Here is a 115343-nt window from a genome sequence, read left to right as displayed (position 1 = left end):
CCGTTAAAGGATAGCTAATTTTTAATAAAAGGAGTTGGACACACCATGAATAAGCCCAAATACAAACTAGGCGTTATCGGGCTTGGGGAAGGACGCAGCATTATCTCTGCAGCGCTGCAAAGCGAACGTTGGAAGTTGGTTAATGTTTGCGACATTAATGAAGAGATGTGCAAGCTGCGTAAGGATGAATTCGGGTTTGAGCGATATACGCTTAACTACGCGGATTTGCTCAATGATCCTGAAATAGATGTCATTGCCATCTATACACCGGATCAACTGCACGGCCGGCATATCCAAATGGCGTTGGAAGCAGGCAAACATGTAATTGTAACCAAACCGATGCTTCATTCTCTGGAAGAAGCAAGCGGACTGCTTGGTGTATGGAAAAGCTCGGGCAAACATGTTTTTGTGGGACAGAGCTCCAGATTTTTTGAGCCGATGATTCATCAACGCAATGATTTCTTAACCGGTCGCCATGGTGAAGTGGATACCGTAGAAACCTTCTACACTTCCGACTCCCGCTGGTTTTTGCAGAAAGACTGGAGTAGGCAACGTGGTTTCAGCTGGCTGTATAATTTTATGATTCACGCCGTTGATCTGGCCAAATGGTATTTGCCTGAGATCGAAGAAGTGTTCGGTTACGGGCACTCGAGCAGTACGAACAAGGAGTACGGGTTAACGGCGCCGGATTCGATGAGATTTGTGATGAAAGATAAAGAGGGGCGAATCGCCCAAGTGGCCGGTTCCTACACCAAACCTTCGCTGCAGCATATTGATCCGGGCATAAGCTGTACTCTCAGGGGGACGAAAGGGACGAGTAGAGCTGTCTATTCCAATCTGCTGTATCATACGCATTTTCCGCCGGAGAAGCCTGTGACCCATTCGTTCGAGGAGAAATTCCCGTACTATTTCCGTTTCGAGGGAACAAGTCATCATGCAGGTGAGTATCAAAATTACATTGAATACTTTGCTGATTGCCTGGATCTTGGCGAAACGCCGAAGCCGGATTTGATTGAGGGGATTCACACCCTTTCAATTCTGACAGCGATGGAAAGAAGCATGGAAAGCGGCAAACCCGTGAAAGTAAACGATGTTTTGAAGGAATTTTGTTTGGAACTGTAAAAAGCTAATACGATATTTAACATGTGGATCCTCGGCGTATTGCTGTGGGTCTTTTTTCTATGCGTTTCGTAGAATAGTCGATTTTTCGGAAGATTCACAAATATTCGAATGATTCGTAATTATGTGCATAATTCGTAGTACTGCAGATTTATTTTTCTCAATATTACAACTATTATTAGAATTAAGGTGGACAGTAACAATAGACAGCACAAGAGGGAGGGATAGCAGATATGAAGCTGGCCGTATTGGGCGCAGGGGCTATAGGTGTCAAACATTTAGAGGCAGCGAGTGAGATTGACGGATTGGAGCCAGTCGCCATTGTTGAGATTAATGAAACTCTGGCAGTGGAGACGGCTAAGAAATATGGCGTTAGGGCTTATACAGATTATCAAGAAATGCTGCAGAAAGAAAAACCGGATATAGCTGTGATTGCGCTGCCACATTTTTTGCATAAAGAAGTGTCTATCCGCTGTGCCGAACATGGATCTCATATTTTACTTGAAAAGCCGATGGCTTTAAATACAGTGGAATGCGATGAGATTATTGCTGCAGCTGAGCGTAATGAAGTTAAGCTAATGGTTGGTCATACGCAACACTATTTTCCAGAGAATATTGAAGTTAGACGAATTATTGAGAGTGGCGAGCTTGGTAAGCTTGTCATGATTAATGATACGCGGAACGTAAACTATTATAGAGCAGATCGACCTGGGTGGTTCTTCGAGAAGAGTAAAGCAGGTGGAGGCATCATGACGAATCTGGGGGCGCATTCTATTGATAAAATTCAATGGATGACACAAAGCATGGTCACTAAGGTGAAGGCTTCCGTAAGCTTCCATGAAGAACGGGGAGATGTTGAAGGCAGCGGGATTATTTTTATGGAAACCTCTTCTGGTGTTCCGGCTGTGATTACGCAATCCGGATATTTAGGAGTTTCACGTAATGAAACGGAGTTTATGTTTACCAAGGGTATGCTCAAGCTGGAGACGGGGAAAGGCCTGTCCATAAGCCGTAATGGTTTGTACGAGCCAGTTATGCTAAAACAGGCTAAACAGCCTTTGGTTCAGCAATTATTAGACTTTATGGATGCGATTACAAATGATAAATGGCTTGATTGTTCTGGTGCGTATTCCAAGACGGTCGTTTCTGTCATCGAGAGTATATATGCGTCAAGTGAGACAGGAACGGAGCAGATCGTGAAGTAACGATACAGGAGGATTGAGGATATGAGCGAAAAAATGAGATTTGCTGTTATAGGAGCCGGAGTGATTGCTCCCTCTCATGCGAAGGCTATTCAGGGTAACTCCCAAGCAGAATTAGTTGGCATCGCTGATGTTGAAGTTGAAAAGGCTGGAAAATTAGCTGCAGATTTTTCAATTCCGCATGTGTATCAGGACTACCAGCAGCTGCTGAAGCGTGATGATATTGATGCTGTTACGATAGCGGTACCAAGCGGCTATCATGCGGAAGTCGTTATTGCGGCGGCACAGGCAGGCAAACATGTGTTGTGCGAAAAGCCGCTTGATATCACTGCGGATAGTATGACGCTTATGATCGATGCTTGCCGCAAAGCAAATGTGAAGCTCGGCTGCGTATTTCAACGTCGCGTAACGGAGGCGTCTATTGTCGCGAAAAAAGCCATAGAGGCTGGCAAGCTGGGTAAGCTGGTGCTTGGCGATGCTTACCAGAAAAGCTATCGCAGCCCTCAGTATTACAAAAGCGCCGGCTGGCGCGGCACTTGGGCTATCGATGGCGGCGGAGCCCTGATGAATCAGGGTGTGCATGGCATCGACTTGATTCAGTGGCTGATGGGCGATGTTCAATCTGTCTTTGCCTATTCGTCCGCGCTGGTTCGCGAGATTGAAGTGGAAGACACGGCAGTAGCCGTTGTGAAATATAAGAACGGAGCATTCGGGGTGATACAAGGAACTACCTCTGTGTATCCGGGACAGGAGACGCGCTTCGACCTTCACGGGGAGAAAGGCACGATCATTTTTGACGATACGGGGTTCAAGCAGTGGAAAATTGCTGATAGTGAAGAAGAAGCGCCTAAGGTGGAGCCAAGAGTTAGCGCCAAAAATGATCCTTCCCATATCGCCAATGACGGTCATTTTATATTCGTTGATGATTTAATCCAATCTATTCGTGAGGACAGGGATCCCCTGGTATCGGGGGAAGAAGGCAGGAAAGCTGTCGATTTAATTCTCGCTATCTATGAATCGGCACGGAGCGGGAAAGAGATTATGTTGAAATAGTCCTCTGCTGATGACTTGACGTAGGGAAACGTAGGGGGGATAGGGTTGCCGGAAGAGACAAGACGTGAAGGGAAGACCGTAGTTACAGGGATACATTACCGTACAGGATTGCCGATAGAAGTAACCATCGCTAATGGACATATTGAGAGTATTTGCTTGTTGGAAACTGAGCTTCAGGAGCAGCTGCCAAGGATCGGCCCCGGTCTGGTTGATTTGCAAATCAACGGCTACGCAGGTAGAGATTTCAATCAAGCTCCGTTAGCGAAGGAGACAGTCATGGAGCTGACGCGTGATCTTTGGAACAAGGGTGTCACAACCTATTATCCAACAGTAATCACGAACAGTGCTGACAAGATTAGTCAGATATTACGTTCCATTTCCGAAGCTTGTCGCACGGATCCCTTATCGGATAGCTGCATTCGCGGTATACATCTGGAGGGTCCGTTTATCTCACCCGAAGATGGACCGCGCGGAGCGCATGGGAAACCGTATGTTACAGCTCCGAATTGGGCGTTGTTCCAGCAGTGGCAGGAAGCTGCGGGAGGTCGTATTACCTTCGTGACGATTTCACCGGAATGGCCAGAATCGGACGAATTTATCTGGCGCTGTACCGCAAGTGGTGTTACGGTGTCTATTGGGCATACCAACGCTTCGCCCGAACAAATTCGTTCAGCGGTAGCCGCCGGGGCAAAGGTGTCCACGCATCTCGGCAACGCTGCTCACCTGATGCTGCCAAGGCATCCGAATTACATATGGGAGCAGTTGGCGGCAGATGAGCTCTGGGCATGTATGATTGCTGACGGATTCCATTTACCGGAATCGGTGCTGAAAGTGTTCATGCGGGTAAAAGGCGACAAAGCGATTCTCGTCAGTGATGCCGTCTATTTGAGCGGACTTGAACCGGGACGTTATACCACGCATATTGGCGGCGAGGTCGTGCTGGCGCCAGATGGCAAGCTGCATTTGGCTGAAAATGCCAAGGTGCTGGCAGGCTCCGCCCAAATGCTGGTGTGGGGCATTCAGCATTTGGTGAAAAAAGGCTTATGCAGCTTGGCCGATGCCTGGGATATGGCTTCAATCCGGCCATCGGAGTTAATGGGCCTGCAGACAGCTATAGGACTTCAACAGCATGCTCCGGCGGATCTCGTGTTGTTTGCGTTTAAGGACGACGGTTCGTTACATATTTTGAGCACATATAAAGAGGGAAATCTCGTATCACGCGCATAAAAATAGCTGAAAAGCACAGAAAGGGCTGATTGTTATGACTACCCCAAAATCGATGATCATCGGGATGATCGGGCTTGACACCTCCCATTGCACGGCTTTCACTAAACTGCTAAACGAGCAAGATCATGAGTTTCACGTTCCCGGGGGAAAAGTCACTTATGCTTTTCCCGGCGGATCACCTGATTTTGAAATGAGCTATTCGAGGCTGGAGCGGTTCACCAGTTCGATTCGCGACGAGTACGGTGTGCAGCTGCTTGATTCTCCTGAGGCAGTAGCGGAACGTTCTGATGCGATCTTACTAACTTCTGTGGACGGTCGCGTTCATTTGGAACAGTTTCGGAAAATTGCTCCCTACAGGAAGCCTGTGTTCATCGATAAACCGTTTGCCGTTTCGACTTCTGATGCCAAGGAAATCGTGCGGTTGGCGGCCGAGTATAACGTACCTTTGATGAGTGCTTCATCGCTACGTTATGAACAAGGGCTTGTTGATGCCCTAACAGAGAATACAGCTGATATTATTGGCGCTGATTGCTACGGACCGGCGGAACTACAGCCAACACAGCCCGGCCTGTTCTGGTACGGCATTCACTCTGCAGAAATGTTGTATCGCATTATGGGAAAAGGGTGTGTTCAGGTGACCGCAAGCACAAGCGAGTTCCATGAACTGGCCGTCGGTGTTTGGGAGGATGGCCGAATTGGGACAATTCGCGGCAACAGGCAGGGAAATAAAACGTTTGGGGCTGTCATCCACCGCTTGAACAAAACGGAATTCGTAGATGGCGACAAGCATCCGAAACCGAAATATGCCGGTCTAGTCGAGGCGGCGGTAGCCATGTTCCAATTAGGAACGCCATCTATTGATGCTCAAGAAACAGTTGAGATCATCCGCTTCCTTGAAGCGGCGAACGAGAGCCGGTCTACTGGGAAAACGGTGAAGCTCTAACATATCTCTTACCAAACATACAATCTGCATAATTTGAAGGAGTGTAAAAACTTATGATATGGGACCGCCTTGGCGTCATTAGCGATGAAGTAAGCCATGATTTCATAGAAGCACTGGATTGGATACAAGCCGAAGGCTTAAAATACGTGGAAATTCGCATGGTGGACGGTATAAATATAGCCAATCTGACGGATGAGCAGGTAGAGCAGGTTCGTCAAGAAGTCGATAATCGAAGCCTGCACATCTCTGCATTGGCTTCACCTTTATTTAAATGCGCACTTGATCCATCTCGTCCTGTTGAAGCTGGAGACAGGTTCGGGCAGGAGGAAGAGAGCGTCGAAACACATTTTGATAAGCTTGCTCGTACAATTGAAATAGCAAATAAACTTGGCACGAGCCTTATTCGGATATTCTCCTTTTGGAGAGAGAAAGAACCTGATCAGTTCGTAGATGAAGTCGCAGGCCATTTGAAAAAAGCAGCTGAAATTGCTGCACGTCACAACATCACTTTATTGCTAGAGAACGAAGGCTCCTGCAACGGAGGTTATGCGTTCGAAGTAGCTAAACTTATTCGGAAGGTCAACGCTCCAAGCTTGAAAGCCTTATGGGATCCTGGCAATGAAGCTTTAGGAGAGCATTGGTCTTATCCCGAAGTTTATAACGAAGTGAAGGAACTGTTAGCTCACGTTCATCTGAAGGATGCCTTGATCGAGAACGGCGGCAAGCCCTCCTGCGTACCGATCGGTTCCGGTAGAGTTCCGTACGTGCAACAAATTCACGATTTGGAGAAAGAGGGATACTCGGGGCTATATGTCATAGAGACTCATTACATTCCTCCTGGCGGCAGCAAAATGGAGGGCACCAAGCAATCCTTAGAGGGATTGAGAAAGCTGTTTAGCCATCCGTCGCTGAAAGAAGAAACAGCAGAACATCTTAAGGTGAAAGTTTTTGAAAATCGCCAGATCATGGGAGCTGCAGCAGCTGTAGCGGCAGCAACGAAGATCAAAGAGCTGCTGTCTCAAAAAGACCAAGTAAGAATGATTTTTGCTGCAGCTCCTTCTCAAAATGAATTTTTGGCGGAACTCGTGAATCAGCAAGGTATCGACTGGTCGCGTATCACCGCATTTCATATGGATGAATATATCGGTCTTCCTGATGATGCACCGCAAAAATTCAGTCAGTTTTTAACCGATAGACTGTTCAAATTGGTTAAGCCAGGGGAGCTTCATTTGATTCAGAGTTCTACGACAATTGAGCAGGAATGTCAGCGCTATAGCGACCTGATTGCGGCTGCACCCATTGATATCATTTGCCTCGGTATCGGGGAAAACGGGCATATTGCCTTTAATGATCCTCCTGTGGCCGATTTCGAAGACAGCTTCATCATTAAGCCGGTTGAACTGGATGCTCCTTGTCGCCAACAGCAGGTCAATGATGGCTGCTTCCCGGACTTTGATGCCGTGCCTACCCATGCATTAACTTTGACCATACCGACGATGATGGCTGGCGCGCACTTATTCTGCATCGTTCCAGGATCAACCAAACGTGCTGCTGTTGAACAAACACTTCGCGGACCGATAAGTACCTCCTGCCCGGCATCCATCCTGCGCACACATCCGGATTGCACCTTGTATGTGGATCGAGATTCGTATGGAATGCTGCAAGTACCTCAAGTATCAACTCAAGGAGGTCAGGCATGATTCGATCAATTGAAGAATTGGAAGCCAAGCTTGCGGAGCCGTCAGAAGCTTTAATTCAGGATCTCGCTGCGGTGGAGGGGGATATCATGCTGCTAGGTATTGGCGGGAAAATGGGGCCAAGCTTAGCGAGACTTGCTAGGAATGCGTTGAAGAAAGCAGGTGTTGAAAAAACAATTTGGGGTGTTTCCCGTTTTTCGGAGCCTGGCTTGAAAGAGCAGCTGGAACAGGAGGGTATCCACACGATTGCGTGCGATCTGCTGGATGATGAGCAGTTGCAGAAACTTCCTGATGTGAAAAATATCATCTACATGGCTGGCAATAAGTTCGGGACAACGGGACGCGAGCATTTCACATGGGCAATGAATGCGTACTTGCCGGGACGTGTAGCGGAAAAGTTTAAAAATTCCCGCATCGTGGTCTTTTCATCCGGGAATATTTATCCGTTTACCCCCGTGTTCCAGGGTGGTGCAACAGAATCACAAGCTCCCTCTCCGCTTGGAGAATATGGCCAATCAACGCTTGGTCGTGAACGTATTTTTGAGTATTTTTCCCGGAAATATGAGATTCCGATGGTCATCTATCGGCTGAATTATGCAATTGATCTTCGATATGGTGTACTGCTGGAGGTTGCCAAAGCCGTAAAAGCAGGTAAGCCCATCGATGTGACCATGGGGCATGCGAATTGCATTTGGCAGGGAGACGCCAACGAAATGGCTCTGAGGAGTTTGAACATTTGTTCAAGTCCTCCGAATGTTTTAAATATAACAGGTCCGGAAACGATGTCGATGCGCTGGATCGCTCAGGAATTTGGTAAGCGGCTGGGCACTCAACCTGTCATTGTTGGGCAGGAAGCGGAGGATGCGTTGTTAAATAATGCCTCTAAAGCTTTTCAACGATTCGGCTATCCGCGGGTGACACTTCTCCGAATGTTGGATTGGACTGCCGAATGGGTCGCAAATGACGGCGCAACCTGGAATAAGGATACTCACTTCCAGGAAAGGGAGGGGAAATTCTAATGCCTTCCAATTTAAGCAGAAGCTTGTCTCAGACCAAGCTGCAAGCGCTGCATGAAGGGCTTGTGATTCCTGCACATCCTCTGGCATTGGATGAAAACCGTCAGCTGGACGAACAGCATCAGCGTGCATTAACGCGTTATTATATGGCGGCAGGCGCAGGAGGAATTGCAGTTGGCGTACATTCAACCCAATTTGAAATTCGAAATAAAGACGTCAACCTGCTGGAGCCGGTGCTCCGAATGGCTTCAGAGGAGGTAGACAGAGCGGGTTTGGAGCGTCCTTTTATTAAAGTAGCAGGAATATGCGGTCCTACGAAGCAGGCGCTAGCAGAATCGGAGCTGGCGCTTAAGCTAGGGTATGATGCAGGGCTCCTTAGCATGGGAGGTTTGCAGGATTGGACGGAAGCGGATATTCTGGAGCGAACGAGAGCGGTGGCCGGTCAAATGCCGGTCATCGGCTTTTATCTACAGCCATCGGTAGGCGGGCGTACATTCAGCTTTGATTTTTGGCGGCAGTTTGCTGATATTCCAGGTATTGTCGCGATCAAAATGGCGCCGTTTAATCGTTACCAAACGATTGATGTCGCGCGGGCCGTCTGTTATTCAAGCCGTCGTGACGAGATTGCTCTGTATACGGGCAATGATGATAATATTGTTAACGATTTGTTGACAACCTACCGATTTCAAGTCGATGGTACTCCTGTGGAAAAAAGCATTGTCGGTGGGCTTCTGGGACATTGGGCGGTTTGGACGCAAAAGGCAGTTGAGCTGCTGGAGGAAATCAAGCAAGCGAGAAATGCCGGTCAGATTGACAAAGCGTGGTTGACTCGTAATATCGAGGTAACGGAGACGAATGCGGCATTTTTTGACCCGGCGCACCATTTTGAAGGCTGCATTCCTGGGATACATGAAGTTTTGCGCCGTCAAGGATTGTTAAAAGGGACATGGTGCCTGAACCCTAATGAGGTATTGTCTCCAGGCCAAGATGAAGAGATTGACCGGATGTATGCGGATTATCCGCATTTAAACGATGATGAGTTTGTTACAAAGCATTTGAAGGAATGGCTTATAAATAAATAGCCAAAGAAAAAGAGTTAAGCACCTACAGCGTGCTTAACTCTTTTTTGAATATTTCATTTTTTCTGAATGTCGAACCGTATAGAAGTCTTGTAATTCGTATAGTGTATGTATTCTCCATTCATCCAGAAGAGGAGGGCTTGGCCATCCTGGCTGCCACGAGTCAGGAATGGCCGCACCTGGTGGGTGGAAGAATTTACCGTAATAGGTGCAGATGACCACGTGACTCCAAGATCGGAAGATGACCACCGTTCGATCTCAAACGTCCCCTGTACTTCCCGCGATACATACACGATGGATGGATCGGAGTGATCCAGAATAATTCCGCCTGAATAATAGGGCTCGGTCTCATGAACTCCTTCAGGGGTTTGAGGAAACCAGCGGCCAGCCGACGTGATTTCATTCGTCACCCATTGGGCGCCATTCCAACGGCTGTAGTAGTAACGATGATCCTCCAAGGATTCAAATATGGCATAGACGATGACGGGATATCCTTGCTCATCCTCGGCAATATCCCAAATCCAGGCATTGCGTTGTGCACTTGTACCGTCGAACACCTTGTCTATCTCGGATAGTTCAAGCGGTAAATCTGTCGTTTGTTTGATTAACGAGCCGTCTGCGCGATAAATTGCTCCTTCTCGATAACGGGCATAATAAATACTGTTATAAGGTTCAATATTCGGATGTCCATCGGTACAAGAGAAATGTATTGTGTCTTTTCCATTGGAGGCATATCGGATATAAGGTCGTTGACCGCTGTCCATGATCAGCGTGCGCGCAGGGGACCATTCACTGTGTACCAAATCAGTGGAAACGCTAAAATTAGGCTTGAAATTGCCTCCACGCCAGAACAAATAGAGCCTTTTTTCTTCCGATAGATAGATTGGAGTAGGGTAGGTGTAGCCGTAATGTCCATCGGTATTCGCAGGAAGCTGCATCTCCGCTCCGAAGGAGGAGAGGTCTTCCGGCAACCGTGTTGTCCGATAGTACATCTTGGACCCATTATGAGCGGAATAAAAGATTGTGATATGTCCGGATTCGTCTATGTACAGGGATGGGTTGGCGTGATCATCCTGCTGAAGAACAGAACGGATCAAGAAAGTCTCGTAAGCACCCAGCACGTGATCGTAATAGCCAATCCATACATCTCCTATGCTATTCAACCAGCCGACATACGTTCTACGATGTTGTCCCTGATAGTAGAGCGCGCGAGGGTCGGCGAAAAAGCACCATGCCCCGTCGGATGTGAATTCTTGCGTCAAACTTAAGAGTGAATTCATCTGCATTCTCCTTATCTCTGATTAAACAGAACGCCATACTGGGAAGCGGCAGCTCCCGGTAAGGCGTTCTTTGTTTCCCGGTTTTAATAACAGATTATTTGAGTCGGTCGTAAGCGGTTTGCGTGATTTTCATCAGCTCGTCTACACCAATCTTCTTAGCTTCGGCAACATATTGATCCCACTCATCCATGCTGCGTTGACCTAATATGAACTTGGTAATTTGCTCGTTGCGGTGCTTGTCTACGGCTGCTTGCAGCAAGGAAACATTGGACAGCTCGCTTTCAATATACTGTGGTCTCACATGGTAGACACTGTCATGCTTGCGTGCCAAATCATAGGCATTACGCTGCTCTTGTGTAGCAGGAATTAGATGAGCGTCATAATTAAACCAAGTGTAGGTTCCGTTCGTCGCTAGTCCCGTCTTTTTGCGAACATCGGTTATATCCAGATATTCAGGGCGCAATTTCTTTTGCCCATTCTCAGTGATGTACACTTCGTCGCCTTTGCCCCAGCTGAGCAATTCTTTCCCTTCCTCACTATAAAACCAATCGAAAGCCTGGAGCGCTTCCTTGACTTTCTTGGATTTGGAAGAGAAGGTCATGCCTGTTTCCAAAATGTGTGTATAAGGGTTTACGCTAAATCCTGGAACGCCCTCAGGAGGAGGCATGAATGCAAGATTGAAGCTAGGATTCGTCTTTTTCATAGGGATGTTAAACAGATCCAGACGACCGATATAATCGAGTATCATGAACGTTTGGTCATTCGATACGGCATTTTGCCATTGTTGCACGTTGAAAGTCAGCCAGTCCGGCGGAATAAGCCCTTCTTTTTGCATACGTTGGAAGAACTCGATCATTTTCTTGTATTCGTTCTCAATAGGTCCGTAGCGCACCTTGCCGGTTTTCTCATCCTGGAACAAACCATTCATTGTACCGAATTGTGCGGTGGCAAAGTTAAGGATTCCAAGATTGGCTCCGCTTCTGAAGGAGAATGGATAGCTGTTAGGGTATAGTTCCTTCAGCTTTTTGCCTACAGTAATCAGTTCCTCATAATTGGCAGGAGGTTTAAGTCCGTTTTTCTTGAAAATATCTTCTCGATACATCCAGATGACACGATTCGTTTCACCGAAGCCTTCATTGGGAAGCATGTACATTTTACCGTCAGCGGCCAAAGCAGCTTTCGCGATGTCAGGATATTTCTTCAGCCAAGCGGTTAAATTCGGCATGACATCTTTATAATCCAGAATGTTGGCGAGAACCCCTTGCTGTCCAAATTTATCAGCGTCTGCGCGAGGGTTGAAAAAGGTGATGTCAGGCATGTTACCAGAGGCGACATTCAGATTAATAGTATCCTTCAGTTCTCCGGACGGAAGCTGAACATTGAATGTGGCACCGGTTTTCTCTTCTATCCACTTCCAGACAACCCAGTCCTTGTTATACGGCCAATTCGGGTGAACCTCTAGTAACATGGTAAACGTATTTTTGGGTTTTTCCGTCTTGACAGCAGGATTTGTTGTACCGCCTGCGTCCGTCGCTGTTGGGGTAGATGTGGTTCCTGAGCAGCCAACTAACATCGAGGCACTGATTAATAGGGATCCAAGTGTCGTAGTCCATTTCTTCATGCGTGAACCTCTCCTTTTCATTTTTCTAATTTCTCACTACCTAAGACTTGACCGCCCCGATCATAACGCCTTTGACAAAATACTTCTGCAGGAAAGGGTAGGCGAGAAGGATGGGAACTGTGGAAACCATGATTGTTGCGAACTTCAGCGGTTCCTCCAGCACAACATTGGCATCGCCAACTGCGGCAATATCCGCTTGGTTTGACTGGCCGGCAAGAACGATGTTGCGCAAAATGACCTGCAAGGGGAAAAGCTCTTGATCACGTAGATATAGCAGCGGCAGTAAGAAATTGTTCCATAATCCTACCGCGTAGAACAAACCGATAGTGGCGAATACCGCTTGAGACAAAGGGACGACGATTCGGAAGAAAACGCCGAAATCGCTCAGTCCGTCCATTTGCCCCGATTCCTCCAGTTCTGCCGGGATATTGGAGAAGAAGGTTCGCATGATGAGCAGATTCCATGTGCTTACAGCGCCAGGAAGTACCATGCCCCAGACCGTGTCGATAACGCCGAGTTCTTTTACAACTAGAAAAGTAGGGATCATCCCACCGCTGAAGAAGAGGGTGAATATAATGATCATGGTAAATCCACGCCCGAATACCATATTTTTTTTGGAAAGCGCGTAAGCCCCTAGCGATGTGATAACAAGTGAAAGGGTAGTGCCCAACACGACGTAAACAATCGTATTCCAGTAGGCGGTGCCAATGCGCGGATCTTTTAAAACGACCTTATACATGTCTATATTGAAGCCTTTTGGATACCAGCTGATTTCTCCTTTGAGCACATGAATGTTGCTGCTTAGTGAAACAGCGGCCATGTAGATAAATGGATACAGTGTAAGCAGGACAACTCCTAGAAGGATGACAATGTTAACAACTGAAAATAAAGTGATTTTGGAGCGTGTCATATGGAAGAATCCTCCTCAAGGGTTACCACAGACTTGTTTGTGATAGGCGCCGGCTTAGTGCATTCGTGCTATAGATGAAGAAAAAACATACAATCCCAGTGAACATATCTATAGCGGCGGCGTAACTGAAATTACCGCTTACAAGCCCTGTACGATACACATAGGTGCTTAGAATATCGGCGGTAGCATAGGTGGCAGGGTTATATAGCAGGAACACTTTTTCAAAGCCTATTTCCAGCACTCGACCGACATTAAGGATGAACAATATGATGATGGTCGTGGAAATACCCGGCAGTGTGACGTTCCAAAGCTTCCTCCAGCGGCTGGCGCCGTCTATATCAGCAGCTTCATAGAGGGAAGGATCAATGGAAGAAAGCGCAGCCAGATAAATGATGGCCTCCCATCCAATATGCTGCCAAACCTCTGAACCGACATAAATGAATCGGAACAACTCAGGTTTAATCATAAAATGAATCGGTTCAAAGCCAAAGGATTGAATCATGTGGTTAACAAAACCTTGAGAAGGGGATAAGAACAAAACGACCATTCCTGCAACTACGACATTAGAGATGAAGTGCGGTAAATAACTGACGGTTTGAACAAAACGTTTGAATACCATGTTCTTGACCTCATTAAGAAGCAAGGCCAAGATAATAGGGGCAGGGAATCCGAAAATAAGTTTATTGATGCCAAGTAGAAATGTATTACGCAAAATGATCCAAAAATCCGGACTATGGAAGAACATCTTATAATACTTAAGTCCAACCCACTGACTGGCCCATATCCCTTTGTACAGGTTATAGTCCTTGAACGAAATGACAATTCCGAACATAGGCAAATACTTGAAAATTAAGTAATACAGCAAGCAAGGTAAGAACATGAGAAGCAAGCTCTTGCTTTTTGCGATCTTCCTCCACATTAGAACAGTTCGACCGGGAACGCCCGGTAAGGAAGTCTCCGGATTTGCTCCAGCTGCGTCTAACTTATTCATTTGAGTATCCCCCCCGATCATGAGTACTTGAAGGTGCTAGTGTTCTTGTTATTTCGAAATTAGCATAGCACCGTTCGTATAGAATGTAATCCATAATAATTCCGAATTGTCCCCTCATCTATGAAATTCGTAAATATGTTAAGTTTTCGTGAAAAAGTGAATAGGCAAAATTGGCTTTTTTCCGTATTATTTAAATAAGACTTCTCGTAGATGATAAATACATTGAGATAGGAAAGACCATAAAAACAGATATGGAGGGGAGTAGGATACGTTTACTTTCGCGAGTCCAATCTAGAACGTCTTCCTTGCTCATTCGTTTGCTGCTAGGTTTTCTCACTGTCATTGTGCTGTTGATGTCTTTTAATTATTTGTCATTTACATTTTTCCAGAACAATATTAGAAATGAGATCATTAGTTATAACGCTCAGAACATCCGATTTACCTCAGAGAGATATGAGGAACATTTTCAACTCGTCCAGAAGCAAATGTATGCTCTTTATTTTAACGATGACGTGGATCGTCTTCAGAAGGCCAGCGGGAATGCTCGTTATGCGCTGCTGGATAGGGTCAAGCAGGAGATTATCAAGGTTGTTGGTAATCCTTTGATCTATGTAGACAATGCCATTATTGTCTTCAAGGAAGGTTCATTAACGTTAAGCAGAATAGGGACCAATGACAGAGCATCGTTGTTCGAAAAGTTCTATGCCAGCACCGATTACCCGGATTCTTTCTGGCAAAAGCAATTCAACGAAACGTATAGTGCCAAGATGTTTCCCATGTCCAAATTTTATGAGCATTCTTTTCATAAAGCGGGTGATGTGACAACCAAGGGATTGTTCATCCCTTATGTCCTTAAGCACTGGCAAAATGAGGACTTCTACATCGTTGCGATGATGGATGCGAATCAGCTATTCGAAGCTTTTCATCGTTCTGTGAATGCCAATTTCATCATCTTGGACAAGCAGGGTTTACCTTTGTTTTCAACGGGAGGGTTGGCTAAGCGAGAGGAGCTTCCAGAACTGCCGGTAGACAAAACGTATTTGCTGCGTGACAATACCTATTACTTTTATCAGACCGGACAGAACAGCGGGTACACGTATATAAATATCATACCTAGTGCCAGCATTTCGAAGCAGATTTCAAAGCTTAATCTGACACTATTTGTTCTACTCATTCTTTCCCTGATCGTGAGTGTTGTTATATCTGTACTATTCAGTGTTCGCTTTAACCGCCCGGTTAAGCAGCTGGTTTCCTCGCTGCAGACGGCAGGAGGCGAGGATGTTCGATTTAAAAGCAATATTCGCGAGTTTAAGTTAATCGGTCAGAAGCTGGACGATATGCTGCAGACGAATGCAAGGATTCAGTCGGATCTGGCTCAAAAGAATATTCAGCTCTTGTCGTACAGTTACTTGAATAAACTAAAGAAAATATATAGCGGCTCTCCAGGAGCTATTGATATGATTTCCACACAGGCATATCGTTTCGTCGTGTACGAGATTACGTACAAAGATAGGTTCTGGGAGGAAATGAAAGAAGAGCCGGGCCCTTTAACTTACAGCATTTATACGTTTATCAATCATAGCTTGCTTAAGGTATTCCCCGCTTCATTAACGATTCAAATCGAGAGTCGGCAAATGTTATCGGTTATCAATGAAATTGACGATTCTCGTCTGGATGCTTATATGACAGAATTATTGAAAGTCGTGGCTCATGACGCTGATTTCTATTTCTTGACCATCGCGATTTCACCGGCATTTCCGCAGTCGTTTGATTTCACGGAGGCCTATGAGCAGACGGTTAAACTGCTGCAAGAACGAAAGCTGAACGAAGATACGCAAATTGTTCGTCAGCATGCTGGTCGTCAATCTGTACATTTGCTAACGTCTGCGCAAGAACAGCAATTCGACTGCAATCTGGCAGCAGGGAATACGCAGGAGTTGCTGCATCTGCTGGATCGCCAGCTTGCTCTTATGGAACGCAAGTGTGAAACGGTGCTGCAATATCAAGAATTTTTAATTGATATTGTACAAAAGGTACGCAAAGCATTCCATGTGCTGCGGTTAGACGAACGGGCCATACAACCCGTTATCGCCGGATTGAGCACGAGTCAAAGTTTTTATTCGGGTCGGCATTATCGCAAATTTTTCAGTCAACTGCTTGTTGCGGCCTGTGAGGAGATTCGAAGTAATCAGAAAAATGAAGATCCAGTCATTGATTTTGTTGTGGACTATGTGAACAAGCATTTTGCTCAAGATATTACGCTGGATATTGTAGCCGAGCACCTACATATTACTGGAGGCTATTTGTCCACGTACTTCAAGGAGAAGACGGGGGAAAACTTCATTGATTATATTAATGGCGTAAGAATCCGGGTGGCGCAGCAAATGCTGCTGGAAACGGACCTGAGAATACAGGACGTCGCCAGCAGTTCAGGATACCAGAACATTAATTCCTTCAACAGGATGTTCAAGAAATTTACGGGGATGCCGCCACGCGAATTTCGCAGGGAGAAACGCACGGAAGACGAAGTCAGTTAAATGAAGGCCCTTAGCTCGCAGCTAGGGGTCTATTTTTATTATTTTTAAAAATTTGTAAAAGAGGAGGTTAATGAAAAAGAAGAGCGAATAGTACATGGAGATGTTCCTTATTTGGCGAAAAGGTGACACAACATGTAAAGAATGGGGATGTTCCGAGTTGAGAGATACGAATGTCAGAGAAGTCAGGGTTTCTGATTATCCGAATATTTATTTGTTGAACCAACACTTTAATCCGAATCTATCTGTCTTTACGGAAGAGAAAGTAAAAGAGAAGCTAGTCACCCTTACAACCAAAACAAAAGATGTCATCTTTGTGTATGAACAACATAACGAAGTGATTGGATATATTCATGGCAGTCCCTATGAATTACTGTTTGCTGACTCGCTAGTAAACATCCTGGGGTTCGTTGTCAATGTGGAGTACCGGGGTCAAGGGATTGGCGGCATATTGATTGAAAGCCTTGAACAGTGGGCCAAGGATGCCGGGTATTCGGGGATCAAACTATTATCGCATCCAACTCGTGTACAGGCGCACCATTTCTACGAGCAACGAGGGTATCAGTTTACGAAGGACCAGAAAAATTTCATAAAGACATTCCGTGAAAACTAAAACAGGCTGCCAGCTTATGTGGCAACCTGATCTTCTAGAGCCTAAACAACACCTTGTGCAATCATCGCGTCTGCGACTTTTGTAAAGCCTGCAATATTAGCGCCTACAACCAGATTGCCCGGGTGGCCGTATTCCTCTGCCGCTTGAACAGCGCTTTTGTAAATATTTTTCATAATGGCATGAAGCTTATCGTCTACCTCATGGAATTGCCAGGAGTAGCGCATGCTGTTCTGAGACATTTCAAGCGCGGATACGGCAACACCACCGGCATTCGCTGCCTTAGCTGGCCCGAAGAGCACGCCTGCCTTCAGGAATACCTCAATGGCCTCCAAAGTGGATGGCATGTTTGCGCCTTCGCCAACCGCTTGTACGCCATTTCTTACCAGAATCTTAGCCGATTCCTCGTTGATCTCGTTCTGCGTCGCGCTCGGTAGAGCAATGTCGCATGGAATCGTCCAAATGCCGTCACAACCCTCATGGTAAGTAGCAGTAGGGTGCTCGTTGACATAATCGCTGATTCGCTTTCTATCCACTTCTTTCAAGCGGCGTACGGTGTCTAGGTCGATTCCATTTTTATCATAAATATAGCCATTGGAATCGCTGCAAGCCACGACTGTAGCGCCAAGCTGCATCGCTTTTTGCATGGAATAGATAGCAACGTTGCCTGAACCGGAAACTACGACAGTGCTGTCCTTAAAGCTAAGGCCTTTGGACTGTAGCATTTCATTTACAAAGTAAACGCAACCATACCCCGTTGCCTCTGTACGTGCCAGACTACCGCCATAGATAATCCCTTTGCCAGTCAAAACACCAGCCTCGTATGCACCACGAATTCTTTTGTACTGACCGAACATGAAGCCGATTTCCCGAGCGCCAACGCCAATATCGCCGGCAGGTACGTCTGTATCTTGTCCCATATATTTATAAAGCTCCGTCATGAAACTTTGTGTAAATCGCATGATTTCATTATCGGATTTGCCTTTAGGATCGAAATCGGAGCCGCCTTTACCGCCGCCAATTGGCTGTCCAGTAAGGGAGTTTTTGAAGGTTTGTTCAAACCCAAGGAATTTGATGATGCTGGCATTAACGGAAGGGTGAAAACGCAAACCACCTTTGTAAGGTCCAATCGCGCTGTTAAATTGCACACGGAAACCGCGGTTCACATGTGTAACTCCTTGGTCGTCCACCCATGGCACGCGGAAAGTGACCAAGCGCTCCGGCTCGACAATTCGTTCAAGGATACCATGTTTCATGTACTTCGGATGTTTGGAGAGAACAGGAATCAGGGATTCAAGGATCTCCTTCACTGCTTGGTGGAACTCTTTCTCATGAGGATTACGTTTTACCACTGTTTCGTATACGCCGTGTACGTATTCACTTGCAATTGTTTCGTTATCGACCTGTACTATCACAATCTCATCCGCCTTCATAATCAAGTATAGTTAAAAAAGTTTATTATAATAGTTTTACCTTATCCGAAGCATTTGATCAATTAAAATTTACATGTCATGTAAGCTTACTCCGTTGGGTGAATGAAGTGCCCATTCAAAGTCAAAAAAAAGACCGCGAGGAAAAAGTCCTCGCGGCTATTTTTATTGCATTTCACGAAATGTCTTCCGAAAGTCACTAGGTCTCACATTTGTTTTGCTGTGGAACAGGTTCGAAAAATAATGGGGATCGAAATATCCCAGCTTGTATCCAATTTCACTTATGGTCAATTGCGTGTCGACCAGCATGCGTTTAGCGGATTCTATCTTTTTAGTAATGACATAGTTATAGAGGGTAGTTCCCACCTCTTTTTTAAATAAGCGATTCATATGTCTGGTAGAAACACCAATTTGAGAAGAGAGCTCCGATGTGTCGTAAGGAGAGAAGACACTGTTATTCAGAAATTGTTTGATAGATTGAACCGTTGACGTTAAAGTATCGCCTTGTTTTCGCAATACCTCAGAGAGGCAAACGATGATTCGCATAAGGATGATCTGAAGCTCAGTTTGCAGCTCCTGGGCGGATGTATGTTTAGCGTTGTCGATTGCCTCGTGAAAAAGAGGGGCTAATCCGCTATTCTGCACGACGATATGGGGAAGCAATTGATAGGCTTCGAGCATCTTAAGAATCCAGTTGCCGCTAATGTTTAACCATATGTAGCTCCATTGCTCCTCATGCTGAGGGTCTGAGACAACTTCATGGTAGCAGCCGGCAGGGAGGATGAAGACATCTCCCTGACGCGCAGTCAAGGTTCGTGTGCCAACCGTAACGCTTCCTTGTCCTGAACGTACCAAACCGAAAACAGTTACTTGCGCAAGCTCTCGAATATTGCAATAATCCGATTCGCAGTAATTTACCCCCAAGAACTGTACGCTTAGGGGAGGAGGGTCTCCTACCTGCGGCAGATGATAGATAGGTCCATGCTTTCCGAGCTTATTCACGTTCTTCATCCTCTTTATGCATGCCAAACCCGAGGCATCGCCATAGATTCTTTACCTAGTTCCGCCCACGCATATTTCAACAAAAGCTCCGATTTCAGGGTCTGGTATTCAGGAAGATTCCATAAATTGCGGATTTCACCCGGATCTTCTTGCAAATCAAAAACTTCCCCATAGGTTTGGTTATAATACACGGTAATTTTATATCTTTCATCCACATAGGTTTTTTGATGAATCGTCGTTGGGGTATGACGAAACTCGCAAATCGCATGATCCCTGGCTTGGCTTTGCTGACCGCGCCAAACTTGTGACTGATCTACACCTGTCATATGGTGAGGAATCGTAATGCCGCATAGTGAGAGAAAGGTAGGGGCCAGATCTACCAATGACTGAATGGCAGGCGAAGTAACTCCAGCCGGAACTTGGCCGGGATATCGAACCATGAACGGAATCTTGATGAGATCCTCGTAATGGAAACCGCCTTTGGCCTGAAGGCCGTGTTGACCATAGAAGTGCCCGTGGTCCGTTGTAAATACTACGATTGTATTATCCGCGAGGCCTAGTTCATCAAGCTTATCCAATATATTTCCAATATATTTGTCCATTAGACTGATCATGCCATAGTAGGTTGCGACCAACTGTTTACGGTCTTGCTCGGAATACAAGGCTGAATGGGAATGATAGCCATGCACGGCATAGTCACCTTCCTGCCAGGGTTGAAAATCAGGATTTTCCAACTGGGTTAATTGAAAATGGGGTGGATTTTGGTCATGCTCGCCAGGAGTGGCTTCTGGAATGGTCAGTTGATCGGGATCATACATCGTATCCCACGGTTCAGGTGCCAAATAATCCGGATGTGGGTCAAAGAAGCTGGACCAAAGGAAAAAGCTTTGATCTTCTTCTTTATATTGCTCCAGAAGCGCGTTAGTTCTCTCAGCAATCCAGGTATTGTAGTGATATTGCTCTGGAATAGGCCATTTGTGAAGAATGGAGCGATCCATCGTCCCAGTTGGCGGCAGGAAATAATCACGCCAGTTCATGCAGCCCTTTTCTTCCATCCAAAGAGCATAATGTTGTCCGACATGCGCTTCATTCGTATGATTACGAGCCAGTTCTACATGATCGAAGCCGTAGAAGGGGCCGTTATTCTTTTTCCAAAAATCAAGATCTTGTAAGATCGGATAAGCTTCGAGAGATGGGTATTGTTCTGTAGAAGCTAAAGGTTGAAAATGAGCTTTACCGACAAGTGCGGAATTGTAACCGGCTTCACGAAAATCTTCGCCGACCGTATGCACATTCTCTAACAGCTTTGTGCCAAGTGTCCATGCTCCGTGCTGGCTTGGATACATGCCTGTAATGATGGATGCTCTGGTCGGCGTACAAGTCGGGTTTGGACAATAAGAACGCGTATAAGTCGTTCCTTCCTTCACCAAACGATCCAAATTCGGCGTTTTGATTTCCGAGTTAAAAGCACCTAACGTATTCCAATGCTGCTGGTCACTAGTAATTAACAAAATATTAGGTTTCTTCATCCAATAACTCCTCCATGTTTCGAAATTCTATATTAAGAATAAGGCGGATATGTAAAAATTAAAATATCATAGAAACGTATACGTTTAACATTTTGTTAGGTATGATAATCTTAAAGTCATCTATCAAGTCTGAGGTGAATATACGATGCAGGAATTTCCCCACGAATATGCACAACACCATTACTTAAATCCTAATGATTTTATAAAAATGAGCGGCTTGTGGTGTATTCGTGTTGGGCATAACGTTGCCAAATCGAACTATCAGGTCGGGCCTAAAAGAATTGAATGCTACAGTCTGCACTTCGTAGTGGAAGGTCAATTACTTCTTCAATCCGAAAACGGGGAAGCGATTCTTCAACCGAATGATCTTTGCTGTTTCTTTCCGGATGAATCGTATTCCTACCGTATCTATGATCAGAAAGAGACCTTGAAGCTTATTTGGATAGCTTTTCAAGGTCCGCAAGCTTTGACGCTGCTGCATTCGCTTGGATTAACACAAACGACTCCCGTATTACGTGCAAGATGCAGCCGGGAAGTCTGGACAAAACTGTATGCTTTCCTGCAGTTCATCTCCGATCAACCGGATGAAGCGGAGGACATTGGCTTTTCAACCGAACTTCAGGAACAATTGTATGGAATTTTTGCTGTCCTTATGAAAGGGGGCAAGACAATAAGTGATGAGAAAACGAGCAACGTAGATGACCTTCCTTGGTTAAAGCGATCCCTTGATTTTATGCAGCTGCATGCGTTGGAAGGAATCAGCATCAAAGAGGTTGCTGAAGAGGCGGGGGTTCATCGATCATACTTTTCTGATATTTTCAAGAAGCGTATCGGCGTATCGCCAAATCGTTATTTATACCGTCTCAAAATGGAAAAGGCTGCAGCATCGATATCTTTAAAGGATCGGACGATCACTGAAGTCGCTTATAGTGTCGGCTATCCGAGTCTATATTCGTTCTCAAGAGCTTTTCGCAACTATTATGGCTACTCTCCTGAAAATATGCCGTGATGTGTTCGATGTCCGTTTTCCTCACCTCATGCGCAGCTTTCTATATTAAGAGTTTGGACAAAGCACGGTATACTTATCTTAGGCATACGGCGATTAGGAGAGGAAGAATCCAATGGAAAACGATTTTATCATACAGCCTCCACATCCTGAAACGGAATGGGCTGCCTGTACCAGCTATTCAGAAAATGCGGTAAGTATTGAACGATTGATCGATGTTCCTTTGAAGGACGCGAGTATTTGTACCGGACCGGAGCATTCGTATTATTTGACTGGAACGGTTGATGGTACTAATGTGCTTGTGTGGACTTCGATGGACTTAAAGACATGGACAGAACCAGTAAGCGTATGGAGCTTAGAGCTGGAGGGGACATGGCAAAAAGAAGGGACAGGCACAGCTGGCATTTGCGCGCCGAAAATACGCTATGTAAAAGGAGCGTTTTGGGTTACATACGGGTTAAGCCAGGGTGGTACCGGTTTGCTTAGATCCACGTCGAATTCCGCGTTGGGGCCATACGAAGATATGGGAAAGATGACAACGGATGGGCAGGATGCCTCGTTATTTGAAGATGAAGACGGAGCTGTCTATTGGATTTATAGCAAAGGTCTAATTGCTCGTATGAATGAAGATATGACCGGTTTAGCTGAAGTTCCGAGGATGATTGAGGTACAGCCGTGGAAAGTCGCAGGACGAGAAGATGATCCTTCGTATATGGGTACTTTGCAAGTCGGAGCATATGGTGCTTTTTTATACAAAAAAGATGGAACCTATGCCATGTTTTGTGCCGATCGTTTTACTCGGATGGGTAGCGAGGCAGTGGATACGTTTGTTGCTGTCAGTCATTCCATCTATGGCCCCTACAGCCGGAGATATTTGGCGCTTCCCCATGGCGGGCAAATAAGTCTGTTCGATGGACCTGAACATCAGATTTATGCCTCATTTACAGGTAGTGGCGAATATTCATTGGTTGAGCATTATCCGGCTGTCGTGGCAATGACTTTTGCCAGTCCTGGATTCATAAGACCAACGGAGGCCGTGGTGCTGGAGAAGGGTGCAGTGGGCGGTCTCAAACCTGTTGCTGATTTTCCAATTCGAGATCCTCATATAAGCACCGGACCTGATGGCACTTATTATATGACAGGGACATCCGATAAGCCGCATCGCAACTTTTGGGACCGGAATAATCAGCTGCACTTGTGGAGGTCATCTGACTTGCAGGAGTGGCATCATGTTGCGAAAGTATGGGATCTGTCCGAGAACGGTTCATGGGAGAACCATATTTATAAGAATCCGTGTCTCTGGGCACCTGAGATGATCTATTTGTATGAGACATTCTGGATCACATATTCCCTACAAGGCGGGGGTACTGGGTTAATCAAAAGCTTGTCCGGAGACGCTGAAGGTCCTTATATCGATATGGGCCGCATGACGAATACGGATATTGATTCAAGCTTTTTCCAGGATAGCGATGGCGAGGTGTATTTTGTCTGGCAGGATGGGAAAATAGCTCGAATGAAAAAGAATATGACGGGATTCGCGGAAGAGCCCCGCAAGCTGCTGTGTTCAGACGGACAACGCGTCGGTTATGAAGGTGCTTTCATCGTAAAATATCAAGGGAAGTATATCCTTGGTGCGGCGGAATGGAATGGCGACAAACGGGTAGACGGCACTTATGATTTAATGTATGCCGTAGCGGATCACATTTATGGACCATATACGCCTAGACGTGTGGGGGTGCCTCATGGAGGCCACGGGACGATGTTTATCGATCGAGACGGCAGACTTTGGTCCACCTTTTTTGGGAACGATCGCACGGCACCTTTCCGGACGCGCCCGGGAATCGTTCTTCTTGATGCGGAGGAAGATGGACAAGGGCTATGCATAACGCCTAGTTGTGAGTAATATAAAAGCATGAATCTAGCTCGGGCTGCCGGGCAGGGTTCATGTTTTTTTCTAATCTAAGCGCAGTAGAAGGGAGCACCTACCTATGAAGTTTTCCTCCTTGAAGAAGTTAATTTCACCTACGGTAAGCATTCAGGGGAAAATCTTCGTCGCCTTCAGTTTAGTAACACTGCTGGGCATCGTGGCCGTGACGAGCATCGTTTATTTGTATATGAGAGAAACGGTCAAGAACAATGCGATCACGTCTGTGACGGAAAGTATCCGCCAAGCAGACGAATCCTTGAATCTCCGACTAGAAGAAGTAAGCCGATTAAACACGGTGGTTGCTACGAATAAAACCGTACTGGACACACTGCTTAGCAAGACAGAAGAACCGAGCTTCGAGTGGTTTCAGGAACAAAAACGAATCGAGGAGTTTTTATCCGCCCTGATTGCTTATAAGCCATACATATCGAGGGTAGCCGTTATCGGCTTGAATGAAAAGGTATTTTTTGTAGGTTCCCCGTGGCTCGACAAAAACATTTTATTCACACCGATGATGGACGATTTGCTGCAAAATGGATCGGGCCACGCCTATTTTCATCAACCGGGCTTTAATAATTCCATTGTGACCGGGCGTGAACTCCGATATAACCGAAATTTAATTGGTATGGTCATGTTTGATTTGAATGACGAAATTGTTAGAAAAATTTATGATGTTAAACCTACATCGGATAGTATGTTATATGTCGTAGACAGGAAAAACGAGTTTATCTATCAACCGAGCACAAGTGCTCTTGATCAAGAAACGATCATGAAGCTCAATGAGGAACTTAACGGTTCAGACGGTGCGGTTGAAAGGATCATTAACCAAACCTCTTATCTCGTCGTCATGCGTAAATCAGAGTATACAGGGTGGTCAACGCTTGCGCTCGTACCCATGAAGTCGCTTTTAACCGAAACGGCACGAATCCGTCATATGTTAGCCACTGTAGCCATTATCGTTTTTATAATCATTGTCATCGGTACTTTACAGGTTTCTTCCCGAATGACGAGAAATATTCGCAGGTTAAGATCGATGATGATGCATGTCATGGAAGGCAATATGTCGCTGCCGACTGTCGAAATCCATTCCAAGGATGAAATCGGTCAGCTGTATCAAGTTTTCAAAAGCATGGTGGAACAATTAAAGCGTTTACTTGAGGGAATCATGACAACGGAAAAGGAGAAACGTGAAGCGGAATTGGCTGTTCTGCAGGCACAAATTCGTCCTCATTTTCTATATAACACTCTGAATACGGTGAAATATTTAGCTAAGTTAAACGGGGTGCCGAACATTGTGGAAGTATCTGAATCATTGATTGAGCTCATGCGCGGTGTGCTTGGGAATACGAATGAATTTCTTACGCTGCAGGAAGAACTTCAGTATGTCCGTAGCTATGTGACCATTGAAAAATACAAATATGTAGAACCCGTCCATCTGATGATTGAAGTTGAAAATGATGAGCTTTTGCAGCTTAGCGTGTTGAAACTGATGCTCCAGCCTCTTGTGGAAAACGCCATTATTCATGGGCTCTCCGGCACGGAGTGCGAGGGCGAAGTGTTGATTCGCATCTATGAGGAGAACAAGGAATTGAGAATCGATGTCCGAGATAACGGCAAAGGGATGTCGAAAGATCAGATCAAGGCGCTCTTCGAAGCGAACACAAATACACGCTTTAGCGGCATGGGAGTGCGCAATGTACATGAGCGAATTGTTCGTCTTTTCGGGGAGCCATATGGTGTTTTTCTAGATAGTGAACCTGACGCATTTACGACAGTGCAGATCAGATTTCCAATGATAACGTGAAGTGAACAGGAGGGTGAAAAATGTTTGAGGTCTTATTGGTTGACGATGAGGCGTTAGCCCGCAACGATGTGAAAGGAATGCTGGACTGGGAAAAACATGGATTCACCATTTGCGGAGAAGCGCAGAACGGCGCTATAGCCCTTTCTATGATGGAGCAGCATACGCCGCACATTGCCATTGTGGATGTGAGCATGCCGGCGATGAATGGGGTAGAGCTCAGCCGCCGAATCAAAGAGCAATTTCCGATGGTTAAAATGATTATGCTGAGCAGCTTCGACGATTTCGATTATGTTCGTACTTGTCTAATGAATGGAGCCATGGATTATTTGCTCAAGCATCGCTTGAACGCAAGCGCGCTTTTGGCGCTTCTGGATCGAGCCGTTATGGAGCTGCAGAGTGAAGCGCGGGAGCATAAAGCACGCAGCGTGCAAACTCAAATCATCGAAAGCCTAAGCCCGGTAATACTTCGCGAACATGTGGCGAATTTGGCTAGAAATGTGGAAGGTGCTGAAGAATCATTGCAGGCTTATGCCAAAGATAATGACCTCTACACGCATTCCGTCAATTATGGAACTGCCGCCGTTCAAATTGTACCGTTTCTGTTAGTGACGGAGTTGTTAAATGATGTTCAGAAAAATAGGTTCGTACAGCAAGCGACGGATGTTATGCAAATGGCAATTGGTGACGTTCAGAAACGAACGGTAGGTTATGTGGGGGAGGGACGATTTATTATTCTGTTTTCATCCGAGGAGCGAAGTGAACTTGCCGTAACGAGCCAAATTAATCAAGCTGTAAGCGCGCTTTCGCATTCCCTGGAAAAATTTCTTAATTTGAAATGTGTCTGTATCATTGGCCCGCGAAGCGGGAGTTTAAAGCAGCTTGTCGCCAGTTATCGCAAGGCTGATCAAGAGATGAATGATATTTTATATCAAGGTATGCACCCTGCGACGCTAAGAGATGCTCTGATTATAGAAGAGAAGAAGCAACTGCTTCTCTACCTGGAGCAGCTAGACGGGGACAGGATCCGCCATACCATTACAACCATCTTTGCCACTGTAAAACATCAGCCCATCTACGCAATGACGGTACAAACGATAGTCAGTGAATTGCTTCGGCTCATAGAGATGTCGCTGAAACGGCAATTTTCACATATCGCCAGGGAAGATGTGCAGCTAGTCCCTACTCGGAATGAATTTGGACGGATGAGCAGTGTTTCCGAAATCGAGATGTGGGTATTGTCTTACTACGCACGGATTGTAGATTTCATTAAGGAACAGCAAGCTGGGGGATCCTACTCACGTCATATTGGCAAAGCGGTCCAATACATCTCGGATAACTATGCCGCCAATATTTCCTTGGAAAGCACAGCCGGTGCTCTCAATCTAAATCCGTCCTACTTAAGCAGATTGTTCAAAGAGGAAACACAAATGACATTTACTGAATATATCAATCGCGTCCGTATTAAAAAAAGCTGCATGCTCATGGAATCCGACGCTTATGCGCTCAAGCAAATAAGCAGTGAGGTTGGCTTTTTGAGCTACACATACTTTTTTAAAGTATTTAAAAGCATAACGGGAATGACGCCGCAAGCTTATATCGATCATTTGAAAACATCAAAAAAGTAGAATGAAATGTCATATATGTTGAATCAGCGGGATGAAATCATTCTTTATAATGAGATCAACCCTTAGAAAACGCTTTCCTACAAGGGGAAAACAACATGAACGGAGGAAAGAAAGAATGAAAAGAAAATGGGGGACAGTACTGCTTTCTACTTTAGTTGTTTCCAGTTTGACGTTATCGGCTTGCAGCACGGATAAGCCAAGTACAGAGAAAGAAGGCAAATCCAAAGGTGAAACTTCAAGTAATGCGTCTTCAGAAGGATTTCCGATTGTCAAAGAACCGTTGAAACTGAAAATGTTCACTCGTATTGCGCCTGTCAACGGACCGTTTAAAGACATGCCGGTGTTTCAGGATTACGAGAAAATGAGCAATATTCAAGTCGAATTCATTGAAGCGCCAACGGATGGGTTTAATGAGAAAAAGAACCTGCTTTTTGCTTCGAATGAACTCCCTGATGCTTTGTACCGCTCAGGCTTGACACCATTAGAGGCAATTCGATACGGGTCCGGAGGTCAATTGATTCCACTTGAGAGTTTGATTGATAAGTACGCGCCGAATATCAAAAAGCTGATGGATACATATCCGGAAATTCGTTCTGCGATAACGACGCCTGAGGGTCACATCTATGCCCTGCCTGGTATCGTAACTGTAAACGCTGCCAGAACGGATAAACGTTGGATGAATCAAGTCTGGCTGAAGAAGCTGAACCTGAAAGAACCAGAGACGACGGACGAACTATATGAGGTATTGAAAGCTTTCCGGGATAAAGATCCGAATGGCAACGGCAAACAGGACGAAATCCCGATGACAGCGCGCAACGGCCTTAGCATCGTTCCTATTATGGCGGGATCCTTTGGCTTGGATTTTCAATTAGGATATAACATTAACTTGGAAAACGATAAAGTGAATATTTGGATGGGCAGCGACCGGAATAAAGAATTATTGATGTACCTAAATAAGCTGTATTCCGAGAAATTGCTGGATTCAGAGCTATTTACGCAGAAGGAAGCTCAGTATTTGGCTAAGCAAGGGACAGGGAATACCGGTTTCTTCTTTGATCAGACGAATAATCCCATGCTGGATACGAAAGTAGCGGATCAATACATTGGTATAGCTCCAGTGAAAGGGCCGCATGGTGATAGATTGCAGTTGGCGCAACCGGTGCCTAGAGACTTTGGTGCTTTTGCCATCACCTCTGTAAACAAGAATCCTGAAGCTACACTGCGTTGGGTTGATTATTTCTTTGGCGATGAAGGCTCTACTTTATTGCGTTTCGGTCGCAAGGGCGAGAACTATGAATTGCGTGATGGCATTCCATTTTATACAGAAGCTTTCCTGAATTCCGGTAATCAAGGCAAAATCACCCCGTATGCTGGAGGAGGAGCACCGCATCTGATCAGCGAGAAGGTGGCATCTTTCATTAATCCGCCTCAGGTTCAGGAAGCTCAAAAGAAACTGGATCCGTACATGCCGAAGATTCGCTATGCATCGCCGATGTTTGATGAGCAAACGGCCCAACAAATTAACATCTTGCGTAACGATATTGATAAGTATTATGAAGAGCAAAGCACGAAGTTTATCGCAGGTGCCCTTAGTTTCGATAAATGGGGCGAGTTTCAGAGCACCTTGAAGAAAATGAAAATTGACGAGCTTCAGAAACTGTATCAAGAAGCTTACGATAAACTCAAACAGCAAAAATAAGGATGGACGGCTGGAGGACGACAGATGAACAGTACGGCAAATACAGCAGGCACTGCGTCTCGACCCAAATCGAGGCGCTCCAGCCTCTTGAAAGCTGTGAGCAGTCGATATGATCTCTATCTTATGCTGCTCATTCCCATTGTATGGTATCTTGTGTTCCACTACGGGCCGTTATACGGCCTGCAGATTGCATTCAAAAACTTCAGTCCGGCAAAGGGAATCAATGGCAGTGCTTGGGTAGGGCTTGATCATTTCAAACGTTTCGTAGAATCTTATTATTTCTGGAGACTCCTGTGGAACACGATTTCTATTAATTTATTTTCCTTATTATTTGCATTTCCAATCCCGATCCTGCTCGCTTTACTGGTTACAGAAATTCGCAATAAGGCATTCAGTAAAGTAGTGCAAAACATTACGTACATTCCGCATTTTATTTCCATCGTTGTAATGGTGGGAATGCTGATGCTCTTTTTATCTCCTCGAGGCGGTCCATTGAATTCAATCATTGAAGCGTTTGGCGGAGAACCTGTGCGATTTCTCGATTCTGCGGGCTGGTTTAAGACGATTTTTATTAGCTCCAACATCTGGCAAAATATGGGTTGGCAATCAATTATCTATATTGCAGCCTTGAGTGGAGTCAATCCGCAGCTGTATGAAGCCGCAAAAATGGATGGTGCAAGCCGGCTGCGTCGCATCTGGCACGTGTCTATTCCGGGTATTCTACCGGTTATCGTCATTTTATTGATCCTCGATGTGGGACACTTCATGAATGTTGGGTTTGAGAAAATTTTGCTCATGCAAAATAATTTGAATTTGGAGTCCAGCGATGTCATTTCCACTTTCGTCTACTCGGCGGGCATTTTGAAAGGCGAGTACAGCTATACAGCTGCTATAGGATTGTTCAACTCCTTGATCAACCTTGCGCTGTTGATCCTTGTGAATCGCTTTGCCCGTAAAAAGGCGGAAACAAGTTTATGGTAGGAGGAGCCGAGTGATGCAGATGCAAACGCTCACAAAGAGGAGCTCGGATGAAAAAGTATTTGATGCTGTTGTAAACCTACTGGCCGCTTTAATTGTAGTAATCGTGTTGTATCCGCTTATCTTTATCGTAAGCGCCTCTTTCAGCGATCCCGCACTAGTGCTGAATGGCGATGTCATCTTGCTGCCCAAGCAGATCACGTTAGAAGCATACCGGAACGTTTTTCATAACGATCAAATTTGGAACGGTTATGGAAATACAATTCTGTATACGTTAATCGGTACAGCAATCAACCTGGTGATGACGACACTTGCCGCCTATCCACTGTCAAGACCGGATTTGCCTGGACGTGGTGGCATTATGTTTTTCGTTACGCTTACGATGTTTTTCAGCGGGGGCCTCATTCCATCCTATCTCCTCGTGAAAAATTTGGGCATGGTGGATACGATGTGGGCATTAGTCATCCCTGGCGCAATTGCCACGTATAACTTAATTGTGATGAGAACGTATTTTCAAACGAGCATACCTTGGGAGATTCAAGAAGCTGCAAATATGGATGGATGCTCAAACTGGAAGCTGTTGACCCATGTAATTTTACCGTTATCGAAACCGATTATGGCCGTCATGATTCTTTTCTACGCTGTTGGTCATTGGAACTCCTATTTTAATGCCTTAATCTATATTCGCAGTAAAGATTTGTATCCGCTGCAGCTTGTGCTGCGTGAAGTGCTCATGGTTAGTCAGTCGGATGCAGCCGATAGCAACGTTGGACTTGAATCTAAAGTGCTATTAGCTGAAAGCATCAAATATGTGGTTATTATCATTTCCAGCTTGCCGGTATTATTGATGTATCCATTCGTACAGCGGCATTTTGTGAAAGGCGTTATGATTGGCTCATTAAAAGGATAAAACGTGAAAGGAAGCGTTGCGTTTATGGTACAATCTAGAGCTAGCATTCAAGTGAATACAAATCAAGTCGGTACTAGTCCAATTAATCCTTATATATTCGGTCATTTTGTAGAGGATATCCGTGATCATATGGATGCGATGCTGGCTTATCCGCTGAGAGATATGGATTTTGAAAGTACGGATGTCACGTACAGAGGGCTTTCAGGAAGCTGGCGTCCTTTTACAAATGGGAAAAGCACGCTGTATGGGCTTGAACCTGCGGCAGCTCATCACTCCGGTCATAGTCAGCGGATCAGAATTTATAGCGATGACGAGGGATATGCCGGGATTAGGCAATCGATTGCCGTCCAACAAGATCAAATTGGGTATACCCTTGCGCTGTATGCAAGAGCTTCTATAGAAATCAAATTTCTTATTGCGGAAATCGTGGATAAAACGAGTGACGAAGTGCTCGGACATACACGAATTAAGCTTGAAAGCCATAATTGGAAGCATTATGAAGCGCGTCTCCAAGTACAACGCACCTGTGAGAACGCTGAGTTCAGAATATATGTACCCTCAGAGCATGAACGTTGGTTGGATCATGTGTCCACGGGTATGCTTTGGTTGGATCATATTTCGCTGCTCCCTTCTAATAGTGTAGGCAACGTTCGCAAAGAAGTGATGGAGATGACGAGAGACTTGAACGCCGGCATGATGCGGCTTGCCGGGAATTATATTAGTGCTTATCATTGGCAGCAGGCCATCGGTCCTGTCTATGAGCGACCTGCAGTCATTAATGAAGCTTGGGGTGGCTGGACGAATAAATATTTCGGAACAGACGAGTTCATCGCATTTTGCCGGGAATTGAAGGTAGAGCCGCTTATCTGTGTAAATGATGGGTCTGGCACTCCTGAAGAAGCAGCGGAGTGGATTGAATATTGCAATGGCAGCGTGGATACACCGATGGGTAAACTTCGGGCAGCTAATGGGCATCCCGAGCCATATGGCGTGAAATATTGGGAGATCGGGAACGAAGTATGGGGAGCATGGCAGGTAGGCCATTGCACGGCAGATCAATTCGCAGAACGCTATACGCGATTTGCCGAATCCATGAAAGCCGCCGATCCCGAGATTAAGCTGCTTGCCTGTGGTCATGACAAAATGGATTGGAACAAAACCTTACTTGAAAAAGCTGCTGAGCACGTTGATTTCTTAACTTTACATTTGTATCACGGGTGTAACCGTTTTGGAATGAATCACAGCACGTTAAGAGAAGATCGCTACAAAGCTATCGTTTCTTTTCCCGAATGGACAAGAGAAACCGTACGTCAAACGAGGGAACTGTTCGCCTCATCGGATCGGTATGCTCATATTAAATTAGCTATAACGGAATACAACACCATGTATTATCCGAACACGATTCGCAAAGGTCTGCCTAACGAACACACACTTGAAGCAGCCGTGGCGAATGCAGCGAATTTGAATGAATTTATTCGAAATAGCGATTTGATAGAGATCGGCAGCTTCTCGGACCTAGTGAATGGTTGGCTTGGCGGATGCATTCGCGTAGGTGATTTCTATGCAGACCAGTTCCGAGGCAAATCCTCCGGAAGAAGTGAAAATTCCTTAACCATTTACGGCACACCAACCTATTATGTCATGAAAATGTATGCGAACCGTGATCTCGGCTATGTCGTTGAAACCCATACGGATTGCGAAAGCTTTCAAGTAACCAGCCCGATTCAAATTCCTCACTTGGACTCTTTGCCGAATTTGGATGTTGTGGCTTGTACGAATACTCAGCGGGATAAGCTGACTATTTTTATCGTGAATCGAGGTCTCGAAGATACGATTGCAGATATTCAGCTTAACGGTTTTGCTGAAACTGGAACCGCTAGCTTACTGGAAGTCACTGCGGATCATTATGAAAGCATTAACGATGCGTTAAATCCTGAAACCGTAGTCTGCAAATCCCATGATCTAGCGATTATGAAATCGCAAGTGACTTGTCCATTGAAAGCGTCGTCTATCTATGTACTAGAAATCAATCGCTAATGGGAAGGAAAGACAACCGATTGCGATGGAAAAAAGCATGGATTATAGCGCTAGCTATGTGTGCCGCAATCCTGGTCATTGTGGCAGTTGTTATGCAATCCCAACTTCAGGGGCGGGAGGAGGCGAACAGGATGGAGGTAACCTTGGGGCAAACCTACCAGAATCCCATTGTTTTGGATCAAGAGTGGGAGGATTACGGCATTGGAGACCCTTACATTCTGCGTTTTAACGGTAAATACTATTTATATTGCAGCACGAAGGACAGAAGAGTCGGCGTTAAGGCATGGAGCTCGGATGATCTAGTGAATTGGCGATACGAAGGTTTGGTTACGGAAGAACCTGTCAGTGAGGGGGCTTATGCGCCGGAAGTTGTCTATTGGAACGGAGCGTTCTATATGTACACTTCGCCGGCGGGCAAAGGACATTACGTCTTACAAAGTGACAAGCCTACCGGACCATTCGTGAAAAAGACGGATAATCTGGGCTTCACGATTGATGGTTCTGTTTTTATCGATGATGATGAGAAATGGTATTTTACTCACGCCAAATTCGGCGGTATCATGATAAGTTCGATGTCCAATCCATTTACAATTGACGCAGGAAAACAATTGAACGCATCCTTAGGGCACTGGACGGAAGGTTCGATGATCATCAAGCGAAATGGACGATATTTCATAACTTATACGGGTAATCACGTTTTCAGCAAAGGCTATCGCGTTAATTACGGCGTTAATCATGAATCACCCGCTGCCGCCTATACCATTCCTGGGAATAATCCGATCCTGATTTCAACAGCGAATGATTTCAATGGCCTTGGTCACAGTGCAACAGTCATGGGACCAAATCTGGATTCATACTATATCGTCTATCACAATCTGATGGGACGCTCTGCGGAAGGACCGCCCGTCCGCAAAATGAATCTGGATCGGCTTGTATTCAACGGCGATAAGATGTCCGTGCTAGGACCGACGCATGGAACACCGCAGGAAGCACCCGAAATGCCTGAATTCCGAGATGAGCCAGGTGCAGCGCCTTCCGCCGACAAATGGGAGAAGATCAGTTCAACTGATGGTGGCGAGACCTTGCTGACTCGAAATGGCACAGGCAGTGATTATACGGTCGAGTACAATTTCCAAGTGGGAGAGCAGCATGATGCGCCAAACTTGTTGGATACTTTATTCGCCTATACCGATTCAGGGAACTTCTGGGCAGCACGTATTAATGGAGCTTCAATGGAACTTGCGCTCATCAAGTGTGTGGATGGCAGTAAAAAGGTTGTTTCCATGAAGAAGCTGCCACAGGGCACGGATCTTACGAAACTCCATACAATTCGCGTTGAAACAGGAATGTCTGGAACGATGATTTATTGGGACGGATTGCTAAAGATCGAGTATTCCAGCGAGGTGGCGAAAGCCGGCCGTATTGGCTATCTGTGGCCTCAGGGAACAAAGCCAGGCTTGCATTACACAGCTTTTTCCAATGAATTTAATGGCAGCAGCGATCGGAAAGTTGTAAAACCGCTGCCTGGCACGATGGAAGCTGTTCATGGTATTCAAGAGGGGCATCCGGGGATCCTTTCAGGAATTACTCCAGACGGCAGTGATGCCGTCAGCTTGTCTGGTAATGGCGATGGGCTCAGATACCCAGTCAATATTCGGCAGGACGGCAGCTATCTGTTGGCAGTGAATGTGTCTAAAGCGTCTGCAGGGTCGACAATATGGGTTGAAACGAATGAAGCGACGAAGAAAATTAAGCTCGATTCCACTTTCTTTGCAGCCGATTCGGATTGGACGAAAATACCACTGGGGGTATTCGAGTTGAAGCAAGGGACACAATGGCTGTCTCTGCGCCAACTGAAAGGCGAGATTACGCTTAGGTATGTGGAAGCGAATCTAACCGTGCCGGTGCCGGAGCAGTTGGTTGTTAAGCCGAACCAAGTAGGGCTTGTCAATCGTTTCGGCGGCGAATGGGGCTGGGCGGACTTTACCGTCAGCTTTGAGATGACAATGAAAAAAGCTACTGCGGACGACGCGGGGATTCTGTTGAGGACGACAAATGAATCGGAGTTCAAAGATCAGGTCAAAGATGCGTTCATGGGTTATGCGCTTTCGTTTCATAACGATAAAGTTAATCTAAGCCGCGTCAGCTATGAAAATGCCGTGGAAGAAGCCACCGGTTCGCTAACATTTGAGCCTGGCCAAACCCGGAAGGTAACCGTGAAGCTGGAAGGACCAACGATTGCTGTTTTTTCCGATGCAAACAAAGAGCCTTTGCTCCGTTGGACGGATCCGAATACGTTTCTTAACGGGCGTATCGGTTTGCGTGGCGTTTCGCCCGATTGGGCGATATCTCCGCTGACAGTAACTAGATAAGCTAGGAATAGACACTGACTCTTTATTGTGGTCAGTGTCTATTTTATTCAGTGGAAATGAACGTTAAGCTTGCGTACGGTTTGCAAGGTGCTCGCGACAGGAATATACTTAAAATTGGCATACTTACATGTACGATGAAGGAGGCAATTACATAATGAAGCTTCGCTGTGCAATATTAGACGACTATCAGCAAGTGGCTTTAATGGCTGCGGATTGGTCAACGATTACGGACCAAGTGGAGGTCAAAAGCATCAATCAGCATATCGATCAGCCGGACGAGCTTGTCGAGCAAATCTCTGATTGCGAAATCGTTGTGATTATGCGCGAACGGACTCCTTTCCGCGCATCTCTCCTTAAGCGGCTTCCCCATTTAAAGCTGCTTGTTACGACAGGCATGCGGAATGCGTCAATTGACTTGGATGCTGCCGCAGCGCAAGGCATCACCGTTTGCGGTACGGGTGGCGCAGGCAATGCAACCGCTGAGCTCACTTGGGCTTTGGTTCTAGGGCTTGCTCGCAACATCGTGCAAGAGCATAACGCTATTCGCAGCGGTCAGTGGCAGAGCACGATTGGAACAGATTTGTACGGCAAGACACTTGGCGTACTGGGCCTTGGCAAACTTGGCACCAAGATCGCCAAGTTTGGCCAAGCTTTCGGCATGGACGTCGTGGCATGGAGCCAGAATTTGACGCAAGAGCGAGCCGATGAAGTTGGCGTGAGATTCGCTAAGTCGAAGGAGGAACTGCTTGAGAGCAGCGACTTTGTGTCGATTCATCTTGTCCTCAGCGACAGGACAAGAGGGCTGATCAGCGCGGCGGATCTCAAGCGTATGCGTTCTTCAGCATACTTGATTAATACGTCCCGTGCGCCTATTGTAGATCAAGAAGCACTTGCCGAGGCTTTGCAAAATCGTTGGATTGCCGGCGCCGCAGTAGACGTGTTCGAGGTGGAACCGCTGCCGAAAGATGATAAGTTCAGATCGTTACCGAATCTGCTTACTACACCGCATATCGGCTATGTCTCGGAAGCGAATTATCAGGCTTTTTATAGAGATGTGGTTGAGGATATTAGAGCTTATCTAGCTGGTTCGCCGGTTCGAACGCTTTCCTAACGTAAGTGAATTAATTGGACGATTTCTATGGCATGATTCATAAACTTGGGAGCAGCACCTAGGCAAAAAAGAGCTGCTCCTTTTATGAGTGTTAGATTCTGGAAGTTGCGGCAACTTGACGTGTAGGTGCACAAACGATATTATTAAATGGCAAACAGTTAATTGATTAACTATTTAGACGGAGGTTTTGTCCTATAACGAAGTGGAACCCTTTTGAACAATCTCCATTACCAGTCAATGTTTTTCTGACGTTATATAAAACGAATCATCAATTGGTTCAGCAATTAGAGGAACAACTCGTAAAGTATGATTTAACCTTAGGCCGTTGGTGCGTTTTAGTTGCCCTAAAGTCTAGTGAGAGAGAGATGGTCCCATCGGAGATAAGCGATGATCTCGCTGTCACAAGAGCGAATATCAGCAACTTATTAAATGCTTTGGAGAAAGCTGGACGTATTCGAAGAGATTTCGATCCCTCGAATAGGAGGAGAATTCTAGTCAGTTTGACACCAGAAGGCCATGAACTCATAGAACAAGTATGGCCTGTTTATGAACAAACCATCACAGAAAATGTTGGGAATAAACTTACCCTTGAAGAACAGCATCAGCTTGAAAAATTGTTGGAAAAGTTGGTTTAACCACTCCTTCTGTCCTTATAGGGACAGTCTCTCAAATAGTTAATCGATTAATTGTTAGCCTATAAATAAAAAGGAGTTTTGTACATGTTAAAAGATAAAGTTGCGATTATTACTGGAGGCGGTGGAGGTATCGGGCTTGCCGCTGCGCGTTTGTTTTCTGCGAAGGGAGCAAAAGTGCTCATTACAGGGCGCCAGATTGGTCCATTGGAAGAAATAGCTGCAAGTGATCCGAACATTAAAGCGTTTGTAGCTGACGTTAGTGATCCGGACTCGGCAAACAAAACGGTTGCAGCAGCTCTAGAACATTGGGGACGTCTTGATATTGTCGTGAATAATGCAGGTGGTGGCGTGATCCAGCCGCTAGCTGATGTAAGCGCGAAATCGATTAACGATATATTCGCAGTAAATGTGACGGGTCCGACCTTGTTAGCATCTGCTGCCATCCCACACCTCGAACGAACGAAGGGGGCAATCATTAACATGTCGAGTACCTATGGAAGTAAAGCAGCTGCAGGCTTATCTCTCTATGCCTCAAGCAAGGCTGCTGTGGAACATCTAACACGATGCTGGGCTCTTGAACTTGCTCCGAAGGGTATTCGTGTGAATGCCATCGCTAGCGGACCGGTAGAAACGGCATTCCTTCGAGAACGTATGGGACTTAACGAGGACCAGATCAATGAGGTGAAGGAACAAGAGAGAAAAATGATTCCACTTGGGCGTCGCGGTGTGACAGATGATGTGGCAAGTTGGGTGGTTAATTTGGCCGACAAAGATTCAGGTTGGATCACAGGACAGATTATTGGTGTTGATGGCGGACTTGTTATATCTTAATTCTTGAATGAAAAAAGCAGCCATGATCCTCATGGCTGCTTTTGGCTCTTAAGATGAGCCATATCATTCGCATTTAGTGAATGCGATTACAAATTATTTTTTAAAGCTTCCCAAATATTTGAGTGCGACTCCGAGTGCGCCAAGATAATAACCGATTAACAGCAAGAAACCTGTAGGGTCAAGGGCCTTCATGTTGGAGAGCATGAATAATGGGAACACATAGAACAATAAATCTTTCAAATAAGAGAGAAATAAGTCGCTGGAGAACGAACCGGCTTTGAGAGCATTGTATAAGCTGTATAAGAAGCTTAGGCCCATTAAACCAAGAACTACAAACATTGCGTAGAGCATCCATCCTGTAAGTGCTAGTGTCATTTGGATTCACCTCCCCAGTGGGAAGATTTACTACTGAGATATCATATGTAGCTCGATGACAAGTCGTACTAGGACGAAGCACTGATTTTTTAAAAAAAGATACTTAAATAGTTACATAACTATTATTATGTAAACAAATTTAAAGCTGCATATTGTTTCGGTAAATAAGAGGGGCCACTCCGACGTATTTTTTAAATAAACGCGAAAAGTAAAAGACGTCTTTAAACCCTAACGAATCGGCTATTTCTTTGACAGAATCCTCCGTGTTGAGGAGAATGTTTTTCGCTTCAGCAATCTTCAAACGGTTGATATAGGCGTTGAGTGGATAGCCTGTATACTCACTCACAACTCTGCGCAGCGTAGAAAGCGAGATGTGATGCCGTTTGGCGATGCTTTTCGCATCGAAAGGCTGAAAGAGGGAGTCCCCTAGGTCATCCATAATGTCAATGACTTGTTGTGTTTTCGTCGTTTGGGCCGTAGCTTGCGCTTTCAGCATAAATTCAAAAAGCAGCGTTTCCACAAGCAGCGCGGCGCGATCTATGTTATCAGGCAATCCGCTTTCCATCAGCATAAAAATACGTTCGATCCGGTTGTGTTGAGTAGCATCCTCATGGCCGACTTGTTTCGCTTCATCGACATGGGTCAACCAACTGCCAAGCCATTCCTCGATACGGGTACCCTCAAAAGTAAAATAAAACTCATCCCAAAAGCCGCCTTGATCGGGACCGTAATTATAAATGACACCGGGTCGCAAGAAGAGCAAACTGCCGCTTTCCACACGTTGTACCGACCCGTTATTTGCTTGATAGGAGCCGTTACCACCTGCTAAGTAAATAAATGCCCATTTAGAGAAAGTGGCTTGATGTCGAAAAGAGATGCGTCCTGGCAAGTGGCCAACGTTTGTAATTATTAAAGATTGCAGCTTTAGTTTGCTGGAATCGATAGGCGAAGTAATGATCCTTAATGGATAAGGACTGATCATATAGTCCATGATCTTTGGCATATCGTATATTACCTCCGTAATATTTATAAGCTATTATTGCTTTCGATTGAATTTAATGACATTAATTATATTTATTATATCTGAACATTTCATCCATGGAAATAGTATTGACGATTATAACGAATTCGATATTATGCGTATGCGTTATACGGATTTTTCAATCCAAACATTAATTAATGATATTAATCATTAATGTTATTAATTAAATTCGAACTACAATATTGAACACTATCCGTCTCTAAATTGCTCGTTTAGTTTCTCAAGAGCCCAAATCTTTACTTTTAATTGTTTGGCAAAATGTAAGACGGGTAATTGCTCCGGTAGTTTGATTCCAAACGAAGCTGGCAGTGTATTCATGGAGATTTCAGCCTCGGCTGATTGCAAAGGCCATGGCTCATGATCGATCTCTCCCCGATAGATCCTTCCGCGGCGATCCTGGCAATATAGACAGTAACGTTCCGTAAGCCAGTACTCTAATGTTCCAGCTACTGCATGCCGAATGGGGGAGATGGGGCGGTACTCAGCTAGAAACTCACCTTGCCGCGCTCGTGGATCTTGACGAACACTATGGTAGAAGGTTGTGTGATTTGATGTTTGCTTCACTTCAATGTGAGTATAAAAATAGGGGAGATGGAACAAAGTGCGCGCCGCTTCCACAGCAAATTTGTTATGGGCGTCTAAGCTGAAAAAGTATACGCCGGGTTTCCCGTGAATCGTGACGTAAGTGCGGACATTGATTTCCGGGAAGGATGAGAAATAAGGCAATGCCGGAATGCCCCTGGGAGTAACGCCTGTCATATGAAAAGGAACGACGCCTACCCAAGCTGTTCCTTCGAAAGTATCGATTGGAATTGAAGAAGGAAGAAGATTTCTAATGATTTCGACAGGCACAGGCCAATGAGCGAATAACAAGTCATTCCATACTTGATGCATGATCCACGGTTTTGCAGGCAAAGGCCATGATCGACTCATAGGAAAAGCTCCTTCATTTCATGTAGGATATATCCCTCATCGTATAAGTTAACTTGTGAGCTGTAAAGGGTTTTACATATGTTCGCACTTCCGGTAGGGAATGCGTGAAATATGTGGTATAATGAAGCACAATCTGGAAAGAAAGCAGGCGACTCTCACAACATGAATGGGCAAAATCGGAAAGATGTCCTGCCGGGAATCGAAGTCAATATTGTCTTGAAACAAGATCAGCGGAGCGGCAAGCTTACACGTGGAATTGTGAAAGACTTATTAACGAATTCGCCGACACATCCGCATGGGATTAAAGTAAGACTAACCGATGGACAAGTAGGAAGAGTGAAAGAAATTATAACACCGGCAAGGTGATTAGGACGCAGGGGGAACGAGAATGGCAAAAGCGAAAGTGGCAAAAAGACCAACGCGCGATGAATTTGTTTTAGAAGAAATAGGGAATCAACTGTCGGAAGCGAAGATGGAAAACTCAGAGATTCTTCTTACAGTTTGGGGACGTGAAGAGTTTGTTCGTGGACTTATCACAACGATGGATTCACGTACGGGGCGCGTACATATCGAAACAAGTAATGGGGAAGTAGACAAAGTTCCTTTTATGGACATAATGAAAGTGGAATATCCTAGAGATTAGCTCTCTTTTCGGCCTAATTTGGCCTCTTTTTTCTGCCAAAAAAATTGCACTAAATCTATATTTAACGCAACTTAGATTCTAACGGACGGAGTGAATGAGATTGGGACAAGGATTCGAGTATGATGATGACTATTTGGAGCTGTTTGATACGTGGATGAAGGATCAGGGGTTTACCAAAAGAACACAGCAAGCTTACCTGGGGGATGTTCGTTTATTTCTTTCGTCGATGGAAAAATCTTTGTCCAGCATAGAGGCGATTGATATCATGCGTTTTTTAACTAAAATGCGTCAGGGAGGGGCAGGCGATGCTGCACGTAATCGATATTTGTCATCGATCCGGACTTTTTTCACAGCATTGATCGATCTTCAATTGGCGTCCAGCAATCCATCTCTCCATATAAAGAAATCGAAGGTAGAGAAAAATCAGATTCCAACATTTCTAAGCGAGCAGCTGCTGTCCGTTTTCCTGCAGTCGATCGAGGGGAAATATCAGATTCGCAATGTGGCGATGTTTCTGTTAATGAGTTACGCAGGGCTTCGGGTTAGCGAGCTGCATCGATTAAATACCGCGGATTTTAACCTGACGACCAAGTCTCTGCTTGTTTATGGGAAAGGTCGGAAATGGCGCTTGATACCGCTGCCGGATGATTTGGTTAAAGTGTTGAATAAAGCGCTCGCAGAGCGGCTGGATTCACGGAGTAAAGGCGAGCAGCCTTTTTTCGTATCGCAATTTGGGCGCCGAATCAGCATACGGATGATTCAAACGATCGCGGAGAAACATTTCGAAGAGCTGAAGAAGCACTACGCTGAGCTGCAAGGGAAGTCCATTTCCAGCCATAAGCTGCGGCATACTTTTGCTACGATGCAGGTACTGGCAGGTACGGATATTCGAACGCTGCAGGAATTGTTGGGTCATGCGAGCATACAAACAACTCAGATCTACACGCACGTTGCCGATAAGCAAAAGCAAGAGGCAATGAATCGCGTTACAGCGTTTATTCCAGCTGGAATGGGGATATAGAGACATAGAAAATAGTTATTGAGGTCATATATTTCTCTTTTGGCGCATATAAGGCAACAGAGAGATTAAACCTTTGCAATACAAGGGCATTGGTAGGAGGCATACAAATGACCATTCAGCCCCCCATGTTACGTGGTGGTGACACCATAGGAATTGTTACTTTAGGAAGTCCGCTTGACGCTAGTATCATTGATGCAAGAATAGCGACGCTTGAAGGTATGGGTTTTGAGGTGCTCGTTGGGAAATATACGTATTCTTACGATGGAATTGTTGCTTCAACGGCTCAGCAGCGTGCAGAAGATTTTATGTCCATGATTTCGAATCAACAGGTCAAAATGATCCTGCCGACCAGGGGAGGCACAGGGGTAAGAGATATTTTGCCGTATTTAGATTATCAGTTGATTAACAAAAATCCAAAAATTATTACAGGCTACAGCGATATTACGATCTTATTAAATATCCTCAATCAATTTTCGAACTTAATTACGTTCCAAAGTCTTCTTCTAATTGATTTTGACCCTAACTCACCTAAGTATAACTTTGATCAGTTTTTCGCGGCGACGTCGACTTTATCACCAACAAGGGTGATTCAAAATCCACCTGGGCTTCCGCTGAAAAGCTTAATTCAAGGCAATGTGCGAGGGCAAATTGTCGGTGGAAATCTAACCTCGTTCGTAGGATCCTTGGGAACACCGTATGAAATCAACACAACAGGCAAAATCGTGATGATCGAAGAGACACATGAACCAACGAATACGATTTATCGTTATTTGACGCAATTGATCATGGCCGGTAAGTTCCAACATTGTCAGGGGATTATCATGGGCCAATGTACGAATTGTTCCGTTTCGTATTCAACGACTTACGATGATCTAATCAACGGTGTCATGTATCCGCTAGGCAAACCTCTGATGACGAACTTGAGTACAGCGCATGGGTACTACAAGGCAGCAATTCCAATCGGAGCTATGGTGGATCTCAATACATTTGATAACACACTTACAGTGCTGGAACCAACGGTTAAAATGTAGCATGAAAATTTGTTTACATAATATTAATTATGTAACATTAAAGATAACCCTGACTCTTGAATGAGACAGGGTTATTTGAATTCGAAAGGAGGGATTTTACATTCTGTCACTTTAATTCATGTATTTCGGAACACTTTGTATAATGAAATAAATCCCAAGTGTTATATAATATAACATATACAGTTATTGTAAATTACACATCTATAACGTAAGGATAGGGTGAGTTGAGGAGGAGCAGGATGAATTCAGAGCTTTCTCGGCAAAAGGTGGAAATATCATTGGATGGCGTATGCAAGGTGTTCGGTAAAAGAGGGAGGCAGGTGACGGTCCTTCAGGACATTACATTCGATGTGCACCAGAATGAATTCGTATCCTTACTTGGCCCTCGGGGCAGTGGAAAATCAACATTGCTGCGAATCATGGCAGACCTTCTGCAACCGTCCAGCGGCCAAATTTTGATGGAAAAAGAGCACCCGCGGGAAGTTCGTTTGCGTAGAAAGTTCGGCATTGTGCTGCAGCAACCAAGTTTATTTGAGTGGCGAACTGTGCAGGAAAATGTTGAACTTCCCCTAGAGGTACTAGGCCAAAACCGCTCGGATTATAGACATACGGTCGATCAACTGCTTGAAACGGTAGGTTTAACGAAATTTAAAGATTATTATCCTTGGCAGTTAAGCGTTGGCATGCAGCAAAGAGTTGCGATTGCCCGTGCTTTAACCTTGGATCCGCCTATTTTATTTATGGATGAACCTTTCTCAGCGTTGGATGTGTTCACGAAGGATAAACTGCAAGTTGAGCTCCTTGCGATTAAGACGAAAACGAAGAAAACCATCGTTTTTGTTTCACATAGCGTGTCCGAAGCCGTCTTCTTATCTGATCGAATCATTGTTTTAACGGCTCATCCTGGACGTATACATTCGATTCACTGCGTTGATCTAGGAGAGGAACGCACCGCACAAATACGGGAATCGGAGCCGTTTCAAACGCTTTCCGCTGACATTCAAACCAGCATTTACCAAGGGCAAGCTCCCAAAACGGAATGAAAATAAAGATTTAACAGTGACTCCAAGGGATGTCTCTCTCTTTTTGCACATAGAAATAAGATAGGGATTTTTTTGCAAGGATTACGAGGAGAGGAGGCTGACTATGCAGAGTAATGAAATGAGTAATCTGCCCACCAAGGAGGAGCTGCTTGAGAAGGATCGCAAATATGTGTGGCACCATATGTCTGCACATAACGAAAATCCCATGATCCTTGCTTCCGGTGAAGGGAGCTGGGTGACGGATGTGGATGGCAATCGTTATTTGGACGGCATGTCCGGGTTATGGTGCGTGAATGTAGGCCATGGACGGAAGGAAATTGCTGAAGCTGCCGCTGCACAAATGATGAAGCTTGCCTATGCCACCATGGTGCAATCTCACATCCCGTCAATCGAGCTTGCAGCAAAACTCAATGAGTGGCTGGATGGTGACTACCGCATTTTTTTCTCTAACTCAGGTTCGGATGCCAATGAAGTTGCTTTCAAAATCGCGAGGCAATACTTTCATCAGAATGGGAAGCCAACGAAACACAAGTTCATTTCCAGGCATCGCGCCTATCATGGGAATTCGATGGGGGCTTTAGGAGCAACGGGGCAAGCGCAGCGAAAGCTGAAATATGAACCGCTTGGTGTAGGATTCCAGCATGTTCCACCTCCTTACTGCTACCGCTGTCCTTTCGGCCAAAAGCAGGGAAGCTGCAGCTTGCAGTGCGCTAAAGCCATCGAGGATGTCATCGTTTGGGAAGGCCCAGATTCCGTTGCTGGCATCATAATGGAGCCGGTTATTACGGGAGGTGGCGTGATTGTGCCGCCGGACGAGTATTTGAAAACGGTTCGCAGCATCTGTGATAAATACGACGTTTTGCTCATCGTAGATGAAGTGATTTGCGGCTTTGGCCGATCCGGTGAGAAATTCGGTCACCTCAATTACGGTGTCAGACCTGACATTGTGACGATGGCAAAAGGCATGACAAGCGCTTACTCACCGTTATCCGCTACGGCTGTATCGGCGGAATTATATGATTCGTTCAAAAACAACCAGGATCCCACAAGCCATTTACGTCATATTAACACGTTCGGTGGCAATCCGGTTTCTTGTGTTGTTGCCTTGAAAAATATTGAAATTTTAGAAAATGAAAATTTAGTGGCACGTTCGGCTCAGATTGGAGACGCTTTTAAAGACGGCTTGAAACCTTTACTGGAACATCCGCACATAGGTGAGATCCGCATTTTTGGATCGGCGATGGGGATTGAACTGGTTGAAGATGTGAAGACCAAAGAGCCTGCAACGGCAGAGCGCGTGATGAGCATCATAGCTGCTTGCAAGCAAAAAGGGCTGCTAATCGGAAAAAATGGCGATACCGTGCCTGGGTATGCCAACATTCTAACTTTAAGCCCGCCATTCTCTTCAACGGACGACGATATTGCTTTTATCATAGACACTTTACTTGCTGTGTTCGATGCCAATTAGGAGAAAGGATGAAGGACATTGTCTACAAGCTCTCGGCTGCAAATTGACACTTCACGCTTGCATCAGCATATTCATGAACTTTCACAAATTGGAAAAATCGGAGATACTGGCGTCTGTCGATTGGCGCTTTCCAAGGAAGATCGAGAAGGCGTGGAACTCGTGAAACAATGGATGGAAGAGGCAGGAATGGAAGCGCACATCGATCCATTCGCTAATCTCATCGGGAAGTTGAGAGGTCGTAATCCGGATGCTCCAGTGCTTATGCTTGGATCTCATATCGACTCACAGCCCTATGGCGGCAGATTTGACGGCGCGATTGGCGTGCTTGGCGCGATTGAGGTGGTTCAAACCCTGGTGGAATCGGGCCAAACACCTGAATGCGATATTGAGGTTGTGGCATTCTGTGACGAAGAAGGATGTCGTTTCAACAAAGGGCTGTTCGGTGTCCGTGGCATGACCGGCAAGTTGGAAGAGAACGAGCTTGAGCGGACCGATAAAAGCGGCGTTACACGTCGGGAAGCATTAATCGAGTTCGGTTGTGACCCTGCGAATTTCGAAGATTATGAGTTTCAACAAGGACGTATCGGCACTTTTCTGGAGCTGCACATCGAACAAGGACCGGTTCTCGAAGCATTGAATGAGCCCATCGGGATCGTTACAGGCATATCGGGTCCGTTATGGCTTACCGTTGAGATGACCGGGTTTGCGGGGCATGCAGGATCGGTCCCGATGTCGATGCGTCATGACGCCCTGCTGGGAAGCGCCAAGATTATCGTTGCTCTCAACGAGCTTGTGCAGCAAGTGCCGAATGCTCCTACGGTTGGAACGGTAGGATCACTTACGGTTTTTCCGGATTCTCGCAACATCATTCCCGAAAAAGTGGCCTTCACGATTGATTTGCGCGATATCGATTTATTGCGTCGCAATGCACTCGAAACCGAATTGTTGAGTGTAATCGAGAACGTTTCCAGCGAACATGGGCTTACGTATACGATTCGGGAGGATACGAACAGTGAACCGCGTTATTGCGCCGGTTGGATCATGCAGTGCTTGCGCGAGGAGGCAGGAGAGCTGGGAATTTCTCCGCCGGAGCTTATGAGCGGTCCATTTCATGATTCTCTGGAGATGTCGCATGTGTGCGATTATGGGATGATTTTCGTTCGATGTTTGGAGGGAATCAGCCATAATCCCAAGGAATATGCAAGTCCTGATGACATCGCATTAGGTACTGAGCTGCTGTATCGCACAGCACGCCGAATCGCTCTAGGAAATCCGAAATCGCAGACTTGATGGCAGTCATCAATTAGTTAGCCTATACGTGCGGAGGTGTGGCAAATGGGGTCATCATTTATTTCACTAAATGATTTGAAACGTAATTTCGCCGAAGTCAAAGCGGGCATGAAGCCGAAAGAGGCGATCGAAGAATCGAATCGATGTTTGTATTGTTATGATGCTCCTTGTGTACGCGCCTGTCCGACAGGGATTGAAATTCCTTCTTTTATTAAAAAGATCGCCTCTGGCAACCTCAAAGGGTCATCTCGCGTAATTATGGAGGCAAATCCGGTAGGGGCTACATGCTCCAGGGTATGCCCGACGGAGGAGCTCTGCGAGGGAGCTTGCGTCCTTAATCAATCGTCCAAGCCTATTCTAATCGGACAATTACAGCGCTATGCGACAGACTGGGCGATGAAAAACGAGGTCGTCTTATTCAAACCCGGAGCAAGCATCGGGAAGTCAGCTGCGATTATTGGAAGTGGGCCCGCCGGCCTTTCGGCTGCCCGAGAGCTCGCTCGATTAGGCTTTCAAGTAACGGTTTATGAAGCGAAAGAACAAGCTGGAGGGTTAGATACATATGGCATCGTTTCTTTCCGCTTGCCGCAGGAGATTTCGCTTTGGGAAGTAGAGCAGATTCGCCAACTTGGGGTTGATTTTAAAATGAATACACGTGTTGGCGTAGATATTACAGCGGAATCCCTGTTAGAAAATTATGACGCTATTGTGCTGGCGGTCGGGATGTCGAAGGTGCCGATGCTTGGCATTGAAGGCGAAGCCTTAACGGGCGTTTACGATGCCATAGACTTCGTTGAAGCAACGAAATCAGCCGCAGACCTGGAAACGAACCTGATCGGGAAGCGTGTAGCCGTCATTGGCGCGGGAAATACGGCGATTGACGCAGCCACCTGTTCGATAAGGCTTGGCGCAGAGCAGGTGCAGATCGTGTATCGGCGAACGCAAGCCGAGATGACGGCGTATGATTTTGAATATGATTTTGCCAAAATGGATGGCGTAGCATTCAGATGGCTGACAGCTCCGAGTAGGATAATTGGCGATGCTAACGGAAACGTAACAGCCTTGGAATGCATCCTGATGGAGCTGATCGATGTTGAAGCGGGGCGCAGGAGACCTGTCCCTGTAGCAGGGTCAGAGTTCATCCTTCCGGTTGACGCGGTCATCAAAGCGATCGGACAAACGCGCCATGCGTCTCTAATTGATCAGTTCAAGCTATCACATATTCGCGGGACAGTGACGGTGAATCCTGAAACTGGCCAAACTTCAAATCCCAAAGTATTTGCAGCAGGTGATGTTATTTTCGGAGAGGGGCAAGGGGAGGCAATGGTTGTTTCAGCCGCTCAGCAAGGGAAGCAAGCCGCTTACGCGATCTACAAACAAGTGACAACAGCTCAGAACGAGTCTGCCTGATAGCTGGTCATTAATCGTACATCATACTGGAGGGATACGGCATGGCAGATCTTCGCATTAATCTAGCAGGCATAACTTCACCAAACCCTTTCTGGTTGGCATCGGCGCCTCCGACCAATACAGGTTACCAAGTTCAGCGCGCATTCGAAGCCGGCTGGGGCGGTGCGGTATGGAAAACGCTCGGAGACCCCATTATCAATACCTCTTCACGATTCGCTGCCGTTCATTTCAACGGGCAACGCGTCGCTGGCTTTAACAATATTGAATTGATTACGGACCGCCCGCTTGAGGTCAATTTGCAAGAAATATATGAGACGAAAAAGCGGTTTCCCCATCATGCGCTTGTTGTTTCTCTCATGGTTGAACCCAAACGTGAAAAGTGGCATGAAATTGTAAAAAAGGTCGAAGCCGTTGGGGTGGACGGTCTTGAACTGAACTTTGGTTGTCCGCACGGGATGGCAGAGCGCGGCATGGGATCAGCCTCCGGACAGCAGCCCGACCTTGTGGAAGCGCAAACGATGTGGGCGAAAGAAGCGGCGGAGACCCCGGTCATCGTGAAGCTGACGCCGAATATTACGGACATTACAAGTACGGCGAAGGCCGCAGTTCGTGGCGGAGCGGATGCAATTTCTCTGATCAATACGATCAATTCGTTAGCTGGGGTCGACATTGATACGTGGAATACGATCCCTCATGTCGGAGGGAAGGGCTCTCATGGCGGCTATTGCGGTCCTGCTGTAAAGCCGATCGCGCTGCACATGGTCGCGGATTGCGCGCGCAATTCGGAGGTTGGCATTCCAATCTCGGGAATTGGCGGTATTTCCAATTGGCGAGATGCCGTTGAATTTATGCTGATGGGTGCTACAGGGGTGCAGGTATGTACGGCGGCCATGCATCACGGCTTCCGAATCGTAGAGGATATGATCGATGGATTGAACAACTATTTAGATGAAAAAGGGCTCGCTAGCGTGATGGACTTGATCGGTAAATCCGTTCCCCGTTATTCGGATTGGGGAAATTTGGATTTAAACTATGCCGTTGTCGCTAAAATTGATAACGACACTTGTATCAACTGCAATAAGTGCCATATTGCTTGTGAGGATACCTCTCATCAATGCATCGATATGCTGACCTCTGATACGGGAGAGTCATATTTGCAAGTTCGAGAAGAAGACTGTGTCGGATGCAACTTATGCGCGATTGTTTGTCCAGTAGAAGGTGCCATAACGATGGTTGAGGTGGCTGGCACGGAACCTCCCTTGACATGGAATGAAAGGCAAGAGGCGATTGCTAGGCTCGGCGAAGGGAATTCCAACAAAAAGGAGGCTGTATAACGATGGCCAAACTGATTAGGAATGGCACGATTGTGACGGCTGCTGATCAATATCAGGCGGACGTTCTGATCGAGAACGGCATCATTTCGCAGATTGGGCTAAATCTTGAGCTGGAAGGCGCTGAAATCATCGATGCGCAGGGATATTATGTGTTCCCAGGCGGTGTCGATCCGCACACGCACTTGGATATGCCTTTTGGCGGGACCGTAACAGCCGACAATTTCGAGACAGGAACGAAGGCGGCAGCATTTGGAGGAACGACAACCATCATTGATTTTTGCCTGACAAATAAAGGCGTGCCGTTGAGTGAATCTGTTCAAACCTGGCATAACAAAGCGGAGGGCAAGGCTGTAATTGACTACAGCTTCCATCTGATGATTGCTGAAATCAACGACGAAGTGCTGGCTGAGCTGCCCAAAATGATCCATGACGAAGGGATCACTTCACTCAAAGTTTTCATGGCGTATAAAAATGTGTTTCAAGCCGATGACGGAACGCTTTATCGAACATTGCTCGAAGCGAAACGGCATGGCGCACTGGTCATGGTACATGCTGAGAACGGTGACGTGATTGATTATTTGATCAAAGAAGCGCTGGATGCAGGAAATACAGAACCGATTTACCATGCGCTGACACGTCCATCCTTGATTGAGGGAGAAGCAACAGGGCGCGCAGCCAAATTAACCGCTTTGGCAAATTCTCAATTGTACGTAGTGCACGTGACATGCGAGGAAGCTGTTCAGCAAATTGCCGAAGCGCGGAATCTAGGAATTGATGTATGGGGCGAGACTTGTCCGCAGTATTTAATGTTGGATCAAACATACTTGGAGAAGCCGGATTTCGAAGGCGCAAAATATGTGTGGTCGCCACCGCTTCGCCCTAAAGAGCACCAAGATGCACTATGGACTGCACTTAAAAACGGACAGCTTCAAACGTTGGGATCTGATCATTGCTCCTTTAATTTCAAAGGTCAGAAGGAGCTTGGGTTAGGTGATTTTAGCAAAATCCCGAATGGCGGTCCTTGTATTGAAGACCGATTCTCGATTCTGTTTTCGGAAGGCGTCCTGAAGGGGCGGATAACATTGAACCAATTCGTCGATATCGTGTCAACGCGAAGTGCCAAATTGTTCGGGTTATTCCCTAAGAAGGGAACAATCGCCGTGGGCTGTGATGCCGATATTGTTATTTTTGATGGGAATGCAGCTCGTGTTATTTCATCCGACACTCACCATATGAATGTGGACTATAATCCGTTTGAAGGTCTCGAAATCATTGGAGAACCTGTAACTGTGCTATCTAGAGGGGAGTACGTAATTCAGAATAAACAGTTTGTGGGCACGCCGGGCATTGGTCAATTTGTGAAACGGAAAACCTATCCATCTGAGCCCCTTCAGGTTAAGCCTAAGCAAGATACCGTGGGTCAAAGGGGTGCAACACATGTCTGAACATGCACAATTTATGCTGGAGAAGCAAAAACTCGATGGTTTTGTCGCGCAGAAATTTAAAATTGTCGGGGTGAAGGAAGATTTGAGCGGCGCATGGCTGCAATTCGAACACCCCGGCGGCGAAACAGCCACCCTGCATCTGAAGACAGCGAATGCGAGAAAATATTATGCCACGCTGCTCATTCGGCAGGGCCAGGAACACATCTAAGCGATGATGCCATGTATGTATTCGTAGCCATGGAGCGCAAGCTCTATGGCCATTCTTTTGTCAGGGCGCATATAATCTTCACCTAATAGAAGGGCAATTTTGTCCAGGCGGTGGTATAAGGTTTGTCTCACGATGAAAAGCTCTTTGGCTGTCTCCTGCTTGGAGCTGCTTAAAGCTAAATACATTTTCAGCGTTTTCAAAAGCTGACCGTTTTTCTCCCGATCATAGTGGAGGATAGGGCCGAGATATTCTTCAATAAAGGACGCTAATGAACCACTTTGTTTCATCATCAGGATGACTTTGCCCACGTGAAGCTCATCGTAGAATGGTTGTTCCAGTACTCCGATGTCTTTCTGAATATCAATCGTATCCTGGGCTGTTTGATAGCTTAACTTGAGGAGCGAAGGATCACTGATTCTTTTGCCAATCCCCAAAAAAGGTGAGAAAAGCGCTGTCTCCTGCAGGTGATCTGTCTTTTGCAAGCGTTGGATTGCCCTCATCATTCGATCTTGAAAAGGGGATGCCCCTAGCTGATCAAGCAGGATGAAAACGAACTGAGCGTTGGTAAAGTGCGGAACCAGATAGAAGCCTTCGCCTTCAAAAATGGAGCGCGCTACCATTTGTTTTTGGAGAAGCTGCGCTTCATGATCGATCACGTCTTCCCGTACAGTTCTGCTTTCGAACACGCACACAACAGCTTGCTCAAGCTTCACATTGGGTTTCAGGGCCAGCATGTAGTCCCGAATGATTTGCTGCGTATGCTTTCCGTTCAGCCATTCCGTGACCCAAAGATCCTGCTTGTACCGCTTTTTCTCCTCCATGTAGGTTGTGCGCATCATTTCTTGTGCAATGGCCGTTGCAAACCGGTCTAACGCAAGAATTTGGAATTCGCTTAACTCCTGTTCAGCGTACAAAAGAAGATCAGCAAACATGCGTTCAAGGGCAAGAATAGGGCGATGGGCGAGCTTGCATTTGATATCAGGGAGTCGGAAGATTTCGCCAAAGATCCATTGTTCATAAAAAAGATCTGCATCGGTTCTCGGTAATTCAGGAATAAACCGTGCTTCTTCTCCATAAGGAAAAAAGGCGACTTGAGCGTGTGTCGTTTCGTGTAATAACTGTAAAAGCGGCTGTAATCCCTTCCCTGAGAGGAGCAGTTGATTCAACTGAGTAGATAGGGCTTCCAGCTCGGACACCATGGAATAATGCTGATGGATGAAATAAGCATGCAAATCTTGGGTAATATCAATATACCGGACTTCTTCATGGAAAAAGATGAGTGGAAAATGTTCGCGCAGGGCAAGCTCTTTGAGACGTTCGAGGGGGAGCTTCGTATAAGTCCCCAGTTCAATACATAGTCCGGATGCTCCGCTGTCGATGAGTTGTTGGAGGAAGGAGAGGCTTAATTCTTCGTTATCGTGCCAGCCAATTCCGGTGTTGAGGATGAGTTCATGGCCATTCAATAAATGTCCAACGTGTGGTACTTCCATGATGTGAACCCAGCGAACAATGCGGTTCAATGCTTCTTCACTTGCGATGGTTTCGGCTTTCTGAAACAGAGGACGCTGCAAAATATCTTTCACGGTTAATTGCAAAAGTGTCTGAACCATATTCATCCACCGCCTGTATGTTAGTGAAGTATACTTGAGAGCCGTAATGGTATTTTTTCTATTATACAATGCGTTCAATGCGTTTTGGGGATTATTCTTGCATTTGGAAAAAACCGCGAGTGATTGCGGTTTTTTATGATTGAAGGGGTAACCGTAGGTTACGTACTTCACCCCAAGGGATTTGCGCTATCGCTTGCGCGGTTACTCCTTGGCATGTGAGGGGAACTGTGGGGCGCTAATTCATCGAAGAAGGCTCTTTTCGTGAGAATTCCTCCGCCAAGTGTCTCAGAAACGTTGAATGTTTAGTAACGCTGGGTGTTTTCAACCAAATATGTTCGCTTCTACTGGATCCTTGTTGGACACATTCCAATTAAAGCATCCATAATAGACTGAATTCGCCCTTTTCATTGGACGAAATCCAATAGAGCGGCCATATTCTACGATATAGCATCACGAATAAATGATCGCATTGGATTTCATCCAAGAAGATTGCGTATTTAGCCTTCAAATCAATGTGTTGGTTGGATTTCATCCAATGTCCCAACTCGATAGCACATTCTGCCGACCCAACACCAAGGAGTTTTATCGCAGTTGAAAACGTGCGTTGTCGGTTGCAGTTCAATTTAGTATGATTGAATGTACGATTGGAAGAGGAGGACAATACTTAACGACATGAATGATTAATGTCATTAATAATTACTGGAGGACCTTACATAATGAAGGTAAACCCAAAAAAGAGTAATTCTATGGGGCAATACGCTGAGCTTCTAAGCCGATATTTGTTCCCGCAGAAAGGTACACTCGTTTTATTGACGCTGCTTTTATTCGCTTCTATAGGACTGCAGTTAGTCAACCCCCAAATCATCCGTTATTTTATCGATCAGGCCCAAGCTGGTAGTGCCATGCAGCCATTGATTACTGCTGCTGTTTTCTTTATTGGTTTTTCACTTGTGCAGCAGCTCGTCTCGGTCATTGCAACGTACTATAGCGAAAATGTCGGTTGGAAAACAACGAATAAATTACGCGTTGATTTGGCAGCACATTGCTTGTCTCTGGATATGTCCTTTCATAAATCGCATACGTCCGGCTCGCTTATCGAACGTGTAGACGGCGATGTGAATGCGCTTGCGAACTTCTTCTCCAGCATGATTATTCATTTATTCGGTAACCTTCTTCTGATGGCAGGCATTATTGTGCTATTGTTCCGGGAGAATTGGATCATTGGCGTAGGGATGGCTTTTTTCGTTGTCTTTGCCGTTTTTATGATTCAGTGGATTCGTAAATTCGCAGTTCCTGTATGGGCGGGATGGCGGCAGGCGAATGCCGAGTTTTATGGTTTTATTGGCGAGCATTTGGAAGGAACGGAGGATATCCGCGCCAATGGAGCAGTAGGATTCGTGATGAATCGTTTTTATACGATGCTAAGAAAAATGCTGCCACTGCGAGTGAAAGCGTTTCTAGGTTTCTGTGCGATGTGGAATATGTCGATTTTCGTTTTCGCTTTGGGCAATGCCATGGCTTTTGGAATTAGCGCTTATCTGTGGTATAGCCACAACATCTCCCTTGGTACAGTGTACTTAATTTTCTTTTATACAGAGCTGCTAGCTAAGCCAATTGAGAAAATTCGTACGCAAATGGAGGATTTGCAGAAGGCGGATGCAAGTATTTCCCGAATTCGTGAACTATTTGCTACGCAATCCGAGATTAAGGATGGCCCGGGAGCGCTGCTGCCGAAAGGACCGCTTAGTGTTGAATTCCGCGATGTAACGTTCAGCTATGACGGAGATCAGCCTACGCTTAAAGGTGTAGAATTGAATTTGAAGCCAGGAGAAGTGTTAGGCTTACTTGGGCGAACCGGCAGCGGCAAATCAACGATGGCTAGGCTTTTGCTGCGCTTTTATGATCCGCAAAGCGGTATAATTGCGCTAGGCGGAACGGATATACGCCAATGCACGTTAGCGGAGCTTCGCAAGCATGTCGCATTGGTGACGCAAAATATTGAAATTATGCAGGGCACTATTCGTGATAATTTAACCTTTTATGATAGCTCCATTTCCGATAAAGAAATTATCGATGTGCTCACGGAGCTTGGACTTGGCTCATGGTATGAGTCAATGCCTGAAGGACTGGATACGATGCTGGCCTCCGGAGGAGGCAGTTTATCGGCGGGAGAAGCGCAATTGCTGGCCTTCGCACGGGTGTTTCTAACGAAACCGGGACTCGTCATCATGGATGAAGCTTCCTCGAGGCTAGACCCTCTGACTGAGCAGCGCATTGAGAAAGCTGTATCCAAACTGTTGAACGAACGATCCTGTATCATGATCGCGCACCGATTAGCTACCGTACAGCGTGCGGATCATATCCTCATTTTGGATAATGGTCATGTGATGGAAACGGGGAGAAGAGAGCAGTTAGCCGCGGACCCGAATTCCCGATTCAGCCAATTGCTTGCCACTGGGCTTGAGGAGGTGCTGGTATGACTACGTTCCAGTATTTATGGCGGTTTATTATGTACCGTCCTGGGCGTTATTTTATTAATGCAATTGCTTGGACGATTATCTACTTGGCGCCGATCGTGCCAGGTTTGATTACGAAACAATTTTTCGACTCTTTGACAGGGAATTCCATGCTGGGCTATGGCGTCTGGGGCTTGATCGCACTGCTCATTGCTGCCGCTCTAGGACGTATATGCCTCATTATTATCGGGTTTATAACGGATGTTCATTTCCGGTTTCGGATGGGGATGCTGTTGAGACGTAATTTGCTTGAGCATGTTTTGAAGCAGCCAGGGGCGCAAGCGATTCCGGTTTCCCCAGGGGAAGCGATTAGTCATTTCCGTGACGATGTGGATCAATCGGAAGAGGCGGTAAGCTGGTCTGTAGATGTATTTGGTTTGACTTGTTTTGCCATTGTGTCCGGTTATATTCTGATACGTATTGATGCTCAAATGACGATGCTTGTGTTTCTGCCGATTGTGCTTGTCATTACGGCTGCGCAGCTGGCGACGGTTCGCCTGCAGAAATACCGCGCGGCCAGCAGAGAAGCGACTTCCAAAGTAACTGGGGAAATCAGCGAAATGTTCGGTAACGTACAAGCCATTCAAGTGGCTGGAGCCGAAGATCGCGTCATTGAACGTTTTCGCAGCTTTGGCGACAATCGCCGAAAAGCGATGCTCAAAGATCGTCTCATGACGGAGCTGCTGGATTCGGTCTTCTCCAATTCCGTGAATTTGGGTACAGGGCTCATTCTTCTGCTTGCCGGTACGAAAATGAGAGCTGGCACTTTTACAGTAGGGGACTTTGCGCTGTTCGTCTACTATTTGACCTTCGTGACGCAATTTATTACGAATGTCGGGAAATTTATTACGTATTTTAAGCAGATGAGCGTGTCGCTGGAACGGTTAACGTTTCTACTGCAAGGAGCTTCGGCGAAGGTTCTGACGATGGTTAATTCGCTGCATTTGAAGCCGGGCAGAGCGGAGAAAAGCGAAGATAGAGGGAGAAAGAGTGAGGATGCGGCGCTCGGGGACAAGCGCGGAGTGAGGCAAGGCGAGCGTGAAACGCCCGGGGCCGCGAGCGGAGAGAAGCAGAGCGAGAATGTAAAGCTAGAGAGCGGAGCGGAGCTGCAGCGGCTTGATGTGAAAGGATTGAGCTATGCCTATGCCGATACCGGCAGGGGCATCTCGGACATTCACTTCAGCTTGCGCAGAGGATCGTTCACCGTGGTAACGGGAGCGATCGGTTCTGGCAAAACCACGCTGGTGCGTTCCCTCCTTGGGCTTCTGCCCAAAGGGAAAGGGACGATCGCGTGGAACGGAGTGCCCGTCGAAGACCCGGGCACCTTCTTCACCCCGCCGCGGAGCGCCTACACCGCGCAAGTGCCGCGGTTGTACAGCGATACGCTGCGCAACAATATTTTGCTCGGGCAAGCGGAGCAAAATGACAGCTTGCAGCAGGCGCTGCACGCGGCGGTGCTCGAGTACGACGTCGCGCAGCTGCCTGGCGGGCTGGACACCGTCATCGGCCCGCGCGGGGTGAAGCTCTCCGGCGGCCAGGCGCAGCGGACGGCCGCAGCGCGCATGCTCGTGCGCGACGCCGAGCTGTACGTCTTCGACGACCTGTCGAGCGCACTCGACGTGGAGACGGAACAGAAGCTCTGGGAGCGGATGTTCCAGCGTCGAAGTGATGCGACCTGCCTGGTCGTCTCGCACCGCAAAACGGCGTTGACGCGTGCCGATCACATCATTGTGATGAAGGAGGGACGCATCGAAGCCGAAGGTACGTCGGAGGAGCTGCTGCAGCGCAGCTCGACGTTCCGAGAACTTTGGTATGGCGATGAGCGGCAATCAGAGTGATGAATTGAAAAGGGAGCCTTGGTGGCTCTCTTTTTTATTGATGCTTGTTAGCAGAGTAACTGGAGTTCGTGGCATCATATTTTCCAGTTGGGTATAAGGATGAGTGAAGGAAGCGGCAACTGGCAGCAAATTTTAAAGCTAACGTTGCATTTTTTACAACGTGCTGACCTAGTTTGACTGCAAATGCGGTCCTTCGTTGCAAAATATACAACCATTTGTGGCGAAAAGGAGGTGTGTAAACGCTTTATCGCATAAATCGTTGCACTAAGTACAGTATGGTGGCGCGCTGAGGCCAAATACAGCCAAATGGTTGCACATAGTACAACATAGGATGCTTTTACAATCGTAAGCAACCTAGTTAGCATATTTTTTACATACATTTAAAGGGAAATCCTAGTAGAAAAACGAATATTTGATTTTGAGGGGAGGTTCAATCATGAGAATCAGATCAGAAGAAATGAAAGATCATCAAGCGGTCTATCAGCTGAATGTGGAGGCTTTTGGACATAGAGAAGATGAAGCTCAACTGGTTGAGCGTATCCGGGCTTCCCAGGGTTTTATACCGGAATTGTCGATTGTGGCGGAGATGAATCATCAGATTGTTGGGCATATTTTGCTAAGTAAAGCCCATGTAGTGGATGAGGACAAAGAACACGAGGTCATCGCATTAGCCCCAATTGCCGTGAAGCCGGACATTCAAAAACAAGGCGTAGGCGCACAACTTATCCTGGAAGGCATCCGGAAAACGAAAGATTTAGGTTACGGCGCTATATTCCTGATTGGTCACCCCAGCTATTATCCGAAATTCGGATTTGTACCCGCTAGGACATTTGGATTTGAGTTAAAGCAGTTTCAGGTGCCAGATGAAGTGTTTATGGTATGTGAGATCATAGAGGGTTATCTAAAGGATTGGAGCGGAGAGCTCCGATATCCAGATTCTTTTTTTAGCTAGAAAGGTGTGAGGGCTCCCGTGTTAAAAGCCATTATTTTTGATCTGGACGGAACGCTGCTGGATCGAGATACATCTTTGAAAGCTTTTGTTGAAAATCAGCACCAACGGATGGTTGAGCTTCAGCACATAGATAAATCCGTTTATGTAAAAAGGTTTGTAGCCCTAGATCAGAGAGGTTACGTATGGAAAGATAAAGTGTATCAGCAGCTCATACATGAATTCGAACTTGATTTACAGTGGGAGGACCTGCTAGAGGATTACATGCATCACTTCAGTTTGCACTGTGTTGGGTTTCCGAATCTTCATGAACTTTTGACCTACTTGAAAGAAAGCGGTTTTAAGCTTGGCCTGATTACCAATGGTTACGGAACTTTCCAGATGAAAAATATAGAAGCGTTAAGGATTTCAACCTATTTTGATACGATACTCGTTTCCGAAATAGAAGGGCTGCGCAAGCCGGATCCTGAGATTTTTCATAGAGCGTTAGATAGATTGGGAGCACAGCCTGGTGAAGCAGCTTATGTCGGTGATCATCCCGAAAATGATGTTTGGGCTAGCCGAAGGGTGGGCATGAGAGGAATATGGAAAGAAGACGACCATTTCGCAGGTGATTTTGAGCGAGAATATACGATTAGGGATTTGATAGAGCTGAAGGAATATTTGGAGCAGTTGCAAACTGGATTGACATAGCGAAGGGGGAAAGCTAATGAATTCAGAGAATATGGTAGGACTTACAGCGGCTGCAGGCTTTCAGATTGGTGTCAGAAGGACGATTACTTTAAGCCAAGAGAAGGTATGGGAACTATTGACTTCGCCGCAAGGCCGCAAGCTTTGGTTAGGGGAGACTCCGACAATCCTTTTCGAAAAAGGGTACACATTTTGCACAAAAGAAGGAATTAACGGGATTCTTCGTGTGGTCAAACCTAATGAACAGCTACGTCTCTCTTGGCAGCCTGCGAGCTGGGCGGAAGCATCAACGCTGCAAATTCGGCTGCTGCCCGCCGCTTCTCCCGGCAGAACGACGATCAGTTTTCATCAAGAAAAACTCGACAGCATGCAGCGCAGAGAGGAAATGAAGGTGCGTTGGGAGGCCGTCCTAAACCGGCTGATGGAGTTAAAGATCAAATGACGATGACGAATACACTCATTTTGGTATTCATTTTAACGATGATCATTCATACCGCTGAAACGTTATCCTATTCCATACGATTTGCCGGGGTGAAGGTGAACAAGCTGGCTGTAGCGCTTTCGCTGGTTGGTATCGTCGTGCTCGTTTCTCGTACAGCCAATTTAATTCAAGCGCCAATGACGGCAAATTTCGTCGACTATGCCAAGGCTGTACCTACTTTTGATTTAGAAAGATACTTGCGAATTTCTTTGTTCGCATCGTCCATTGGCACGCTAATCGCGATCGCCTTATTTCCTTCTTTTATCAACCTTAGTGTACGGGTTATTGCCCGTTTGGAAGTGGCAGGATCTATCCCGAAACTCATTTCAAGCGTAAAGATAGAACAGTTGAAGAACACCAAAAATTACTTGAAAAAACCAAAGTTCAAGCTTAGTCAGTTCCGCTATTTAGGCGTGTCCAAAAGATTTTTAGTCATTAATATCCTGGTAACTGCTTTCTATTCTGTGGGGGTGCTGTCCTCATTGTATGCGGCGCATTTGTTACCTCAGTATGCAACGACGGCCTCCCAGGCATCAGGTCTCATCAACGGGATCGCCACGATCCTTCTTACCATTTTCATCGATCCACAGTTAGGGCTCATTACCGATAAAGCGCTGCAGGACGAGTCACAACGCAGTCAGCTAGGTAAAATTTATGCACTGCTCATGACATCCCGTTTTCTAGGCACTTTGTTGGCGCAAGTATTTCTTATCCCTTCGGCCTATTTTATCGGATGGATCGTGAAATGGATTTTCTAATTCTTTCAATTCCTTTCTTTCAGGAGAGCAGCTTGTTATAATAGCTATTATCATAGTAGCGCAGCTAGAAACGGAGCCATGGCATGAAGAAGTTTAAAAAGTTTTATATTGAGATTACAAGTGTATGTAACCTCGCTTGTACGTTTTGCCCGCAAACAAAGCGGCAGGCTAATTTCATTAAGATAGATACGTTTACGAACATTCTTGATCAAATCAAGCCGCATACGGATCACATTTATCTGCATGTCAAAGGAGAGCCTTTGCTGCATCCCAAGATTGACGAACTGCTGGATTTGAGCCATGAAAAAGGCTTTAAAGTCAATATAACGACCAATGGAACATTGATTAATAAAAACAGGCATAAGCTGCTGGACAAACCGGCCCTTCGCCAAATGAATTTCTCTTTGCACAGTTTTGACGGCCACGAAGGCTCGGAGGATAAAGAAGGCTATGTGATGAGCATCTTGCGATTCGCCAAGGAAATTGTTGCAAAGTCTAATGTCATTATCTCTTTCCGGTTGTGGAACTTAACGATGGATAATCAAACGAATCAGGAGCGGCAGCGGAATCGTGAAGTTTTGGAAATGCTGGAGAGAGAGTTTGAACTGGATTACAAAATTGACGAGGAATTTGTGCGTGGAAGCGGTGTAAAGCTCGCAGAACGCGTGTATTTGAACCAGGATCATGAGTTCCAATGGCCGGATCTGAAAGCGCAAGAGATTGAAGGCCCTGGTTTCTGCCACGCGCTGCGAAATCAAGCAGGCATCCTGGTTGACGGTACGGTAATTCCTTGTTGTCTCGATGGGGAAGGCGTTATCAATTTGGGAAATATCAACCATACGCCGTTTTCTGAGATTGTTGAAGGGGAGCGGGCGAACCGTTTGTTCGAAGGCTTTTCTAGACGGGAAGTTGTAGAAGAGTTATGCCGCAAATGCGGATATCGGGAACGTTTCAGCATGTAAAATGAAGGTAATCACAGATGGGAAGCTTCTTCATCTCCACGGTTAAAGCGGAGTGAATGAGGCTTTTTCTATCTTTCTTTGCTTTTGTAGCTAGTTAGTGAGATAATACAAGTTTGATTAGATGATTTCTATTTTTGGGGGCTTGTAACGTGGGAAGGTATCCATTCAATTATGATCATTCACAGCCATTCATGCAGCAGGTTTCTGACTGGATTGCTGATTTATTCTATGAAGTTTTACCCGAATCAGGCTTTGAAGTGCGCGATGAGCAGATCTATATGGCGTTCCAACTGGAGCGGGCTTTTGCGGAGAAACAGACTATTTTTGCAGAAGCCGGTGTAGGAACAGGGAAAACGCTTGTCTACTTGTTATATGCGATTTGTTATTCGAGACTCGCGAACAAACCGGCTATCATCGCGTGTGCGGACGAATCATTAATTGAGCAACTGGTTAAGCCAGGCGGCGATATTGATAAATTAATGCGGCACTTGGATCTCGTGATTGATGCGCGGCTTGCCAAATCACCTGATCAGTATCTGTGTCTTCAGAAGCTGGATGAAGCCCGATTTGGACATGAAGATATAAGCTTATATCGTGATCTTCATGCCGGATTGCCTGACTTTGTCCACACGCGTGAGGCACTGCAATCCTTTTATGCATATGGAGATCGTAAAGACTACCCGAATTTGAACGATGAGCAGTGGGAACGCGTTAGTTGGGATGCTTATCAGGATTGTTTTGTCTGCGATAAACGGCACCGCTGCGGTCAAACCTTATCCCGAGAGTCATACCGGAAATCCGCTGACCTTATTATTTGCTCCCATGACTTTTATATGGAACATGTATGGACGTATGAGGGACGGAAGCGGGAAGGTCAGTTGCCACTATTGCCGGAGCATTGTGCGGTTGTTTTCGATGAAGGACATTTGATGGAGTCGGCTGCGCAGAAAGCTTTGACATACAAGCTGAAGCATACAGTTTTTGAAGAACTAGTGGTCCGATTGTTAAAAGGGGAAGTGCGCGAGACCTTAGCCGTCTGTATTGACCAGGCGATTGAGCAAAGCGAATACATGTTCGAAGTGCTGGAAAGCTGCTGCCGACCGATCCCGGGCTCGGACCGTAAACAGATTGTGATGAATGATCAATTGCTGCGCGAGATTCACCGATTGTGTGATATTTTATCACAGATTGAAGAGGAGCTTGTCTTCGAGAGCGAGATGTTCACTTTGAATGACTATCAGCTCAAAATTGTCGAAGAGCATTTGGAAATGATGCAGAAGGCGCTGGCGTTATTCCGTCATGATCAAGCTTTCATCTGTTGGGCAACGGAAAGTATTACAGGTTTAAGCTTAGTGGTCATGCCAAGAACGGTGAAAGAAGTGCTTAGAGAGCAAGTGTTTTCAGCTAAAATGCCAATCGTTTTCTCCTCGGCTACGTTATCCGTAGAGGGAACGTTTGATTATGTGGCGGATAGCTTGGGATTGGACAAGTATTTATCGTTCTCTGTGGACTCGCCGTATGATTATGCAGAGCGTATGGAAGTGCTCGCACCCAAATGGACTTCTGGCGGCACTTTCCAGGAAAAAATGGAGGCAGCCGTCGAGCTGCTGCAGAGGACGGAAGGCCGGGCGCTGATTCTATTCCCGACCCACGAAGAGCTGCGGCGATTTAAGCAAGAGATTCTAAAGCGGAGCGAGTGTGAGAAGCTGCGATTTCTATTTGAAGGCGATCAAGAAATCAGCCATCTGATCGCGTCTTTCCAAGGCGACGAGCATAGCGTGCTTGCTGCGGTAAGTTTATGGGAAGGACTTGATGTGCCAGGTCCGTCACTGTCGAATGTGATGATTTGGGCGCTTCCGTTCCCTCCTCAAGACCCTGTGTTTATGGCCAAACGGGAAGCAGCCGCGAATGCCTATGAGGAAGTTGACATTCCCTACATGCTGTTAAGACTGAGACAGGGGATCGGCCGCTTGATCCGTACGCGGGAAGATAGCGGGATTATCGCTATCTTTAGCGAGGAAATGCACACGAACGAAACGCTTCGTGAACATATTGAACGTGTGCTGCCTGCTGGAGTAGCATTGAAATATAGTCTTTAGGTTTACGTGAACCAAATGTCGCGAAATCGCACCCACCCGAGGGAATCGAACGAAATGCCGCGAATCGACGGGTGGTAAGCGGTTTTGAGATGTTTCCGATATAGAAAAAGCAAGCTGTAACGCTGCTTGAGCTGTGATTCTAACTGCTCGAGCAGCGTTTTTCTGCGTATCGGGTCGATTTCATCACGCAGCAGCTGCAAGCTGTTCTCAAGCAAGCGCTGCACCTCAGGCGCCGCATGCTGCTGCATGCTTTTGTACATATCGTAAAGCCGCAGTTCGCGGTGCTCATCTACCATAATGGCGAAAAGAACAAGATCAGCTGACATGCGCAGTTCGCCATTGAATTGCTCGGCAGGAATGAGCATGATTTGGAGCTTGATGCCGGATAAAGCGTACATGTTCTGCAAAAGAAGCGCATCCTGCTCGTATTGCGGAATCGTAGCAAGCGTAAGCGTCTCCCCTTGATAACCGGCAGAGTGAAGCAGCTGCTCAAAGGTTGTTGATGGCGATGGATAAGGCAAGGGAGCAGGGGGTTCTTCTTGTACCTCTGTCGCTAGATTCGGGAAGAAAGAGTTTGCTTCTTCGATGACATCCCCGGATAACTGCTCTAATAAATAAGCTCGATCTAATGCCAGACTGAGCGCTTGGCGAATCCGTGGATTTCGTAAGGGACCTTCTTTTTTCTCATTCACGGTCATGAATTTGGTTGTCATGCCCGATTGCCGCACCTGCTGCCAACGCTGAGCATCCATGTCCGAAATTCGTACATTATGCATGACTTGGAAAGGCTGCTTCTGAGTAGAGTCAGACAAATGTTCATTCTCTGGCAGCGTCCACACCTCGACACGATCCAAGAAGCCCCGGCCTTGAAAATAGGCAGGAAATGCCTCCAGAATCCAAATGCCGTGCTCATGTCCCGCCAACCGAAAAGGACCTGTCCCGACAGGGTTCGTGCCCATCCAACCGCCGGCTGCCTCACACACATCTTCAGGAACAATCGCTGCACGATTCGTGCTCAAGAAGCCCAGAAACAATTCGTTACGTTCTACTAATCGGATAACAACGGTCGTCTCATTCGGGCAGACAATCTCCTTGATTCCCGCATAGGCCCAACTGTACAACCCGCGTGGCGCTAGGCGTTGAAGCCTCTCGAGCGCATACTTGACATCACTTGCGGACATTTCACGTCCATGGTGAAAGCGGACTCCTTTTCGGAGGTAAAACGTCCAAACAGTTCTTGTTTCATCAACCTCCCATGCATGGGCCAGATGAGGCACGATGTGCTCCCCCTTCGAATCCATGCGGACGAGACCATCGAAGAGCTGATTCACAAGATGGGATTCCCCGGCGTAATGGATGGCAGCGGGATCTAACGCATGGATGGTTTGAGTCAGAGGAAAGCGCAGCACATCCGACCGGCGATCACCCTGAAGCTCGGAACGGAACCCGAATTGACCAGATAACCAATCTTGGAACTGCTCTCGTAAGTGAGAAGAATGTTCGGTCGATTGCAGCAGCTCAAGTGCAGATTGCAAATCTTGCTTTGCCACGAGCTGTTTCGCTTCTTCCAAAAGCAATTGTTCTTTGCGCATATGAAAAATGAGGGTCGAGCGATTGCCGCGGCCCTTTTTGGGCTGCCAGGTGAGCCACTGTTCTTGCTGCATTCGTTTAAGAAGGAGTACCATATTGCGATGCGTGCAATCTAACTGTGCAGCAAGCTCTTCGAGCGTTGTCTCAAGAGGAGACTCTTCCTGAAGCTGTGGAAAGGCATGTCGAAGTGTCAAATAATGCTTGCGAATTTTCATTACGTGCCTCCGTCATAAAATATGAAATTACTGAAAATAAACTTACACTTTTTGTTCTTGTTTTAAAGGTTACAATAAAAGGCAGGAATTATCAATTCCTTGCAATTCTATTTCGTTGTGATTAAAGGAGAGAAAGTTCAATGAGAGATCCAGCTCCATGGCAAAGAAAATATAGCTACATGTTAGCGTACGCTTGTTTATTCGGACTGCTGGTACAATATTTATTTATTGGCCGCCCAGCGGGCATTTCTGTTTTTCTAAGCGTTGCCGGCTTCTATGGACTTTATTTTTATTCGATAAAAGGCCGATTAGGCGGATTTGAGCCATGGAAAGGGCAGAGTACAGCAGGATGGCTGCTTATGGTGCCGGTTGGTTTGTTGGCGTTGACCTATGGCTTGTTCGCAAACAACTTTTTTCATCTGCTAAATATGATCGCCCTGCCGCTTTGTATCGTGATGCAAACGGTCGTGTTGTCAAGGAACAGCAAACATGCGTGGTACCATGCCACATTTCTGCAAGACATGGTTAGGCATGTCATCAGCAGCCCGATTACATATCTTCCTGTGCCATTCGGGATGTTGAAAGCATGGCTGCCAGGCGGAGGGAACCGTAAAGATTCGACTTGGGGAAAAGTCGTAAAAGTTTTGGCTGGTCTGCTGCTGGCAGCACCAATCCTGTTTATCGTTATCGGGTTGTTAGCTTCAGCGGACCAGATTTTCTTTTCCTGGATCGCGGAAATTCCAACATGGTTCAGTGGCGTGTCCATAGGGGAAAGTGTAGGACGAATCGTTCTTGCGGTCGTAATTACTCTTTACACTTTTTGTTACATGTGGGGACTGCTTTTCCCAAAAGTTATCGAAGCATCGCACCCATTCGACAGTCAGAAAGATGAAACCGCTGCCGCTACAGAAGTCATAATTCGGAGCAAAGCGCAGCTTGACCCAATCACAGCAGGAACGCTGCTTATATGTGTGAATGTTGTTTATGTGCTGTTTGCGATTATCCAGTTTTCCTATTTATTCGGGGCTGCTGATGGCCTGCTGCCATCCGGTGTGGCGTATGCGGAATATGCGCGCAGAGGTTTCTCCGAGCTGGTTGTTGTCGCACTGATTAATGTATCGCTGCTATTCCCTGGTTTACATTGGATACGTTCAAGCAGCCCATTGGGAGAAAAAATCCGAAAATTGCTGCTTACTCTGCTGGTAACCTGCACGATTGTCATGCTAATCTCCGCTTATGGGAGGCTTTCGCTCTATGAAGAAGCGTATGGCTTTACACAAACGAGACTGCTTGTTCATGGGTTTATGATCTTCCTTGGCATATTGTTTGTCCTTGCTTTTTTCCGGATTTGGATAGAAAAGATGTCGATGTCCAGAGCCTACATAACGACGGCCATACTTGCCTATTTGGTGATGAACTACATGAATCTCGACCACCGGATTGCCATTAACAACATGGAGCGCTATGAGAAAACAGGCGTCATCGACCTTGAATATCTGGGAAGACTTTCAACCGACGTGGTTCCCGCTTTGAAGGAACTGAAGGTTAAGCATCCCGAGCTAAGTTCTGTTCAACAAACCATAGATCGAGTGATGAGTGATCAAAAGAACAAAACTTGGCCATCCTGGAATCTATCCAGCTATCGTGCGAATAGGTAGGAAAATCGGTTTTTATTAGCGAATATAGACGGGAAATAAACACGGCAGGAGGTTGCCAGTGGGGGAACATAATGAATTGCCCGATCTTATACGCCGCGTCAAAGAGGAAGACCCGATTGCTTTTGAGCTGCTGCTCAGCGCATATCGTTCAGCTGCCTTATCCTGGGCGCAAGCTGTCGTTCGCGATGCTTTTCTCGCCGAAGACGTGGTCCAGGAAGCTTTTCTGAAAGTAAAAGACAACATACACGCTCTGAAAGACGAAGAGAAATTCGGTGCGTGGTTTCGGATTATGGTACGCCGAATCGCGATGAATTCGATTCGTGGAGCCGCTAACCGGAGCGAATATGTTACGGAGGATATACCCGAAACTGGTTGGGAAGCGTTTAGCGGGGGAGAAGCGTTCAGTCCAGAAGCCTGGCAGGAGCGAGAAGAGGGCGAAGACCTGATTCGCAGTTCCATGCGCCCGCTTTCTGAGCAGGCACGCGAAGTTTTAAGCGCGAATGCATTTGAGGATGCGACGACGGAAGAACTGGCTGCCCGCTTCGGGATGAAACCCAGCAATATTTACAATTTGCTGTCTCGAGCGCGGGTGAAAGCGAATGAAGAGCGATTCCGCAAGGAAATCGATCGTTATCTGGAGGTGCGGAAGAAGAGTGGTTACACAGCTGCCAGAATGCTGTCGCTTCCGGTGTTTTCACGGCCTTATGCCTTTCTATCTGTTATGATTGGTGAAGCGCTTCGAACGGTAGGAGAGGAACACATTTCCCATACGGAGCTGATGGGGATCTCAGGGGATGCGTTCCGTTTGAATGTGGCGAAAAGCTGTCATTCGCATGGGATCTCAACGTTTGACTGGAGTTACACCGCCTATCGCATTCTGGAGCGGCTCGGCATACGCGGAACCTGTTTTGGACGTCCTCAACGAAAGACGTTAACACCGGAACAGCAAGTTCATATCTTATCCATTCTTCATGGCTCTATCGACCAAGATGTTCCTGCGATTATTTGGAACATGCAAAGCAATGAGTTTGGATTTATCTATGGCTACGATGACAGCGAGCAGAAAATCCTGTATCTGGGTCATAACGGAGTGGAACGTATTGTCCGTTATGACCAGTTGGGACGAAAGGCTGATCAACCGCCGTTGTTCGTGCTTGGTATTCGCGGGAAAGTGGCGCCTTCTCAGACAGTGGACGCCACATTGCGAGCGATTATTGATCATGCAAGAGGGAAAGAGCCTCCTTTGGCTGGCTACGCTTTCGGCCTTGACGGTTACCGCCTCTGGCTGGAAGGAGTTGAGGATGGTTCGCTTGATTTGCAAGGACATGCCTATCAAGTGGCGATTCTAGCCGAAGCTCGGCAGCATGCGGCTAAATATTTGCTGGAGCTGTCGAATAACAGCAACAATGTCTGGCGCAAGGAGCGGCTTGCTGAAGCGGCAGCGTGCTATACGCAAGTCAGCGAATCGTTTACTCGCTTGTATCCGAGCTTTCCATTCGGATATGGAGGCAGTCATGCAGGCCGAATGAGCAAGATTAGGGAAGAACTACGGTTCGCTTGGGAGGCCGAAAAAGAAGGCATTCATATAATTTCAGCAATTGTGGAATGAGCGTGATAGAAATTACGCAGCCGCTGTGTCTTTAAGTTGAACGACTAACTAAGGAGGAAAACGAAGATGTCACATCCGATTAATGCTTTTATGCCAGCCGTATTTGTTCCCGTACAAGATCTTAAACGCGCTATTGAATGGTATGCGAATTTGTTTCAGCGCCCGATCGTGCCACAGCCTGATCAGGACACCCATGGTATTTATATTTTTGCTTTGGAGGAAACGGAAATCATTCTGGACAAAAATACCTGGGGGTCTCCACCGACAGTGATGTTCGATGCTCATGATATCCATGCTGCCCATCAATTTTGTGAGCAAAGACCGCATACGGTATTAACAGAAGCTTTTACTGACGAGTATATATCCGTTTTTAATGTGAACTCTCATATGGTTTGTAAAGCGAATCGTGATTTAGGTCCAAAACCGGCAAGGCCCGCAAATGCCTGTTTACGAAAAATTAGCCGTATCTTGGCGCATACCGATGATATCGAGGATACGACGGCTTGGTATGAAGCTTTTGTGGGGAAAAGCGCTGGTTCAGACCCTCTTTTCGGCGACTTGCCAGCGATTCTAATGGATCGAGGCCCTCATTTGCTTATTGACGATAACCGGCTGAGTCATTCCCAAAGCAAATACTTTGAGCAGCTCCAGGTGGAAACTCGCACGAATCCGATTATGATCATTGAAACGCCGAATTTGGGCGCTGCCCTTGATCATGTTCGTTCTGTAGGTGGTCTTGTTAGAGAGGGGATTGAAAAGCGGGTGGGGGTTACCTGTTTCGAATTTCAAGATCCTGATGGCAACGGATATCTGGTTGTGGAAGAAGTGGACAAAACAGCACAATAAGAGATGAGACGGCGAGATGGCATATGGTGTTCAGCGAGGCGAATTTGGTAAAATATAACCAAATAATGCTAGGGAAGGGTTGACCATATGCCATTTTTATCATTGACGAGTTGGAGCTTGCACAGACTGCTGGGACCATTACGCTGGACGCGCTGGGATGAATCAACACGCTCACAGATTACGGCTGCGCAAGAGCAACCGGAACATCTTACACTGCTTGAGCTCCCCGCAGTGCTTGCCGACAAAGGGTTTGCCTCTTTGGAGGTTTGCCATTTTCATTTTCCGGAAACGAGTGCAGCGTATCTTACTGCACTGAAACAATCATTCCAAGCAGCGAATGTTCGCTTTTATACGCTGCTTCTCGAGTATGGCGATATCTCTAGCGCTGACGAGGATCGCAGAGCCTCGGATATCGCTTGGATCAAGGGATGGATCGATATTGCTGCCATTGCAGGAGCTGAAAGAGTTCGTGTGATTGCCGGCGATGCGGAGCCTTCAGACGTACAAGCCTTAGAGCGTTCCGCTAGAGTCATACAAGAATTAGGCGAATACGCCAGCTCACGCGGGGTTAGGGTGGTTACTGAAAATTTCCACTCACTGACTTCTGTGGCCGGTAATTGCCTTGCATTGCTTGAGAAATGCGAAGATGTCCTTGGGTTCACGTCCGATTATGGCAATTTCAAAGGAAGCGACAAGTTCGAAGCGCTCGCCAAAACGATCCCATTCAGTGAATCCATTCATGCCAAAGCGCAAACGGATAGCGAAGGATATCCGGATGAAGAAGAGTTCATTCGCTGTATGGAGATTGCGAAGCAAGCCGGGTACGAAGGGCCATTTACACTCGTCTACGATGGACCTGGCGACATGTGGGATGGGATTGAGCGCGTTCGAAAGCTTGTTGTTCCGTATGTTACATCAATGTAAAACGTGTGATTTCCGATAAAGTTCATCGGAATATAAGAAATAATATTGACGATACTTCCTATACAGTGATACTGTGTATATACAAGGACTACCGTTCAAACGGAGACACTTTCTCTATCCAGAGAAGATGTCTCTTTTTTTATTTCCCAGCCATTCAGGCATTAGTAGAAAGTAAAAAGTAGAAAGGAATGATTGCATATGACAACCCATGCACAGCAAACTGTCTTACTCCCAGAGGTAGAGGAGAACCGACAAGGAGATTATCCGGTACACTCGCTTTTTCTGAATCGTTGGTCTTCTCGTGCTTTTGAACCGAAAGAGGTTGCCGACGAAACGTTGTATACAATCCTGGAAGCCGCACGCTGGGCGCCATCCTCAAGCAATTTGCAGCCATGGCGATTTATTGTTGCCAAAACGGAAGCTCAGAAGCAGAAATTTCAATCGTTCATTAAGCCAAATAACCGCTTGTGGACGGATCATGCCCCTGTACTTGTCCTCGTTCTATCGCACAAGCTCCGTCAAGACGGAGCTCTGAATGGCGCCCACGCGTTCGATGCAGGTGCGGCTTGGGCCTCCCTTGCTTTTCAAGCCCATTTACTGGGTCTTGCAACGCGAGCTGTCGGTGGCTATGACAGAGACATCGCCCGGGAAGTCCTCGGCGTACCCGAGGACTATGACCTGCATGCGGTGATTACTCTAGGCTATCGCGGTTCCAGTGAGCGTTTGCCAAGTGAACTGCAAGAGCGCGAACTGCCGAATGGCCGTCGTCCGCTTAGCGAAAGCATTATCGAAGGCTCCTTCTAGTTGGATGGAGTCATGGAGAAAACAGTTTGCTGCTTTGCTAACCGTTCAACTGCTTGTTTCAACAGCGCATGGCATGTTTATCCCGTTGCTGCCTGGATTTCTTCATGTCATTGGTCATGTTAGCGGAGAATCACTGTACATCTGGTCAGGCGTGATATTCTCAGCCAATTTTGTTGCGATGATGGTTGCGATTCCTTTTCTGGGTCGTATCGGGGATCGGTATGGCCGCAAGCCAGTCATGCTGTGGTCCGGTTTAGGCATGGCGATTATTACAGCTTTAATGCCGCTTGCCGCGGAGCCATGGCAGCTAGCTTTGTTGCGATTATTACAAGGCTGCTTTACCGGCATACTGCCATTTACGATGGTGCTTGTCCTGATCGGCGCACCAGATAAGCAAGTCGGCGTTTCCGCAGGTAAATTGCAGGTGATGGGCGAGACAGGATCACTGATCGGACCGCTTATCGCCTCATCCTTGCTTTCTTTTCTATCAGTAAGAGGTGCTTATCCAGCCATGAGTGTTTTTATTTTACTCGCGACTATATGCGTTTTGTTGTTCGTCAAAGACAAAACGCAGGAGACAAACGAAGTTTCGAGGCCGAAAGGGACGCTTCTAGCCGATTGGCAGCAGATATGGCATACGAAGCCACTGCCGTCTTTACTGATAAGCGCTTTATGTGTGAATTTTGCCTTTGTAGGAACGAATCCCATCCTTCCGTACTATGTGCAGAAGTCCACACACGTGTTTTCATTTTTCAATAACCAATGGCTTCTAGGAATTACTTTATCAGCGACCTCATTTGCTGTTATCATCTTTTCGCCGATACTTGGCAGGCTTTCCGACCGAATTGGTCCCTTATTGCTGCTGAAAATTGCTACGTCGACTGCGTTTTTCCTATGTTTGGTGCAAGCTATCACACATTTGTACCCGCTCATACTTGTCTGCCGTTTTCTACTAGGGCTGTGCGTAGCAGGTATGATGCCGAATATCCAGGCACAGGTAAGAAAATTGGCTCGCCAAGGGATGGAAGGTCAGACATTTGCCATGGTGAATGCTTGGATGTTTCTCGGGTGCTTATTAGGCCCGTTATTAGGAGGTGTCATTATGGCACGTTTCGGCGTGGAGGGCTGGTTCACTACGGCTATGATTGTCTATGCCATATCGTTCTGGCAATCATTCCGGATCAGTCGAGTCCAGTCGATGACGGTTCAGCCAGAAAGAGGGCACGTAACTATCGCGGAGATAGGGGCCAAATAGTTGTTGATCATGTCGCTATCAAAAAAAAGGAACTGGGCGCATAGTCTCCAGTTCCTTTTCATTTTAGTCCGTAATGTTATTCATATAGTAGGCAATGATATCTTTGCGGCGAATAATACCCAAGAAAATTTGTTTGTCATCGACGACAGGAACAAAGTTTTGATCGGCTGCTTTGGCCAGCATATCCTCCATAAAAGCGTCAATCGAGACACATTCGTTGCGAATATGTTTTTTTATGCTGCTTACCGGGATCTCATCCATGTTCTCGAACGTAACGCCAGGCTTATTTTTGAGCGTCCACAACAGGTCGCCTTCGGAAAGTGTGCCAACGTACTTTCCACCTTCATCGACGATGGGAAGTGCTGTATAATAGTGCTGCTCTAATTGTTCCATAGCTTCCTTCATGGAAGAGGATGACTTAATAAAGGCTACTTTGTCCTTCGGAAATAAAAATGAGGCAGTTTTCATGGTCAGTAATTACCTTTCAGGGAATTTTCAAAACATGATACATCCATTAAACCATACTTTCGGCAAGATGACCTTGAAAGATCTTGCCAAATTCGACAGAGACTTCATTATCATATACCCAAATCATGATAATTACTAACATTACGATTAAAATTTTATCAGAAAAAATAAGTAGAGAAAAGATTGGCATCTGCGTATATACTTGTCTTATGGGAATCTATGCTAATTTGAGCCACTAGGAGGCGTATATCAACATGTTGAAAATTGCAATTGCCGGAACAGGATGGTTTGCTGAAAAGCACGCTAGCTTGTTAGCTGCCAGGGAGGATGCGCAAGTCGTTGCTTTCCTTGGTTCTTCGCTGCCAAAGGCTGAGAAAATGGCGCAGAAATTCGCTGGTGCACAAGCTTTTGACGAGATAGAGATGATGCTTGATACAGTTAAACCAGACGCTGTATACATAAGTGTGCCGCCTATGGCGCATGGTAGTATTGAAGATGCCATCGTTCAGCGAAATATCCCGTTCCTGGTTGAAAAACCGATCGGGTTGGATATGGAAACGGTGAATCGCATCCAAGATCAGGTGAAAAGCAGGGATATCATCACCTCGGTTGGTTATCATATCCGATATACGGACACCGTGCAGAAGGCGAAAGAGCTGCTGGAAACCCGCAAAGTTGGAATGGCGGTTGGCAGTTGGTTAGGAGACATGCCAGGCGTTCATTGGTGGCGTAAGCAAAACGGGTCTGGTGGTCAATTCGTCGAACAAACAACACATATTGTGGATTTAGTTCGCTATTTGGTTGGCGAAGTGGAGGAAGTGTATGCAGTTTATGCGCAGCAGCATACACATACGAAACACGACGGCGTTGAAGTGGCGGATGTCGGGGCTGTGACATTGAAACTTGCAGGCGGTGCCGTTGCGTCCATCACGAATACGTGTATGCTGCCTTTCGGCCATCGATCGGGATTGGAACTGTTTACAGATAAAGGTGTATTGGAAATTCACCAAAATCGGTACTTAAAGAACCATGAAAGTACGCAAACAACGGAGTATAAGAACCTCCTCAATCCTTATGAAATTGAAACGGATGCTTTCTTGCATGCAATCAAAACCGGAGACCGGTCGCGGATTTTGACCGATTACGCCGACGCCGCGGTCACGCTTCGCATTACTTTAGCGGCATTGGAGTCTTCTGTAAGCGGATTGCCTATTAAATTAAGATAGTCATGAGAACAAACATCGCGAAATTGCGGTGTTTTTTTCATGGGCGGGTAAATTCATAGCCTATCAGGTATAAGCCTTCAGAAAGGCGTGTATATATAAAACATGTTATTGGAAGCGGTTACAACTTGTCCCATGAAGAAGCAAATCACCGATCTTATCCTCGGCTAAACATACAGGAATAGCGATCATGTCGAAGGAGGCGGTCATATGGAACTGTCCTTGACGGAAGAACAGAATATGATTCGTGCTATGGTGCGGGATTTTGCCAAAAACGAAATTGAACCTACTGCTGCTCAAAGAGATGAAGAAGAGCGATTCGATCGGACCCTATTCGATAAAATGGGCGAGCTTGGCCTAACGGGAATCCCGTGGCCTGAAGAGTACGGGGGCATCGGATCTGATTTCTTGACGTACGCCATCGTTGTCGAGGAGCTCTCGAAAGCCTGCGCTTCTACAGGTGTGATGTTATCCGTCCATACGTCATTAGTTTCATGGGCGCTCTCGAAATACGGGACGGAAACGCAGAAAATGGCGTTTTTGAAGCCGCTGGCTCAAGGCAAGAAGCTCGGCGCATACAGCTTGACAGAAAGCGGTTCGGGCTCTGATGCAGGAGCAATGAAAACAACGGCTGTCAAGGATGGGGACCATTATGTGCTAAATGGTTCAAAGCTATTTGTCACCAATGGCGGGGAAGCGGACGTCTATATCGTTTTTGCGATGACGGATCCAGTAAACAAGAAGCGCGGGTGCAGCGCATTTCTTGTGGAGAAAGGGACCGAAGGCTTTATTTTCGGCCACAAGGAGAAAAAATTGGGCATTCGCTCTTCGCCAACGCTTGAGCTGCGATTTGAGAACTGCCGAGTGCCCGCAGGACATTTGCTCGGCGTGGAGGGAGAGGGCTTCCGAATCGCGATGCGAAGCCTGGACGGCGGGCGTATCGGCATTGCCGCGCAAGCGCTCGGGATTGCCCAGGCGGCGATGGAGGCATCGATTAGCTACGCGAAGCAGCGCAAGCAGTTCGGAAAGCCGATCGGTGAGCAGCAGGCTATAGCTTTTAAACTTGCGGATATGGCTACCAAGATTGAAGCTGCCAGACTGCTGACCTATCAAGCGGCGTGGAAGGAAAGTAAAGGCTTGCCGTATGGGAAGGAGGCCGCCATAGCGAAGCTTTTTGCCAGTGATACGGCTGTGGCTGTCAGTCTTGAAGCTGTTCAAATTTTCGGAGGTTATGGGTACACGAAAGATTATCCGGTTGAACGGTATATGCGCGACGCGAAGGTTACACAAATCTATGAAGGGACGAACGAAATTCAGCGTATTGTGATTTCCCGCATGCTGCTTGCCGACTAGACGCGGCAGGAAGAGAGAAAGGGGAGCGATGAGATGAGTAACAGCTATCACCCTGGACTGGAGAACGTTATTGCTAGTGAAACGGGAATTTCGTATCTGGATGTCGAGAAGGAAGAAATTGTTGTTCGCGGATATGACCTCATCGAGCTTGCGCAGCATGTTACCTATCTGGATGTAGCAGCGCTATTGCTTGAGGGGGGGCTGCCTGATGACCATGAACGGTCATCGTTTGAAGAAAGAATTAAAGACGAATATGGATTGCCACCGAACATTTGTTCTATCCTGCGTTTACTGCCAGAGCAAGCTAACCTTATGGATGTGCTCCGAACGGGAATTTCGGCTTTGGCCAGCTACGATACCGAACTTGAAGATCGTTCTAAGGAGGCAAATACGCGAAAAGCGATCAGGTTGCTGGCAAAGGTACCGCAAATAGTTGCCAATGGGTATCAAGCCAAGACCAAACAAACGTTCGCAGAGCCCCAAAGAGAATTATCCTATTCAGCTAATTTCTTGTACATGATAACGGGGCAAGTGCCCACGAAGATGGAAGAGGATATTTTCGACCAATCTCTCATCGTCTACAGTGAGCATGAAATGCCGAATTCGACATTCACGGCAAGAGTGATTGCTTCGACGCAGTCCGATTTGTACGGCGCGCTTACCGGGGCGGTTGCCTCGTTGAAAGGAACGCTGCACGGCGGCGCTAATGAAGCTGTCATGGAGATGCTGCTTGAGGCAGGTTCGGAAGGCAACTTGGAAACACTCATGTTAAGCAAACTGGCTCGGAAGGAACGCATTATGGGTTTCGGTCATCGGGTTTATATGAAAAAAGCCGATCCGCGCGCGTTATTGATGAAAGATGCGTTAGCTGCCCTTGCGTTAGAGAAAAACCAACCGGAGCTGTACACGATGTGTGTGGTTGGTGAAGAAGTCATGAAACGCGAGAAAAATTTGCACCCGAACTTGGACTATTACGCAGCACCTGTCTATTATTTGCTCGGCATCCCGATTGAATTGTTCACTCCGGTATTTCTCGCTGCTCGTACGATTGGCGTCAGCAGCCATGTGATGGAGCAGCACGCGAATAATCGGCTATTCCGGCCTCGTGTCCTGTACACAGGACCTCGCAACTTACATCCTTGAGCGCTGGAAATTCATTTGCCAGAAAGGACGACATTGTGAATGAGCGGATTTGAGAACTCGGTCGATAAGGAGATGACTTTTGACCCGTTAATTGAAGAAATAGCCGACTATGCACTGAACGCACATATTGAAAGTGAAGAAGCGTATCGCATTGCGCAGCATGTGTTGTTGGATTCCCTGGGGACCGGCTTGCTGGCGCTGCGTTTTCCGGAATGTGTGAAACACCTGGGACCGATTGTGCCGGGAGCGAGCTTGCCAGGAGGCGCCCGAGTGCCAGGTACACGATACGAATTGGACCCTGTGCATGCGGCTTTCAATATCGGGTGCATGATCCGTTGGCTTGATTATAATGACACGTGGTTGGCTGCTGAATGGGGGCATCCGTCCGACAATCTAGGTTGTATCGTGGCGCTTGCCGACTATATTAGCCGCAGCAGGGTGGCAGAGGGCAAAATGCCGCTCTACGTGAAGGATATTCTTACGATGTCGATTAAGGCGCATGAGATTCAAGGTGTGCTGGCCTTAGAAAATAGTTTGAATCGTGTGGGATTAGACCATGTTCATCTTGTAAAAATAGCTTCAACGGCTGTAGCGACTGCCATGCTTGGCGGAACGAAAGCGGAGGTGTGCAGCGCGCTCTCGAATGCCTGGATTGATGGAGCCAGTTTAAGAACTTACAGGCATGCGCCTAATACAGGTTCGCGCAAGTCCTGGGCTGCGGGGGATGCGACAAGTCGCGCGGTGCGTCTGGCCTTAATGGCTGTAGGCGGCGAAATGGGGTATGCTACCGCGCTTTCGGCCAAAACATGGGGGTTCCAAGACGTGTTATTCCGAGGTAAGGAGCTGACTTTAGCGCGAGAATTGGGTTCCTATGTCATGGAAAATATTTTATTCAAAATTTCATTTCCTGCCGAATTTCATGCGCAGACAGCTGTGGAATGCGCGCTAGAGCTGCATCCATTGGTACATGAGCGTATAGAGGAGATTAAGTCTATCACGCTTACGACCCATCAATCCGCGATCCGGATCATTGACAAAAAAGGACCTTTGTTTAATCCGGCGGATCGGGATCATTGCTTGCAGTACATGGTTGCCATCGGGCTGTTGTACGGGACATTAACGGCTGAACATTATGAAGAAAACATTGCGAAAGACCCGCGTATTGATGCACTTAGGGCGAAGATGATCGTCACGGAAGAGGAGCAGTACAGCAAGGATTATCTGGATCCGGACAAACGCTCAATTGCGAATGCGGTGCAAATTCATTTTCAGGATGGCACTTCGACGGAGAAAATTGTGTGTGAATACCCGATCGGCCATCGGAGGCGGCGTGCTGAAGGTCTGCCCAAGGTGATCGAGAAATTCGAGACTAACCTTCTGACCCGCTTCCCTAGGAAAAAATCAGCTGACATTATGAACCTTACGCTTGACTATGAGCGTTTCATTCAAACGCCATGTCAGGAGTTCTTATCGCTTTTTGTTATTTGACCGATGGTATGCACCAAGAAACAAGAAACATGAAACATGATCATGCAGGAGGTTCCTATGGCATGGCTCATTGAAGAAGAACCGGAGCAAAGGGAGTTAGCCGCCCGTTTTCGTCAACTCGTCGAAGCGGGTCCCATTGTCAAAATTCCCGGCGCCCACGATGGAATGGCAGCTCTTATCGCCAAACAAGCTCGGTTTGAAGCCATCTATCTTTCCGGTGCCGCGTATACAGCCAGCAGAGGGCTGCCGGATTTGGGCCTTATTTACTCTAACGAGGTGGCGGAGCGCGCTCGTGAACTGGTTCGTGCGGCTGGTCTTCCGCTGTTGGTTGACATCGACACCGGATTTGGAAGTGTTCTGAATGCAGCACGAACAGCGAAGGAGATGGTGGAAGCCAAAGTCGCAGCCGTTCAACTGGAAGATCAAGAGATGCCGAAGAAATGTGGCCATTTAAACGGGAAAAAGCTGGTTTCCACCGAGGAGATGATGCAAAAAATTCAAACGATCAAAACCGTTTCCCCATCCTTATACCTTATTGCCCGAACGGACGCCAAAAATGTAGAGGGAATGGACGCAGCGATTGTTCGAGCGAAGCAGTATGTGGCTGCTGGCGCAGATGCTATTTTCCCGGAGGCGCTGGAGAAAGAAGAGGAATTTCTCAGATTCAGCCAAGAATTGACCTGTCCCTTGCTGGCGAATATGACGGAGTTCGGAAGAACGCCGTATTTTACGGCGCAGCAGTTTGAAAGCTGGGGTTTTCGTATGGTGATTTATCCGGTGACTTCACTGCGTGTAGCGGCCAAGGCGATGGAGAGGGTTTTTGAGGAAATTCAGATGACAGGAACGCAGAAGGAATCGCTAGACCACATGCAAACACGCAGCGAGCTGTACGATACGATTCGTTACTTTGAGTATGAAGCGCTGGATGGGAAAATTGCCAAAACCGTTTTGCCCGAGAAGGGCTAGGCCTCACTGATATCTTAATGTCGGTGGGGTTTTTGTGCACATCCGCCATCCGAGGAGAGGAGGTTCAGCGGTGTCATCAGGGAATCATAAAGTGCGATTCATCACTGCTTCCGCTTTGTTCGACGGCCATGATGTGTCCATAACGATTATGCGGCGGATTCTGCAAGCTAATGGAGCGGAAGTGATTCATCTTGGTCATAACCGGTCGGTACAGGAGATTGTGCAGGCAGCGATTCAGGAGGATGTTCAAGGCATTGCCGTTTCTTCTTATCAAGGCGGGCATGTCGAATTTTTCACTTATATGATCGATCTGCTGCGTGAAAAAGGCGCCTCCAACATTAAAGTTTTCGGTGGAGGGGGCGGCGTCATCCTGCCATCGGAGATCAAACGGCTGCATGCGTATGGCGTTACACGCCTCTTTTCGCCGGACGATGGCAGGGAACTAGGGCTTCAAGGGATGATTTCTTACATGATGAAGGAGTGCGATTTCAGTACGGTTGCTACCGATGAGAAGGGAGTTAGCAGAACTGAAGCTGCGAAAGATCACAGATCTCTGGCTCAGCGTATTACTGAGGCAGAACTCTCATGTGATAACACAGCGGATAATCCGCAAAACCCGCCAGAACCTAATTTGCCATCACAGGTGTCCCCTTGTCCGATTGTCGGCATCACTGGCACAGGAGGAGCGGGGAAAAGCTCCTTAACGGACGAAATTGTCCAGCGTTTCCTGCGGCAATATCCGGATAAGACGATAGCGATTCTATCGGTTGACCCAACCAAACAACGAAGCGGGGGAGCTTTACTTGGCGATCGGATACGCATGAATGCTGTCCATTCCGAGCGCGTATATATGCGCAGTATGGCTACACGCGGATCAGGCAATGAATTATCCACTGCGCTTAGCCCAGCCATCGCTGTTCTGCAGGAAGCGGGGTTTGATCTGATCCTTGTCGAAACAAGTGGAATTGGTCAAGGCGATCACCAGATCACCAAACTCGCGAATGTCTCCCTCTATGTCATGACTAGCGAATTCGGCGCACCTTCACAATTAGAGAAGATCGATATGCTCGATTACGCAGATTTGGTGGCGATTAACAAATTTGACCGGCGAGGGTCCGAAGATGCACTTCGGGATGTGAAGAAGCAGGTACAGCGAAATCACGGTAGATTTTCTGAGCCTTATGAATCAATGCCTGTTTATGGCACCATGGCTAGTCAATTTAACGACGTTGGCGTGGATACCTTATTTCAAGCCATCATTCAGACGTTGAACCGCAAATGTTCACTGCAATGGCCGATTGATGGATTCGGTTCGGCTTCACACGCGAAAACGCATGTCATTATACCGGTCGATCGTACGCGATATCTCGGTGAAATCGCACAGTGCATCCGATCCTATCATGCTTTTTCGGAAAAGGAGGCGGAGCTGGCGAGCGCCTGCTATCGGCTCGATGGAGCGATTGCTGCCACAAGGCAAATGCAAGCTCCAGAGCATGCTACGGAGGAAAGTTTAGCTTCGCTGCAAGCGATGAAGCTGAATGTTGAGAATCAGATGCATAAAGATACACACCGCATGCTTGCACAGTGGCCCGAACGTCAGAAACAGTATAGCGGCAAAACGTTCATTACGCGTGTTCGGGAGAAGGAAATCGTGACGGAACTTACCACGACAAGCTTATCGGGAATGGATATTCCCAAAATCAGCTTGCCGAAATATAGAGATTCTGGCGATATTATTCGGTGGCTGTACCGTGAAAATGTGCCTGGCGAATTCCCTTATACCGCAGGCGTATTTCCATTTAAACGTACCGCGGAGGACCCCAAACGTCAGTTCGCAGGAGAAGGCACGCCAGAACGAACGAATCTGCGATTCCATTATTTGTCCAAAAATGATCAAGCCAAACGTCTCAGCACAGCTTTTGACTCTGTCACCTTGTACGGGGAAGATCCCGATAAACGTCAAGATATTTATGGCAAAATCGGCGAAAGCGGCGTCAGTATCTGTACATTGGATGATATGAAAAAGCTGTATGCCGGCTTTGACCTGTGTGATCCAATGACGTCTGTTTCCATGACGATTAATGGACCTGCGCCGATCATTTTGGCGATGTATATGAATACGGCGATGGACGATCAGATGGAGCGTTTTGCCCAGAAAAGTGGAAGAGAGCCAAACATGGATGAGGCGTCCGAAATTCGCAGGACAACGCTGAAATCGGTTAGAGGAACGGTTCAAGCGGATATTTTGAAGGAGGATCAGGGACAGAACACCTGTATATTTTCTACGGAATTCGCGCTGCGAATGATGGGCGATATCCAGCAGTATTTTATCGATCAGGAAGTACGCAATTATTATTCGGTTTCCATTTCGGGTTATCATATCGCGGAAGCTGGAGCGAACCCGATTTCACAGCTCGCTTTCACGTTGGCCAATGGTTTTACTTATGTCGAATACTATCTGTCCCGTGGCATGTCGATTGATGACTTTGCGCCGAATCTTTCTTTCTTTTTCAGCAATGGGTTAGATCCGGAATATACCGTTATCGGGCGGGTCGCGCGCCGCATCTGGGCTACGGCAATGAAAATGAAGTATGGCGGGAACGATCGCAGCCAGAAGCTGAAATATCACATTCAAACTTCCGGACGTTCGTTGCATGCACAGGAAATGGATTTTAATGATATTCGAACGACCCTTCAAGCCTTGATGGCGCTGCTGGACAACTGTAATTCGCTGCATACGAATTCTTATGATGAGGCTGTAACGACGCCTACGGAAGAGTCAGTTCGCCGAGCGATGGCCATTCAGTTAATCATTACGAAAGAGCTAGGTTTTATTAAAAACGAAAACATGCTTCAGGGCTCTTTTATCATCGAGGAATTGACGGATTTGGTTGAGGAGGCTGTTCTGCAAGAGTTGGATCGCATTAGTGATCGTGGCGGTGTGCTTGGTGCCATGGAGACGCAATATCAACGGGGTAAAATTCAGAATGAATCGATGCTCTATGAGATGAAAAAACATCAAGGTGACTTGCCGATCATTGGCGTCAATACATTTTTGAATCCTAATCCACCTGAAGGGGACATGGATATTCCGCTTGCTCGGGCGTCGGTGGCAGAGAAAGATCAACAAATTACCCATCTTCGGGAATTTCTTGATCGACATCAACAAGCGGCTCCAGCGGCTTTGCAGAAACTTCAGGGGGTGGCGCTCTCAGGCGGAAATATTTTCGCGGAATTAATGGAAACTGTCAAAGTGGCAAGTCTCGGTCAAATTACACGCGCGCTTTATCAAGTCGGCGGGCAATATCGCAGAAACATGTAAAAAACAGAGGAGGAATGGCGATGTCTTCTCAGCACATGCTCAAGCATCAACAGCTGGGTTTAACGGACGATGACGTGCTGAAGATGTATGCTTTCATGCTGAAAGCGAGAAAATTCGATGAACGCGCTACGCTGCTGCAAAGATCAGGTAAAACGGCATTTCACATTTCCAGTATCGGTCAAGAAGCGGCACAGGTGGCGGCAGCATTCGCTTTGGATAAACAACAGGATTATTTCCTTCCTTATTACAGAGATTACGCCTTTGTGCTGACGATTGGCATGACGGTCCAGGAGCTGCTGCTGGCGGCCCTGTTCAAAGCGGAGGATATTAACGGAGGCCGGCAAATGCCAGGGCATTTCGGTTATAAAAAGCTCCATATCGTATCCGGCTCAAGCCCCGTAGCGACGCAAGTTCTGCATGCGGTTGGCATTGCGCTCACGGCTCTAATGAGGAAGGAAGAACATGTGGCATTCGTGACTTTTGGAGAAGGCTCGAGTAATCAGGGCGATGTGCATGAGGCTTTTAATTTCGCCGGCGTATTCAAGCTGCCTGTGATTTTCCTATGCGAAAACAATCAATATGCGATTTCAATTCCGGCCCATCGGCAGGTTGCCGGCCGTGTCGTTGATCGCGCAGCAGGGTATGGCTTTCCAGGTCAACGCGTTGACGGCAATGATGCTCTGGAGGTTTATCGTGCGGTGAAAGAAGCGAGAGAACGTGCCGTTCGCGGCTATGGCCCTACATTAATTGAAGCGATGATGTATCGTATTCCACCTCATTCAACCGCCGACGACGATATGCTCTATCGAACGAAGGAAGAAGTGGATTACCACAAAGATCAGGAAGGCATTCAGCGATTCCGGCGCTATTTGTTGGAGAGCGACATACTTACTGAGGATTTGGATCGCGCCTTGCAAGACAATATTGCCAAAGAAGTGAATGAAGCCACAAAATACGCTGAAAAGTCGCCATTTCCGGCACCGGAGGATGTGCTTCGGCATGTCTACGCGGAAGATGGAGGTGATGTTTGAGATGCCGATCATCACTTATTTGGAGGCTATTCGTTCAGCGATGTCGGAGGAAATGCAGCGGGATGATCATGTTTTTGTGCTAGGCGAAGATATCGGAAAAGGGGGTGTCCTGAACGCCACAAAGGGTATGCGCGATAAGTTTGGCGAGCTGCGGGTGCTCGATACGCCGCTTTCTGAATCAGCCATCGTAGGCGTTGCCATTGGGGCGGCGATGGTTGGAATGAGGCCGATTGCAGAAATTCAATTTGCCGATTTCATATTTCCGGCAGCCAATCAAATCATAAGCGAAGCCGCCAAAATTCGTTATCGCTCGAATAATGACTGGCATTGCCCGATTGTCATTCGTGCACCTTACGGCGCCACAGGCGGAGGAGGCTTGTATCATTCACAATGTCCCGAATCAGTGTTTTTTGGGACGCCTGGCCTCAAAATTGTAGCTCCGTCCACCGCTTATGACGCCAAAGGATTATTGAAAGCTGCGATTCGAGACGACGATCCGGTTCTCTTTTTCGAACATAAAAAATGCTATCTCTCCGTGTCAGATGAAGTTCCTGCGGATGATTATACGGTACCTATCGGGAAAGCAATAACCCGACGCGAAGGTAAGGACATCACGGTCATCGCTTACGGTTTATCTGTCCAATATGCTATGAAAGCAGCGGCTGAACTGGAATTAGAGGGCATCGGTACAGAGCTTCTTGATCTGCGAACCCTGCATCCGCTTGATAAAACGGCTATTTTTGAGGCTGCAGCGAAAACTGGAAAAATTCTCATTGTTCACGAGGATAACAAGACCGGTGGTATTGGTGCTGAGATATCAGCGATGTTAGCTGAACACCTGTTGTATGAGCTGGATGCTCCCATCATGCGCTGCTGCCCGCCGGACGTTCCTCCTGTCGGGATGGCGCCGACGCTGGAGAAATTTTACCTGCCGAGTATAGATACCGTGAAGGATGCGATGCGCCAGCTAGCGGAATTGTAGAGGAGGGTGGCTATGTCGCAATACGAGGAATCAGGTGCAACGCTCCCAGGCGATCAAATCCTTGCTATCAGCCCGATGCGACAAGCAATTGCTTCCCGCATGCAGCAAAGTGTCACCGAAATTCCCCGTGCCTGGCTGATGATCGAAGTTGACGTTACGAATCTAGTCGCCTTGCGGCAAAAGCTGAAGGAAAGCTTCTTGTTGACAGAAGGCTTTCCGCTTACAATCTCACCTTTTGTCATAAAAGGAATTGTGAATGCTTTAAAGGAGTTCCCGCTAATGAATGCATCATGGACTCCGAAAGGTATTGCTGTCCAAAGAAATATTCATATTTCCGTTGCAGCTGGCTCTGAGGATGAGGATGCTGTGATTGCGCCTGTCCTCCATCATGCAGACCGCAAATCCATCGCTGGCTTGGCGTTTGAGTTGTTTGATTTGCTCAAACGGGCAAAGGCGGGTACTATACGACCGGCGGAAATGCAAGGCGGCACGTTTGCTTTTCATAATACCGGGGCCTTTGGGTCGATGCTTTCTTATCCCATTATTCAGCACTCACAAGCGGCTAATCTTACATTTGAGAGCATTGTTCGGAAACCCGTTGTCATTCAAGAAATGATCGCCATCCGATCCATGGTCTCGATCTGCCTTTCATTTGATCACCGTATTCTGGATGGGATGATTTGCGGTCGATTTTTGCAGCGAGTCAAGCATTATTTAGAAAAATATGATCTGGAAACTGTGATCTACTGAGGCTTTTCACCTTAGGAGGATTAACGCATGAAGGAAAGTGTCATTGTTGCAGGAGCCCGCACACCGTTTGGGAAATTTGGCGGCGGTTTAAAGGATGTTCCGGCAGTCGAGCTGGGCGGTACGGCAATTCGGGAGGCGATACGGCGTTCTTCACTTGAACCGTCTGTCATTGAGGGCGTCATCATGGGGATGGTCCTACAAGGGGGAGCAGGGCAAAATCCTGCGCGTCAGGCTGCGCGTTTGGCGGGTTTGGAGTGGAGCGTAACGGCAGAAACGATCAATAAAGTATGCGCATCGGGTCTGCGAAGTGTCACACTTGCTGATCAAATGATCCGTTCTGGTGATACCGATTGCATGATTGCGGGTGGAATGGAGAGCATGAGCAGTGCTCCTTTCTTGCTGCCAAGCACCCGTTGGGGGGCGCGGATGGGGAATCAGACGACCATTGACTTGATGGTTCACGATGGTTTGCTTTGCCCGTTTGAACATGTTCAGATGTTCGTTCATGGCAGCAACGTAGCCGCAGAGTTTGGCTTAAGTCGTGATCGGCAGGATGAATGGGCGCTTCGCAGTCATGTTTTGGCGATTGAGGCGAGAAGGAAGGGCTGCTTAGCGGAGGAAATAGTGCCTTTCGTCGTGCAATTGAAGCATGGAATAAAGCGGGTCGAGGAAGACGAAGGTCCGCGAACGGATACAAGTATGGAGAAGCTTGCTGCATTATCGGCCCTGTTGAAAGGTGGAACGATTACAGCGGGAAATGCCCCTGGCGTTAACGACGGGGCTGCGGCGATGGTCGTGATGTCGAAGGATAAGGCATTAGCCCATGGCGTGAGTTCGCTTGCAACGATTGTCGGGTCTGCGACTGTTGGTGAGAGAGCGCCGTATATTGCGACAACGCCTGCATTAGCGATTCAGAAGCTTTTGCGGCAAACAGGTATCAAACTGGATCAAATCAGCCGGTTTGAAGTTAATGAAGCTTTCGCTGCGGTCTTGCTGACCACTGAACAGATGCTTGGATGGAATCCAGAACTCGTTAACGTGGGCGGGGGAGCCATCGCGCTTGGTCATCCCATCGGAGCAAGCGGTGCGCGGATTGTGCTCACCTTAATCCATGAGCTGCGAAGAAGCGGTGGCGGCTACGGCATTGCCGCAATTTGCAGCGGGGCAGCGCAAGGTGATGCCATTCTCATTCGGGTGGATGGATGAATGTTGGAGGGAGCGGAGCTATGAACATACAGACCATCATGGTCATTGGCGCTGGACAAATGGGAAGCGGGATCGCACAGGTGGCTTCTGTTTCAGGTTTCCAGGTGCTGCTGCACGACACATCCCCGGAATTTCTGAACAGGGGCATGCAGGCGATCAGTAAGCAGTTAAGCCGAAATGTGGAGAAAGGCAAACTGACACCTGAAAGCATGGCGGAGATCGTAAGCCGCATACGACCAACTGAGTTTGTAGAGCATGCGGAGCAAGCAGATTTTGTGATCGAAGCCATTTCAGAAAATATGGCGTTGAAGGCCTTGCTGTTCCATAGGCTGGATAGTCTTTGCCCGCCTCATACGATTCTGGCGACGAATACGTCATCACTTCCTATTTCGGAAATTGCAGCTGTTACGGGACGTCCGGAGAAAATTATCGGGATGCATTTTATGAATCCAGTGCCGGTTATGCCTCTCGTAGAAGTGATTCGAGGGTTGGAGACGTCGCAGGAAGTGTTCGAGGTGGTTTACGGGCTGAGTCAGCGTATGGGAAAAACACCGGTTGAAGTGAATGATTTCCCTGGCTTTGTCTCTAATCGGATCTTGATGCCGATGATTAATGAAGCCATTTTCACCGTATATGAAGGTGTAGCCTCTATTGAATCCGTGGATAAAGTGATGAAACTCGGCATGAATCATCCGATGGGACCGCTGGAGCTAGCGGATTTCATTGGACTGGATACGTGTCTTTCGATCATGGAAATTCTCTATGACGGTTTTAAAGATTCCAAGTACCGGCCTTGTCCGCTGCTGCGTAAATATGTGAAAGCGGGTCGATTAGGACGTAAATCGGGGCAGGGATTTTACTCTTATCAAGAATGAGTGTGGTGGACAGAGGTGTGCGGCAAACCAAGTTGGGAGGGAACTACAGGTTTTTTGCGCTGAAATGGAGCGTTTCGACTATGTAGTTCCTGTAATGTTATTTAGTGTTTACATGAGAACAAATGTTTGGTATTATGTGGTTAATAATTCCAAATTAAGGGGATGAGTGAAATGGGACGAGTTGTCTTATTTGAAATGAATAGTCAAGATCCTGAACGTGCGGCGAGTTTTTATTCTACTGTTTTTGGTTGGGAAATCGGCGCATCCAGTTGGGGTTACCTTCCAGTGACAACAGGAAATGAGGACAAGCCTGGCATTCATGGCGGAATTTCTAAGGGACCAAGCGATTATCCTCATGGTATTAGAATTCAAATTCAAGTTGATGACATAGATGAAGCTATACAGAACTCTGTGGATATGGGAGCGCAAGTTGTTAGAGAGAAGATGGAGTTTGATAACTTCTATCTAGCTTATTTAGTTGATCCCGTAGGTAATGGAATCGGATTGATTCAGAATAAGTAGGATGGATTTGCCGGTTTGTTGGTCTTGGGAATGATTGGGGTTTACTGGTATACCCCCGTAGAATGGCATGGCAATGCGAACAAGTATACAGATGCAGTTAGTCATAATCATTTTAAATACACACGCTACTAGGGGCATCGTCTAATAAACAGCGAGAAGGAGCGAGTCATGTTAAAGAGATTGGAAGAACTGTTTGGTGTAGATTTGGGCACCTGTAATACGCTAATTTACCAGCAAAAAAAAGGTATTGTTCTACAAGAGCCGTCCGTAGTCGCCATTCAAACAGATACAGGGGAAATCAAAGCCATTGGCCAAGAAGCCTATGATATGATTGGGAGAACTCCAGCTAATGTGGAGGTCATTTATCCGTTAAAAGATGGCGTCATTGCTAATTTTGATATGACCTTAGCGATGCTTAAATATTTTATTGGCAAAATTAGAAAAGGCTACAATTGGTTCCGCAGTTTTCACGTTTTGATTTCCGTTCCATGCGGCATTACGAATGTGCAAAAGCGGGCTGTTGAAGAGATGATCGTTCATAAAGGCGCGAGGCGGTCAACAACGGTAGAAGAGCCGCTGGCCGCAGCGATGGGAGCTGGGCTTCCTGTCGAAGAACCGATAGGCAGCATGGTTCTTGACATTGGTGGAGGAACAAGCCAAGTTGCGATTATCTCTCTTGGCGGCATTGTCGTAAGTGAAGCAATTCGCCGTGGAGGCATGTCGATTGACCAAGATATTATTGAGTATGTGAAACGTGCCTACAATATGGTTATTGGTGAGCGAACGGCAGAGGAAATCAAGAAGAACGTCGCCACTGTCGTGAAACCTGTGAAGGAAATCACGATGGACATCCGGGGGCGTGACTTGATGGAAGGATTGCCACGCAGCATTACGATCTCTTCAACGGAGATTTATGAAATTTTCGATGATTTTATGATTTCAATTGTGGAGTGCATACGGCTTGCCATGGAGAAATGCCCTCCTGAGCTCGCTGGCGACGTTATGGAGCAGGGCATCCTGCTTTGCGGTGGCGGCGCTTTACTGGAAGGGCTGGACAAGCGCCTTCAGCAAGAATTAGGTGTACCCGTGTATCTTGCGGAACATCCGATGGCTTGTATTGCTCAAGGGACAGGGAAAATGCTAAACTTCAATGGGGCGATAATTGAACGATCTGCCAAACTGATGACAGCGTCTGACAAGTTGATGACAGAGAAGCAAGAGAGCGTCCAATAAAGGAGGCTTATCCATTGAAGTTTAGAGCGGTATCCGAGCAAACAAAAATGAATTATATGATGTGGAGTATTCGAAGAGAGATTGTCAAAGAAAATGCGTATTTGAACTCGCTACCCTATGATCCATCACCTATTATGGAGATCGTCAAACACCACTTGGATGTATGGGATCCTATCGGGCTGCTGGACATGCATGGTCTTGAAGACGAATATGAAGGTGAAGCGCGTACGCTAACGATTTATATAACGAAACACGTTTCAGATTTAGACGTGCTGAGCTTTAGCCAAACCATCAATCAGTTGTTTCGCGCTTCATTCGGCGAAGAGTATCAAGATCAGGATAATTCGGTTGAAATTGCAGCGGCAATCCTTCATTCTCTCCGATCCAATTCAATTTTAGCGTAAACGTTGAAGCAAGTTGGGCACCGTGATTGGTGCCTTCTTTGTGTTAAGAGGGACTTGCCCTGGTTGCATTAACGCGCATTTTATAAGAGAATAGAGCAAGGAATAGAGAAATGGGGAGTCATCGTGAGCGAAATGCTGAACAAATACTGTGCCAAATTATTCGGTAAAACCGGTTTTATTGTTGAAATCGGCGTCGTCAAAAAAGTAACAAATCGGACCATCCACGTGGATTGGGGAACGAAGACGTGGATCTATCAGAATAGAGATTTTAAGTGGATTCCGCTAGACAAAGAAGAATTTGAACAAAAATATAAGAAACCTAAATTCTCTGAAGGGGCACTTAACCGTGCTGCTGAATTAGGTTTGAAAATCACTTATAACTAACAGGCAATATAAATCGAAATGACTTGAATTCCTACTGGAACTTCAAGTCATTTTTTTGATTTGTGAGTTTTCAGGCATTGTTCGCTCGAACGGTTTGCAGCCACTCGCCTACAATAGATAGAGCTTCCTCCGATTTCACGATCCTGTCATGGTTATGGCCAGCTAGAATGCGAACTTTGGCAGGTGTATATTTGCTGTACAGAGGTTCATAGGCATGGGCATCAAAGACTTCATCTTCTTCCCCAACGAGAACGAAAGTAGATGGGTTTAATTGGCGCAAATAGTTCTCGTACTTATTATCTAACATGCGGGATACAGCCAATCGATAGCTTAGCTGGCAAGTTTCAGTGCCATGCAGTTTATCCTGAGGCGTGAGTCTCCGATAGACGACGGTATGGTTATACCTGGTGATGCCAATTGCATTGAGTCCCATCAATAAGGCATATTTTGGAATGCTTACTGTGGATTCATTGTTGTTGCCGTCCTTGCGAGCAAGTGGAGAGTTGGGACTAAGTGCAGAAGAAATTAGCAAGTAGGCATGAATATTCGCGTGAATCGGGCGGATTGTTTGTCTCAGAGCCGTAGCTCCTCCTGCAGAATGACCGCCGAAGATGATGGTTGCATCCGGATAACGACTTTGGATGTGGTGGAATAAATCTTCGATGTCATCGTCCAGCTGTCCGATATAATCGATGTCGCCTCGGCGAAGGGGATTTTCGCCATAACCGCGTAAATCGGGTAAGATGACAGTTGCCAGATTATGTTCAGAAATATATTGACCAAATTCACGTAAATAAAGGCTGGGTTCTGTAATGCCATGTAAAAAAATGAGCACAATATCGGAGGGCCCTTCGAATTGTCGGTAAGGTAATTTGGCACCATCGCGTGCAATAAACGTTTTAAAATCAGTCATATAGCTTGTCATATTTGAGCAGCACTCCAAATAAAGGATTTGATCGTTCAGGGAAGTAATTCCATGTCACTTGCTCAACATCCTTCTCTTTCTAGTCCATTGCATTGAGGTACGCATGTTTGATTCAATCAATTATGGTAAAATAATGAAAAATCAGTTGAGGTGATGAGTATGCGAAAAGTAGCAGCAGTCACAGGTGGTGGGCATGGCATTGGACGTGCAATCGCGCTTGCCTTTGCTCAAGCAGGATTCGGTGTTTCCATAGCGGATATTCATGAAGATGCAGGTTTGGATACAGTCAAATTATTGAATTCCTATACAGACCATGTCGTTTTCACGAAGGTTGATGTTTCGAAGGAAGACGAAGTTAGGCAGTGGATGGAGCGCACGGTCTCTGACTTAGGCGGGATTGATGTTCTTGTTAATAATGCAGGGATTATGCATAATGCGGATGTACTTGATCTCACGAGTGAACAGTTCCTAAGGGTCATCTCCGTGAATTTAGGCGGAGCTTTTCTATGTTCGCAAGCCGCGGCGCGTGTGATGAAGGAGAAGGGGCAAGGCGGAGCCATCATTAATATTTCATCGACACGCGCGTTTATGTCAGAACCAAACACGGAGGCGTATTCGGCTTCAAAAGGCGGCATCTCTGCTCTGACGCATGCGATGGCTATAAGCTTGGGCGAATATGGTATTCGTGTTAATGCCATTTCTCCCGGATGGATTGAGGTTCGGGATTGGCACTATCAGGCTGCACAAGGCAGCATTGTTCATTCCGAAGTGGATAAAAAACAACATCCAGTAGGCAGAGTAGGCAAACCAGAGGATATCGCCGCTGCTTGTCTCTACCTGGCCGACGAGAAAGCCGGTTTCATTACGGGCCAGAATCTAACCATTGACGGCGGGATGACGGTAAAAATGATATATGCAGAAGAGTAAGATTACATAACGATGAATAAACAGCCCTAGACACATTGTCTGGGCCGTTTTTGTTTGCAAAATGGTTTCTTCAGGACGCGAAGAGAACTACAGTCCTCTATTCCAAGCAAAAAGCACAATTTGCACGCGTGAGGGGAACTACAGTCCTCTATTTTGCCGATTCACTTGAAAAAAACGCCATCGTAAGAGAAATAAGACCCGCCAGTTCCGTTCAGAATGGAAATGGCTCGTTTCCATCGAAATAGAGGACACCAGTTCCCTTTAGAACGGTACCCTGACTTTCTCGGAGCTTTTAGAAATGGTTACTAAGGATCTTCATCATCCATGAAGGTGTTTGTTATTTTTTTTCAATTATAGCGACCGTACAACGTGAAATACAAATCAGTTGACACTTCTCATCGGAGATGCGAATATCCCAAACCATCGTTTTCCGGCCTTTGTGTATAGGCGTGGCAACTGCTGTTACCATGCCATCTCGTTTGCTTTTAAGATGATTCGCATTGATTTCTAGCCCGACGGCCGCATATTTTTCTTTGTCGACGATATTAATCTCTGAGGCAATGGAAGCGGCTGTTTCCGCGAGTAGAACCGAAGCTCCGCCATGCAGGATTCCAGCAGGCTGATGGGTGCTAGGTCCGACCGGCATAGACATGACCACCCGATCAGGCGCCAATTCCACGAAGTCGATGCCAAGCGAGTGAATAGCTGTATGCAGACTTCGTTCTTTCATAAAGGTGATAAATGTGTCTTTATCCATCCCATAAGATTGATAAATTTGTTCTGCTACAATCATTAGCCATATCTCCCTTCAGAGTTCTTCCTTTTCTAGTATACGTGTCGTCATACAGCTAGTAGAAGGAATACTTTTATTGTGGAGAGGATAACAATTCCCGGATAGGAAATTCTAATTTCAACAACATGAGGGGGTTGGTAGCATGCAGATTGATAACGAGAAATGGGTGCAATTTCAAGCGGATGAGCAAGTGGAAGACGCCGCAACCAATCATGATTACGATTTGATTCGGGCTTATGCGGACCAGTTGAATGGAGAAAATGAAGTGGCTGCGGAGGAATAAAGTCAGCAAATGAAGGAACGAAATGTCGCCGTTGATGCGGCATTTTTTTATTTGCAACGATTTTAGCAGTTGACAACAAGCTGCCCGAAGGCGTTATATGGAATGTAATTAAAGATGCCATAACTAGCTAGAGGGGGCCTTACATGTTCTACTCGCTAAAAAACCGATTGATCGTGTTTTTCGTCGTCTTATTGTTCGTCTCGTTCGGGACGATGTCGTACTTGTTTTTTACGGAGTCACGATCCATTATACGGTCCTATATCGAATCGTCCGCTTTTGAAAAAATGGACGAATACGGGTCATTCGTTAACATGGCGTTGGTTCAAATCTACGATGTTTCATCGATTGTTTTTAACAGCTCGACGGTGAAAAACTGGGACAATACCCTGTCAGATCCTGCATTGCCGGCAGGTGAAAAGATGCTGGCCAACATTAATCTCAGTCAGTTTCTAACACAAACCACCAATAATTATTCGATTGTTTCGTCGGTGACGGTGTATCGGCAGGAGGGTCTGTGGATCACAGCGGACAATCAAATGATGAATGATTCATCGTTCAAGAACGAGGCGTGGTACGATCGCTTTAAGACAAGAGGCATTCAATGGGTCTCTGCTCATAAAGATCCAATTGAACTGAATCGTTCGAAAACGTTTGACGTACTCAGTTTATTGCTGCCAATCGGCACATTCGAGCCTTTGCAATCCAAAAATATGATGAAAATTAATGTCAGCTCTCAATTTTTTTTAGAACCGCTAAGTCGGATTCATTTAGGCGAAAAAGGTACGATTTTCCTGCTGGATGGTCAAGGTGATTCCGTTCTCGGACAACATGAATACGACTCTCACCCCGAGGCAGCGAATCAAATGGAGGCAATCCGCAACAGTACGCAGCAGAACGGTGTCATTTATCTGGAAAATGAAGCTGGCGCAAAGGATATTATGGTCTATAAAAAGCTGAAGCTTAACAATTGGCTGCTGGTTGGCATTGTGCCTGAAGTTGATTTGTACGGCAATTTGTACAAGCTGCGCACAAGTCTCTTGATTTTTGGTTCCTTGCTATTGGTAGGGGCAATTGCAGCGGCGATTTGGCTTTCGCACGGCATTTCGAAACCGCTCTCACGGCTGGCATCCGGGATGCGTTATGTGCAGATGGGCGATTTTGACGGCGCCGAGAATCGAATCCCTGCTGATGAAAAGGTGCGCAATGAAGTCAGTTACGTAACGGCAACGTTTAGAAACATGGTCAGTCGGCTTAGGTATCATATCAAAACAGAATTTGAGCTGAAGCTGTTAAAACAGCAGGCGGAATATAAAGCTTTATTGATGCAGATTAATCCGCATTTTTTATTTAATACGCTCGAGTTATTAAGCAGTTTGGCTATGCAGCATCGTACACAAGATACAGTGAAAGTCATCGAAGCTTTGGGGAAAATGATGCGTTTTTCCTTGAAAATCAGCAACGATTTAACACCACTTGAAGAAGAACTGAAATATGTCCGCCATTATGCGTCCATTTTACAAATTCGATTTGCCGATAGGCTGAATCTCTCGTTAGAAGAAGATGAGTTGCTTCGTTCATGTGTCATTCCCAAGTTCATTTTGCAACCGCTGATTGAAAACGCTGTAAAATACAGCTTTAAAGAGCAGGCTGAAGCAAAGGTTATTGTTAGAGTACGGCGTGAAGATCAGCGTTTAATACTCACCGTTGCTGATAACGGCACAGGAATCACGTTGGACTTGTATCAGCAGCTGCGCGCAGAGTCGTTGACTTCTCATTTTGAGCATATTTTGAAAACTAGGTCGGAACAGATCGGTTTGCGCAATGTTTTGGCCAGATGTCAGCTCTACTACGGTAATTTGTTCGATTTTGAAATTACGCCGGGTGAGCTCGCAGGCACAAGTATTTCACTGATTTTGCCTATTCAAGGAGGGAGCCTGGATGTATAGTGTGCTTATTGTCGATGATGAACCGGAAATTCGCCTTGGTTTGAAGCTCAAGGTCGACTGGGAACGCTTAGGATTGAACGTTGCAGGTGAAGCAGGCAATGGAGCTGAAGCCATGGAGTGGCTGTCACAGCATCCGGCTGATGTGATCATCACGGATATGAATATGCCCGTCATGAACGGCGTGTCCTTTTTGGAAGCTTGCTACGAACAGTATCCCGCTTTGCGGTTGATTGTTATTACGGGTTATGAGGATTTTCAATATGCCAAAGCGGCGATTCGCAATCAGGCAAGGAATTATTTGCTCAAGCCTGTGACTCAAGATGAACTGACTGAAACGCTGGGCAAAATCGTTCAGGAGTTGGATGGGCTAAGGAATGAACGTGACCAACAAGCCATGATGCAGTGGCGGCTCTCGCAATATTATAAGGAAATGAAAGAGCATTTTCTTGTTCATCTTGTCAAAGAAGAGGTGGAACGGGAGTCTGTACTGCGGGAAAGAGCCAAGTGGTTTCAACTGGATGCATGGGAAAGCCGTCAAGTGCGATTCGTTACGTCGGGTTTGATCGAGCGTCATACTACGCAGCAGGAACGTTCACCTGACAAATTGCGGTTGCCTTTCGAAATGCTGTGTAGAGAGGCGGCAGAGAATTCAAAAGGGTTGTTTCATGTGTTTCGGGATGCGAATTATGCAGGATTGATGCATTTCGTAACCGCCACTGAAGAGGGGGAACTCGAATCTTTCATACAGAACCTTCGTCATGCAGTAACAGAACATTTGGGATACGAGCCTGCGATTGGTACAGGTCAGACGGTGACTGGCCTAAGGCAATGGAAGGATGGCTATTTATCAGCGCTATTGGCTTGGAATTTGAAAGGTAATGATGGTTCGAATGTCATTCAGCATGGCGCCATGGAGGCCGTTCTTTCCGAGGAAACGACGAAGGTGCTGCAGCGTTATGTGACGCGAGGCGATTTGGTCGCGTTTGAGCAAGCGGTTTACAAAGAATTGAGTGCCTCTTTTGCCGCTTCGCAAGCACGATTTGTAAAACTTATTTTTCAGCTATATCTGATGCTGGATACGATGGCCTTTACGGCCGGCATAGCCTTAGAGAGCAGTGAACAATTGTGGCTCCGTCCCGAGCAGGTGTGGGGCTTTGATACGACCGCCAAGGCTCAGCAATTTCTGAATAAACTGGCTGTGAAAATCATGGCTGGGCCGGAAAAGGACTCTCTGGATGCCGATCATTCCATGATTCAGGCTGCCGAGCAATTTATTCAAGACAATTATATGTACGATCTGAATTTAACGATGTTAGCCGAACGTTTTAATTATAATTCCTCCTATTTCTCCGAAATGTTCAAAGCCAAAGCCGGTAAAACATTTATTCAATACATTACGGATGTGCGGATGGCGAAGGCTGTACAGCTGCTGGAGGAAACGATGCTCAGTCTGTGGGACATTGCAGAGCTGACGGGCTTTTCGAATGCGAGTTATTTTAGTTCAAAATTTAAGCGGATGTACGGGGTTTCGCCATCCGATTATCGAGTACGCCTCAAATCACCTGAAAAATTTGATAATCAACAACCGAAGAAATAGCATTCAAAGGAGCGCCGTAAATCCTTATGATGATCCTAATGGGGGCACATCGTCCCCCGAAACGATCATGAAGGAGGAGGGCGCTCATGTCATCTCTACGAAAATCCGCCCTTTCGAGGCAAAATCGTACGGCTTATTTATTTTTATTGCCATGGCTGATCGGATTTTTCTGTCTGACTTTAGGGCCAATGCTGGGCTCGCTGTATCTTTCGTTCACGAAATTCAATTTACTGAACAGCCCCCGGTGGCTAGGACTGGACAATTATGTGCAAATCTTCAAGGAAGACGACTCCTTTCTGCACTCAATGGGGCTAACGTTCCAATATGCCTTGCTGTCCGTGCCTCTTCGATTGATATTTGCCTTAATGGTGGCAATGGCGCTGAATAAAGGAATTCGGGCGCTAGGCGTATACCGAACTGTCTACTACATCCCGTCGTTGCTCGGAGGAAGCGTTGCGATTGCCATCGTTTGGCGTAAAATATTCGACGGAGACGGATTGTTCAACCAATTTTTGAGTTTGTTTGGCATTGAGGGACCGGCTTGGGTCGCACATCCGGACTATATTTTATCCACGATCATTACATTGTCCGTGTGGCAGTTTGGATCTGCGATGGTGATCTTTTTGGCAGGACTGAAGCAAGTGCCCGCTGATCTGTATGAAGCTTCGCAAGTGGATGGTGCAGGGAAGATCAGGCAGTTTTTTCAGATTACACTGCCTCTGTTGTCGCCGGTTATCTTTTTTAACCTCGTCATGAGTATTATTAATTCGTTCCAGGTGTTTACGCCTGGTTACGTGATCGGTGACGGGCGCGGGGGCCCGGTTAACTCAACCCTATTTTATACGCTGTATCTGTATTTAAAAGGATTTGCATTCTTCGATATGGGGTATGCATCAGCGCTTGCTTGGATCATGGTTGTTGTGATTGGCGTATTAACGGCCGTTGTGTTCCTGACCTCAAAGTATTGGGTATTTTACGGCGATGGCAAGGATGAAAGGGGATGATGCAATGATTGTGAACGCGAACTATACAAAACTACTTAAACATTTGTTGATTATCGCTTTTGGCTTGCTAATGCTGTATCCCGTCTTGTGGCTGCTCAGCGCGTCGTTTAAGCCGAATCAGCTCATTTTCTCAAATACAAGCCTATGGCCATCAACATTTACATTCGATAATTATATCAACGGCTGGAAAGGGCTGCAGGGTACGACGTTTGGCCGATTTTTCCTGAATTCCGCACAAATTTCGGTGCTTTCAGTGCTTGGAAACATTATTACGTGCTCATTTGCTGCTTATGCTTTTGCCCGATTGGAATTCAGATTCAAAAAGCTCTGGTTTAGCCTTATGTTGGTGACGATTATGCTTCCTTACCATGTCACTTTGGTCCCGCAGTACATTATATATAACAAATTTGAATGGATTAACACGTACTTGCCGTTGATCGTACCCAAATGGCTGGCTCACGATTCTTTCTTCATCCTGCTTATGGTGCAGTTCATTCGTGGTATCCCGAAAGAGCTGGATGAGAGTGCAACGATTGACGGCTGCGGACAAGGTCAAATCTATTTTCGGATTATGATGCCGCTGTTGGTGCCTGCCTTAATCACAACCGCTATTTTCACTTTTATCTGGACGTGGGACGACTTCTTTTCGCAAATGATTTATTTGAACAACATCAAATTGTTTACCGTTCAACTTGGCATCCGCTCCTTGTTTGATCCTTCCGGAGAATCGGATTGGGGTGCGCTGCTTGCAATGTCTGTGCTTTCACTGGTGCCGATCATGACGATTTTTCTATCCTTCCAGAAATATTTCTTGGAAGGCATAGCGACTACGGGTTTGAAATAACCCGAAAAATTGAGTAGTCAACACCCGAAGAAATGACATTCTATGTACGTTGAAAATGCTTTACGATCAGGGTATCAACGATCATAACACGAAAAGCAGGGGGAATTTTCTATGAAAAAACAGTTGATCATGACAACGTTGACCATGTTGATGGCCGTGACAACGGCTTGTTCCTCAGGAACAGGCACAGGTACAAGCAGCGGCACAACAAATGCGCCGGCGGCAAGCGCGGCAAGTGGAGCTGCAAAAGCAGAACCAGTTGAACTCAGGCTGATGTGGTGGGGCGATCAAAAACGGGCCGATCGCACGAATGAGGCGCTGCGCAAGTTCGAAGAGAAAAATCCGAATATCAAAATTGTCGGTGAGTTCGCGCCAAGCTCCGGTTACTTTGATAAGCTCAACACGCAGCTTGCTTCCGGCACAGCACCTGATGCGTTTTTCCTTGGCGGGAACGTCGTTGATTACGCCAATAAAAACGTTTTGCTGGAGATGGACCCTTATGTAGGGAAAGAACTTGACCTTAGCGATATGGATAAATCCATGATTCAGTATGGGACATTTAAAGGCAAGCTTCTACATGTCTCTGCCGGTGCGAACGCAAGGGGGATCGTTGTCAATACGGAGTTGTTCAAAAAAGCTGGAATCCCCGTTCCAAAAGACGGTTGGACATGGGAAGAATTTGGAAAAACGAGCAAAGAAATTTCGGATAAGCTGGGTAAAGACGTATTCGGTACGTACAATTTCACTGTCGATGGCATGGATATCTACTTGAAGCAAAGAGGCAAGATGCTTTACGACATGGATAACGCGAAGCTTGGTTTTGAGCAGCAGGACGCGGAAGAGTGGTTCGGCTTATGGGATGCGATGACTAAAGCTGGCGGCGTTGTTACACCGGCGCTGCAAGTGTCTAATCCTCCGTCGGATACGAGCAAATCACTTGTGGTTACCGGCAAAGTGGCGATGAGCTTACTTGCTTCCAATCAGCTTGGCGCTCATCAGAATTTGATTCCGGATAAGCTGGAGTTAGTTCAACTGCCTCGTGGACCGAAAGGTACCGGTGTCGTATTCGAATCGAGCCAAGGCTTGTCCGGTTATGCCAAAACGAAGCATCCGAAAGAAGTGGCAATGCTGATGAACTACTGGATTAATGATCCAGATGCGGCGAAAATTTTGGGCAATGACCGTGGTGTTCCTGTTACATCCAAAATGCGTGAGCTGTTGAAGAAGGATGCGAATCCCGTTGATCAAGTCATCTATGATTATACGAGCCGTGTCTCTGCAGCAACGAACAAAGAACCATTCGCGGTGAGCTACAACCCTCCTGGCAACACGGAATATACGAAACTAATTGAGACAACTGTCCAGGAAATCGGGTTTGGTAAAAAAGATGTGAAAAAAGGCGTGGCCGATTTCTACACCGGTACGGTCAAAATTTTCAACAATAACAAATAAGGAATCCGCTTGCGGGAGAAAAGACTGCCACTGGCAGTCTTTCTTTCATTGAGACAAGAAAAGAGGCTATAACATATGAAAGAAGATGTGCTTAAGAAACTTCGCGGGATTCAGACAGAGGACAAGGTCGGTGAGCTGAAAAAAGCTTCCGATGTTCAAGTCGTGAAAGAGTGGATGCAGCATGGCGTGAAATTTGCCGCATCCTCCGATAAAATTGAGAGTGTCTACTACGAGGCGCTGCGCAAGCTGTTAGATTGCGTGGTGCCAACCCTCGGCGACAAACCGATTTTACATGAAGGCGGCATCTATTTAGGTTGTTGGCTGGAAAGTACGGGGACTATTAATGCCGAGCTGCTTTCACGCTTTCTACCGTCCGTATCGGAAACGACGTATGAAATGTTCGCCGACCATCAACGCGAAGATGGCTTAATTCCGTATAAACTGACCGAGACGGGTCCATCGTATAGGCAAATTCAACTAGTGACACCGCTTGCGCGAAGTGTGTGGAATCATTATCAGCTGAACGGGAAGGATCAGACCTTTCTGCGTAAAATGTACACGGCCATGCAGCGCTATGACGAGTGGCTTGCTACTTATCGTGATACGCGCGGTACAGGTACTGTCGAAGCGTTCTGCACATTCGATACGGGACATGACTTGTCGCCGCGCTTCTGGCATGTACCGGACACACCGCATAGGAATGATCCGCGGGTGTATAACCCGGATTCTCCGATTCTGCCTTTCCTTGCACCGGATTTAACGGCAAATGTGTATTGTCAGCGTCTTTATTTGGCGAAAATGGCAGAAGAGTTAGGCGAAAGCGGTGAGTCTTGGCGGGAGAAAGCAGCTACCAGCTTAAATTGCTTATTCGAATACTGCTTTGATGAAGCGGATCAGTTCTTCTATGATCGGGATAAAAATGACGAGCTGGTTCGCGTTCAATCGGATATCCTTCTGCGCGTGCTAGCTTGTGAGGTTGGCGATCAAGCATTTTTCGATCAAGCGCTGAGGAAATATCTGCTCAATACGCGTAAGTTCTTTGCCAAGTATCCCTTTACTTCAATCGCGATGGATGATCCTCGGTTTGATCCTTTTTCATCGTATAACAGCTGGGCAGGGCCATCCAACTTTCTCAGCCTGATCCGTGCACCGCATGCCTTTGAGCACCACGGACGATTCGTAGAGCTAACGTATGTGCTGTATCCCATCATGGCGGCTTTTCATAAAATGACGCGCTTCTCTCAAGCACTTAGTCCTTGGACAGGCGAGGAGGGGTTTACGCAAACCTACTCACCGGCCATTTTATGCGTGTTGGATTATGTTGAACGGCTATGCGGGATTATGCCTAGACCGGAGAATGAACTTTGGTTTACAGGACTGCTTCCTTACGCCGTCGATCACGGGGAAGAAATTGCTGAGACTACGGCCTATAGCCGCCAAGTAGACGGCGTTACTTTTGAACTGGTGAATACGGTGGATCAATCGATTGTTTATCGGGATGGGAAGGTTCTGCTTCAATTTCCTAATGGATTAAGAGCTGTGACGGATCGAGAAGGGAAACTGAAATCACTCATCGGGATGAGTGTTCGAACAGTACAAGGGATCGTTTCATATGATGGCCATGAGTGGCATGTTGCTGTAAAAGGAAATGAGCGAATTGAATTGATGAATGGCATAGAGCTGAAAAAGGTTGAGGTTGATAGGGGAGTTATCGCACCGACTTATCGTTAGATCTAAGTATATAACCAAGTATAACCTCTCATCGATTAACAAATAATACCGTTGTTATGAGAAGGAGGGTATCCAAGCTATGGTTGGAAATCGAAGCAAGCGGGGCATCGCTCTGTTAGCCGTCCTGTTGGTTATGCTTGCTGCCTCAGGGTGCGGGAAACAGGAAACGGTCAAAGTCGGCATTGAGCAAAACTTCCGTCCGTTCACGTATACGGAAAACGGGGATAAGAAGGGCTTCGAGGTCGATTTGTGGCAAGCGATTGCGAAAAAAGCGGACATTAAGTATGAACTCGTTCCCATGGAGCATGGAGAACTCATCAAGAGCGTTAAATCTGGCGCGGTTGATCTGGCGATTGCCGGTATGACGGTCAGCAATGCCCGCAAGAATAATTTTGAATACTCCAGTCCTTATTTTCAAACCGGGCTGGTCGTCTTGACATCTACCGACAATGGTGTCATTAAGAGCAAGGAGGATTTAGCACAAAAAGTGGTGGCCACCAAAAACGGATCGACTGCTTTTAACTACGCAGGTGAAATTCAAGGAGCAAAAATACGGAGCTATTCCAATGTCGCTGATGTCTACAACGAATTAAAAAACAATACGGTGGATGCCGCCATTTTCGATGAGCGTAACGCCCATGATTTTCTACAGGACAAAGCGCAAGGGCAAGTGAAAATGGTTGGAGAAATGTTTAACAAAGAGCGATACGCCGTCGTTGGGAAGAAACGCAATAAATATATCGGCAAAGTGAATAAAGGCATCGAGGCTGTCAGCAAAGACGGAACTTACGAAACGATGTATACGAAGTGGTTTGGCGCGAAGCCGGATCAAATGCCGGATAAAATAAAAAAAGATATGGAATACGAAATGCAGCATGAAACCGTGAAAGGTCGCTAAATGGCGGCCTTTATTGCTTTATAGGTGGCCATTCCGGTTGACATGGAGTATACTCCAGGGGATAAAATCGTTACAAAGGAGGCTTGGTATGGAACTTACAGAACATACACTTTCAATTTCAGAGCTGTCTGAGAAGACCGGCCTGAGCATAGATACGATACGTTATTATGAGAAAATCGGGATCTTGCCCTCTCCTCATCGTAAAAGCAACGGACAGCGGGAGTATACGAGCGGCGATCTGGAACGATTCATTTTCATTACACACTTGAAACGAACACAGATGCCGTTAAAAGAAATAGACCGCTACATTCAGTTCTATATGGATCAAGACTATGAAGGTTGCTTTCAAGTTCTTCAAAAACACAAAGAAGACATAGAGGTGCAAATGGCTGAGATGAGCATTGCACTTGAGAAAATGAACTATAAATTGGACAATTTCAAGAGTCTCGTAACTGATCAAAATGGAAAGTGAAGTTAGCGATGCAGCGATCCAGCACTCCGGCATTCGCCTAATATTTTAGGAGAGTCAACGTTTGTCCCTTTCTATATTCCAGTAATCTCATAGTATAAACTGTAAGATTACTATAGTGGAATAGGAAGTGACGAACTATGGGTTTCAGTTTCCGAAATGCTACGAATGCTCCGCTGTTTATTTCCTTCGGATACTTTAATTTACTCTGTCGACCAACGACCTTTGTCAAAACAGGTTGGTACAGAGTGGACCCTGGGCAAACGCGACAAGTTTGGAGTGGGTTCGTTGGCGGACAAACGTTTTATTACTATGCTGAAGATGCGTTCGGACGCCGCTGGGCTGGGCAATTTTTCACACAAGTCCCTTCGACACCGTATCGCTGGTGCTGGGACACAGGCTGTTCCACTTGCCGAACAGTTGGTTTTAGAGGAATTAGGCTCGGTTTGCTGGTTGCCAATTTCACACTCACATTAACCACAATTCGGAGTGCGAGAAATGCTGTTGGTCCTGTGGCATTGCCATCTAAAGGCATTTCATCACTGCGAAAAGTTCCTACAGGCATGCCTGGAAAAAAACAAGTAGGCAGACCCCTTCTCGGAGGCCGCACATCAAATCGTTTGTGGTTGCCCCCAAAATAGTCAACCTTCTCATCCGCCCTTTCGGCGGATTTATTGTTTTCATAGGCATCGAGAGGATCGTCAACTTTTTTCGCGAATAATGCTATTGGAGATACATAGAGAGTACTCACGCCTCAGATTGACGTAAAGGAAGTGCATGTAATGAAAGTGACTGTATTAGGCTGCGGAAGATGGGGATCATTTTTATCCTGGTATGCCAATAAACAAGGACATGATGTGAAATTATGGGGAAGAGAGGCTTCCCGGAATTATCAGAAGTTGCTGCAAACGAGAACAAATGATTATTTACTTTTACCACAACAGATTCAGTTAACGAATAGCTTGGAAGAAGCTGTTGCATTTGCTGAACTTATCTTTATTGCGATTAGTGCTCAAGAACTTAGAGGGTTTGCTAAGCAGCTTAATTCGTTAAACCTTTCAGGCAAGTCATTTGTTCTGTGTATGAAAGGTCTTGAAGGAAATACCGGGGAAAGGCTTACACGTGTCATGAAAGAAGAAATTCAGCAGCCTGTCCATGTGGCCATCTGGGTCGGTCCCGGACATGTGCAAGATTTCGTGCAGGACATTCCGAACTGTATGGTGATTGATTCGGACAACAGTCAGATTACGAAGTTAATCGTTGATAGCTTGGGAAGCGAAACGATCCGGTTTTATTATGGGGAAGATGTATTAGGAAATGAAATTGGTGCGGCTGCGAAAAATGTGATCGGCATTGCGGCAGGCATTTTGGACGGATTAGGCTATTCCAGCTTGAAAGGGGCATTAATGGCTAGGGGAACGAAAGAAATAGCCCGGTTAGTCAAAGCAATGGGCGGGAATGAGTTGACTGTATATGGATTGGGTCATCTCGGTGATTATGAGGCAACCGTGTTTTCGAAACATAGTCATAATCGGCGATTTGGGGAAGCTTTTGTCAAACAGGAACCCTTTGAGAAATTAGCCGAAGGAGCAGCTACGGTGAAAGCCTTGCTTCATTTGTCAGCCAAGTATGATGTGGAATTGCCCATTTGTCAGGCTGTGAATGCCGTCCTTTGGGAAGAGCAAGATGCGCAAGATCAGATCATGAAGTTATTTATGAGACCTGTCAAATTTGAAACCATTTAACTAATACATATTTGTTGCAAGCATAGGTAGTCAATGTCATTACATTGATCACCTGTGCTTTTATTATGTCCGGGATTGAAATACAATTGGATGAAAATACTAAAAAGCAGCTTAGTTGGACACATAAAGTTTACAAGTTCGTAACATGCACGTTACCTTACAGAGGTATAATTTCACCGAGCATCACCGACTTTGCTATTGGGAATGTTAATGGCTGGCGCGGGTGCCCAAGGCGTAATGAACACGGAGGGCGGATGGAGAAGACCAAAATATTAGTGATTGAGGATGAAGCAGCAATTGCCGATCTTCTGGAATACGGACTGCAAAAGGAAGGGTATAGCATTCAAAAAGCAGCTACAAGTGCTGAAGGTCTGAGACGGCTGGAGTTGTTCCAACCAGATTTATTATTGCTGGACTGGATGCTGCCGGACGGGAATGGTCTGGATATTTGTAAAAAAGTTACCGCGCTATATAACATTCCAATTGTCATGCTTACAGCCAAATCAGACATTACAGATAAAATTCTCGGTTTGGAATTTGGAGCGGATGATTATATTACGAAGCCTTTTGATCTTCGGGAAGTTGTTGCTAGAATTCGAACGATTTTGCGGCGGTTTGCTCAGGCGAATCGGACCACGAACGAAACACAAGAAACCATTATCCAAATTAGAGAAATTACGATTAATACAAGCGAGCGTCTGGTTTATAGAAACAATGAGCTTATTGACTTGACCCCGAAAGAATATGATCTTATGATGACGCTCTATCAATCCAAGGGTAAAATCTTTACCCGAACAGAACTGCTCGATCAGGTATGGGGCTACGATTTCGCTGGAGATACAAGAACTGTAGATACTCACATTCAACGTTTGCGCAAAAAGCTGCAACTGAGTGATCTGATTACTACCGTGTTTAGCATAGGCTACAAATTTGAGAAACAAGTGGACGGGTAACATGCTGCACACCATTAGAGGGAAGCTGCTTATCGGATTTTTTCTCATTTTTCTTATTTTCTTTGTGATTTTAAACCAGATGGTTGCAAGAAATATTGAATCCGGCAATCAAAAGATGATGGCGGATTCATTAATTGGTCTGAAAAATAACAGCAATGCCTATGTGCGGCAGTCGTTTATGATTCATCATTTTGGCAATGATGAACTGTATTTCGGACAAATCGCCGAGGAGATGGCGAAAGATTTGCAGCATGATACGTCCACCAGCATCGCTATGTATTCCGTAACAGGGGACAAGCTGTACGCAACGGACCCTGCACTGTTTGAGGCGGATGGAGATGATTTGAAACAAGCCCTTCACGGCAAAACCGCCTATCGAATTACTTCGGAGAATCAAACAACATCGGTTCTGTTCGCATTCCCGGTCATCGTTGATGGAACGAAAGTAGGGATTATTCGGTTTGCCAAGGATTTCACTTTGCTCTATGAGCAGAGCACACAAATTAGGCGAACAATTTTTGTTACTGCTATGGCTGTTTTTGCAGCAGCATTCCTGTTCACTTATTTGCTATCTCGGCACATAACGGTACCTTTAGTAAAACTGTCTACGGCCTCCACTGAAGTTATGAAAGGAAAGCTGGACACTAGACTTACGTTCAGGCGCAAGGACGAGATTGGTAAACTGGCTGCCAATTTCAATAACATGATTGAACGCATCCAAAATCAAATTGCTACCATTGAACATGATCGTGATCAATTGGATGAGTTGAACCAGGCGCGCAAGCGATTTTTCGATAATGTAACCCATGAACTGAAGACGCCGCTTACAACCATTATGGGGTATGCGACCATTATTCGGGAGAACGGAAACCAAGATCAAGAGATGTTTGAGAAAGGGATTACCCACATTGTTGATGAGAGTAAGCGGCTGCATGAGCTGGTTTTGAATTTGCTTGAGCAGTCGAAGGAATCCCATGTTGCGGATCGGATGACCATCGTAGATGTAGGATACCTCTTAAGTGATGTTAGCGAAACGATGACGATTAAGGCCAAACGATATAAGAAAACGATTCGATGCCATGCGGAAAATGGTTTATTCGTAAGTGGACATCCGGATAAACTGAGGCAGTTATTCATCAATCTTCTGGATAACGCCATCAAATATGGCTACGCCCATACGGACATTGTAGCGAAAGCGGAAGCGGAACTTGCATCCGAAACTGTGCGTTTGACGTTCACAAACCAAGGTCCCACTGTTCGTCCGGAGCATCTCAGCCGGATCTTTGATCCGTTCTATCGGGCGGATGCGACTACGCATGAGGCTGAAAGTGCAGGCTTGGGCCTAAGTATTAGCCAAGGAATTGTAGACGAACATCAGGGCAGCATCCGCATGACAAGCCATTTGGATCTGACCAGTGTCTATATCGAGTTGCCATACCGTAGATTGGAGAGTGATCGGGAATGAGTAAACGTTGGTGCCGCATGATTACGATATGCTTCCTGATTACGATCTTATTGGCAGGCTGCTCGAGCATATCACGTTCAGAAACAATTATCATCCCGGATGAGGAGGAAACATCGCAGGTCAAAGAGGAGCAAGGTGCTTATGATGTCAAGACGATCTACCGTATCCTTAGTAAATCTAGTGAGCTGGGGACACCAATAGGTTGGATCCATTCCACTTCACTTTTAAGCCTCTTTGACGAAAATGAAAAAACAGTTAGCATGGAACGTGTGGATGCCCCTTATGAAGAGCATCTGAAATTACTCGGCCTTGGGGCGAAGTTATTTTTTATGACTTTTTCTCCTGCCAACCAGTCGATTGCTTATGTCAAACAAGAGAATGACTCTTACGGATTAAACGTAATTACTCTGGGGGAGCAGAAAGAAACAGTGATCGCTCCAATTGCGATGGAACAGTTTCGCTCCTTGCGATTTGGATGGTCGAATAACGGCCGTTATCTCGTTTATCTCACGAATAAGTCCGAGAACAAGGAAGCTTTAATTAGCGTGTATGATTGGAAGGAGCATAGTTTGAAAAGCTATTCATTTGGTGGATGGGACGAAGCGGATATCATCGGTTCCATTCAGCTAGCTGACGATGCTCAAAGTGTAGCCATCGTTCGCTCAAGAGGGAAACAATCTTATGTGGAAATTGGCACGTGGAGCGGCAGCGAGATGGTTCGGCAATATGAACATCTCGCTGCGAACGACAGCCAAGTTGAGTGGATCCACAACGACCAGATCGCGTTTATCGGACAAGAGGGAACATTGTATGCTTATGACCGACGCAATGCTGCCTTTTCCGTTCTTGTAGAAGGGGTTAATGCGTTTCGTTTATCTCCGGATCGCAAATCGATTGCCTACGCACAGGACAAGGACACCGTCTACGCAGCTTCGTTATATGGCAACAATGTACTCAACAAGACACAACTTTTCAAAGGAGTCATACCCTCGCTTATGGCGTGGAGCCAGGATAATAGAAGGCTTCTTCTATCCGGGTGGAAACCTTATGAATGGGATAAGCCTCGAGCGGCCCCAGCCCCTGCTCAAGCTCCCGAACCCGCTTCGCACTCCTCAGCGGCTCAAGTTGTTGAAGGCGCATCTAGATTGAATCAAAACTTAGTGATTGAGTTCAAATAAAGAATCGAAGGATTTCCTTCGGTTCTTTTTTATGACAACTCGTTGACATTTCGTTGACAAGTTGGATAAGAGACGGCAACATCCTTGGGTTACATTGATCTTATAGGCTTATATCAAATATCACCGAACAAGGATGGGATAAAATTGAAGAAATCCAGATATTGGTTAGGACTTAGTTTAAGTGTTTTCATGCTGGGCTTATCAGCCTGCAGCTCGAACCCGAGCTTGAGCCCGAGCAGTCCTGGCACGGACACGGGGAAAGCGGGAGAGACTTCCACTCCACAGCAAACGGGAACGAATGCAGCGAATTCGCCTAAAGGCGGCAAAGCTACAATTGTTTTCTCCACATTTTGGCCGGATGAGGAACTTAAGAAAGCTAAGAAAAGTTATGAGGCCGCGCATCCGAATATTACAATTGAGCTGCAGGATGTCGTGACAGATGATGCGCATTTGGAAGCTGAGCTGCAAAAATATGTAACCGCGACGAACACAGCCATGTTATCCGGCAAAGGACCAGATATGCTCGCCTTAGACATGCTGCCAAGTGAGAAATATGTCGGTCAACATTTGCTTGCTGATCTAAGCGGGATGTTGAAAAAAGACCCTGGATTCCAAAAGGGGGACTATTATAACAATATTCTGGAGAGTTCCCAAACCAATGGAGGCCTTTTCGGAATGCCGCTATCTTTTTTCCTCAATGTATTCATCGGTGATGAAACAGTCATCAAACAAACTGGTGTTCCAATTGACGATAAAAATTGGACGTGGGAAAAGTACGCCGACACCCTCAAGCAGCTAAGTCAAAAGGGACCTAATAAAGTATCGGCGGGCAGCGCTCCTGGAGCCGCGGCGTCAGAAGGCAAGGAAATGATGCAAATGCTGTTGGGTGAAATGGTTAAGGAAAACTACTCTCATCTGGTTAACGAGTCTTCCCGTACGGCAAGCTTCGACTCGGCAGCTTTTACGGATATGATGGGGCAGATCAAAAAGATGTATGATGACGGCGTTTTCGCAAGTCCTCGCGGTGGTTCCTATTTCAACTCCAAAAATATCAATTCCGCCTGGGATTATCTTGTTACGATGAAAGAGTCTGGTAAAGATTCGAGATTGTATGCCAAACCAAGAGCGGAAGGAACGACAGCTGGCGGGTACTTTTACCCCTACAAGGTTATCGGAATCAATGAGAAATCTCCCGTCAAACAAGAGGCTTGGGAATTCCTTCAATATTTGATGTCGGGCGACATTCAACCAGCGCCAGAACGAGCGGGTTTCCCCATCAATAAGAAGGTATATGAAAAACAAGTTCAGCAGCTCCTGGCCAGCAAGACAGTCAAAACCTATGAAGAAGGTCCATTGCACGGTCAATCGATTCCCGTCGATCCCGCTCAGATCCAACTGTTGAATGGTTATTTGTCGGATGCCGTTCATCCCGTTGCTTTCCAGCCCACCAAAATTGAAGAGATCGTTCAAAAAGAAAGTCAAGCCTTCTTCAGCGGTCAGAAACCCGCCAAAGATGTAGCCAAACTTATTCAAAACAAGGTGATGACCTACTTGAATGAGTAAAATCCAACTTTCGACTTGGCTTGGGAAAGAAAGTATCGCACCTTGGATCTTCCTGGCGCCTAGCGCAGTAGGCTTCATATTGTTTTATATCATCCCGTTCGGTATGGGGATTGTGTATTCATTTACAGATGCTACGATTGGCGGATCGTTTGTCGGCTTTGATAACTATAGCGCACTGCTCAGCAGCAGATCGTTTCATAAAGCAGCAATGAACACATTGTTATTTACGAGTATTAGTGTGCCGCTTCTGATCTTATTATCCTTGGTGCTCGCTATCCTCTTAAACCGGCAGCTCACCATACGTAGTTGGCTGCAGACTTCCTTTGTTTTGCCATTGGTCGTGCCGGTAGCTTCCATCATCATGATATGGCAAATTTTCGTTGACTGGAATGGAGCTTTAAATGCATGGCTGCATAGCCACAACTGGGCTAGGATCGATTGGATGCAGTCCGACGGCTCGATAGGGGTATTGGTGATTTTATACATTTGGAAAAACGTGGGGTACGACATGATCTTATTTCTGGCCGGACTTCAAGCAATTCCTGTTTCCTATTATGAATCCGCCAGGATTGACGGTGCTAGCAGGCTGCGTCAGTTCGTTCATATCACACTGGTCTATTTGACTCCGACGATGATTTTTGTTGTGCTGATTTCGATTATCAACTCGTTTAAAGTGTTCAGAGAGACTTATTTGCTCGCCGGTGACTATCCGTATGACCGCATTTATATGCTTCAGCACTATATGAACAATATGTTCTTTTCACTGGACATTCAGAAGCTGACTGCAGGAGCAACGCTGATGGTAGGTTGTATCCTGATTCTAGTGTTCGTCCTGTTAGCCGTCGAGCGGCGGTTTCAATCTTTTATGGAATAGAAGGAAGTGAAAGACATGGTAAGACGGTTGACCAAGGTTATCGCCACTTTCTTGTTAGCGATGGCAGCAGGCATCTCCTTGGTTCCCATTGTACTAACCTTTACGAATTCACTCATGACCGAAAGTGAGATTGGACTTAACTATGATTGGATCGGAAAAATGCCTGATGCGGCAGCAGGAGATAAGGATGCATTTGTTAATCTGAAATGGATTCCGGATTGGCTTAGTTTCAATCAGTATCTCGAAGTATTAGTGCGAAATCCGAAGTTTCTCCATATGTTCTGGAACTCTGTAGGGCTGGTCGTCCCCATCATCGTAGGGCAAGTCGTTGTAGCTTCATTAGCGGCTTATGCATTTGCTAAGCTTCGCTTTCCTGGAAGAGACAAGTGGTTTCTCTGTTATTTGATGACGATGCTAATGCCATTTCAAGTGACGTTAGTCCCGAACTATATTATTTTGGAAAAACTCGGACTGCTGAATACACAATTGGCCATTGTGCTGCCAGGCATCTTCGCGGCTTTCGGAGTCTTCATGCTCCGACAATTTATGTTTCATATTCCAGCAGTCTTGACAGAAGCGGCCAAAATGGACGGAGCCGGGCATTTCACGATCTTTGGCCGAATCATTCTTCCACTTGTCAGACCGGGGTTTGCCGCACTTATTGTTCTGTTATTCGTTGATTATTGGAACATGGTCGAGCAGCCGCTTATCTTTCTGCAGGATGTGGTCCAACAGCCCTTATCGCTTTATTTGGCACAGATTAGCAAAGAGGCTAGAGGTGTTGTTTTCGCAGCATCCGTGCTCTATATGAGTCCTATGGTGGTTTTATTTCTTTACGCTCAAAACCATTTCGTAGAAGGGATTCAACTTTCGGGGATTAAAGGATGAGGCGGCATCGGGTCGATTTGAGCAAAGGCAGGATCAGGAGGAAACGTTTTGGATTTTGAAATGAAAAATGGTAATAGCAAGCCCGGAAAACGCTGGCTTCATCTTGTCACTGTACTGATGATAACCGTGTTCGTGATTTCAACATTGCTGAGCAACACCCTCTACGGTATGACGCTTCCGAAGGTGACGACACAAAACGTTGGTCCTGGACAATTGGATCAAACTTTTAAAGGCAGTGCATTTCTAAAGCCCGTGGAAACAAGAGAGCTCTCAGGACAACCAGGCTGGAAGGTCACTAAGGTACAGGTGCAAAAAGGGGAAGTTGTCACAAAGGGTCAGCTTCTTGTACAGTATGACAATGAGGAAGCCCAAAATCAGCTGCAAACCGAGCAAACGTCATTAAACAAGCTGAATTTATCCATGGAGAAATTGGAATATGACTATGTTCAAGCGGTACATAGCGAGGATCAAGGCGTCGTTCTTGCTGCCAAAGCCGCAGTGGAAAGCGCCAAACTTGATATCACCGCCCAACAGAAGCGGATTAGTGATATGAGTGCTAAGTTGGAGGGAAATCGATCACTGCTCGCTCCTTTCGACGGGAAGGTTGCGGAAATTAACGCAAAAGAAGGGCTGGCGGCACTCACAGGTACCGCGGATATCCTGCTTTTGAATTCACAAATGGGCTACAAAATCAGCTTGTTGGTTCCTGCTTCTATTACCGATAGTCTGACTCTAGGAGAAGCAATTGAAGTTCAACTTCATGGGCAGAATGATCAGTCTATATCAGGTAAAGTAGCGAATATAGGAGGAGCGGAGATTGGAAATGCCTTACTAACTGAAACCAATGGCGGGCAATCTGAAAAATCTGTAGACACCAATCAGTTGACGATAACCCTTCAAGATGCATCGCTTGCAGGGAACGAAAGGGCTGAAGTTACGCTGACTAAGAAAGGAAAGCCCGGCATGATGCTTGTTTCGAAGGCTTCCGTGCGGAGCGATGCGGCAGGCACGTTCGTTTATACGGTCGAAGAAAGAAAAGGTCCGCTCGGCAATGCGTTCCATGCCATACGAAGAAGCGTCAAAGTCGTAGAATCGAACGAGCAAGCTGCCGCTGTTGAAGGATTGTTTCCTCAGGAACCGGTCATTGTGGAAAGCAGTGAACCGCTTTTGGATGGGAGCCGTGTTCGAGTTGTTGAGTAAGTGGATATAGATATATGATGACATAATATAAGTTATGTAAACAAGTAGCCAATTTCACATGATTATGACACATGTGGAGTTGGTTATTTGTATTGTTTGAGTTATATATTGTTGCATAATCAAGTATTCAGTTGAAGAATTGGCTATAATAATATAAAAATGCTTATAATGATACATAATTGTTGTAATATGCAACATGTAAGATCATTTTTTCACAAAAGGGGACTCATTTCGTATGCAAATCAAAGTACTGGCGATCGCTCCATACCCCGGACTAAAGGGTTTAATTGAAAATATCGCAAAAGAGGAGCCACGAATAAAGATCGATATCGAAGTTGCGGATCTTCATAATGCTCTTCCTATTGTCCACGCTGCCAAAGGAAAATATGATGTCATCTTGAGCCGTGGGGGAACCTCAACACTTATAAAAAGTCAGGTAACAACGCCTGTGGTCGATATTCCAGTCTCCGGATACGATATTTTGAGAGTGCTCACATTGGTGAAAAATTCAAATAGCAAGGTAGCCATCATTGGCTTTCCTAATATTTGCCGCGGTGTCGCAGAGGTATCCAGCCTGCTCGATTATGAAATTCCCATCTATTCGGTAGATCGGGCTGATGATGTTCCTGAAGCGCTGCAAAAAGCTTTTGAAAAGGATGCCCAAATCGTGCTTGGAGACGTTGTCACTGTCAATACAGCTGAGCAAATGGGCTATAACGGCATTCTGATTACCAGCGGACGGGAGTCGGTGCTTGAAGCGCTTGAAGAGGTGAAAAGGATCTATGAATTCGTCTGGAAAGCCCAGGAGAGCGAACATTTATTTGAGCATATTCTGGAGCACCACCGGACGGGCGTCATGGCAGTCAACGAAAGCGGCGGCATTCTTTATGCCAATGAGGCAGCTGCTTCATTATTAGGTTATAACAGCGCTGTGATACGCGGGATGAATCTGGCCGGCATCGATCCGATATGGAGCCGTTATTTGGAGGAAGCCGGTAAAGGAACAACGAGCGACGTAAATAAGCAAACAAAATGGTTTCAAAAAAGGCAGGTAAGCATTGAAATCATCGTGCCTTCCAAGCAAAATCGGCTAAGCTACCAATATTTCATTTATTTATATCCATCAGAGAATCAACTGAACAGTACCGCTACTTACAATTTCCAAGTAACCGACCGGATTGCTACGTTTGCCCAGGTAATGGGCTCCAGCAGTGTCATTATGCAAGCAATCAAACGTGCCAAGGCGATGGCGCAGACACGCAATCCCATTTGGATATCGGGAGAAGAGGGCAGCGGGAAGCAGCTATTCTGTCAAGCCATTCATTCCGCTAGCGAGAGCGCAGGGGACGCGCTGTACATCATTCCTTGCGAGCAATTATCGGAGGAGGAACAGGAGGCGGTTCTACTCGGAACGGATGATTATCCGGGACTTCTTTTCAAAGAATCTGTCGGAACGATTTGTCTGGAAAATATCCAGCATATTAGTCAGCGGTTGCAGCGCAAATTGCTTTCTACCATGAAAACCGGTACGAACGTCCGTCTCATTGTAACTACATCCCACCCGATTAAGCTGATGCTAAAAAAAGAAGAGATGGAGCCAACTTTTGTCCTGGCTTTCATGGATATGTACATCAGCCTACCGCCTTTGCGCGAAAGATTGGAAGATATTGATGAGATCGCCCGTGTTTTAATTGCGAATTATAATTCGCGGCACGGCAAACAAATCGTTGGGATCAGGCAGGAGGTACTGGAAGATGATCTCATGCACAAGCTCTGGCCAGGAAACATCCACCAACTAAGGATCGTCCTTGAGAGCATGCTTGCTTGTACGAACGGTCATTATATCGGCCTGAATGAAGCCAAAGAAGGTTGGCAAAAAGTAAAAGAATCGTTGCAAAATGAAGCATCCAGCCAATTGGCGACGATCAATTTATCAGGGACTTGGGATGAAATTGAGCAGCGCATTCTTTTGGAAATATTAGAAAAAGAAGGCATGAACCAATCGAAAGCTGCAAAACGGCTAGGAATTAATCGATCTACCCTCTGGAGAAAGTTGAAAGATGTGTTGCAAATTTAAACGATTGACCCCGTTGTTATCGTAGAACACCTGTCTTATAATCATCACATGGGCGATAACGATTAAAGGTGTTGCATATTGCAACTATATGCTCAACAAAACTTCTTAGGAGGAAGCACACCATGAGAATTAAGGCAGCCATTGATCGGATTCCCGGGGGTATGATGATTGTTCCGCTCATTCTGGGGGCTATTATTACAACATTATTCCCTTCAATGGGAAAAACATTTGGATCTTTCACAGGCGCATTGATGACGGGGTCTCTGCCAATTTTAGCTGTATTCTATGTCTGTATGGGTTCAACGATTAATTTTAAAGCAACCCCTTACATTTTGAAAAAGGGTGGAACATTGCTTGGAACGAAGATTTTAACAGCAATCGTTGTTGGTTTTGTAGCCGCTAAGTTTCTAGGCAACGGCATGATTAGCGAAGGCTTTTTCGCCGGCATTTCCGTATTGGCAATCGTAGCGGCCATGAATGATACAAATGGCGGATTGTATATGGCTTTAATGGGGCAATTCGGCAAGAAAGAAGATGTTGGCGCTTACTCTGTCATGAGCTTGGAATCGGGGCCATTCTTTACGATGATTTCTTTAGGTATCGCAGGTTTAGCCGCATTTCCATGGCAGACCTTCGTTGGTGCGATTTTGCCATTAATCGTAGGTATGATCTTGGGGAATTTAGACAAAGAAATGCGTGAGTTTTTATCCAAAGCTGTACCTGTTTTAGTTCCATTCTTTGCTTTTGCATTGGGAGCAGGTTTGAATCTTCAGACGGTTTGGAAAGCCGGTTTCCTTGGCGTATTGCTTGGTATTGGCGTCGTCGCTGTGACGGGTCTTACTTTGACACTTATAGACCGCTTGATTGGCGGCAACGGCATTGCCGGTATATCAGCCGCTTCGACAGCAGGAAACGCAGCAGGTGTACCGGCCGCTGTAGCCGCGGCGAATGCTGCC

The 115343-nt window shown here is 46.4% G+C and carries 100 protein-coding genes (2 of these 100 cut by a window edge); 84 read left to right on the top strand and 16 right to left on the bottom strand.

Going from position 1 to position 115343, the window contains the following annotated elements:
* The 9 genes from GON05_RS36280 to GON05_RS36240 all read left to right on the top strand — a co-directional run.
* Positions 1–14 carry the end of a carbohydrate ABC transporter permease gene (locus GON05_RS36280; RefSeq protein WP_157326341.1) on the top strand. Its footprint begins 808 nt before the window's first position, so the window shows 14 of its 822 coding nt (coding positions 809–822); its start codon lies beyond the left edge, outside the window; the stop codon is at positions 12–14.
* 31 nt (positions 15–45) lie between these two features.
* Positions 46–1122, top strand: coding sequence for a Gfo/Idh/MocA family protein (locus GON05_RS36275; RefSeq protein ID WP_157326340.1), 1077 nt, complete (start codon positions 46–48; stop codon positions 1120–1122).
* Between the two features lie 230 nt (positions 1123–1352).
* Complete coding sequence (locus tag GON05_RS36270) at positions 1353–2324, top strand: Gfo/Idh/MocA family protein (RefSeq protein ID WP_157326339.1); 972 nt, start codon at positions 1353–1355, stop codon at positions 2322–2324.
* A gap of 21 nt (positions 2325–2345) precedes the next feature.
* The gene (locus GON05_RS36265; RefSeq protein WP_157326338.1) at positions 2346–3374 is read left to right on the top strand and encodes a Gfo/Idh/MocA family protein; all 1029 of its coding nucleotides are present in this window, start codon (positions 2346–2348) and stop codon (positions 3372–3374) included.
* Between the two features lie 45 nt (positions 3375–3419).
* Positions 3420–4601: an N-acetylglucosamine-6-phosphate deacetylase gene (locus GON05_RS36260; protein WP_157326337.1), complete on the top strand. Its 1182-nt coding sequence runs from the start codon at positions 3420–3422 to the stop codon at positions 4599–4601.
* A gap of 34 nt (positions 4602–4635) precedes the next feature.
* Complete coding sequence (locus GON05_RS36255) at positions 4636–5544, top strand: Gfo/Idh/MocA family protein (RefSeq protein ID WP_157326336.1); 909 nt, start codon at positions 4636–4638, stop codon at positions 5542–5544.
* Positions 5545–5597: 53 nt separating this feature from the next.
* Positions 5598–7244 carry a TIM barrel protein gene (locus GON05_RS40020; RefSeq protein ID WP_309492008.1) on the top strand — a complete coding sequence of 549 codons (1647 nt, stop codon included), beginning with the start codon at positions 5598–5600 and terminating at the stop codon, positions 7242–7244.
* Positions 7244–8260: an NAD-dependent epimerase/dehydratase family protein gene (locus GON05_RS36245; RefSeq protein WP_181646494.1), complete on the top strand. Its 1017-nt coding sequence runs from the start codon at positions 7244–7246 to the stop codon at positions 8258–8260. The genes GON05_RS40020 and GON05_RS36245 overlap by 1 nt, the downstream gene beginning before the upstream one ends.
* On the top strand, positions 8260–9339 hold the full coding sequence (locus tag GON05_RS36240) for a dihydrodipicolinate synthase family protein (protein WP_157326334.1): 1080 nt from the start codon (positions 8260–8262) through the stop codon (positions 9337–9339). Before GON05_RS36245 ends, GON05_RS36240 begins: the two co-directional genes overlap by 1 nt.
* Positions 9340–9392: 53 nt before the next feature.
* On the opposite strand, the gene GON05_RS36235 is transcribed toward GON05_RS36240, so the two are convergent.
* From GON05_RS36235 to GON05_RS36220, 4 genes are all read right to left on the bottom strand, one after another.
* Positions 9393–10616, bottom strand: coding sequence for a BNR-4 repeat-containing protein (locus GON05_RS36235; protein WP_157326333.1), 1224 nt, complete (start codon positions 10614–10616; stop codon positions 9393–9395).
* A gap of 94 nt (positions 10617–10710) precedes the next feature.
* Positions 10711–12237: an extracellular solute-binding protein gene (locus tag GON05_RS36230; protein ID WP_157326332.1), complete on the bottom strand. Its 1527-nt coding sequence runs from the start codon at positions 12235–12237 to the stop codon at positions 10711–10713.
* A 40-nt stretch (positions 12238–12277) separates the two neighbouring features.
* A complete protein-coding gene (locus GON05_RS36225) occupies positions 12278–13147 on the bottom strand; it encodes a carbohydrate ABC transporter permease (RefSeq protein WP_157326331.1) in 870 nt (289 codons plus the stop codon).
* Between the two features lie 22 nt (positions 13148–13169).
* Entirely contained in the window at positions 13170–14066 is an 897-nt protein-coding gene (locus tag GON05_RS36220; protein ID WP_157326675.1) for an ABC transporter permease, read from the bottom strand.
* A 425-nt stretch (positions 14067–14491) separates the two neighbouring features.
* Here GON05_RS36220 and GON05_RS36215 point away from each other — a divergent pair, with 425 nt between their 5' ends.
* On the top strand, positions 14492–16675 hold the full coding sequence (locus tag GON05_RS36215) for a helix-turn-helix domain-containing protein (RefSeq protein WP_185157272.1): 2184 nt from the start codon (positions 14492–14494) through the stop codon (positions 16673–16675).
* 157 nt (positions 16676–16832) lie between these two features.
* Positions 16833–17285, top strand: a complete 453-nt coding sequence (locus GON05_RS36210) for a GNAT family N-acetyltransferase (protein WP_157326329.1) — start codon at positions 16833–16835, stop codon at positions 17283–17285.
* A gap of 41 nt (positions 17286–17326) precedes the next feature.
* Here GON05_RS36210 and gdhA read toward each other — a convergent pair whose 3' ends face one another.
* From gdhA to GON05_RS36195, 3 genes are all read right to left on the bottom strand, one after another.
* Positions 17327–18697, bottom strand: a complete 1371-nt coding sequence (gene gdhA, locus GON05_RS36205) for an NADP-specific glutamate dehydrogenase (RefSeq protein ID WP_246069088.1) — start codon at positions 18695–18697, stop codon at positions 17327–17329.
* Between the two features lie 180 nt (positions 18698–18877).
* Positions 18878–19714 (bottom strand): AraC family transcriptional regulator, encoded by an 837-nt coding sequence (locus tag GON05_RS36200; RefSeq protein WP_181646460.1) that lies wholly within the window; start codon positions 19712–19714, stop codon positions 18878–18880.
* Positions 19715–19728: 14 nt separating this feature from the next.
* Positions 19729–21243: a sulfatase family protein gene (locus tag GON05_RS36195; RefSeq protein WP_157326327.1), complete on the bottom strand. Its 1515-nt coding sequence runs from the start codon at positions 21241–21243 to the stop codon at positions 19729–19731.
* Between the two features lie 145 nt (positions 21244–21388).
* Between GON05_RS36195 and GON05_RS36190 the strand changes: the two genes are divergently transcribed.
* The 12 genes from GON05_RS36190 to GON05_RS36135 all read left to right on the top strand — a co-directional run bounded on the left by GON05_RS36190 (position 21389) and on the right by GON05_RS36135 (position 38178).
* A complete protein-coding gene (locus GON05_RS36190; protein WP_157326326.1) occupies positions 21389–22252 on the top strand; it encodes an AraC family transcriptional regulator in 864 nt (287 codons plus the stop codon).
* Positions 22253–22364: 112 nt separating this feature from the next.
* Positions 22365–24152, top strand: a complete 1788-nt coding sequence (locus tag GON05_RS36185; protein WP_157326325.1) for a family 43 glycosylhydrolase — start codon at positions 22365–22367, stop codon at positions 24150–24152.
* 85 nt (positions 24153–24237) lie between these two features.
* Positions 24238–25980 carry a cache domain-containing sensor histidine kinase gene (locus tag GON05_RS36180; protein WP_157326324.1) on the top strand — a complete coding sequence of 581 codons (1743 nt, stop codon included), beginning with the start codon at positions 24238–24240 and terminating at the stop codon, positions 25978–25980.
* Between the two features lie 20 nt (positions 25981–26000).
* Positions 26001–27605, top strand: a complete 1605-nt coding sequence (locus GON05_RS36175; RefSeq protein WP_157326323.1) for a response regulator — start codon at positions 26001–26003, stop codon at positions 27603–27605.
* 115 nt (positions 27606–27720) lie between these two features.
* Positions 27721–29304 carry an extracellular solute-binding protein gene (locus tag GON05_RS36170; RefSeq protein ID WP_157326322.1) on the top strand — a complete coding sequence of 528 codons (1584 nt, stop codon included), beginning with the start codon at positions 27721–27723 and terminating at the stop codon, positions 29302–29304.
* Between the two features lie 24 nt (positions 29305–29328).
* Positions 29329–30285: an ABC transporter permease gene (locus tag GON05_RS36165; protein WP_157326321.1), complete on the top strand. Its 957-nt coding sequence runs from the start codon at positions 29329–29331 to the stop codon at positions 30283–30285.
* A 13-nt stretch (positions 30286–30298) separates the two neighbouring features.
* Positions 30299–31192, top strand: coding sequence for a carbohydrate ABC transporter permease (locus tag GON05_RS36160; RefSeq protein ID WP_157326320.1), 894 nt, complete (start codon positions 30299–30301; stop codon positions 31190–31192).
* A gap of 24 nt (positions 31193–31216) precedes the next feature.
* Positions 31217–33229, top strand: a complete 2013-nt coding sequence (locus GON05_RS36155) for an alpha-L-arabinofuranosidase C-terminal domain-containing protein (RefSeq protein WP_157326319.1) — start codon at positions 31217–31219, stop codon at positions 33227–33229.
* Positions 33230–33360: 131 nt separating this feature from the next.
* Complete coding sequence (locus GON05_RS36150; RefSeq protein ID WP_246239742.1) at positions 33361–35601, top strand: family 43 glycosylhydrolase; 2241 nt, start codon at positions 33361–33363, stop codon at positions 35599–35601.
* Between the two features lie 154 nt (positions 35602–35755).
* On the top strand, positions 35756–36712 hold the full coding sequence (locus GON05_RS36145; RefSeq protein WP_157326318.1) for a D-2-hydroxyacid dehydrogenase family protein: 957 nt from the start codon (positions 35756–35758) through the stop codon (positions 36710–36712).
* A gap of 272 nt (positions 36713–36984) precedes the next feature.
* Positions 36985–37347: a MarR family winged helix-turn-helix transcriptional regulator gene (locus GON05_RS36140; RefSeq protein ID WP_157326317.1), complete on the top strand. Its 363-nt coding sequence runs from the start codon at positions 36985–36987 to the stop codon at positions 37345–37347.
* Between the two features lie 84 nt (positions 37348–37431).
* Positions 37432–38178 (top strand): SDR family NAD(P)-dependent oxidoreductase, encoded by a 747-nt coding sequence (locus tag GON05_RS36135; RefSeq protein ID WP_157326316.1) that lies wholly within the window; start codon positions 37432–37434, stop codon positions 38176–38178.
* A gap of 93 nt (positions 38179–38271) precedes the next feature.
* On the opposite strand, the gene GON05_RS36130 is transcribed toward GON05_RS36135, so the two are convergent.
* From GON05_RS36130 to GON05_RS36120, 3 genes are all read right to left on the bottom strand, one after another.
* The gene (locus GON05_RS36130) at positions 38272–38553 is read right to left on the bottom strand and encodes a hypothetical protein (RefSeq protein WP_157326315.1); all 282 of its coding nucleotides are present in this window, start codon (positions 38551–38553) and stop codon (positions 38272–38274) included.
* 139 nt (positions 38554–38692) lie between these two features.
* On the bottom strand, positions 38693–39556 hold the full coding sequence (locus tag GON05_RS36125) for an AraC family transcriptional regulator (protein WP_246239741.1): 864 nt from the start codon (positions 39554–39556) through the stop codon (positions 38693–38695).
* A 228-nt stretch (positions 39557–39784) separates the two neighbouring features.
* On the bottom strand, positions 39785–40528 hold the full coding sequence (locus GON05_RS36120) for a YqjF family protein (protein WP_157326314.1): 744 nt from the start codon (positions 40526–40528) through the stop codon (positions 39785–39787).
* A 162-nt stretch (positions 40529–40690) separates the two neighbouring features.
* On the opposite strand from GON05_RS36120, the gene GON05_RS36115 reads away from it, so the two are divergent.
* The 11 genes from GON05_RS36115 (at position 40691) to GON05_RS36065 (ending at position 51421) form a co-directional block, all read left to right on the top strand.
* The gene (locus GON05_RS36115) at positions 40691–40894 is read left to right on the top strand and encodes a YwbE family protein (protein WP_127458302.1); all 204 of its coding nucleotides are present in this window, start codon (positions 40691–40693) and stop codon (positions 40892–40894) included.
* 22 nt (positions 40895–40916) lie between these two features.
* Complete coding sequence (locus GON05_RS36110) at positions 40917–41171, top strand: YolD-like family protein (protein ID WP_157326313.1); 255 nt, start codon at positions 40917–40919, stop codon at positions 41169–41171.
* Positions 41172–41265: 94 nt separating this feature from the next.
* Positions 41266–42192, top strand: coding sequence for a tyrosine-type recombinase/integrase (locus tag GON05_RS36105; RefSeq protein WP_157326312.1), 927 nt, complete (start codon positions 41266–41268; stop codon positions 42190–42192).
* Between the two features lie 107 nt (positions 42193–42299).
* Positions 42300–43223 (top strand): S66 peptidase family protein, encoded by a 924-nt coding sequence (locus GON05_RS36100; protein ID WP_157326311.1) that lies wholly within the window; start codon positions 42300–42302, stop codon positions 43221–43223.
* 239 nt (positions 43224–43462) lie between these two features.
* Positions 43463–44266: an ABC transporter ATP-binding protein gene (locus GON05_RS36095; protein ID WP_157326310.1), complete on the top strand. Its 804-nt coding sequence runs from the start codon at positions 43463–43465 to the stop codon at positions 44264–44266.
* Positions 44267–44369: 103 nt separating this feature from the next.
* Complete coding sequence (locus GON05_RS36090) at positions 44370–45734, top strand: aspartate aminotransferase family protein (protein WP_157326309.1); 1365 nt, start codon at positions 44370–44372, stop codon at positions 45732–45734.
* Positions 45735–45752: 18 nt separating this feature from the next.
* Complete coding sequence (locus GON05_RS36085) at positions 45753–47024, top strand: M20 family metallo-hydrolase (RefSeq protein ID WP_157326308.1); 1272 nt, start codon at positions 45753–45755, stop codon at positions 47022–47024.
* Positions 47025–47069: 45 nt separating this feature from the next.
* Positions 47070–48434, top strand: a complete 1365-nt coding sequence (locus GON05_RS36080) for an NAD(P)-dependent oxidoreductase (RefSeq protein WP_157326307.1) — start codon at positions 47070–47072, stop codon at positions 48432–48434.
* A gap of 41 nt (positions 48435–48475) precedes the next feature.
* Positions 48476–49768 (top strand): NAD-dependent dihydropyrimidine dehydrogenase subunit PreA, encoded by a 1293-nt coding sequence (preA, locus tag GON05_RS36075; protein ID WP_157326306.1) that lies wholly within the window; start codon positions 48476–48478, stop codon positions 49766–49768.
* A gap of 2 nt (positions 49769–49770) precedes the next feature.
* Complete coding sequence (gene hydA / locus GON05_RS36070) at positions 49771–51213, top strand: dihydropyrimidinase (RefSeq protein WP_157326305.1); 1443 nt, start codon at positions 49771–49773, stop codon at positions 51211–51213.
* Positions 51206–51421, top strand: a complete 216-nt coding sequence (locus GON05_RS36065; protein WP_157326304.1) for a hypothetical protein — start codon at positions 51206–51208, stop codon at positions 51419–51421. Before hydA ends, GON05_RS36065 begins: the two co-directional genes overlap by 8 nt.
* Here the strand turns inward: GON05_RS36065 and GON05_RS36060 are convergent.
* Both GON05_RS36060 and GON05_RS38950 read right to left on the bottom strand, forming a co-directional pair.
* On the bottom strand, positions 51418–53031 hold the full coding sequence (locus GON05_RS36060; protein ID WP_157326303.1) for a PucR family transcriptional regulator: 1614 nt from the start codon (positions 53029–53031) through the stop codon (positions 51418–51420). The genes GON05_RS36065 and GON05_RS36060 overlap by 4 nt on opposite strands.
* A 370-nt stretch (positions 53032–53401) precedes the next feature.
* Complete coding sequence (locus tag GON05_RS38950) at positions 53402–53563, bottom strand: hypothetical protein (RefSeq protein WP_185157271.1); 162 nt, start codon at positions 53561–53563, stop codon at positions 53402–53404.
* A 184-nt stretch (positions 53564–53747) separates the two neighbouring features.
* On the opposite strand from GON05_RS38950, the gene GON05_RS36055 reads away from it, so the two are divergent.
* The 8 genes from GON05_RS36055 (at position 53748) to GON05_RS36020 (ending at position 63324) form a co-directional block, all read left to right on the top strand.
* Positions 53748–55511: an ABC transporter ATP-binding protein gene (locus GON05_RS36055; protein WP_157326302.1), complete on the top strand. Its 1764-nt coding sequence runs from the start codon at positions 53748–53750 to the stop codon at positions 55509–55511.
* Positions 55508–57385, top strand: a complete 1878-nt coding sequence (locus GON05_RS36050; protein WP_157326301.1) for an ABC transporter ATP-binding protein — start codon at positions 55508–55510, stop codon at positions 57383–57385. The genes GON05_RS36055 and GON05_RS36050 overlap by 4 nt, the downstream gene beginning before the upstream one ends.
* A gap of 436 nt (positions 57386–57821) precedes the next feature.
* Positions 57822–58337 (top strand): GNAT family N-acetyltransferase, encoded by a 516-nt coding sequence (locus tag GON05_RS36045; RefSeq protein ID WP_157326300.1) that lies wholly within the window; start codon positions 57822–57824, stop codon positions 58335–58337.
* Positions 58338–58355: 18 nt separating this feature from the next.
* Entirely contained in the window at positions 58356–59027 is a 672-nt protein-coding gene (locus GON05_RS36040) for an HAD family hydrolase (RefSeq protein WP_181646459.1), read from the top strand.
* A gap of 16 nt (positions 59028–59043) precedes the next feature.
* Positions 59044–59466, top strand: a complete 423-nt coding sequence (locus GON05_RS36035; RefSeq protein ID WP_157326299.1) for an SRPBCC family protein — start codon at positions 59044–59046, stop codon at positions 59464–59466.
* Between the two features lie 2 nt (positions 59467–59468).
* Positions 59469–60263: a lipid II flippase Amj family protein gene (locus GON05_RS36030; RefSeq protein ID WP_127458303.1), complete on the top strand. Its 795-nt coding sequence runs from the start codon at positions 59469–59471 to the stop codon at positions 60261–60263.
* Between the two features lie 83 nt (positions 60264–60346).
* Positions 60347–61225, top strand: a complete 879-nt coding sequence (locus GON05_RS36025) for a radical SAM/SPASM domain-containing protein (protein WP_127458297.1) — start codon at positions 60347–60349, stop codon at positions 61223–61225.
* 149 nt (positions 61226–61374) lie between these two features.
* Complete coding sequence (locus GON05_RS36020; protein ID WP_181646458.1) at positions 61375–63324, top strand: ATP-dependent DNA helicase; 1950 nt, start codon at positions 61375–61377, stop codon at positions 63322–63324.
* Between the two features lie 2 nt (positions 63325–63326).
* Here the strand turns inward: GON05_RS36020 and GON05_RS36015 are convergent, their stop codons facing one another.
* Entirely contained in the window at positions 63327–65129 is a 1803-nt protein-coding gene (locus tag GON05_RS36015; protein WP_157326298.1) for an ABC transporter substrate-binding protein, read from the bottom strand.
* 140 nt (positions 65130–65269) lie between these two features.
* On the opposite strand from GON05_RS36015, the gene GON05_RS36010 reads away from it, so the two are divergent.
* From GON05_RS36010 to GON05_RS35985, 6 genes are all read left to right on the top strand, one after another.
* On the top strand, positions 65270–66787 hold the full coding sequence (locus GON05_RS36010) for a DUF4153 domain-containing protein (RefSeq protein WP_157326297.1): 1518 nt from the start codon (positions 65270–65272) through the stop codon (positions 66785–66787).
* A gap of 58 nt (positions 66788–66845) precedes the next feature.
* Positions 66846–68396 (top strand): RNA polymerase sigma factor, encoded by a 1551-nt coding sequence (locus GON05_RS36005; protein WP_157326296.1) that lies wholly within the window; start codon positions 66846–66848, stop codon positions 68394–68396.
* 66 nt (positions 68397–68462) lie between these two features.
* The gene (locus tag GON05_RS36000; RefSeq protein ID WP_157326295.1) at positions 68463–69242 is read left to right on the top strand and encodes a VOC family protein; all 780 of its coding nucleotides are present in this window, start codon (positions 68463–68465) and stop codon (positions 69240–69242) included.
* Positions 69243–69329: 87 nt separating this feature from the next.
* Positions 69330–70166, top strand: coding sequence for a sugar phosphate isomerase/epimerase family protein (locus tag GON05_RS35995; protein ID WP_157326294.1), 837 nt, complete (start codon positions 69330–69332; stop codon positions 70164–70166).
* Between the two features lie 198 nt (positions 70167–70364).
* Positions 70365–70970: a nitroreductase family protein gene (locus GON05_RS35990; RefSeq protein WP_157326293.1), complete on the top strand. Its 606-nt coding sequence runs from the start codon at positions 70365–70367 to the stop codon at positions 70968–70970.
* A 4-nt stretch (positions 70971–70974) separates the two neighbouring features.
* Complete coding sequence (locus GON05_RS35985; protein ID WP_157326292.1) at positions 70975–72225, top strand: MFS transporter; 1251 nt, start codon at positions 70975–70977, stop codon at positions 72223–72225.
* A gap of 63 nt (positions 72226–72288) precedes the next feature.
* Here GON05_RS35985 and GON05_RS35980 read toward each other — a convergent pair whose 3' ends face one another.
* Positions 72289–72693 carry a CBS domain-containing protein gene (locus GON05_RS35980; protein WP_157326291.1) on the bottom strand — a complete coding sequence of 135 codons (405 nt, stop codon included), beginning with the start codon at positions 72691–72693 and terminating at the stop codon, positions 72289–72291.
* 254 nt (positions 72694–72947) lie between these two features.
* On the opposite strand from GON05_RS35980, the gene GON05_RS35975 reads away from it, so the two are divergent.
* The 15 genes from GON05_RS35975 (at position 72948) to GON05_RS35905 (ending at position 89575) form a co-directional block, all read left to right on the top strand.
* Positions 72948–73919, top strand: coding sequence for a Gfo/Idh/MocA family protein (locus GON05_RS35975; RefSeq protein ID WP_157326290.1), 972 nt, complete (start codon positions 72948–72950; stop codon positions 73917–73919).
* Between the two features lie 207 nt (positions 73920–74126).
* Entirely contained in the window at positions 74127–75269 is a 1143-nt protein-coding gene (locus GON05_RS35970; RefSeq protein ID WP_157326289.1) for an acyl-CoA dehydrogenase, read from the top strand.
* 33 nt (positions 75270–75302) lie between these two features.
* On the top strand, positions 75303–76412 hold the full coding sequence (gene mmgD, locus GON05_RS35965) for a citrate synthase (RefSeq protein WP_157326288.1): 1110 nt from the start codon (positions 75303–75305) through the stop codon (positions 76410–76412).
* Between the two features lie 39 nt (positions 76413–76451).
* Positions 76452–77900: a bifunctional 2-methylcitrate dehydratase/aconitate hydratase gene (locus GON05_RS35960; RefSeq protein WP_157326287.1), complete on the top strand. Its 1449-nt coding sequence runs from the start codon at positions 76452–76454 to the stop codon at positions 77898–77900.
* Between the two features lie 57 nt (positions 77901–77957).
* On the top strand, positions 77958–78866 hold the full coding sequence (gene prpB, locus GON05_RS35955; RefSeq protein WP_157326286.1) for a methylisocitrate lyase: 909 nt from the start codon (positions 77958–77960) through the stop codon (positions 78864–78866).
* A gap of 70 nt (positions 78867–78936) precedes the next feature.
* On the top strand, positions 78937–82188 hold the full coding sequence (gene icmF / locus GON05_RS35950; protein ID WP_309491995.1) for a fused isobutyryl-CoA mutase/GTPase IcmF: 3252 nt from the start codon (positions 78937–78939) through the stop codon (positions 82186–82188).
* A 20-nt stretch (positions 82189–82208) separates the two neighbouring features.
* Complete coding sequence (locus GON05_RS35945) at positions 82209–83219, top strand: thiamine pyrophosphate-dependent dehydrogenase E1 component subunit alpha (RefSeq protein WP_157326285.1); 1011 nt, start codon at positions 82209–82211, stop codon at positions 83217–83219.
* 1 nt (position 83220) lies between these two features.
* Positions 83221–84201 (top strand): alpha-ketoacid dehydrogenase subunit beta, encoded by a 981-nt coding sequence (locus GON05_RS35940; protein ID WP_157326670.1) that lies wholly within the window; start codon positions 83221–83223, stop codon positions 84199–84201.
* Positions 84202–84213: 12 nt separating this feature from the next.
* Positions 84214–84951 carry a dihydrolipoamide acetyltransferase family protein gene (locus tag GON05_RS35935; RefSeq protein WP_157326284.1) on the top strand — a complete coding sequence of 246 codons (738 nt, stop codon included), beginning with the start codon at positions 84214–84216 and terminating at the stop codon, positions 84949–84951.
* Positions 84952–84978: 27 nt separating this feature from the next.
* Positions 84979–86157, top strand: coding sequence for an acetyl-CoA C-acetyltransferase (locus GON05_RS35930; protein WP_157326283.1), 1179 nt, complete (start codon positions 84979–84981; stop codon positions 86155–86157).
* Positions 86158–86177: 20 nt separating this feature from the next.
* Positions 86178–87032, top strand: coding sequence for a 3-hydroxybutyryl-CoA dehydrogenase (locus GON05_RS35925; protein WP_157326282.1), 855 nt, complete (start codon positions 86178–86180; stop codon positions 87030–87032).
* A 171-nt stretch (positions 87033–87203) separates the two neighbouring features.
* Positions 87204–87554, top strand: coding sequence for a VOC family protein (locus tag GON05_RS35920; RefSeq protein ID WP_157326281.1), 351 nt, complete (start codon positions 87204–87206; stop codon positions 87552–87554).
* A gap of 168 nt (positions 87555–87722) precedes the next feature.
* Positions 87723–88787, top strand: coding sequence for a rod shape-determining protein (mreB, locus tag GON05_RS35915; RefSeq protein ID WP_157326280.1), 1065 nt, complete (start codon positions 87723–87725; stop codon positions 88785–88787).
* 14 nt (positions 88788–88801) lie between these two features.
* Positions 88802–89191, top strand: coding sequence for a hypothetical protein (locus tag GON05_RS35910; protein ID WP_157326279.1), 390 nt, complete (start codon positions 88802–88804; stop codon positions 89189–89191).
* 123 nt (positions 89192–89314) lie between these two features.
* Complete coding sequence (locus GON05_RS35905; RefSeq protein WP_157326278.1) at positions 89315–89575, top strand: hypothetical protein; 261 nt, start codon at positions 89315–89317, stop codon at positions 89573–89575.
* A 70-nt stretch (positions 89576–89645) separates the two neighbouring features.
* On the opposite strand, the gene GON05_RS35900 is transcribed toward GON05_RS35905, so the two are convergent.
* Positions 89646–90500, bottom strand: coding sequence for an alpha/beta hydrolase (locus tag GON05_RS35900; RefSeq protein ID WP_157326277.1), 855 nt, complete (start codon positions 90498–90500; stop codon positions 89646–89648).
* 159 nt (positions 90501–90659) lie between these two features.
* Here GON05_RS35900 and GON05_RS35895 point away from each other — a divergent pair, with 159 nt between their 5' ends.
* Positions 90660–91427, top strand: a complete 768-nt coding sequence (locus tag GON05_RS35895; protein ID WP_157326276.1) for a glucose 1-dehydrogenase — start codon at positions 90660–90662, stop codon at positions 91425–91427.
* Between the two features lie 337 nt (positions 91428–91764).
* Here the strand turns inward: GON05_RS35895 and GON05_RS35890 are convergent, their stop codons facing one another.
* Positions 91765–92157 carry a PaaI family thioesterase gene (locus tag GON05_RS35890; protein ID WP_246239781.1) on the bottom strand — a complete coding sequence of 131 codons (393 nt, stop codon included), beginning with the start codon at positions 92155–92157 and terminating at the stop codon, positions 91765–91767.
* A gap of 205 nt (positions 92158–92362) precedes the next feature.
* Here GON05_RS35890 and GON05_RS35885 point away from each other — a divergent pair, with 205 nt between their 5' ends.
* The 20 genes from GON05_RS35885 to GON05_RS35790 form a co-directional block, all read left to right on the top strand.
* Positions 92363–92503 carry a hypothetical protein gene (locus tag GON05_RS35885; protein WP_157326275.1) on the top strand — a complete coding sequence of 47 codons (141 nt, stop codon included), beginning with the start codon at positions 92363–92365 and terminating at the stop codon, positions 92501–92503.
* A gap of 143 nt (positions 92504–92646) precedes the next feature.
* Positions 92647–94449, top strand: a complete 1803-nt coding sequence (locus GON05_RS35880) for a sensor histidine kinase (protein WP_157326274.1) — start codon at positions 92647–92649, stop codon at positions 94447–94449.
* Positions 94442–96046, top strand: coding sequence for a response regulator transcription factor (locus GON05_RS35875; RefSeq protein ID WP_157326273.1), 1605 nt, complete (start codon positions 94442–94444; stop codon positions 96044–96046). Before GON05_RS35880 ends, GON05_RS35875 begins: the two co-directional genes overlap by 8 nt.
* 86 nt (positions 96047–96132) lie before the next feature.
* Entirely contained in the window at positions 96133–97050 is a 918-nt protein-coding gene (locus tag GON05_RS35870; RefSeq protein WP_157326272.1) for a carbohydrate ABC transporter permease, read from the top strand.
* A gap of 4 nt (positions 97051–97054) precedes the next feature.
* On the top strand, positions 97055–97894 hold the full coding sequence (locus GON05_RS35865; protein ID WP_157326668.1) for a carbohydrate ABC transporter permease: 840 nt from the start codon (positions 97055–97057) through the stop codon (positions 97892–97894).
* A 111-nt stretch (positions 97895–98005) separates the two neighbouring features.
* Positions 98006–99346: an ABC transporter substrate-binding protein gene (locus GON05_RS35860; protein WP_157326271.1), complete on the top strand. Its 1341-nt coding sequence runs from the start codon at positions 98006–98008 to the stop codon at positions 99344–99346.
* Positions 99347–99421: 75 nt separating this feature from the next.
* Complete coding sequence (locus GON05_RS35855) at positions 99422–101077, top strand: MGH1-like glycoside hydrolase domain-containing protein (RefSeq protein WP_157326270.1); 1656 nt, start codon at positions 99422–99424, stop codon at positions 101075–101077.
* A gap of 79 nt (positions 101078–101156) precedes the next feature.
* On the top strand, positions 101157–101975 hold the full coding sequence (locus GON05_RS35850) for a substrate-binding periplasmic protein (RefSeq protein WP_157326269.1): 819 nt from the start codon (positions 101157–101159) through the stop codon (positions 101973–101975).
* A gap of 88 nt (positions 101976–102063) precedes the next feature.
* Positions 102064–102447, top strand: a complete 384-nt coding sequence (locus tag GON05_RS35845; RefSeq protein WP_157326268.1) for a MerR family transcriptional regulator — start codon at positions 102064–102066, stop codon at positions 102445–102447.
* 137 nt (positions 102448–102584) lie between these two features.
* Positions 102585–103085, top strand: coding sequence for a DUF1036 domain-containing protein (locus GON05_RS35840; protein WP_157326267.1), 501 nt, complete (start codon positions 102585–102587; stop codon positions 103083–103085).
* Positions 103086–103226: 141 nt separating this feature from the next.
* Entirely contained in the window at positions 103227–104189 is a 963-nt protein-coding gene (locus GON05_RS35835) for an NAD(P)H-dependent glycerol-3-phosphate dehydrogenase (RefSeq protein ID WP_157326266.1), read from the top strand.
* A 254-nt stretch (positions 104190–104443) separates the two neighbouring features.
* Positions 104444–105142, top strand: coding sequence for a response regulator transcription factor (locus GON05_RS35830; protein ID WP_157326265.1), 699 nt, complete (start codon positions 104444–104446; stop codon positions 105140–105142).
* A gap of 529 nt (positions 105143–105671) precedes the next feature.
* Positions 105672–106607: a sensor histidine kinase gene (locus tag GON05_RS40210; protein ID WP_397370370.1), complete on the top strand. Its 936-nt coding sequence runs from the start codon at positions 105672–105674 to the stop codon at positions 106605–106607.
* Positions 106604–107785, top strand: coding sequence for a TolB-like translocation protein (locus tag GON05_RS35820; protein ID WP_157326263.1), 1182 nt, complete (start codon positions 106604–106606; stop codon positions 107783–107785). The genes GON05_RS40210 and GON05_RS35820 overlap by 4 nt, the downstream gene beginning before the upstream one ends.
* Before the next feature lie 144 nt (positions 107786–107929).
* Positions 107930–109348 (top strand): ABC transporter substrate-binding protein, encoded by a 1419-nt coding sequence (locus tag GON05_RS35815; protein WP_157326262.1) that lies wholly within the window; start codon positions 107930–107932, stop codon positions 109346–109348.
* Positions 109341–110222, top strand: a complete 882-nt coding sequence (locus GON05_RS35810; protein WP_157326261.1) for a carbohydrate ABC transporter permease — start codon at positions 109341–109343, stop codon at positions 110220–110222. The genes GON05_RS35815 and GON05_RS35810 overlap by 8 nt, the downstream gene beginning before the upstream one ends.
* Positions 110223–110237: 15 nt before the next feature.
* Positions 110238–111110, top strand: coding sequence for a carbohydrate ABC transporter permease (locus GON05_RS35805; protein WP_157326260.1), 873 nt, complete (start codon positions 110238–110240; stop codon positions 111108–111110).
* A gap of 48 nt (positions 111111–111158) precedes the next feature.
* A complete protein-coding gene (locus GON05_RS35800; protein ID WP_157326259.1) occupies positions 111159–112310 on the top strand; it encodes an efflux RND transporter periplasmic adaptor subunit in 1152 nt (383 codons plus the stop codon).
* A gap of 235 nt (positions 112311–112545) precedes the next feature.
* A complete protein-coding gene (locus tag GON05_RS35795; protein WP_157326258.1) occupies positions 112546–114387 on the top strand; it encodes a sigma-54-dependent Fis family transcriptional regulator in 1842 nt (613 codons plus the stop codon).
* 122 nt (positions 114388–114509) lie between these two features.
* Positions 114510–115343, top strand: the 5' portion of a protein-coding gene (locus GON05_RS35790) for a 2-keto-3-deoxygluconate permease (protein ID WP_157326257.1). It continues 126 nt past the right edge of the window; only the first 834 of its 960 coding nucleotides appear in the window; its start codon is at positions 114510–114512; the stop codon falls past the right edge of the window.

This window comes from Paenibacillus anseongensis, assembly GCF_009757995.1.
Taxonomy (GTDB): Bacteria; Bacillota; Bacilli; order Paenibacillales; family NBRC-103111; genus Paenibacillus_E; species Paenibacillus_E chondroitinus.
This window is presented reverse-complemented; position numbering and strand designations above follow the sequence as displayed.

Excerpts from the sequence above, each read along its gene's own strand:
- GON05_RS36275 (WP_157326340.1), top strand. The coding sequence starts at position 46 with ATGAATAAGCCCAAATACAAACTAGGCGTTATCGGGCTTGGGGAAGGA.
- GON05_RS36270 (WP_157326339.1), top strand. The coding sequence starts at position 1,353 with ATGAAGCTGGCCGTATTGGGCGCAGGGGCTATAGGTGTCAAACATTTA.
- GON05_RS36265 (WP_157326338.1), top strand. The coding sequence starts at position 2,346 with ATGAGCGAAAAAATGAGATTTGCTGTTATAGGAGCCGGAGTGATTGCT.
- GON05_RS36255 (WP_157326336.1), top strand. The coding sequence starts at position 4,636 with ATGACTACCCCAAAATCGATGATCATCGGGATGATCGGGCTTGACACC.
- GON05_RS40020 (WP_309492008.1), top strand. The coding sequence starts at position 5,598 with ATGATATGGGACCGCCTTGGCGTCATTAGCGATGAAGTAAGCCATGAT.
- GON05_RS36240 (WP_157326334.1), top strand. The coding sequence starts at position 8,260 with ATGCCTTCCAATTTAAGCAGAAGCTTGTCTCAGACCAAGCTGCAAGCG.
- GON05_RS36235 (WP_157326333.1), bottom strand. The coding sequence starts at position 10,616 with ATGAATTCACTCTTAAGTTTGACGCAAGAATTCACATCCGACGGGGCA.
- GON05_RS36230 (WP_157326332.1), bottom strand. The coding sequence starts at position 12,237 with ATGAAGAAATGGACTACGACACTTGGATCCCTATTAATCAGTGCCTCG.
- GON05_RS36225 (WP_157326331.1), bottom strand. The coding sequence starts at position 13,147 with ATGACACGCTCCAAAATCACTTTATTTTCAGTTGTTAACATTGTCATC.
- GON05_RS36220 (WP_157326675.1), bottom strand. The coding sequence starts at position 14,066 with ATGTGGAGGAAGATCGCAAAAAGCAAGAGCTTGCTTCTCATGTTCTTA.
- GON05_RS36215 (WP_185157272.1), top strand. The coding sequence starts at position 14,492 with ATGTCTTTTAATTATTTGTCATTTACATTTTTCCAGAACAATATTAGA.
- GON05_RS36195 (WP_157326327.1), bottom strand. The coding sequence starts at position 21,243 with ATGAAGAAACCTAATATTTTGTTAATTACTAGTGACCAGCAGCATTGG.
- GON05_RS36190 (WP_157326326.1), top strand. The coding sequence starts at position 21,389 with ATGCAGGAATTTCCCCACGAATATGCACAACACCATTACTTAAATCCT.
- GON05_RS36185 (WP_157326325.1), top strand. The coding sequence starts at position 22,365 with ATGGAAAACGATTTTATCATACAGCCTCCACATCCTGAAACGGAATGG.
- GON05_RS36180 (WP_157326324.1), top strand. The coding sequence starts at position 24,238 with ATGAAGTTTTCCTCCTTGAAGAAGTTAATTTCACCTACGGTAAGCATT.
- GON05_RS36175 (WP_157326323.1), top strand. The coding sequence starts at position 26,001 with ATGTTTGAGGTCTTATTGGTTGACGATGAGGCGTTAGCCCGCAACGAT.
- GON05_RS36170 (WP_157326322.1), top strand. The coding sequence starts at position 27,721 with ATGAAAAGAAAATGGGGGACAGTACTGCTTTCTACTTTAGTTGTTTCC.
- GON05_RS36165 (WP_157326321.1), top strand. The coding sequence starts at position 29,329 with ATGAACAGTACGGCAAATACAGCAGGCACTGCGTCTCGACCCAAATCG.
- GON05_RS36160 (WP_157326320.1), top strand. The coding sequence starts at position 30,299 with ATGCAGATGCAAACGCTCACAAAGAGGAGCTCGGATGAAAAAGTATTT.
- GON05_RS36155 (WP_157326319.1), top strand. The coding sequence starts at position 31,217 with ATGGTACAATCTAGAGCTAGCATTCAAGTGAATACAAATCAAGTCGGT.
- GON05_RS36150 (WP_246239742.1), top strand. The coding sequence starts at position 33,361 with ATGGAGGTAACCTTGGGGCAAACCTACCAGAATCCCATTGTTTTGGAT.
- GON05_RS36145 (WP_157326318.1), top strand. The coding sequence starts at position 35,756 with ATGAAGCTTCGCTGTGCAATATTAGACGACTATCAGCAAGTGGCTTTA.
- GON05_RS36135 (WP_157326316.1), top strand. The coding sequence starts at position 37,432 with ATGTTAAAAGATAAAGTTGCGATTATTACTGGAGGCGGTGGAGGTATC.
- GON05_RS36130 (WP_157326315.1), bottom strand. The coding sequence starts at position 38,553 with ATGACACTAGCACTTACAGGATGGATGCTCTACGCAATGTTTGTAGTT.
- GON05_RS36125 (WP_246239741.1), bottom strand. The coding sequence starts at position 39,556 with ATGCCAAAGATCATGGACTATATGATCAGTCCTTATCCATTAAGGATC.
- GON05_RS36120 (WP_157326314.1), bottom strand. The coding sequence starts at position 40,528 with ATGAGTCGATCATGGCCTTTGCCTGCAAAACCGTGGATCATGCATCAA.
- GON05_RS36115 (WP_127458302.1), top strand. The coding sequence starts at position 40,691 with ATGAATGGGCAAAATCGGAAAGATGTCCTGCCGGGAATCGAAGTCAAT.
- GON05_RS36110 (WP_157326313.1), top strand. The coding sequence starts at position 40,917 with ATGGCAAAAGCGAAAGTGGCAAAAAGACCAACGCGCGATGAATTTGTT.
- GON05_RS36105 (WP_157326312.1), top strand. The coding sequence starts at position 41,266 with ATGAGATTGGGACAAGGATTCGAGTATGATGATGACTATTTGGAGCTG.
- GON05_RS36100 (WP_157326311.1), top strand. The coding sequence starts at position 42,300 with ATGACCATTCAGCCCCCCATGTTACGTGGTGGTGACACCATAGGAATT.
- GON05_RS36095 (WP_157326310.1), top strand. The coding sequence starts at position 43,463 with ATGAATTCAGAGCTTTCTCGGCAAAAGGTGGAAATATCATTGGATGGC.
- GON05_RS36090 (WP_157326309.1), top strand. The coding sequence starts at position 44,370 with ATGCAGAGTAATGAAATGAGTAATCTGCCCACCAAGGAGGAGCTGCTT.
- GON05_RS36080 (WP_157326307.1), top strand. The coding sequence starts at position 47,070 with ATGGGGTCATCATTTATTTCACTAAATGATTTGAAACGTAATTTCGCC.
- preA (WP_157326306.1), top strand. The coding sequence starts at position 48,476 with ATGGCAGATCTTCGCATTAATCTAGCAGGCATAACTTCACCAAACCCT.
- hydA (WP_157326305.1), top strand. The coding sequence starts at position 49,771 with ATGGCCAAACTGATTAGGAATGGCACGATTGTGACGGCTGCTGATCAA.
- GON05_RS36065 (WP_157326304.1), top strand. The coding sequence starts at position 51,206 with ATGTCTGAACATGCACAATTTATGCTGGAGAAGCAAAAACTCGATGGT.
- GON05_RS36060 (WP_157326303.1), bottom strand. The coding sequence starts at position 53,031 with ATGGTTCAGACACTTTTGCAATTAACCGTGAAAGATATTTTGCAGCGT.
- GON05_RS38950 (WP_185157271.1), bottom strand. The coding sequence starts at position 53,563 with ATGAAATCCAACCAACACATTGATTTGAAGGCTAAATACGCAATCTTC.
- GON05_RS36055 (WP_157326302.1), top strand. The coding sequence starts at position 53,748 with ATGAAGGTAAACCCAAAAAAGAGTAATTCTATGGGGCAATACGCTGAG.
- GON05_RS36050 (WP_157326301.1), top strand. The coding sequence starts at position 55,508 with ATGACTACGTTCCAGTATTTATGGCGGTTTATTATGTACCGTCCTGGG.
- GON05_RS36045 (WP_157326300.1), top strand. The coding sequence starts at position 57,822 with ATGAGAATCAGATCAGAAGAAATGAAAGATCATCAAGCGGTCTATCAG.
- GON05_RS36035 (WP_157326299.1), top strand. The coding sequence starts at position 59,044 with ATGAATTCAGAGAATATGGTAGGACTTACAGCGGCTGCAGGCTTTCAG.
- GON05_RS36030 (WP_127458303.1), top strand. The coding sequence starts at position 59,469 with ATGACGAATACACTCATTTTGGTATTCATTTTAACGATGATCATTCAT.
- GON05_RS36025 (WP_127458297.1), top strand. The coding sequence starts at position 60,347 with ATGAAGAAGTTTAAAAAGTTTTATATTGAGATTACAAGTGTATGTAAC.
- GON05_RS36015 (WP_157326298.1), bottom strand. The coding sequence starts at position 65,129 with ATGAAAATTCGCAAGCATTATTTGACACTTCGACATGCCTTTCCACAG.
- GON05_RS36010 (WP_157326297.1), top strand. The coding sequence starts at position 65,270 with ATGAGAGATCCAGCTCCATGGCAAAGAAAATATAGCTACATGTTAGCG.
- GON05_RS36000 (WP_157326295.1), top strand. The coding sequence starts at position 68,463 with ATGTCACATCCGATTAATGCTTTTATGCCAGCCGTATTTGTTCCCGTA.
- GON05_RS35995 (WP_157326294.1), top strand. The coding sequence starts at position 69,330 with ATGCCATTTTTATCATTGACGAGTTGGAGCTTGCACAGACTGCTGGGA.
- GON05_RS35990 (WP_157326293.1), top strand. The coding sequence starts at position 70,365 with ATGACAACCCATGCACAGCAAACTGTCTTACTCCCAGAGGTAGAGGAG.
- GON05_RS35985 (WP_157326292.1), top strand. The coding sequence starts at position 70,975 with ATGGAGTCATGGAGAAAACAGTTTGCTGCTTTGCTAACCGTTCAACTG.
- GON05_RS35980 (WP_157326291.1), bottom strand. The coding sequence starts at position 72,693 with ATGAAAACTGCCTCATTTTTATTTCCGAAGGACAAAGTAGCCTTTATT.
- GON05_RS35975 (WP_157326290.1), top strand. The coding sequence starts at position 72,948 with ATGTTGAAAATTGCAATTGCCGGAACAGGATGGTTTGCTGAAAAGCAC.
- GON05_RS35970 (WP_157326289.1), top strand. The coding sequence starts at position 74,127 with ATGGAACTGTCCTTGACGGAAGAACAGAATATGATTCGTGCTATGGTG.
- mmgD (WP_157326288.1), top strand. The coding sequence starts at position 75,303 with ATGAGTAACAGCTATCACCCTGGACTGGAGAACGTTATTGCTAGTGAA.
- GON05_RS35960 (WP_157326287.1), top strand. The coding sequence starts at position 76,452 with ATGAGCGGATTTGAGAACTCGGTCGATAAGGAGATGACTTTTGACCCG.
- prpB (WP_157326286.1), top strand. The coding sequence starts at position 77,958 with ATGGCATGGCTCATTGAAGAAGAACCGGAGCAAAGGGAGTTAGCCGCC.
- GON05_RS35945 (WP_157326285.1), top strand. The coding sequence starts at position 82,209 with ATGTCTTCTCAGCACATGCTCAAGCATCAACAGCTGGGTTTAACGGAC.
- GON05_RS35940 (WP_157326670.1), top strand. The coding sequence starts at position 83,221 with ATGCCGATCATCACTTATTTGGAGGCTATTCGTTCAGCGATGTCGGAG.
- GON05_RS35935 (WP_157326284.1), top strand. The coding sequence starts at position 84,214 with ATGTCGCAATACGAGGAATCAGGTGCAACGCTCCCAGGCGATCAAATC.
- GON05_RS35930 (WP_157326283.1), top strand. The coding sequence starts at position 84,979 with ATGAAGGAAAGTGTCATTGTTGCAGGAGCCCGCACACCGTTTGGGAAA.
- GON05_RS35925 (WP_157326282.1), top strand. The coding sequence starts at position 86,178 with ATGAACATACAGACCATCATGGTCATTGGCGCTGGACAAATGGGAAGC.
- GON05_RS35920 (WP_157326281.1), top strand. The coding sequence starts at position 87,204 with ATGGGACGAGTTGTCTTATTTGAAATGAATAGTCAAGATCCTGAACGT.
- mreB (WP_157326280.1), top strand. The coding sequence starts at position 87,723 with ATGTTAAAGAGATTGGAAGAACTGTTTGGTGTAGATTTGGGCACCTGT.
- GON05_RS35900 (WP_157326277.1), bottom strand. The coding sequence starts at position 90,500 with ATGACAAGCTATATGACTGATTTTAAAACGTTTATTGCACGCGATGGT.
- GON05_RS35895 (WP_157326276.1), top strand. The coding sequence starts at position 90,660 with ATGCGAAAAGTAGCAGCAGTCACAGGTGGTGGGCATGGCATTGGACGT.
- GON05_RS35890 (WP_246239781.1), bottom strand. The coding sequence starts at position 92,157 with ATGAAAGAACGAAGTCTGCATACAGCTATTCACTCGCTTGGCATCGAC.
- GON05_RS35885 (WP_157326275.1), top strand. The coding sequence starts at position 92,363 with ATGCAGATTGATAACGAGAAATGGGTGCAATTTCAAGCGGATGAGCAA.
- GON05_RS35880 (WP_157326274.1), top strand. The coding sequence starts at position 92,647 with ATGTTCTACTCGCTAAAAAACCGATTGATCGTGTTTTTCGTCGTCTTA.
- GON05_RS35875 (WP_157326273.1), top strand. The coding sequence starts at position 94,442 with ATGTATAGTGTGCTTATTGTCGATGATGAACCGGAAATTCGCCTTGGT.
- GON05_RS35870 (WP_157326272.1), top strand. The coding sequence starts at position 96,133 with ATGTCATCTCTACGAAAATCCGCCCTTTCGAGGCAAAATCGTACGGCT.
- GON05_RS35865 (WP_157326668.1), top strand. The coding sequence starts at position 97,055 with ATGATTGTGAACGCGAACTATACAAAACTACTTAAACATTTGTTGATT.
- GON05_RS35860 (WP_157326271.1), top strand. The coding sequence starts at position 98,006 with ATGAAAAAACAGTTGATCATGACAACGTTGACCATGTTGATGGCCGTG.
- GON05_RS35855 (WP_157326270.1), top strand. The coding sequence starts at position 99,422 with ATGAAAGAAGATGTGCTTAAGAAACTTCGCGGGATTCAGACAGAGGAC.
- GON05_RS35850 (WP_157326269.1), top strand. The coding sequence starts at position 101,157 with ATGGTTGGAAATCGAAGCAAGCGGGGCATCGCTCTGTTAGCCGTCCTG.
- GON05_RS35845 (WP_157326268.1), top strand. The coding sequence starts at position 102,064 with ATGGAACTTACAGAACATACACTTTCAATTTCAGAGCTGTCTGAGAAG.
- GON05_RS35840 (WP_157326267.1), top strand. The coding sequence starts at position 102,585 with ATGGGTTTCAGTTTCCGAAATGCTACGAATGCTCCGCTGTTTATTTCC.
- GON05_RS35835 (WP_157326266.1), top strand. The coding sequence starts at position 103,227 with ATGAAAGTGACTGTATTAGGCTGCGGAAGATGGGGATCATTTTTATCC.
- GON05_RS35830 (WP_157326265.1), top strand. The coding sequence starts at position 104,444 with ATGGAGAAGACCAAAATATTAGTGATTGAGGATGAAGCAGCAATTGCC.
- GON05_RS40210 (WP_397370370.1), top strand. The coding sequence starts at position 105,672 with ATGGCTGTTTTTGCAGCAGCATTCCTGTTCACTTATTTGCTATCTCGG.
- GON05_RS35820 (WP_157326263.1), top strand. The coding sequence starts at position 106,604 with ATGAGTAAACGTTGGTGCCGCATGATTACGATATGCTTCCTGATTACG.
- GON05_RS35810 (WP_157326261.1), top strand. The coding sequence starts at position 109,341 with ATGAGTAAAATCCAACTTTCGACTTGGCTTGGGAAAGAAAGTATCGCA.
- GON05_RS35805 (WP_157326260.1), top strand. The coding sequence starts at position 110,238 with ATGGTAAGACGGTTGACCAAGGTTATCGCCACTTTCTTGTTAGCGATG.
- GON05_RS35795 (WP_157326258.1), top strand. The coding sequence starts at position 112,546 with ATGCAAATCAAAGTACTGGCGATCGCTCCATACCCCGGACTAAAGGGT.